Below are 115343 nucleotides of genomic sequence, written 5' to 3'. Positions count from 1 at the left end.
GAGCGTGATCCCCGACGGCGTGCCGGCGACCACGAAGCGCGCGCCGGAGTAGGTGCCGTAGAGGAATGCGTCCAGGCCGCGGAGCACGAACGGGTCGTACACGGTGCCGACCGGGAGCAGCGGCTGGGCCGACAGGTCCCAGGATAGGCCGAGCTGGCCGAGCAGGAGGAAGAGGTTCATCTCGGAGATGCCGAGCTCGATGTGCTGGCCCGCCGGATCCTCCGCCCAGCGCAGCATCCGGTCCTCGTTCCACGACCGGCGCTCCGTCGGTGAGAACACCCCGGTCTTGTTGATGAACCCGGCCAGGTTGGTCGAGGTGGCGACGTCGGGCGCGGTCGTGACGAGGTAGGGAGCCACGGCCTCGTCGCGGGCGAGGTCGACCAGGACCCGGCCGAAGACCTCCTGGGTGGAGATCGGCCGGCTGACGCGGACGTTCGTCGCGGGCGGCACGTCCACCGGCAGGGCCGGCGTCCGCGGCTCGCGGGCCAGCGCCTCCCGCCGGCCGGCGACCCAGATGCCCGCCGGGGAGGCGGGGTCCAGCCGGTCCCACTCGGTCTCGCGGTCCAGGCCGTGCTCGAGCCGCAGGACGTCGATCTGCTCGGTGGTGAGCAGCGCGGAGTGGTTGCGAGGGTTGCCGGCGATCGGCAGGCCCCAGCCCTTGACGGTGTACGCGAAGACCACGCTCGGCCGGTCGGTCTCCGCGTCGCACTGCGCGAAGGCGCGGAGCAGGGCGTCGACGTCGTGCCCACCCAGGTCGGTGACCAGCGGGCCCAGCTCGTCGTCGGGGATGTCGGCGATCCACTCGCCCACCTCGGCCGGGGCGCCGTCGAGGAACTGCTTGCGGAGCTCGGGACCGGCCATGCCGAACAGGGACTGGTACTGCTCGTTCGGCATCGCGTCGATCCAGGCCCGCAGCCGGTCCCCGCCGGGACGCGCGTACGCCTCCTCGAGCCGGCGCCCGTACTTCACCTCGACGACGTGCCAGCCCGCCGCCTCGAACTGTCCCCGCCACTGGTCGATCCGGATGCCGGGCACCACCCGGTCCAGCGACTGACGGTTGAAGTCGACCACCCACATGACGTTGCCCAGACCGGCGGTCGCGGGGTCGGCGACCGCCTCCCAGATGTTGCCCTCGTCGAGCTCGGCGTCACCGATCAGCGCGACGAACCGCGAGGCGGGTCGGGCGCCGAAGTGCGCGTCGACGTACCGCCGGACGACGGCGGCGAACAGCGGGGCGGCCGCACCGAGCCCGACCGATCCGGTGGAGAAGTCCACCCCGTCGGGGTCCTTCGTGCGGCTCGGGTAGGACTGCAGGCCACCGCGATCGCGCAGCCGTGGCAGGTAGGAGCGGTCCAGGTTGCCCAGCAGGTACTGGATCGCGTGGAAGACCGGGGAGGCGTGTGGCTTCACGGCGACCCGGTCCGCTGCGTCCAGGTGCGCGAACCACAGGGCGGTCATCACCGTCACCAGCGAGGCGCTCGACGCCTGGTGCCCGCCGACCTTCACACCGTCGTCGGTGTGGCGGTCGTGGTTGGCGGCGTCGACGATCCGGGCGGCCAGCCAGAGGATCCGGCGCTCGATCTCCTCCAGGACCTCGTGGTCGACGGGAACGGTGCGGTCAGCCGAGGGCATGGGCAAGATCCTGCTGCAGGTCACCGACGTCTTCCAGGCCGATCGACAGGCGCAGGATGTCCGACGACGGCCGGGCCCCCGGCGCGACCGGACGATGGGTGAGCGCGGCCGGGTGCTGGACCAGGGAGTCGACCCCGCCCAGCGACACCGCGTGGGTGAACAGCCGGACCCGCTCGGTCACCCGGGCGGCGTGGTCGTGGCCACCGTGCAGGGCGATCGCCAGCATCGCGCCCGGCCCTCTCATCTGACGCCCGACGAGGCCGGCCGGATCGCCCTCGGGCGTTCCGGGGAAGAAGACCCGACGGACGGCGGGGTAACCGCCGAGCCAGCCGGCCATCTTCTCGGCCGACGCCTGCTGGGCGCGCACCCGCAGCGGCAAGGTCGGCAGCCCCCGGTGCAGGAGGTAGGCGGCCATCGGGTGCAGGATGCCACCGGTCACCGCCCGCACCCGGCGCAGCGCGGCCGCCCAGGCCGCGTCCCCGGCGACCACGCCACCGACCGCGTCCCCGTGCCCGCCGAGGTACTTCGTGGCGCTGTGCAGCACCAGCGTCGCACCGTGCAGGGCCGGGTTCTGCAGCACCGGGGTGGCGAAGGTGTTGTCCACCAGCAGGGGCCGGCCCTGGGCGGCCCGCACGACGGCGGCGATGTCCACCAGCTCGAGGGTCGGGTTCGCCGGCGTCTCCAGGACGACGAGACACGTGTCGTCACGCACCGACGTCGCCACCTCGGCCGGCGCGCAGAACGTCACGTCGACGCCGAGCAGGCCCGAGGCCAGGAGATGATCGGTCCCGCCGTAGAGCGGGCGGACGGCGACCACGTGCGCCCCGCCCCGCTCGGTGCGCGCCGCCAGCACCGCCGCCGTCAGCGCCGCCATCCCGGAGGAGAACGCGACGGCCTCCTCGGTGTGCTCCAGTGCCGCCAGGGCGGCTTCGAACCGGGCCACGGTCGGGTTCCACAACCGCGCGTAGACATTGCCGCCGTCGGTCGGGTGGCCCCCGGTGGCCATGGCCTCGTAGGAGGTCCCCCCGCTCTCCACGCCGGGCAGCGGATTGGTGGAGGAGAGGTCGAGCGGCAGCGCGTGCACGCCGAGGGCGCGGAGATCGTCACGGCCGGCGTGCACAGCGCGCGAATCCAGAGCCAGATCCATCGAGATCATGGCCAGGATGCTGCAGAGATCCGCGGCCGGACTCAATGACCGCCGAGGAAGATGCTGCCTTGTTGGATAAATCTGCAGTTTTCTGCAGAATGAGGCGTGATCTCCGCGCCGCCACCGAAGAAAGTTCGGCCCACCTCGCTGGACCGGACCGACCTGCGGATCCTCGCGGAACTGGAGGACGACGGCCGGTTGACGAACGCGGCCCTGGCGACCCGGGTGGGCATCGCGGAATCGACCTGCATCCAGCGGGTGCGCGCACTGCGCGAGACCGGCGTGATCAGCCGGTTCCGCGCGGAGATCGACCCGGCCGCGCTCGGCCTCGGGCTGCAGGCCGTGATCAAGGTGCGACTCGGCAGCCACAACCGGGATCACGTGCACAGCTTCCACGCCACGCTGACGGGGATCCCGGGCGCGCTGACGATCTTCCACGTCGCCGGCGAGGACGACTACCTGCTGCACGTGGCCGTGCCGTCGGCGGCGGCGTTGCGGGATCTGGTCCTCGAGCACATCACGGTCCACCCCGCCGTGCGGCACACCGAGACCCAGCTGGTGTTCGACGTGATCCGGGGAGCCGGCGTGGTGCGACCCCGGTCGAGCTGAGCTCGCACGCGCGCCCGTTGCACGTGAAACCGGAGGAGGCCTAGGTTCCGCGGCCATGTACCTGTCCCCGCCGCCGGACTCGCCCGACGCCGACCGGATGTACGCCGACGACCGCGCCGAGATGGGCTTCGTCATGACCGGCTCGCAGCTGTGGGCGCACCGGCCGGAGCTGCACGACGGGCTCTTCGCCCTCCTGGGCGCGGCCAGCACGGCCGCGGGCCTTACCGCTCGCGAGCGCGGCATCCTCGTCACGGCGTGCGCCTCGACCCTGGGCGACTCCTACTGCTCCATGGCCTGGGGCTCGAAGCTGGCGGCCCTGGCCGACCCCGAGCTGTCCGGGGAGGTGCTCCGCGGGCTCGACGACCGGCTGACCGACCGGGAGCGGGCGCTGGCCGGATGGGCCCGCCGGCTCGCCCGGGACGCGAACGGCACGACGGCCGAGGACGTCGACGGGCTACGGAACGCCGGGTACGACGACGGGCAGATCCTGGCGATCACCACCTATGTGGCCCTGCGGATCGCATTCTCGACGGTCAACGACGGGCTGGGGGTTCAGCCCGAACCCGAGCTGGCCGCCGGGGCGCCGGAGTCGGTGCGGTCCGCGGTCACCTACGGGCGGCCACCCGCGGTCTGAGGAGGGTGCTGGCCCGGCGAACGTCCGAACGCACGAGACGTGACGTGTCGCCCGGCAGACGGGTCCTTGGCCCCTGCCTGCATCGGGACGACCGCACACACGCTGGTCGTCATGGCCTTGCTGGCGCCACGAGACGTAGCAGCGCTCGCAGCGAGACATGACGTCAAGCGGTTGATCAAGGCGCTGAACACCGGTCCGACCCGCGGGGATGCGGCGGTCGCCCTGGGCCGGCTCGGCGCCACCGAGGCCGTCGCCCCGCTGATCGCCGCGCTGCGCGACCCGGACGTCTACGTCCGCCAGGCGGCGGCGTGGTCATTGGGGCTGCTCGCCGACGCGAGCGCCGTCCCGCCGCTGATCGACGTGCTCGCCCACGACGATGCCGTGCGCGAGTGGGCGATGACCGCGCTACAGGCGTTCGGCGCTGCAGCCGTCGAGCAACTCCTCCTCGCCCTGCGGGCCGGGGACCCGATGGTCCGGCGGGCGTCCGCCGAGGCGATCGGCCGCTTTGGCGACGGGCAGGCGGTCGAGCCGCTGATCGCCGCACTCCGATCGGGATCGGACTTCGGGAACCGTGACCTGAAGTGCGCCGCAGCGGACGCGCTGGGGCGGCTCGGTGACGCCCGCGCGATCGCGCCGCTGGTCACCGTGCTCACCACCGGCGACGACCACGAGGTCCGCGCTGCCTGCCAGGAGGCGCTGTGCCGCATCGGCGAGCCGGCGGTCGAGGCGCTGGTCGCCGCCGTGCGGAGCGGGCAAGGGCTCGCTGGCTACACGGCGACGGAGACGTTGGGCCGCATCGGCGACGCCCGCGCGGTCGAACCGCTGCTCCAGCTGCTCCACGACGGAACGCAGTACCTGGAGTCGGTGGCGGTCGCCCTCGGCCGGATCGGCGACCCGCGCGCCATCTCCCCCCTCGTCGACGCGCTGCGGAACCTGCCCTGGCTCGCCGACGACACCCGGTCGGCAGTGGCCACGGCGCTCGGCGGTTTCGGCCGACCGGGGGCCGTGGCGCTGCTCGAGGCGTTGCACGGGAACGGCGCGCACCGCCGGCGCGAGTTCGCCGACCGCGACGTCGCGACCGCTCTGGGCGCCGTCGGCTCTGCGGCCTCGACACCCTGATCGGCTCCCTCGCCGACGGCGACCCCCTCGTGCGCTGCGCCGCGGCCGAGGGACTCGGGCGGGCCGGGAACCCCGCCGCGATCCCTGCCCTGCTCACCTGCCGGGACGACTCCGACGAACTGGTGCGCGCGACCGCAGCCGTGGCCCTGCAGATGCTCGGTCTCCCGGCCGCGCTCGCGCCGGACGAGGCCGGCCTACGCGCCCGGGCCTGCCCGCTGCTCGCCCGGATGTGGCGCGGCTGCACCGAACGCACCGCGGCCTTCGTGGGCAGCGAGTACACGGCGCTCGGCGAACTCACCTCCCTGCTGGACCGTTCGGCGGGCGACGTGGACGCCGACCTCCTGCGCCGCCTGGCCACGCTGCCGGAGGAGATCGAGCTCGAGCCCGTGGACGTCGACGGGGACGAGTACGAGCAGCGCCTGAGCTACGCGGCGGTACGGGATCGCGCGTTCGAGGAGCTCATGCGCCGTGCGCCGGCGTGGGCCGAGATGCGCGAGTCGCCAGAAGAGGAGTGACGATGATCGGCTTCCGGACGACGCCCGAGAAGATCGCGAAGTGGAGCAGGCAGAAGCCGCGCCGGACCCCATCAGGCGCCGTGCCGGCGTGGGGGGAACTGACCGGCGCCGACAAGGTGGTGCGCGCCCTCTCGGATGACGATCCGGCCGTGCGCGCGGCCGCTGCGGCCGCCCTCGCGACCATCTCGACGGAGGACATGACCAGCGCGGGACGTGATGCGGTCGTGCCGTCGCTGACGCGCTGCCTCCGCGACGGCGACCCCGCCGTCGCGACCAGCGCCGCCCGGGAGCTGCCGGGGTTCGGCGACTGCGATGCACTGGTGCCGCTGGCCGAGGCCCTCGACCGTTCACCACATGCCGGGACCAGGGCGGCCGCGCTGGACGGCATCCTGGGCATCCTGCGCGGCACCGAGGCGTACGCGTCGATCCGGCAGACCCTCGCGGCGACGTCGCACAAGGTTGGGCTGAGCCGCGACACGGTCGATCTGCTGCTGTACGCCGCCGCCCGCAGGTCGATCGAGCTGAAGATCGACCACGCGAACTCGCCGATCGGCGACGCGTTCGTCGACTGCGGCCCCAAGGCGGGCAGGCAGCTGGTCCGGGCCGGGCAGGAGATGGGCGACCCGTGGGCGGTGCGGTTCGGCACCAGGATCGTGGAGGGCCAGGAGTGCGGTGCCCACCACACGCCGGACGACCACTGCGTGTGCACCAGGTGCGGAGAGACCGTCCACGACTTCTCGCCGAAGTGCGTGTGCCGGTACTGCGGCTACCGCGCGCACGACTTCTCCGGCATGGGGGTGGTGAGCGGCTACCTCAACTACTGCCGTCGGTGCGGGCGCGCGTACATGCACGTGCAGTCCGGCAACGTCACCGAACTCGACCCGGTCCCCGAGCCGGCGCCGGCACCCCAGACGTCCTCGAGCGGTGTCACGTTCACCCAGGAAGAGCTGGACTACATGGCCGCCCACGCGCCGGCGTCGGCCCGGCAGCGGAAGTCGTCCGGCCGCACACCGAAACGTGGGGGCAACCGCTGATCGGGTCCTGTGGTGGAGACGAGGGGAATCGAACCCCTAACCCCCGCCTTGCAAAATCGACCGAGGGGCGGTTTGGCGCAGTGGGCTGTGACTGGAACTCCCACTTGACCAGCACTTTTACCGATGGTCACTCATAGCTGTCGTTGGCCGATTTTGGTCGTTCTGCGGACCATCTGCGGACTGTGGGCGGACTGGCGTCGCCGCATCAGTGGCCTCGGACACTGCCCTGACGACAGCACCCGCTCCCACACCCGCGGGAGCCTCTCCGACTGCGCCGCCCGCCGGAAGGGCGCTTCGCGTCCCTACGGGATGGGCCTCCGGCCCACCCTTCCCCCGGCGCTGCGCAGTCGGAGGGGAGCCGGTTATGGGGAAGCGGATGGACCCTTGGCGACCGCCGCGTCCTGCCTGACGCGGTGAATCTGGGTACCCCTGATTGGGCCGCTGTTGGACACAAGGCGGCTCGTACGCCCTGCGCTGGAGGACCCGACCGGAACGTAGCGTGTCCTTTGTGAATGGCGAATCCCGTGCTGCCTCCGCCATGACCGGCGAGCAGTTTCTGGACTTTGCGAATGAGTTGTACGTCGCCGTTGCGGAGGAGGCGTACCTGTGGGAGTTGCCCGACGGCTCCCGCGACTTGGCGGCTGACGGCTGGGTGCAGCACGGCCCTTGGCGACCCGAAGACTGCTCAGGGGCGCTCCTGGTGTGGTTCGACGCCGGATTCCTTGGGTTGCTGCGTCGCTGGCCCGAGGAAGAACCGGTCCCCACTGGACAGGCCGCTGAGCTCTTGCGGTCTCCGGACCAGTGGGTTCAGAGGCCCGATGGCTCGATGAACGTGGCCGTCGTCGCCACCGCCGCAGGAGAGGCCGTGCCCGCGGACGACTGGGTGCAGGCTCTTCACGTGCTGCGTCCTGCACAAAGGCCCAGCGGGTAACTGACGAGCGCCAGACTCTCTCAGAGTGGGCCGCTATGGGACCCTCGGCGACCTTCGGGAGAGGTCGGGACTTAGACAGGGCCCATGCGCTCTGCCTGAGGCGGTCAGCTCCACTGCCGGGACACGTCAAACCCGTCGGGCCGGAGGCGTACCCAGAGATCGCCTTGGCGCTCCAGCTGGTCGATGAACTCCGGCAGCCGCTCCTCGAGCAGATCAGCCGCATCGAACTCATTGCAGGCAAGCCAGAGATGCTTGCCCACGACCATCTGCCGCCGGCGTTGACTGAACTCGCGGTCATGCGTGACGAGTACGGCCTTCTGCTCTTGCGCGTAGACGGTGAGCTGGTCGTCGTCTACATAGGCCAGGTTGGCCTGCGCAGCGGTCCATGCGTCGTGACCCAGCTTCCTCAACCGCGAGGCAACCGATTCGGGCACGTTGTGGTCGCAGAAGAACCGCACGCCAGCCCGGCTAGCCGTCAGGCGACGCGCGAGCGCACTGCGGCAATGTCCCGCCGTGTCAGTAGCGGAAACTCTCGGAGGATCTCGGCTTCACCGCGCCCAGCATCGAGGTACCGGCGGATGGTTGCCACGGGAATCCGGGTCCCACTGATCACTTCCTTATGCCCCAGTGTGCGACGCCGCTTCTCCACTTCTCCGACAGTCGCCCTGGGCCTGCGAGCCGAGGACCCGATCCGAGCTCGCAGAGGCTCCAGGTCGAGTACCTGAGGGATCACCCCTTGTCCGGGTGCGCGCCCGTCCTCCCAGTGCCCGTTCTCGTCTTGCAGGTAGAGGCGACCACCGATGACGGCGTACCGGACCTCTGTTAGGGGGCTGTCGATTCCGCGGCCTCGCACCCGGTCAACAACAGTCCGGATGTGCTGGAGCGGTACGCCACGCGCGCGCATCTCGGCCACGATCATGGCGGCCAGTAGCTCAACGTAGCTGTACAGGCTGATGGGCCGGTGAGGAGTGAGCCGCTCATTGACCGACGGCATGACGAGACCTGTTCGGGCCCAGTAGTCAAGGCGGCTCGGACGCACGCCGGCCAGGCTCGCCGCCCGCTCCCGGGTGGCCATAAACAGTCGTTCGTCGACGTCCACCGCCACCCTCCTCCATCGTTGCTCCCCGACCGGATCGTGCCGAATATGGCACGGGCTGCCCACGATTGCTGCAGCGGCTTCCCTCCGAGATTGTCCCGTTACAGAAAGTCACTCCAGCGAGGGGCGGGGACGCCCGAAAACCGGCTTCGTCAGCCTCGGCCCTGACGACTGACATCGGCCCACAACATGGCGTCGCTGTCTCTACAGGGCCCACTAAAGGGACAGCACCGTTACTCGGGTGCCCCCAGTGCAGAGCGCCCCCGATGGTCGCGGCCAGCCGGCTCGCTACGACTGCCCTCCGGGGGGACGCTGCGCATCCGTTGGTCGCAGCCGCGTGGTCGACGTCGGAGACCCGCGACTAGCCCGCCTGCCCCCGCGCCGGCCGACCTCACGACCGGTGTCCGAAAGGACCCACTTCTCTGCGACCACCCGGTCGCCCTTCTTCCAGACCTGGTGGTCGAGGGGCCGCCTCAGTTGCCGCGCGAGCCAAGAGACGGCCACCTCGGCGGCCTCGTCGTCGGTCATAGGTACGCCACGAACGACGAGCGCCTCCTCGTCCCTCTCGTCGAAGTCATCCCAGAGGTAGGTGTCTCCCCAGTAGCCGCCGAGGAAGCCGTCGTCCCAGCGGACTTGGATGTGGTTGGTGATGACAGGCCACTTCCCGTCGGGAACCTCCGGCAGATCAACCATCAGGAGGCAGCCGGCGTAGTCGGTCTCCCAGGTCTCGCCCGGCTCGACGAGGTGCACGAGCAGCTCGGAGGCAAGGGTGCGAACGCGGCGGAGGAACGGCGTCGTTCTGTCGCTCGGGAACCACTCGGTCGCGTTCTCGCGGGAACTCACGTCAGGCAGTTTCGCGCATCACGGCGGCGGAACCCGCAGCTGTCCCATAAGCCGCCCTCACGGACACCGGCGCCCCCACCCTGCTGGGCTGCACCGACGCGTTGGTCGACGCCCACGTAAGCAAGCCGCGCGACGCCCCCGGTGTGAGGGCTCGGCACGACGGGGAGAATGTCTGCCTGCGCCGATCTAGCGGCGCAACGACATCAGGTTGACAGGGCAGTCGAGAACCGACAGCGCCCTTCTTCAGCAAGTCGGCCAGGGATTGAGCTGTACTGCCAATACCACCAACACGTACCGTCAATGTTCCAGTATTTACTCAGGAACGGCACGCATGCTACCAATAGAGGTAGTACGGGCCCCGCCTCGCGGGGCCCATTGCCGTTTCTAGGGGTGACCTGTTGGTCATTGTTGGGTGGCATTAGAAATGCGCGGTGGAATGAAGGTGTACGCCGGGTCGGCGGCGGCCGCCCGGGCGTATCTGGAGGCCGACCGCGGCCGGGCCGATGACTACTACCTGATCGAGGGCACCGGACTGGCCCGCCGCTTCGTGGCCCGCGACGGACGGGTGGCCGAGCGGGCGCCGCTCATGGGGGAGACCTACGAAACCTGGGTGGCCGGGCTCGACCCGGACACTGGCAACCCGCGGGGGCGGCTGCGCACCGACGAGCGTGGGGTGCGGTTCGTCGAGGTGGTGGTCAACGGCCCGAAGTCCTGGTCGCTGGCCGCCGCGATGCACGACGACGTGGCGGCCGCCTACGACGCCGCGCAGGACCGCGCCGCCGTCCAGATCATCGGCTGGCTCGCTGGGCACGCGACCACCCGGGTCGGCCCGCGCGGCGGCCAGGTCCAGCTACCGGTGGAGATGCTGGAGGCGGTGACGGTGCGGCACTACACCTCCCGCGCCGGAGACCCGCACCGGCATCTGCACCTGCAGATCAGCGCCCGGGTGTTCGCCGCGGGGAAATGGCGCGGACTGCACACCGTCGGCGTGCGCGACTTCCTCGCCGCCGTTAACGGAATCGGGCACGCTGCGGTCGCCTGCGATCCGCAGTTCCGGGCCGCACTCGCCGGCCACGGCTACACCCTGGATGCGACTGGAGAAATACTGGAGCTTGCCGCCTACGTCGGCCCGTTCAGCGCAAGGGCGACGCAGATCGGGCACAACCTGGACCGCTATGAACGCGACTGGATGGCGGCGCACCCCGAAAACCAGCCCGGTCCGGCGCTGCGGAGGGCCTGGGACGCCCGCGCCTGGGCCGAGGGGCGCCCGGACAAGGTCATCCCCCGCTCCGGGGCCGACCTCGTAGCGCGGTGGCGAGCCGAGCTGGGGGCGTTGGGCTATCGCGATCCCGCCCGCCCCGTCTCGCTGGCGCCGACCCCGATCGGCGCGCTCGACCGCGAAGCTGCCGTCGACACCGTGCTGACCCGGCTGGCCGCCGGCCGCTCGGCCTGGAACGCCGCCGACGTCCGCGGCGAGGCCGAGCGGCTGCTCGCCGCCGAGGGCGTCATCGCCGAAACGGCGGTGCGCCTCGAGTTGGCCGAGGACCTCACCGCCCGCGCCCTTGGCCGGTGCGTCCCACTTGTGGACCGGGAGGGAGTGCCTGAACACGTCCGGTCCTGGACCTCGCGACCGGTGCTCGACGTGGAAGCCGACCTGCGCGCCCGGTTCGCCGCCCGCGCCGACCAGCCACCGCCGGGTGCACCGCCGCCGGCGCCGCTGGCGGCCGGCGTCGTCCGGGGCATGGACGCCGGTCAGGCCGCGGCAGTCGCGATGCTGGCCGGCGACCGACGGTTGGTCGTAGTGGAGGGCGCGGCCGGCACGGGCAAGACCACGGCGCTGGCCGCCACTCACGCCTTGCTCGAACGGCAGGGGCGGCGGCTTGTCGTGGTGACCCCGACGCTGAAGGCCGCTGAAGTCGCGCGCTCGGAGGTTGGCGCGGCCGCAGGATCGGCGGCGTCCCTGGTCTTCGCCCACGGCTGGCGTTGGAACGAGCCCGGCGAGTGGACCCGACTCGTCCTCGGCGAGGTCGACCCAGTGACCGGCCGCATCCACACCGGGCCGGCGGAGGGGACCCGGCTGCGGCCCGACGATCTGCTGATCGTGGACGAGGCCGGCATGCTCGACCAGGACACCGCCCGCGCTCTGCTCACCGTCGCCGACGAGGCCGGGGCGCGGCTGGCGCTGCTGGGGGACCGCCACCAGCTCGCTGCGGTCGGCCGTGGCGGGGTCCTGGACCTGGCGGCCACTCAGGTCGATCCGGCCGCCTTTTTGACAATGGAGTCGGTGCACAGGTTCACCCGCACCGACAGCACGGGCCAGTCGGTTCCGGACGGTGAGTACGCCGAGCTGACGTTGGCGATGCGGCGGGGTGACACCCCCGGTGTGGTGTTCGACGCCCTCCTCGCCCGCGGCCAGATCCACCTGCACCCAGACCCCGCAGCGCTGCAGGACGCCCTGGCCGCGACTGCCGCCCACGATCCCCAGGCAGCCTGCGTTGCAGTGGTGGCGGACACCCGCGATCAGGTCAACGAGCTCAATGCCGCCATCCGCATTCAGCTGGTCACCGACGGCCGCGTCGATGACGTCCGGGTCGTGACCACGCGGGCAGGTCAGCGGATCGGCGCCGGCGACAGGATCGCCACCCGGCGCAACGACCGGAACTTGGAGGTGGCCAACCGAGACTCGTGGACCGTCACCGCGGTCGGCCGACGCGGTGGGCTGCTGGTCACGGCCGACACGGCCACCGGTGACGTCTCCCAGGGCGATGTCACCCCGGCCGGCGCACGGGTCCGGGTGCTGCCCGCCGACTACGTCACCGAGCACGTGGAGCTGGCCTATGCCAGCACGGCGTACGGCGTGCAGGGTGACACCGTTCCCGCCGCGCACGTGGTGATCGGTGACCAGACCGGCGCGGCCTCGGCCTACGTCGGTATGACCCGCGGACGGTTGTCCAACACCGCGCACCTCGTCGCGGCCGACGTGGCGGAGGCCCGGGTGCAGTGGATTGCCGTCTTCGGCCGCGATCGGGCCGACCTCGGCCCAGGCCACGCGGCCGAGCTGGCCGCTCGAGAGGCCGCCCGCGACCGCCAGGACCGGTCGCGCGACCGGACGGCAGCCGCTCCCCCGCGGCCGGTCGCCCCGGTACCGAGCGTCTCCCGGCCCGAGGCGGAGCGTTGGGGACCACCCCTCACCCGTGGAGGCGCCGCGCCGGGCATCGGTCGATGAACAGGGCCGCCTCCACCGGGGCAGCGCGAGTCCGGACACCAGCAACAGGATGAGAACTGGAGATTTTCTGGAGCCATCGGTGGTCGGCTGTCACCAATCGCACCCAAATGGCGCCTTCTCCCATGACGGAGCACCGCCCATCCGAGCCCACCGGAGCCAGCCATGTCCGACGATCCCGCCCGCCGCGAGCCCGAGCTGCTCACCATCACGGAGGCCGCCGAACTCCTCCGCGCTCCCGTCGCCACCCTCCGGTACTGGCGTCATCTGGGCACCGGCCCACGCAGCTTCCGCCTCGGCCGCCGCGTCCTCTATCGCTCCGCCGACGTCCGCGGCTGGATCGACGCCCAACAGGGACAGGTCACCAGCGACCGGTAAACGGCAGCGAGCTGCGGATCCCCAGCCCAGACGGCAATTCACAGAACGTTGTGGATTCACCGGACGACGACTGCCGGCGGCACGCTGGCGCACGAGATGAGCGCGTGAGAACTGGAGCTCCCGGCTGCGCAGGTCGGCCCCGGGCTCGTAGATGAAGGTGGTTAGTGATGGCCTCGATCGCACGCAGACCTGACGGCACGTACCGGCCGCGGTACCGCGACGAACACGGTAAGGAACACGCCCGCCACTTCAAGCGCAAGGTCGACGCCCAGCGATGGCTCGACGAGGTCACCGCGGCCGTGCAGACGGGCACCTACGTCGACCCCAAGCGGGCCAGGACGACCGTGGGCGAGCTTGCGCCCGTCTGGCTCGCCGGGAAGATCAACCTCAAGCCCACCAGCCGGGCCCGCTACGCCGACGTCCTCAAGACCCACGTCCTGCCGCGCTGGGGGAACGTCGCGCTGATCCGGGTGACCCACGGCGACGTGCAGGCCTGGCTCTCCGAGCTCTCCGACCGGGGGCTGGCCGGGGCCTCGGTCCGCAAGGCGCAGGGCGTCCTGTCCGGCATTCTCGGCCTCGCTGTGCGCGACCGGCGCCTGGCGGTCAACCCCGCGCTGGGCGTGGCCCTCCCCCCGATGCAGGAGAAGCGCCGTCGGTACCTGACCGCTGAGCAGCTCGAGGCACTCGCCGACGCCGCCGGGCCCGGCCGGGTCGCGGTCCTGGTTCTGGGCTACTGCGGGCTGCGCTGGTCGGAACTGGCTGCGCTGCGGGTGCGGCACTTCGACCTGCTGCGCCGGCGGGTGCTCGTTGAGGAGGCCGTTACCGAGGTCGACGGCTCCCGCCTGGTGTGGGGCACCCCCAAGACTCACGGCCGCCGCTCGGTGCCGCTGCCGCGGTTCCTGGTCGACGAGCTGGCCCGCACGGTGGTGACCCGCCCCGCCGACGAGCTGGCCTTCCCCTCGCCGCAGGGCGCGGTGCTGCGAAACCGCAATGCCCGGTCCGCCTGGTTCGACGCCGCGGCACAGGCCATCGGAGAGTCCGGGCTCACGCCGCACGAACTCCGGCACACCGCGGCCTCGCTGGCGATCAAGGCCGGCGCCAACGTCAAGGCGGTCCAGCGGATGCTCGGGCACGCATCGGCGGCTATGACCCTGGACCGCTACGCCGACCTGTTCGACGACGACCTGGACGACGTGGCCGACCGGCTGGACACGCTGCGGGCCGCATCCCGCGGACGAGTTGCGGACTTTTTGCGGACTGAGACCCCGTCGGAGGGCTCGCCAGAGCCCCCGACGGAGGTGAATCCGCAGGTCAGAGGAGTGGAGACGAGGGGAATCGAACCCCTAACCCCCGCCTTGCAAAGGCGGTGCTCTGCCAATTGAGCTACGTCCCCTGAGCTGATGCCCGAACCGCCGCGGCGGCGGGCGGGATCAGCGCGCGGTCGGGGTGCTGACCGCGTTCGGACCGCGGGTGGCCTCGTGCCAGAGATCGGCCTCGGCCTTGCCGCCGGCCCGCTTGCGGAGCGCGGCCAGCGCGCCTGCCGCGACCGCGACCAGCGCCAGTTTCTTCAGCACGCGGAGTACCTCCTGGGGCTGGTCGGCGCCGGAGGCTCCGGCACACGGGTGGGCCTGGGAGGACTTGAACCTCCGGCCTCATCCTTATCAGGGATGCGCTCTAACCGTCTGAGCTACAGGCCCGTGAACCATTCGCAATGCTACCGGTCGACCCGAGTGGGCCCCCGGAGGGGGTCCGCGCAGGGACGACGCTGGGGCTCCACGCAACGGGGGACGGCACGTGGCCGCGGTGTCGTCCGGAGGACGACAGATCACCTAGTCCCGCTCGGACAGTGTGATCTCCAGGCCGCCGACCAGGTCGGAGCACAGGTTGTAGATGAACGTGCCGACGGTGCACAGCGCGGTCAGCAGCACGATGTTGATCGCGCCGATGACGGCCGCGCCGCCGAACACGACGCCCGGGGTGATGACGTCGCCGGTGGACTCGGAGCCGGAGACGCTGCCGACCTGGCCGAACAGGTCGTTGAGCGTGTCGAAGACGCCCAGTGCGTTGAGGACGCCGTAGAGCACGCCGACCGCGACCATCCAGATGAAGAACAGGGCGATCGACAGAACCAGCGAGATCTTCAGCGCCGACCAGGTGTCGATGTGCCGCAGCTGCAGCCGGGCGCGGCGCGGGCCGCGGCCGCGGGACCGGCCCTTGTCCGCGCCCTTCTTGTCCGACTTGACCGCCGCGGGCGCCCCACCGGAGGGCCCGTCGGCAGGGAACGACCCGACGATCGCCGTCTCACCCGCCGGCGAGCCGGCCCCGGCGGACTGGGCGGGCACCGAGCCGGTGCCCTGGGACCGCGGGGTGCTGGCGCCGGGGATGGACTGCGTCGACGAGGCCGGGAGGGGCTGGCCCGCCGAGGCGTCCTGCGGCTCGGAACCGTCGTCGCCCCGGGATCCCGTGCGCACCGAACCCTGCGTCCGGTCGCTCATGCGTGTCTCCCGTTCCCCAGCGGCGCCGGCCGCTCGCTCGAGACCGGGCTCGGGTTTCCGCTGGTGGCGGCAGCCCCGAGCCGGTCGGATCTGGGACCCAGACTAGGCCGCGGGCTCGTCGTTGTCCGTGGTACGGGCGATTGCCACGATGCTCACGTCCTCCGGCAAGTTCATGAGCTTGACACCCATCGTGGCGCGGTCCTTGTTGTGCCGCACCCCGTTGACCGGGGTGCGGATCACACCGCCGCCGGAGGTGATGGCGTAGAGCTCGTCGCCGAGGGTCACCGCCAGCGCCCCGACCAGCGCCCCCTTCCGCGCCTTGGGGTCGGCGGTGAGCACGCCCTTGCCGCCGCGGCCCTGGTTCGGGTAGTTCTCGATGCCGGTCCGCTTGGCGAAGCCGCGCTCGGTGGCGACCAGGACGTCCACGCCCTCCTGCACGACCATCATCGACAGCAGCCGGTCGTCGTCGGACAGCGAGATGCCGCGGACGCCCTCGGTGGCCCGCCCCATCGGCCGCAGCGCCGTGTCGTCGGCGGTGAACCGGATCGACATCGCCTTGCGGGTGACCAGGAGCAGGTCCTGGTCCTGGTCGATGAGCACGGCCCCGACCAGCTCGTCGCCCTCGCGCAGGTTGATCGCGATCACGCCGCCCTGGCGCGGGGAGTCGAAGTCGGTCAGCCGGGTCTTCTTCACCTGGCCACGCGCGGTGGCCAGCGCCAGGTACGGGGCGACCGCGTAGTCCTTGATCTGCATGACCTGGGCGATCTTCTCGTCCGGCTGGAAGGCCAGGATGTTCGCCACGTGCTGGCCCCGGGCGGTGCGGTTGGCCTCGGGCAGCTCGTAGGCCTTGGACCGGTAGACCCGACCCTTGTTCGTGAAGAACAGGATCCAGTCGTGGGTCGAACCCACGAAGAAGTGGTCGACGATGTCGTCCTGCTTGAGAGCGGCCCCCATCACGCCCTTGCCGCCGCGGCGCTGCGAGCGGTAGAGGTCGCTCTTGGTCCGCTTCGCGTACCCGGTGCGGGTGATGGTGACGACGACCTCCTCCTCCGCGATGAGGTCCTCGATCGACACGTCGCCGTCATTGGCCACGAACTGCGTGCGGCGGTCGTCGCCGTACTTCTCGACGATCTCGGCCAGCTCGTCGTGGATGATCTGCCGCTGCCGCTCGGGGGAGTCGAGGATGGCCTGCAGGTCGGCGATGCGCGCCTCGAGCTCGGCGAGCTCGTCGAGGATCCGCTGCCGCTCGAGGGCGGCCAGCCGGCGCAGCTGCATGTCGAGGATCGCGGTCGCCTGGATCTCGTCGATGTCGAGGAGATCCATCAGGCCGCCGCGGGCGGCGTCGGCCGACTCGCTGTTGCGGATGAGGGCGATGACCGCGTCGAGCTGGTCGAGGGCCTTGGCCAGGCCGCGCAGGATGTGCGCGCGCTCCTCGGCCTTGCGCAGCCGGTAGCGGGTCCGGCGCTGGATGACCTCGATCTGGTGGTTCACGTACAGGCGGACGAGCTCGTCGAGCCGCAGCGTCCGCGGGACGCCGTCGACGATCGAGAGCATGTTGCAGCCGAACGTCGTCTGCAGCTGGGTGTGCTTGTAGAGGTTGTTCAGCACGACCTTGGCGACGGCGTCACGGCGCAGCGTGATGACCAGGCGGCGGCCCACGCGGTCGCTGGACTCGTCGGCGATCTCGCTGATGCCCTGCAGCCGGCCGTCCTTGACCGCCTCGGCGATCGCCTCGGCCAGGTTGTCCGGGTTGACCTGGTAGGGCAGCTCGGTGACGACGAGCTGCACGCGGTTGCGCGCGTCCTCCTCGACCGTGACGACGGCCCGCATCTTCACCGAGCCGCGGCCGGTCCGGTACGCGTCCTCGATGCCCTCGCGGCCGACGATGAGCCCGTGGGTCGGGAAGTCGGGGCCCTTGACCCGCTCCATGCACGCGGTGAGGGCTTCCTCGGGCTCGGCGTCGGGGTGATCGAGCATCCAGAAGACGGCGGCGGCCACCTCGCGCAGGTTGTGCGGCGGCATGTTGGTGGCCATGCCGACGGCGATGCCGGCCGAGCCGTTGATCAGCAGGTTGGGGATGCGCCCCGGCAGGACCAGCGGCTCCTGGTTCTTGCCGTCGTAGTTGGGCTGGAAGTCGACGGTCTCCTCGTCGATGTTGGCCAGCATCTCCATGGCCAGCGGGGTCAGCCGCGCTTCCGTGTAGCGCATCGCGGCTGCCGGGTCATTTCCGGGGGAACCGAAGTTGCCCTGCCCGTCGATCAGCGGGTAGCGCATCGACCAGGGCTGGGCCAGCCGCACGAGGGCGTCGTAGATCGCCGAGTCGCCGTGCGGGTGGTAGTTACCCATGACCTCACCGACGACGCGCGCGCACTTCACGTAGCTGCGGTCGGGGCGGAAGCCCTGGTCGTACATCGCGTACAGCACGCGACGGTGCACCGGCTTGAGGCCGTCACGGACCTCGGGCAGGGCGCGGCCGACGATGACCGACATCGCGTAGTCGATGTAGCTGCGCTGCATCTCCTGCTGGAGGTCGACCGGCTCGATGCGGTCGCGGGGCGGGGTCTCGGTCACGGTTCAGGTCTCCACAGGTCGGTGCACAGCAGTGGACAAAGTCGCAGGTCAAGGACGCTGTCGGCGGGTCGCGGGGTGATCCGCGCCGACCGCTAGACGTCCAGGAACCGCACGTCCTTGGCGTTGCGGGTGATGAAGCTGCGGCGGGCTTCGACGTCCTCGCCCATGAGGATGCTGAACAGCTCGTCGGCGGTCGCGGCGTCCTCGAGGGTGACCTGCAGCAGGATGCGCGTCTCGGGATCCATGGTCGTCTCCCACAGCTCCTTGGCGTTCATCTCGCCGAGCCCCTTGAACCGCTGGATCGCGTCGTCCTTCACCTTGCGGCCGGACTCGGCGGCCGCGCGGAGCACGGCCTCCTTCTCGCGGTCGGTGTAGACGTACTCGTCGCCGTGCTTGCCGCCCCACTTGATCTTGTACAGCGGCGGCTGGGCGAGGTAGACGTGACCGGCCTCGACCAGCGGACGCATGAAGCGGAACAGCAGCGTCAGCAGCAGCGTGCGGATGTGCTGCCCGTCGACGTCGGCGTCGGCCATCAGGATGATCTTGTGATACCGGAGCTTCGAGAGGTCGAACTCGTCGTGGATGCCGGTGCCGAACGCGGTGATCATCGACTGGACCTCGTTGTTCTTGAGGACCCGGTCGATGCGCGCCTTCTCGACGTTGATGATCTTGCCGCGGATCGGCAGGATCGCCTGGAACATCGAGTCGCGGCCGGACTTGGCCGAGCCGCCGGCCGAATCGCCCTCGACGATGTAGACCTCGGAGTTGCGCGGGTCGGTCGAGCGGCAGTCGGCGAGCTTGCCCGGCAGGGAGTTGTTCGAGAGCAGGTTCTTGCGGGCCAGCTTGCGGGCGTCCTGCGCCGCGCGCCGCGCGCGGGCCGCCGACGACGCCTTGACGATGATCGTCTTCGCCTCGGTCGGGTTGGCCTCGAACCAGTGGGTGATCTGCTCGTTGCAGACCCGCTGCACGAAGCCCTTGACCTCGGTGTTGCCCAGCTTGGTCTTCGTCTGGCCCTCGAACTGCGGGTCGCCGAGCTTCACCGAGACGATCGCCGCGAGACCCTCGCGGATGTCCTCACCGGTGAGCTTCTCGTCCTTCTCCTTGAGCAGCTTCTTCTCGGTGGCGTACCGGTTGACGATCGAGGTCAGCGCCGCACGGAAGCCCTCCTCGTGAGTGCCGCCCTCGTGCGTGTTGATCGTGTTGGCGAACGTGTAGACCGACTCGGAGTAGGCGTCGGACCACTGCATCGCCACGTCGACCGACATGCGCATGTCGTTCTTGCCCAGGCCCTCGGCGCCGAAGCCGATGACCGACTTGTGGATCGGGGACTTCTTGGCGTTGATGTGCTTGACGTAGTCCTCGAGACCGCCGTCGTACCGGTAGGTGATCTCCGTGGCCTCGAAGGCCGCGTCCTCCGTGCCGGCCTCGGGTGCGGCCTCGGCGACGGAGATCTCGTCGGCCAGGCCGGTCTCGGCCTTGCCCTGACCCGGCCGCTCGTCGCGCAGGACGATGGTCAGTCCCTTGTTGAGGAAGGCCATCTCCTGCAGCCGACGGCTGATCGTGTCGAACGAGTAGTGCGTCGTCTCGAAGATGTCGCCGTCGGCCCAGAAGGTGATCTGGGTGCCACGCTTCTTCGTCGGGCCGACCTTCTCCAGCGCGCCGGGCTTGGCCAGGTCGTAGTGCTGGTGCCACTCGGTGCCGTCGCGCCAGATGCGGACGTCGAGCTGCTTCGACAGCGCGTTGACGACGGTGACACCGACACCGTGCAGACCGCCGGAGACCGCGTAGCTCTTGCCGTCGAACTTGCCACCCGCGTGCAGGATCGTCATGACGACCTCGACGGTCGGTCGCTTCTCCACCGGGTGCATGTCGACCGGGATGCCACGGCCGTTGTCCTCGACCCGCACGCCGCCGTCGGCCAGCAGGGTGACCCGGACCGTGTCGCAGTGGCCGGCCAGCGCCTCGTCGACGGAGTTGTCGACGACCTCCCACACCATGTGGTGCAGGCCGCGCTCACCGGTGGAACCGATGTACATACCGGGCCGCTTGCGGACCGCCTCGAGACCCTCGAGAACGGTGATGGAGCTACCGGAGTAGGCGTTCTCAGCCGGGGCGTCGGTCTTCGGTCGAGCGACCACGTGGGGCCTTCCTTTCGCGCAACCGGCACGCGACTCTCCCGATCAGGGAGAGTGAGCGCAATGCGCCTCGAGGGGCGCAGAACGGCGCTGGGCCGGTTGCTGGCGGTTTCTGTTGTCCAGGATACCGGGTCCACTGACAGGAATGCCGCCGTCCACGCCCTGACGTCGTGTCTGCGCCTCTCGGAGCGCGTCGCCCACCACCGGTGCTGGCCCCGGGTTCGACACGCCGCCAATGGACCGCCTGGGCCGACGGCCTCCGGTGACGCCTAGTCGCGGTGCTGCTGCGGGTCGTCACCACTGAGCGCGGCGGGGTCGAACTCCGCCGCATCGCGCCCCGTCCGCCGGTTCAGCAGCACCGTCACCCCCCACAGGACGACGCCGACGCCCAGCAGGACGCCGGCGATCTGGTACTGGACGGCGGGCCGGCCGGCGAACGGGGTGGCCAGGTACGCACAGGCGAGCGCCCCGACGACAGGCAGGACGGTCGGCGTGCGGAAGTGCCCCTCGTCCGCCGGCCTCCGCCGCAGGACCAGGACGGCGACGTTCACGACGGCGAAGACCATCAGCAGCAGCAGCGCGGTCGTGCCGCCGAGGTCGGGCACGGCGCCGACGAAGGTGACGAGGCCGAAGGCGAGCGCGGTGGTGAACAGGATCGCGGTCACCGGCGTCCGGCGACGGGCATGCACCCGGCCGAGCACGGGCGGCAGGACACCTTCCCGCCCGAGGCCGTAGACCAGCCGGCTGGCCATGAGCATGTTGATCAGGGCGGTGTTGGCGACCGCGAACATCGTGATGACCCCGAACAGGCCGAGCGGGAACGCCGGGGCACCTGCTTCGACCACCTGCAGCAGCGGGGTCTCGCCCTCGCTCAGCTGGTCGGCGGGCACCAGCGCGATGGCCGAGATCGAGACCAGGACGTAGATCAGGCCGGTGATGCCCAGGCCCAGCAGCAGGACCTTCGGGAAGATCCGCCGCGGCTCCTTGGTCTCCTCGGCCATGTTCACCGAGTCCTCGAAGCCGACCATCGCGAAGAACGCCAGGCCGGTGGCGGCGATGACGCCGGTGAGCACCGACTTGTCGCCGGTGTCGAACTCCGTGACCCGCGAGAAGTCGCCCTCGCCGATGCCCAGTGCCCACACGCCGATCCCGATGATGATCAGCAGCCCCGACAGCTCGACGCACGTCAGCACGACGTTGGCCTTCACGCTCTCGCCGACACCGCGGACGTTGACCAGCGCGACGAGGGTCATGAAGCCCAGGCCGATCAGCGTGATGCCGATGCCCTCGCCGAGGTCGACGTCGAGCACGGCGGCGGCGTTGGCGCTGAACGCACGGGCGGCGGTCGACGCCGAGGTGATGCCGGAGCTCATGACCGCGAAGGCGACGAGGAACGTCAGGAAGTGGATGCCGAAGGCCTTGTGCGTGTAGAGCGCGGCCCCGGCGGCCTGCGGGTACTTGGTGACCAGCTCCAGGTAGCTGAACGCGGTGATCAGCGCGACCAGGAACGCGATGAGGAAGGGCAGCCAGACCACGCCGCCCACCTCGGCCGCGACCGTGCCGGTCAGGGCGTAGATGCCGGTGCCCAGGACGTCGCCGACGATGAAGAGCAGCAGCAGACCCGGCCCCATCACCCGCTTCAGGCTGGGCTGACCGCCTCGGTCGCTGTCCTGCTCGATGTGCGCTGCGCTCGCCATGGTGATGGATGCTCTTCGCTGCCCGCGGCGCTGTCGACTCGGACGTGATCTTCCGGTGACGCGAGCGCGACGCGGGCTGCGCGGCGGACACTCGGCCCATGCCCTCGGCCGAGACCACACCGCTGACCCGGCCCCTGACCTGCCTCGTCACCGGAGCGACCGGGTACATCGGTGGGCGGCTGGTGCCCGAGCTGCTGGACGCCGGCCACCGGGTGCGGGTGATGACCCGGTCCCCCGAGCGGCTGCGGGACCACCCGTGGGCCTCCCGTGTCGAGATCGTCCGCGCCGACGCAGGGGACGCCGACCAGGTCGCGACGGCCTGCGCCGGCGTCGACGTCGTCTACTACCTGATCCACGCGCTCGGTAGCGGCCCGGAGTTCGAGGCGACCGATCGGCACACGGCCGAGGTCATGGCCCGCGCGGCGCGGGAGGCCGGGGTCGGCCGCCTGGTCTACCTCGGTGCGCTCGAGCCGGAGGGCGAGGAGCTCTCGCCGCACCTGCGGTCACGCATCGAGGTCGCGGAAATCCTGCTCGCGTCCGGGGTGCCGACCGCCGTCCTGCGGGCCGCGGTGGTCCTCGGGTCTGGGTCGGCGTCGTTCGAGATGCTGCGGTACCTGACCGAGCGGCTACCGGTGATGGTGACCCCGCGGTGGGTGCACAGCCGGATCCAGCCGATCGCCGTCCGCGACGTGCTGCGCTACCTCGTCGGCTGCGCGACGCTGCCGTCGTCGGTGAGCCGATGCTTCGACATCGGCGGTCCCGACGTCATGAACTACGCCGAGATGATGCAGCGGTACGCCGCCGTCGCCGGCCTGCCGCGGCGCCGGATCCTGCCCGTCCCGCTCTTCTCGCCGTCGCTGTCGAGCCACTGGGTCGGGCTGATCACGCCGGTCCCGGCCGGGATCGCGCGGCCGCTGGTGGAGTCGCTGCGCAACACCGTCGTCTGCCGCGAGCACGACATCGCCGAGTACGTCCCCGATCCCCCGGGCGGCCTGCTCGGGTTCGACGAGGCGGTGGGTCTCGCCGTCCAGCGTGTCCGCGACTCCGCCGTCACCACCCGGTGGGCGTCGGCCTCGGTACCGGGCGCGCCCTCGGACCCGCTGCCCACCGACCCCGACTGGGCCGGCGGCAGCCTGTACGTGGACGAGCGGGTCCGCCGGAGCCCCGCATCGGCGTCGGCGATGTGGCAGGTCGTCGAGGGGATCGGCGGGGAGACCGGCTGGTACTCGTTCCCGCTGGCGTGGCGGGTGCGCGGTGCCCTGGACAGGCTCGTCGGCGGCGTGGGTCTGCGCCGCGGCCGGCGGGACCCGCGCCGGCTCTACGTCGGGGACGCCCTGGACTTCTGGCGGGTCGAGGAGCGCGAGGAGGGCCGGTTGCTGCGGCTGCGCGCCGAGATGCGGGTGCCCGGCCTCGCGTGGCTCGAGTTCCACGTGGAACACGCGCCCGACGGCGGCAGCGTGCTGCGGCAGCGAGCCACGTTCGCCCCCCACGGCCTGGCCGGCCACCTGTACTGGTGGGCGGTCGCGGCCTTCCACGGCATCGTCTTCGGCGGCATGGTCCGCGGCATCACGCGCGCGGCCGAACGCGCCGTCGCCTGAGCCGTGGCGCCCTGCCTCACCTGCGGGGAGGTCAGCCGACGCCGAGGGCCGCCACGATCGCCGTGAGCAGCCGGGCGTGGTGCTCGAGCAGCTCGGGGCGGTGCCCGTCGGGCCGGACGGCGGCGACGTGGCCGGCCGCGGACCAGAACTCGTCGCCGTCGTCGGTGCCCAGCAGCAGGCTCTGCACCGCCGAGTCCTGCGCGAGGCGCTGGAGCCGGGGCGAGTCCTCGGCCACCAGCAGCACCCAGCGCAGGTCGAAGGCCTCGTTCCCGCTGGGCAGCTGGAGCAGGCCGCCGGTCCGGTGCTTCCAGAACCGGGCCGGGGAGAGCCGGAACGTGGGGACCGTGCCCAGCATCGGCGCAGCGGTGACCGCATACTGCGGGACGATGTACCGCCCGGAGGCGTAGACGACGTCGAAAGCCACCAGTTCGAGCGCGCCGGCCCGCCCCCGCATCACACCGGCCGGACGGGAGTCCTTGCCCAGCCGCATCATCGGGGCCGACGCGACGAGGTCGGCCAGCGGGCCGTCGCCCGGCCCGGTGCCGTCGGACACCGTCCAGCCCCGCTGCACCGCCCATGCCTGGGCCCCGACCAGGTCGCCCTGGTAGGCGAAGACCTTCTCGACCTCCCCGGGCTCCCGCACCCGCCGACGACCTCCGAACAGGCCACCGCCGGCCGGCGGTTGCTCGGTGTCCGGCCCCGCGGGCCGATCCGGCGCAGGACGGTCGCGGGCGGGGTCGGTCGCCGGCAGGTCCCAGCCGGGCGGCTGCCAGGCGTCGCGGTCGGCGTTCGGGTCCTCGTCCCGGGGGGTCCGGCGGCGATCGGCGAAGTTGGGCTCGGCGTCGTCCGCCGGGCCGTTGCCGCCGTCCCCGAGGTGGGGCGGCTCCTGCCAGTTGCTGCCGTCGTCGGGGCGGTCGTCGAAGGGGTCCCGGTCGCGGGGGGTGCTCATCGGTTCGATCGTCCTATCCGTAGGTGTCGCGGGGCCCCCGGCCGCGCACCGAGCGCGGGCCCTTCTTCCAGCTGGGGGCCGTCGGTCCGACAACGCGCAACCGGGTCACGACGTCCCCGCCGACCTGCGCGCGCAGCTTGCCGAGGATCGACGGGGCCAGCAGCCGCAGCTGGGTGGCCCACGCCGTGGACTCGGCCACCACCAGCAGCTCGCCCTCGGTGAGGGTCTGCGGCCGGCAGTGCGAGGCGATCTCGGGACCGACGAGCGCGTCCCACCGTCCGAACACCGAGCCCACCCGGGTGTGCCGCGACCAGTCCTGCTCGGTGACGAGCGAGTCGACCAGCCGCCCCAGCGGCTGCGGGTCGTCGGCGCCGGGGCGCGGGCCGGTCCAGGTTCGCCGCGGCCCCGCGATCCGTCGCCGGGTCGGCTGCGGGCGCGCGGCCGAGGCGGCCCGCGCGGCCTCCAGAGCGGCACGGGCGATGTCGCTGGGTCGGGCCGGCCGCTCGTCGCTCACGCGTCCTCCACCCCGTCACCGATCTCCTCGAGCACCGTCACCGCGCCGTCGCCCACCTGGACCCGGGCGCCGCGCAACTCGGCCGGCACGTCCTCGAGCACGGCGGCGGTGATGAGCGTCTGCTCCGCCGAACGAGCCACGGACGCCAGGGCCGCACGCCGCTCGGAGTCGAGGGTCGCGAAGACGTCGTCCAGGATCAGGATGGGGTCCTCGCCCTCGGCCCTCAAGAGAGCGAAGGTGGCCAGTTTCAGCGCCAGCGCCAGGGACCACGACTCGCCGTGGCTGGCGAAGCCCTTCGCGGGCGCCGGGCCGAGGTGGATCACCAGGTCGTCGCGGTGGGGGCCGACCAGGGTGACGCCGCGGTCCAGTTCGTCGCCACGGCGCTCGGCGACCCGCTCCCGCATCGCGGCGGTGAGCTCGGCCGCCGGCGGGATCGGGGTCGCCGGACCGATCGGCGTCCCGTCACCGGCCGCCGGCACGGTCGAGGAGTAGCCCAGCGCCGCGGGGACGGCGTCCGCTCCGGCCACGTCGGCGTAGGCGCGCGCCATGTGCGGGCCCAGGTCGGCGACCAGCTGGAGCCGCGCGGCCAGCAGCTGCCCGCCGAGGTCGGTGAGGTGGCCGTCCCAGACGTCGAGGGTCTCGATGGCCTTGCCGCGCGCCATGCGGGCGGTCTTGAGCAGGGCGTTGCGCTGCTTGAGCACGCGGTCGTAGTCGGCGCGCACGCCGGCCAGCCGCGGTGTCCGGGTGACGAGGAGCTCGTCGAGGAACCGGCGACGCTCCGTCGGATCGCCCCGCACGAGGGCGAGGTCCTCCGGAGCGAACAGCACGGTGCGGACCAGGCCGAGCAGCTCCCGGGGACGGGGGAGGGGAGCACGGTTGACCCGGACGCGGTTGGCCCGCCCGGGGTTGATCTCGAGCTCGACGAGCAGCTCGCGGTCCCCCCGGCGCAGCGCCGCGCGGATCACCGCCTGCGCGTCGCCGTGGCGCACCATCGGCGCGTCAGACGAGACGCGGTGGCTGCCCATGGTGGCCAGGTAGCCGACCGCCTCGACCAGGTTCGTCTTGCCCTCGCCGTTGCGTCCGACGAACACCGTCGGCCCCGGGCGCAGGGCGAGGTCGACCCGTTCCCAGCTGCGGAACGACCCGAGCTGGAGGTGCCTCACGTACACGACGCGAGCATCCCGCGGTGACGTGCTGGAGCGGCCCCCCTGCAGGGTCCCGCCGCGAGCCTGCGAGTGGTGGGGGGCAGGGGGGTCCTTCCATTCACGCCGGCTTCTCGGCCTCCTGCGCCCGCACCGCCTGGACGGCGTGCCCGCCGAACTGGTTGCGCAGCGCGGCGACCGCCTTCATGGTCGGCGAGTCGTCCTGCCGCGAGGAGAAGCGGGCGAACAGCGACGCCGCGATCGTCGGCATCGGCACGGCGTTCTCGATGGCCTGCTCGACGGTCCACCGCCCCTCGCCGGAGTCCTCGGCGTAGCCGCGGATCTTCTCGAGCGTCGGGTCCTCGTCGAGGGCCCGCACCAGGAGGTCCAGCAGCCACGAGCGGATGACCGTGCCCTGCGTCCAGGAGGCGACGACGCCGGGGACGTCCTCGATCAGGTCGACCGCGGCGAGCAGTTCGTAGCCCTCGCCGTAGGCCTGCATCATCGCGTACTCGATGCCGTTGTGGACCATCTTGCTGAAGTGCCCGGCACCGACCGGACCGGCGTGCACGAAGCCTGCCCCGGGCATCTCCTGGCCGGACTCGTCCTGCGGCGCCGGTGGCTTGAGCGCGTCGAAGATCGGCTGGACCTTGGCGACGTCGTCGGTGCTACCGCCGACCATGAGCGCGTAGCCGTTCTCCAGGCCCCACACACCGCCGGAGACGCCGGCGTCGATGTAACCCAGCCCCTTCTCGCGGAACAGCACGTCGTGCACCTGGTCGTCGGTGTACTTCGAGTTGCCGCCCTCGATGACGACGTCGCCGGGGCTGAGCAGCTCGCTGAGCTCCTTGACCGTCGCCCGGGTCGGCTCGCCGGAGGGGACCATCACCCACACCACGCGCGGTGCCGAGAGCGCCTCGACCAGGCCCGGCAGGCTGTCGACGTCGCGCTTCGGTGACGACCGGTCGTACCCCACGACCTCGTGACCGGCGCGGCGCAGCCGCTCGGCCATGTTGCCGCCCATCTTGCCCAGACCGACCATCCCCAGCTGCACGACGTCGTCCCCTCTCAGCGGATCCCGGAATCGGTACTTCATCGTGCTGGCCGCGGCTGCAACGTGCGACAGCGGCCTACTGGCGGGTTTCACCCCGGCAGGCGCACCGGCATGATCAGGTAGCGGTAGCTGCCGGGCCGCTCGGCCGGCCCGGTGGGCTGGTCGTCGGTGCCCGGGTCCTCGACGCCGGAGAGCACGGCCGGCTTGAGCGGGCTGACGAAGTCCATCCGTGCCCGCTCGGTGTGCACGGCGGCCAGGCCGTCGAGCAGGAACGTCGGGTTGAAGCCGATGGTCAGCGGCTCGCCGTCGAACTCGACGTCGCAGCGTTCCTCGGCCTGCCCCTCGTCATCGGTGCCGCCGGCCCGCAGGGTGACCTGGCCGGGGGTGAACTCGCAGCGCAGCGGCGTGCCGCGCTCGGCGACCAGGGCCACGCGCTTGGCCGCGTCGGTGAACAGCGCGACCGGCAGGATCGCGTGCGCGTTCGACTCGCTGGGCATGATCGCCCGGTACTTGACGAACTCGGCGTCCAGCAGCCGGGTGGTGGTCTGCCGGTCCTTGCCGGAGAGCCCGAGGATGCCCTCACCCGAGCTGCCCGACGACAGGGACAGCACGATCTCCGGTCCGCTGGTGAGCGTCTTGGCGGCGTCGGCCAGCGTCCGCGCCGGCACGAGGACGGCGGCGGAGGTGCCCGGGGATTCCGGTCGCCAGGCGAACTCGCGGACGGCGAGGCGGTAGCGGTCGGTCGCGGCCAGGGTGATCAGGTCGTCCTCGATCTCCAGCCGGACGCCGGTGAGCATCGGCAGGGTGTCGTCGCGTCCCGCGGCGACGGCGACCTGCCCGACCGCCTCGGCGAACACGTCGCTGTCGACGATCCCGGCCGACGACGGCATCGACGGCAGGGACGGGTAGTCCTCGACCGGCAGGGTCGGCAGGCTGAAGCGGGCGTTGCCGCAGGTGATCGACAGTCGCGGCCCCTCGGCGGTGACGTCGACCGGGTGCGGCGGCAGCGACCGGGTGATCTCGGCCAGCAGCCGCCCGGGCACCAGGACGCGGCCGTTCTCGGTGGTCTGCACGTCGACCTCCGCGCGGGCGGAGACCTCGTAGTCGAAGCCGGACACCGACAGCGAACTGCCCTCGGCCTCGAGCAGGATCCCGGCCAGGACCGGGACCGAGGGCCGGGCCGGCAGGCTGCGCGCCGTCCAGGCGACGGCGTCGGCGAGCACCTCACGTGCCACCCGGAACTTCATCTCTCGACCCACCAATGCTCTGTCCGCTCCCGGGGGAGACGCCGTCGACGGGCGCCGTCCGTGGACCGCGGAACTCCTTCACTCCTGTGCGCGCGATGCCGGACACCTGGCGGCTCCGGCGGTCGTGCGGTGCTCATCGTGCCTGTTGCCCGCCCCTGGGGGGAAACCCCGTCCCCGCCGATGGCCTCTCAGGGCCTCCGGAGCACCTCTGACCGCACGATCCCCACCCAGAGTGTGGTTCAAGGATTCCTCGATATAACTCCCTCATCTTCGTCATCACAGGTGTGGAAGCTGGGGATCGGGGCCCTTCGCGCAGGTCAGCGGTCGAATGGGGCTGTTGGCCGGCTGTGGGGCGGTGACCGGTGTCCTGTTGTCGACATGTGGATGACTCGACCGTTGTGCACCGCGGCGGCCGACCGTCCACCCCCTGTCCCCTGCGTGCCCCCCGCCCGTCCCCAGGGATTCCCAGGACCCGGTGTGGGGCGGCGCGGGCGTGCGGCGGCCGGTGGCGTCCCGGATCGGCAGGTTCCGGTATCGGCGCAGGTCAGATGCCCGTTCCGGGCCGGAGTCGGGTGCGTGCGGCGAAGGTGCGACCCGCGGCGGGCGGCGGGGCCGATGACCTCCGGTGACCCGGCGGACACGAGATCTCCCCAACCTGTGCACATTCCTGGGGACAACTTCTCGATGTGTCGACCATGGTCACGGTCCGGACAGCGACGACTACGCGGCGACACCGGGAGAGCGTGGTGTCCATCGGCTGCCCACACCTGTGGACAAGTCGACGGATAACTCCCCCGGCATCGTCACTGCCGGGCGCGGCTCTTGATCCGGGCGGTGAGCTCGGTGACCTGGGTGTACGTGGCCCGGCGCTCGCTCATCAGGTTGGTGATCTTCTTGACCGCGTGCATGACCGTCGTGTGGTCCTTGCCGCCGAAGGACGCACCGATGCGGGGCAGCGACAGCTCGGTGAGCTCCCGGCACAGGTACATCGCGATCTGACGCGCATTGACCAGCGTGCGGCTGCGGTTGCTGCCCTGGAGCTCCTCCATCGTCACGGAGAAGTACTCGGCCGTCGCCGCCATGATGATGGCCGCGGTGATCTGCGGGCCCTGCTCGTCGCTGATCAGGTCCTTGAGCACCAGTTCGGCCAGCGGCAGGTCGACCTGCTGCTTGTTGAGGCTGGCGAACGCGGTGACCCGGATGAGGGCCCCCTCGAGCTCCCGGATGTTGGTCTGCACCTTGCTGGCGATGAACTCCAGCACCGGGTCGGGCACCTGCAGCCGCTCGCCCCACGCCTTCTTGCGCAGGATCGCGATGCGCGTCTCGAGGTCGGGCGCCTGGACGTCGGTGATCAGGCCCCACTCGAAGCGGGTGCGCAGCCGGTCCTCCAGCGTCGTGAGCTTCTTGGGCGCGCGGTCGGAGGTGATCACGATCTGCTTGCTGGCGTTGTGCAGCGTGTTGAACGTGTGGAAGAACTCCTCCTGCGTGCGCTCGGCCCGCTCGAGGAACTGGATGTCGTCGATCAGCAGGAAGTCGATGTCCCGGTAGCGACGGCGGAAGTCCTCGGCCCGGCCGGAGTGCACCAGGTTGATGAACTCGTTGGTGAACTCCTCGGTGCTGACGTAGCGCACCTTGACGTTGGGGAACATCCGCGCCGCGTAGTGCCCGATCGCGTGCAGCAGGTGGGTCTTGCCCAGCCCCGACTCGCCGTAGATGAACAGCGGGTTGTACGCCCGCGCCGGCGCCTCGGCGACCGCCACGGCCGCGGCATGGGCGAACCGGTTGCTGTTGCCGATGACGAAACTGTCGAAGACGTACTTGGGGTTCAGACCCGGGTCGAGCCCGGCCGGGCGACCACCCTCGGGACGGCGTCCGCGCGCCGGGCCCGCGCCACCGTTCCCGCGCCGTTCGCCCGCCGCGTCGACGTCGAAGGGGAGGACGTCGGCCGAGCGCTCGTCCGCGCCGCCCCAGTCCCGGCCACCGGACATGCCGCCGGCGGGGTCCCCTCCCCAGGTCGTGGTGCTCCAGTCCTCCGGGGCGCCCCGGTCGACGGGGCGGTGCACCGGCGGGGCGTCGACGGCGCGCAGCTCCCGCGGCTCGCTCTCGGCGCGGGGGGAGGGCTCGGCGCCCTCGCGGTCCCACGGCGGCGTGCGGACGGCGTCGGTGCGCACGCCGAACGCGCTGCGCCCGTCGTCGGCCCGGTCACGGGTGGCCCGGTCCTCCTCCGCCCGCCGAGCCTCCAACGCGGCCTCGGCGGCCGACCACGGGCGGCGGATCGGCTCGTCGTTCCGCTCGTCCTCGCCCGGCCCGGCGGGGGCGTCCTCGATCTGGACGGCGACCCGGATGTCACGGCCGAAGCGTTCGGACAGCGCCTCGGCCAGCACCCGGCGCATCCGCGACTCGAGCACGGTCTGGGTGAACTCGTTCGGCGCGGCCAGCACGGCGGTGTCCTCCACCAGGCCCAGCGGCCGGGTGAGGTTCAGCATCGCGTTCTGCTGCGGGGACAGGCTGGTGGCCAGTCGCTCACGGATCTGGTCCCAGACCGTGGCCAGGTCCAGCGTGGCATCGGCCATGCGACTCGTCCTCCCGTTGCATTCGTCCCCCGGCCGCTCCCGGACGCGCGCGTCCACCGCCGGATCCCCCCACTGTGGATACACGCACGCTCATGTTCCACATCGCTGTCCACAGGCTGTGCACGGCTGGCGAGGATCTGCGCCGGCTTCGCACCCAGCGGGGCGGTGACCGGCATCGTTGCTGGTCAGAGGCCGTTCCGGGCGGAAGATCGGGCAGTACGGCGGTCGGCTGACCGACGGGGTCGGCCCACGCGTTGTGACCCTGACGTCCAACGCGGAGCGACGGCGACGCTAACAGCCCCGTCCACAGCCCGGCAACGATGACCGAGGTCCGTCGAGGGGAGGACGGCGAGTCGGATGCGGCGCGTCGCCGCCGGGGCCGGCGTCCCCGGGTGGACCATGGGCGGTCGGGATCCGGCCGGGCACCGGCCGGCATCCCTCCTCGGTTATGCTGGTCGGAGTCTGTGGACGGTTCCGGTCGCTCCCCTGCCCTGTGCAGGGGTGTGCGGTGCGCGATCCGGCCCGCAGGAAACCAGCTTCCGGGGGTGCCGGGGCCGTAGCGGTTCGCCGTTCGCGCCGGCTTCCCTGCGCGCACCCGTCCGCCGATGGGTGTGCACCGTCGATGTCGTGTAGTGGGAGTACCTCGTGAGCAAGCGCACGTTCCAGCCGAACAACCGCCGCCGGTCCAAGACCCACGGCTTCCGGCTGCGTATGCGCACCCGCGCGGGCCGGGCGATCCTCGCCGGTCGCCGCCGCAAGGGTCGCGAGAAGCTCTCCGCCTGAGGTGTTGCCCGCGCAGGCACGCCTGCGCCGGCGTCCGGAGTTCACCGCGGTCGTCCGGTCCGGTCGGCGTGCCGGTCGTCCGACCATGGTGCTCCACTACCTCCCCGTCCGGCCCGAGCCGCTGGGCGCTATCCCCATGACGTCGCGGTCGGCGACAGGTGCCGCGACGGCGTCGCCGTCCGGTGCCCGGGCCGGTTTCGTCGTCGGCAAGGCCGTGGGCAACTCGGTGGTCCGTCACCGGGTGACCCGGCGGCTGCGGGCGGTCGTCGGCGCCGAGCTGCACCGCCTGCCCCCCACGGCCGACCTCGTGGTCCGGGCGCGGCCCGAGGCGGCGACGGCGCCGTCGGCGGTGCTGCACCGCGACCTCCACGCCGGTCTCGACCGCCTGCTGCCCGAGCGGGTGACCGGCCCGTGACGACCACCCGCCGGCCCGTGCGCCGGGCGCTGCTGGCCGTCATCGCCTTCTACTCCCGGGCGATCAGCCCCGCGCTGCCCCCGCGGTGCCGCTTCTACCCGACGTGCAGCGCCTACGCCGCGGAGGCGATCACCCGGCACGGCGCCGGGCGGGGCAGCTGGCTCGCACTCCGCCGGCTGGTCAAGTGCGCCCCCTGGCACCCTGGCGGCGTCGACCTCGTCCCCGGCACCGAGCGCGACCTCGGCGCTCCCGGCGACCTGACCACCCACCGAGCCACCCCGGCCGCCTCGCGCCGGGCCCCGCACGAGGAGCCCTCCGTTGCTTGACTGGCTGTACACCGGGATCGCCTTCGTGATGAAGGCGTGGCACGCGCTGTTCTCCACCTTCCTCGATCCCGCCGGCGGCATCACGTGGGCGCTGTCGATCATGTTCCTGGTGGTCACGGTCCGGCTGATTCTGTTCCCGCTGTTCGTGAAGCAGATCAAGTCGCAGCGGGCGATGCAGGAGCTGCAGCCGGAGATCCAGAAGCTGCGCAAGCAGTACGGCAGTGACCGCCAGGGCATGAGCCAGGCGATGATGGCCCTGCAGAAGGAGCGCGGGGTCAACCCGCTGGCCGGCTGCCTGCCGATCCTCCCGCAGATCCCGGTCTTCCTGTCGCTGTTCCACGTCCTGCGCCGGCTGGCCCCTGGCAAGGACGGGCTCTACAGCTGGTCCGACGAGCTGACCGACCAGGCGGCCAAGGCCGAGCTGTTCGGGGCGCCGATCTCCTCGTCGTTCAACATGACAGGGCCGAAGGAAGCGGCGATCCTCGGCCTCGACGGCGTCACCTACGGCGGCATCCGGGTCGTGGCGGTCGTCCTCATCGTGGTCATGTGCATCACGACCTTCGTCACGCAGAAGCAGATCATGCGCCGCTCCGGGCCGGTCGAGGGCCAGGCCGCGATGGTCCAGAAGGTGCTGCTCTACGGCATGCCGCTGAGCCTCTTCGTCACCGGCTTCTTCTTCCCGATCGGCGTCCTCCTGTACTGGACGACGAACAACCTGTGGACCCTCGGCCAGCAGTTCTTCATCCTGCGCAAGCTGCCGCCGCCCGGGTCCCCCGCCGCGAAGGCGAAGGCGGCCGCGGACAAGCCGGCCATCGACCCGAAGACGCTGGCTCCCAAGCCGGGCGCCAAGCCGGTCCGTACCAAGCCCGGCCGCCCGGCTCCCGTCGACGGTGCCGTGTCGGACGTGCCCTCCGACACCGGCTCGACGTCGTCCAACGGCTCGGGTAGCCCCGGCAAGGGCGCCGCCAGCCGCTCCCCGGGAGGGAAGAGCGGCTCCGCGCCGGCCAACCGGGGCAAGCGCAAGCGCCGCTGACCCCCGACGTCGTGCGCGACGTCCCGCCGGCGCCGCCGGCCAACGACCACCGGGCCCGTCCCGGCCGCCGCTCCGATCTGGAGGAACCCCGTGAGTGCCCCGCAGCAGCCGTCCATCGAGGCCCCGCCGTCACGTGACGAAACCGCCGCCGAGGGCGCGACGCCCCCCGGCGCCGCCTCTCCCGCAGTACCCGCCGCCGACGCGGCGAGTGACGACTCCCTCGTCGAGCGTCGTGAGTCCGGGGCGGGTGGGGCGGATGAGGTGGACGGTGAGGATGCGTCCGACGACCTGCTCGTCCGCGAGGGCGACGTGGCCGGTGACTACCTCGAGCGCCTGCTCGACATCCTGGACGTGGACGGCGACATCGACCTCGACGTCGAGGGCGACCGCGCGTCCGTGGCGATCGTCGGCGGCCGCCTGAACGATCTGATCGGACCCGACGGGGCCACCCTCGAGGCACTGCAGGAGCTCACCCGCCTCGCGGTCGCCCAGTCCACCGGCGTCCGCAGCCGGCTGATGCTCGACGTCGGCGGCTTCCGGGCCAAGCGCCGGGCCGACCTCTCCTCGCTGGCCGCCGAGACCGCCGGCCGGGTCGCCCAGAGCGGCCAGCCCGAGCGGCTGAGCCCGATGAACCCGTTCGAGCGCAAGGTCGTGCACGACGTCATCGCCGGGGTCGCCGGCGTGCACAGCGAGTCGGAGGGCGAGGAGCCGAACCGCCGAGTCGTGGTCCTGCCCGACAAGTGACCCGCCCCGCGCCCACCCCCGGGACCGCACCGCCGCCGCCCCCGGCGGCGGCGGCCGTCTTCGGGGACGCCCTGCCGCTGGCCGAGCGCTACGTCGCGCTGCTGGCCGGCGACGGCGTCGTCCGGGGGTTGATCGGGCCGCGTGAGGTGCCGCGACTGTGGGAGCGCCACGTCCTCAACAGCGCGGCCGTCGCGGAGGCCGTGCCCCAAGGCGCACGGGTGGTGGACGTGGGCAGCGGCGCCGGCCTGCCCGGCATCCCGCTCGCCCTGGCCCGTGCCGACGTCACGCTCACGCTGGTCGAACCGATGGCGCGGCGCGTGGAGTTCCTGGAGGAGGCTCTCGGCGACCTCGCCGGGGGGCCCGGCGTCTGCGGAGGCGTCGACGTCCGCCGCTGGCGGGTGATCCGCGGGCGCGCGGAGGACCGCGCGGTGGTGAGCGCGGTCGGGCCGGTCGACGTCGTCACCGCCCGGGCCGTCGCCCCCCTCCCCCGGCTGGTCGGCTGGTGCCGCGGGTTGCTGCGACCGGGCGCCCAGCTGGTCGCCCTCGTCGGCGCGAAGGCGGTCGAGGAGCTGCCCGGGATGGTGGCCGAGCTGACCGCCGCGGGCATGCGGGACGTGCACACCCGGGCTGTCGGTGCGGAGCTCGGCGACGCTGCCACTACCGTGGTGGTCATGACGCGTGGATCGCGGTGACGGCCTCTCCCCGGAGAGAACACGAACCTTGTTCCACGTGGAACCGGTACAGCAACCCGACTCCGTTTCACGTGGAACGGCAATGATTCACCGTGCACTGCAGGAGGGACCCGCGATGACCGACCCGGGCGAGAGGTTGCGGAGCAGTCTCGCCGCCGACCAGTCATCCGGTCCGTCGTACGGCTTGGCGGATTTCGACAGCCCGATCGCGATGGAAGCCCTGCGCGCCACCCGCGTGCTGCACGCCGCCGACCAGGAGCCCTTCCCCGCACCCGGGCGCATCCGGGTCATCACGATCGCCAACCAGAAGGGCGGCGTCGGGAAGACCACCTCCACGGTGAACCTCGGCGTCGCGCTCGCCCTCTACGGGCTCCGCACCCTTGTCATCGACCTCGATCCGCAGGGCAACTGCAGCACGGCTCTCGGTGTCGAGCACACCGTCGGCACCCCCTCGGTCTACGACGCCCTGGTCGGCGACAGCACCCTGGCGGAGGTGGTCCACCCGACGACCGCCAGCCCGCTGCTGCGCTGCGTCCCGGCCACGATCGACCTCGCCGGTGCGGAGATCGAGCTCGTGTCCGTCGTCGCCCGCGAGCACCGGCTGCGGCGGGCGATCGAGGCGCACATCTCCGCGCTGCCCCCGGACGAGCGGCCGCACTACGTGCTGATCGACTGCCCGCCGTCGCTGGGGCTGCTCACGCTCAACGCCCTGGTCGCCGGCGACGAGGTGCTGATCCCGATCCAGTGCGAGTACTACGCACTGGAGGGCCTGGGTCAGCTGCTCTCCAACATCGACCTCGTGCGTGCCCACCTGAACCCAGGGATCGCCGTCCGCACCATCCTGCTGACGATGTACGACGGGCGGACCAAGCTCGCCGACCAGGTCGCCGACGAGGTGCGCAACCACTTCGGCGAGCTCGTGCTGCAGGCGGTCATCCCCCGCAACGTCCGGGTCTCCGAGGCGCCGGGCTACGGCCAGTCGGTGCTCACCTACGACCCCGGGTCGCGAGGCTCGACCAGCTACGTGGAGGCCGCCCGGGAGCTCGCCCAGCGCGGCGTGAGCATGCGCCCGCTGGATCGCCCGTCGGCGGGCGTCAGCGCGGCACCGGTGGCGACGCTGAGCGTCAGCGATCCCGTCATGTCCGACGTCGCCACCGCGGACGCGGCCACGACGCGGGAGAGCCAGTGAGCACGACCGTCCCCAAGGAGGACCAGTGACGAAGCGCGGCGGTCTCGGGCGTGGTCTGGCGGCCCTGATCCCCACCGGCCCACCCCCGGAGCCGGCCCCTGCAGCTGCCCCCGCGGCGTCGGTCGAGCCCGCGCGGGACGGGGCGGCCGACGAGCGCGAGGCCGCCGCCCCGGCGCCGTCGCCGGTCAGCCTGGTGCCTCCGCCGGTCGAGCCGGCTCCGGCCGCCTCGCCGGCGGCCGCTCGGCCTGTGGAGGACGGCGCGGTCGGCGTGCCCGGTGCCCGGCTGCTCGAGGTTGCCGTCGACGACGTCGTCCCGAACCCGAAGCAGCCACGGCAGGTCTTCGACGACGAGGCGCTGGACGAGCTCACCCACTCGGTGCGCGAGTTCGGCCTCCTGCAGCCGATCGTCGTGCGCGAGCGGGTTCTCGACGACGGGCGGGTCGGCTACGAGCTGATCATGGGTGAGCGGCGACTGCGGGCCGCCCGGGCCGCAGACCTGGAGACCGTGCCGGCGATCGTCCGGGACACGACCGACGACGCCCTGCTGCGCGACGCGCTGCTGGAGAACATCCACCGGGTGCAGCTCAACCCGCTCGAGGAGGCCGCGGCCTACCAGCAGCTGCTGGAGGAGTTCGGCGCGACCCACGAGGAGCTGGCCAGCCGCATCGGCCGCAGCCGCTCGCAGGTGACGAACACGATCCGGCTCATGAAGCTGCCGGTGAAGGTGCAGACCCGGGTCGCCGCCGGCGTCATCTCGGCCGGGCACGCCCGGGCCCTGCTCGGACTGCAGGACGCCGAGGCGCAGGACGCGCTGGCCACGCGGATCGTCGCGGAGGGCATGTCGGTCCGGGCGACCGAGGAGGCCGTCGCGATGGCCGCCGCCGAGCAGCCGACGGCCAAGCGCCGGACGCGGCGGATCTCCGCGCCCGGGGTCGAGGAGCTGGGCTCGCGACTGTCGGACCGGTTCGAGACCAAGGTGAAGATCCAGATCGGGCGGGCCAAGGGACGCATCGTCGTCGAGTTCGGATCGGTCGACGACCTGCAGCGCATCATCGGCGTCATGGCGCCGGAGATCACCGGACGTCGTCCCGAGGCCTGACGGGCCCGCCCGCAAGCACCCGACCTGATTTCGTCACTGACGAAGTCAGGTCGGGATGTCGATCAGCAGCGCGGGGCCTCAGCCGGCGGTGCTCGCTTCCCGGCGGGCGAGCAGGCGGGCCAGTACCTCGCCGAGCTCGTAGCCGGCCGTCTCGACCGCCATGGGGAACATCGACGTCTCGGTGAGCCCCGGGGAGACGTTCACCTCGAGGAAGTGGACCTCCCCGTCGGGGGTGACGATCGCGTCGGTCCGGGACAGGTCGGCGAGGCCGAGCTCCTCGTGCACTTGGACGGCGAGTGCGGCTGCTCGCGCGGCGACGTCCTCGGGGATGCGGGCCGGGACGTGGTACTCGGTCAGACCGGGCGTGTAGCGGGACGTGTAGTCGAAGACGCCCGACTCGGGGACGATCTCGACAGCCGGCAGGGCCTGCGGGCCGTCGCCGAGGTCGATCACCGACAGCGCCAGCTCGACACCCTCGACGAACCGCTCGACCATCACGGTGTCGCCGTAGGCGAAGCAGCTGACCATCGCCGCGGGGAGCTCCTCGAGGCGGCTGACCTTCTGCACGCCCAGCGCCGACCCGCCCGAGGCCGGCTTCACCATCAGCGGGAGACCGAGCCGGGCCACCATCAGGTCGAGGACCGCTCCGGCTCCCAGTTCGCGGAACGTGCTGTGCGGGAGCGCGACCCAGTCCGGGGTCATGAGTCCGGCCGAGCGGACGACGGACTTCGCGGCGGGCTTGTCCCAGGCCAGCCGGCAGGCCGCTGCCGGGGAACCGACGTAGGGCACCCCGGCCAGGTCGAGGACCGCCCGGAGGGCGCCGTCCTCCCCCGTCGCGCCGTGCAGGGCGATGAAGACCGCGTCGGCGGGCGAGGCGGCCAGCCCGGGCAGGAGGTCGGCGTCGGCGTCGCGGATCTCGGCGTCGACGCCGGCCCGGACCAGCTCCTCCCACACCTGGGTGCCCGACGACAGGCTGACCTCGCGCTCGAACGTGAGTCCGCCGGCCAGCACGACCGCGCGCAGCGGGTGCGGCTCGGTGCCGTGGGCGCTCGCGGGTGCGGCTGCTTCGGTCATTCCCGCCCGTCCTCGTATCGGTCGCTGTTGGCCGGGCCCACGATCGTCTCGGCCTCGTGCCCGGCCCCCGGCCGCCCGATCGCCCGGAAGGTACCGGTGTCGACCGCGTCGAAGGTGGAGTGCAGTTCCAGCTCGGCCTCGATCACCCGGGCCAGTCTCCGGACCCCCTCGCGGATCTGGTCGGGCTCCGGGAAGCAGTAGGACAGCCGCATGTACTCGCGGCCGTTGCCGTCGGCGAAGAACCCGATGCCGGGCACGTACGCCACGAGGGAGTTCACCGCGCGCGGCTGCATCAGCTTGGCGTCGAGCCCGTGGGGCAGCTTCAGCCAGACGTAGAAACCGCCCTCCGGCCGGGTCCACGCGGTGCCTGCCGGCATGAGGGCCGCCAGCGACTCCAGGGCCGCGTCCCGCCGCTCGCGGTACAGCTCGGTGAACAGCTTGATCTGCTCCCGCCACGGCTGGGTGTCCAGGTACCGGGCCACGGCGTACTGGGTGAGCGACGGCGGGCAGAGGACCTGCGCCTCGGTGGCCAGGACCAGCTTCTCGCGGACGGCGAGCGGCGCGAGCACCCACCCGACCCGCAGACCCGGGGAGAAGGTCTTGGAGAAGGAGCCGAGGTAGATGACCCGCTGGTTGTTGCGGGCCCGCAGGGCGCGCAGGGGCTCGTGCTCGAAGCCGAGCAGGCCGTAGGGGTTGTCCTCGATGATCAGCAGGTCGTGCTTCTCGGCGAGGGCGATGATCGCCTCGCGGCGGGGCTCGGAGAGCGTCACGCCGGCGGGGTTGTGGAAGTTGGGCACCGTGTAGAGGAACTTCACCCGGTCGCCGTTGGCGCGACAGTCGGCGAGCGCTTCCTCCAACGCCTCCGGGATCAACCCGTGGTCGTCCATCGCGACGTGCCGGACGCGGGCCTGCGCGGCTTGGAAGACGCCGAGGGCGCCCACGTACGACGGGCCCTCGGCGAGGATGACGTCGCCCGGGTCGACGAACACCCGGGTGACCAGGTCCAGGCCCTGCTGGGAGCCGACCGTCACGACGACCTCGCTGGGCGAGGCGTCGGTGATGCCCTCCAGCGCCATCACGTCGCAGATCCGTTCGCGCAGGCGGGGATCGCCCTGGCCGGAGCCGTACTGCAGGGTCTGCGCGCCCATGCCGGAGACGAGTTCGCCGATCATCGAGCCGACGGCGTCCAGGGGCAGGGCGGTGACCGCGGGCATGCCGCCGGCCAGCGAGACCACCTCGGGCCGGCTGACGACGGAGAAGAGGGCGCGGATCTCCGAGGTCTTCATCCCGTGCGTGCGTGCTGCGTACCGGTCGGCCAGCGGGTCCAGCCGCGGATGGCGCGGCACGACGTGGGGATGCGCACCGTGGGTCAGGTGCGTCCCGCTCTGACCGGAACCGGCGGAAGGGCCGGACGGGGTGGGGGCCACCTTGACGAGTGTAGGCAGGCCACCTCGCCGTTCCCCGACGACACCGGCCGCCGCCCTGCGAGGTGCCGTGCCGAGTGGGCCCCGGAGGGGTCCGCGCAGGCGCGGCAACAGGGGCTCAGCGCGGCTGGGGGGCGGCCGTTGGTGGCGGTGAGCCGCCCTGCGAGGTGTCGTGCCGAGTGGGCCCCGGAGGGGTCCCGAAGGCGCGACAGGAGGGGCTCAGCGCAGCTGGGGAACGGCGGTTGGCGGTCGTGAGCCGCCCTGCGAGGTTGTCGTGCCGAGTGGGCCCCGGAGGGGTTCGCGCAGGCGCGACAGGAGGGGCTCAGCGCAGCTGGGGAACGGCCGTTGGTGGCGGTGTCGTCCGGAGGACGACAGATCAAATAGCCGGGAGCACGAACGTCCCGGTGGGCGGATCGGCCTCGGCCGGGAGGTAGAGGCGCTGGACGGCGGCGAGGACGGCGTGCGCGATGGCGCTGCGCAGCCGGGCGTCGAGCAGTAGCAGCCGGTCGACGGGATGCGAGAGGTAGCCGCAGTCGAGGCGGACCGCCGGCATGCGGGTCATCCGGAGCAGGTCCCACGTCTTGGGGTGCGAGCCGAGGTCGAGCATGCCGGTGCGGGCGATCACCTCGCGGCGGGCCAGGTTGGCGAACTGCTCCCCGACGGTGGAGGAGACGCCCGAGCCGGTGCCGTAGTAGTAGCTGGCCACCCCGCGGGCGTGCTCCGAGCCGTGGGAGTCCAGGTGCAGCGAGACGAACAGGTCGGCGCGGGCGTCGTTGGCGAAGGCGGTGCGCTCGGCCAGGGACGGGTTCTGGTCCCGGCCCCGGGTCAGGAAGACCATCGCGCCGGCGGCCGCGAGCCGGCCCTCGATGCGGGAGGCCAGGTCGAACACCAGGTCGGCCTCCGTGGTCTCGCCCTGGGTGAATCCCGCCTCCTCACCTCCGTGACCCGGGTCGACGACGATCCGCCGTCCGATCAGGTGCGGGCCGCTGTCGACGAGCGACGCGCTCTGCCGCAGCAGCTGGGGGCGGCCGCCGGTGACCTTGCGGCCCAGCTGGCGCAGGGCCCGCAGCGTGGCCGGCCCGCAGGTGCCGTCCGAGGTGAGGCCGTAGTCGCGCTGGAAGGCCCGCAGGCCCAGCTCGGTCTCGGGGCCGAGGATGCCGTCGGCCCGGCCGGCGTCGTAGCCGAGCTCCAGCAGCCGCTCCTGCAGGCTGGTGACATCGTCGCCCCGCATGGGCCGTTCGGGGTCGTAGCGGAGCAGCCGGTCGCCCAGCGACCAGCGGGCCTCCGACAGCGCCCGGTAGGTCTCCTCGCCCACCCGGCCGTCGACGGAGAGCCCGCGGACCTGCTGGAAGTGGCGGACGGCGACCTCTGTCGCGTCGTCGAACTCGGCGGACTCCAGGCTCTCGCCCTCGGTCATCGGGACGTCGTCGGGCAGCAGGCCGAGGATGCGCAGGGAGACCTGGACGTCGGCCACCGCCGGACCCCGGTCCCCCACCCTCAGGGGCTGCATGCGGCTGTCGGTTCCCATCGTGCGCCGATTGTCGTCCCCTCTCCCCGTTCCGGCCCATCGGGGTCCAGCGACGCCGAGGGCCCACCCGCCTGGGGAGACGGATGGGCCCAACGGGACGTCCTAGGACGGGCTCCCTGCAGGGGCAGGGAGGTCCTTTCAGATGAAGTCGGCGAGGTCGTTGAGGATCGCGCCCTTCGGCTTGGCGCCGATGATGCTCTTCACGGGCTTGCCACCCTGGAAGACGGTCATGGTCGGGATCGACATGACCTGGTAGTCGCGGGCGATCTGCGGGTTCTCGTCGATGTTCAGCTTCGCGATCGTGAGCTTGTCGCCGTGCTCGGCGGCGATCTCCTCGAGCACGGGAGCGACCATCTTGCACGGGCCGCACCACTCCGCCCAGAAGTCGACGAGGACGGGCTTGTCACTGCCCAGCACGTCGCTCGCGAAGCTGGAGTCGGTGACCTTCACGGTGTTGCCTGCCATGGAAACGCTCTCCCTCGGGGGTTCTGGCTGCTCGGTGTGACCTGCTCGGTTCAACCGGTCGGGCGGTCGATGTATGCCCAGGGCCCTTCCCCGTCGCGGGGAGGGCACGGGTTCCTTCTTCAGCGCTCGTCGAAGGTCTCGGCGAGCCAGCGCTCGGCGTCGATCGCGGCCGCCGCACCCGTACCGGCCGAGGTGATGGCCTGGCGGTAGATGTGGTCGACGACGTCACCGCAGGCGAACACGCCGTCGATGTTGGTGCGGGTGGTCGGGTGCTCGACCTGGATGTAGCCGGAGTCGTCGAGCTTGAGCTGGCCGGCGAAGAGCTCGCTGCGGGGGTCGTGACCGATCGCGACGAACACGCCCGTCACCGGCAGGGTCTCGGTCGTGCCCGAGGCGAGGTCGGTGAGCTCCACTCCGTCGACGGTGGTCTCGCCGAGCACGTCGGTGACCTGCTTGCCCAGTGCCCAGCGGATCTTCTCGTTGTCCTGGGCGCGCTTCTGCATGATCTTCGAGGCGCGCAGCTCCGCCCGCCGGTGCACGACGGTCACGCTCTTGGCGAATCGGGTGAGGAAGGTGGCCTCCTCCATCGCGGAGTCGCCGCCCCCGACGACCACGATGTCCTGGTCGCGGAAGAAGAACCCGTCGCAGGTGGCGCAGGCCGAGACGCCGCGGCCGAGCAGCCGCGCCTCGTTGTCCAGGCCCAGGTACCGGTACTTCGAGCCGGTGGCCACGATGACGGCGTGGGCGCGGTGCACCTCGTCGCCGACTTTGACGATCTTCGGCTCGGCGGTGAGGTCGACCTCGGAGACGTCGCGCGGGACGAGCTCGGCGCCGAAGCGCTCCGCCTGGGTGCGCATCTCGTCCATGAGGGCGGGACCCTGGATGCCGTCGCGGAAGCCGGGGAAGTTCTCGACCTCGGTGGTGGTCATCAGCGCGCCACCGAACTGCGAGCCCTCGAACACCAGGGGGTGCAGGTTCGCGCGCGCGGCGTAGACGGCGGCGGTGTAGCCGGCGGGACCCGAGCCGATGATGATCAGGTCACGGACGCCGTCGTGCTCGGCGGGCGGGATGGCCGGATCGGAGATCTCCTCCGTCGTCACCGCGGGGCCGGGGGTCGGGTGGTCTGTCACGGGCGGCACAACCCCGATCGTAGGGGCGGCATTCCCCGCCGTCAGGTCGTCCCCCCGGCTCGGGGGTCCGCCCGGCCCGGGGTTCGGCGGGCTCAGCCGGCCGACAGCACCTCGACCTCGGCGAGGTCGGCGGAGAACCCGTCCCCGCCCTCCACGAGCCCGGTCACCCAGACCAGCACGTAGCGGGCGGTGGTGGCCTCGTCGAAGGCGAACTCCGTGGTGCCCTCGATCGTGCCCGATCCCGCGGTGGCGTAGCTGTCGAGCTGACCGTCGGCGGAGTCGCCGGTGCGGATCTCGACCGTGGCACCCGACGTGGCGGAGGTGACGGTGACGCCGGCGAGCGACTGCTCGGACCCGAGGTCGTAGAGCACGCCCACGCCAGGCTTCAGGTTGCCGAAGGCCGGTGAGCCGCGGTAGGTCAGCGTCGTCCAGCTGGTCGCCGGGTCGCCGTCGAAGGACTGCGGCACATCGGAGTCGTTCTCCGGCTCACCGTCGCCGAACGGGTCGAAGACCGCGGCCTCGGCGATCTGCACCGGGTCGCCGGCGGCCACGGGCTGCTCCTCCGCAGGGGCGCTGCTGGTGACCCCGCCGCCCGTCGGCGTCGAGCCGACGTTGTCGTCGACCGAACCGGTCACCGACAGCACGGTGGTGCCGATCCACCACGCGAGGGCGATGACGACGACCAGCGCCAGCACCGGCAGCCCCACCACGAGCAGGCGCCGGCGAGGGGTCGTGACGTCGGACTCCTCGGTGATCGGCCCCGCGTCGGTGTACGGGCCGCTGCGGTACTCGTCGACCTCGTCGTCGCTGAGGACGCCGAAGGGCTCCTCGTCGTACCGGTCGTCGTCATCCCGGAAGTCGTAGCGGGAGTAGCGGTCGTCGTCACCGGTGTCGCGACCGGACGCGGAGGCGTCCTCGTCGGCGTCCGCGGAGTGCCGGGGCGGGCCGGACGGCGGAACGGCCGTCGGGGCGGCGTAGGCGCCGGCCCGTGGGGCGACGGTGGACGCGTCGATGGTGTCGCCGCCGAGGGCCGCCGGTGGCAGGGGCTGCCCGGTCGCCCCGACCGGCCGCACCGGCGGGACGGGCGGCAGGGTCTGCGGGTCCCGGCGCTCGGGCGCCGCCTCGGGGGCGCTGCCGGCCTCGGGCGTCCCGGCGACGGTCGCGGCGAGCTGCCCACCGGAGGCGGCCGCGGCGGTGCGGCGGTCGCGGATCCGGCGTCGCCAGCCGCCCTCGCTCTCCTCGGGGGCGCGCTGCGGCTGGGTCGAGACAGACATGGCCGAACGCGGGCGCTCCTTCAGCAGGGCCACCATCGCGGCGACGCTGGTGATGGCCTGGCCCGGCTCGGTGGAGCGCGCGCGGCGGACCAGCGCGAGCAGGTCGGAGGAGCCGGTGAGCGGGCGGGGCTGCTCGCCGTCGCCGGAGGGCAGCCCGGTGAGGCAGGCCTCGAGCAGCGAGCCCAGCGCCGCGACGTCGCCGTCGACGGTGCCGGTGGCCGCGGGCACGGCCCGCAGGCCGACGAGGCCGTTGGGCCGGAGGACGACGTTGTCGGTGGTCAGGCCGCCGACGGCCAGCCCGACCCGGTGGGCCTCGGCGACGCCCTCGGCCAGGCGGCGGAGCACCGTGCGGACGTCCCGCTCGGGCAGCGGTCCGCGGGCCAGCCGCTCGGTCAGCGTCTCGCCGTCGATCCACTCGTTGACGACGTAGGCGGCGCCCCCGGGGGTGGTCGGGTCGCCGGTGCCCTCGGAGGCGTCGTAGACCATCGCGAGTGCCGGGGTGGCCAGGCCGCCGGCGGTCAGCGCCCGGGTGATCCAGGCGTGCGCGGCGGGGCCGGCCGGGGTGTGCACGCGGATGGCGACGTCGCGGTTGAGGACGCGGTCCTTGGCCCGCCAGCAGCGGATGACGCCCGTGGGAGTCGGTTCGTCGGGACCCACCTGGTCCAGTGGCCGGTAGCGGTCGGGGAGGCCGGTGGTCGTCGACGTCATCGACACTGTCGACCCCCTGTCCTGGTCCAGCCGCCGGCGCGAGCGCTCCGGCGTGGATGCGTGCTCGGGTTCCCCGGTCATCCGCGCCCCGATCGGGACCTGACCGCGGCCAGGGGCTCCCTGATCTCGGGGACACGGGTGACCACGAGACCTGCGAGAGCCGCGCCGCCGATGACCACGGTACCGACCAGCACCGTCACGAGCGACCCTGCGGTGGACGTGCCGAGCAGGTCGTCGGTGAGTCTCACCACCAACCACCCCACCAGCCCCGCCACGATCGAGGCCAGGGCCATCCGCCCGACCGGTCCGAAGGTCTCGCGGCCGCGGAGGCCGCCCAGCCGCTTGCGCAGCGCGAGGTCGCCGATCGCCCAGCCGGCCAGATAGGTGATGCTGGTGGCCAGCATCAGTCCGGCGACGACGTGGCGCGGCTCCACGACCGCCGGGACGGCGATCAGCAGCGGCACCCGGACGGCCACCATGCCCAGCTGGATCAGGGTCGGCGTCCGGGCGTCCTTCATGGCGTAGAAGACCCGCAGCTGGAGCAGGGTCACCGCCATGGGCAGCAGGCCGAACGCCCCGACGGCCAGTGCCGTGCCGATGCCTTCGGCCTGCTCCGCCGACGTCGCGCCCCGCGCGAACGCGAGGATGCCCAGGGCCGGCCCCAGCACGACCAGCGCGGCGGTGACCGGCAGCAGGCCGAGTGCGGAGAGCCTGGTGCCGAGGGACAGGTCGTCGACGACGCCGGGGACGTCGTGCCGGGCCGCGGCGCGGCTCATCCGCGGCACCAGGGCGGTCAGCAGGGCCACCCCGATGATCCCGTAGGGCATCTGGAACAGCAGGCTCGCGTTGGCGAAGGCGAGCGAGCCCAGGCCGCCCTGCCGTCCCGCCTCGTTCGCGATCCGCATCGCGACGACGACGCCGATCTGGCTCACCGCCACGTAGCCGATCACCCAGAGCGAGAGCGTCCCGGCCTCGCGCAGCCCGGTGTTCTTCAGCCCCCACCGCGGCCGGAGCGGCACCCCGGCCCGGCGCAGCAGCGGGAGCAGCACCAGCGCCTGGACGGCGATGCCGAGCGTGGTGCCGAGGCCCAGCAGCCAGACCTGGCCCGGGGTGATGGTCGCCGGCGTGAGCTCCCCCGGGCCGGAGGCGGCGATGAACAGCAGCCCGGTGAGGATGACCACGACGTTGTTGAGGACCGGGGCCCAGGCCGGCGGGCCGAACACGTCTCGCGAGTTGAGGATCGCCTGGGCGAGCGCGCCGATGCCGTAGAACACGATCTCGACCAGCAGGATCCGGGCCAGCCAGTTGGCCAGGTCGACCTGCTCGGGGTCGTCGCTGATCCCGTAGAGCCGGGTCAGCAGTGGTGCGACCAGCACCGCGAGCAGGGTCACCGCCACCAGGGCGGCCGTCGCGAGGGTGGCCAGGCGCTGGGCGTACCCGGCCCCGCCGTCGCGGTCGCGCTCCTGGGCGTGCACCAGCAGCGGCACGATGACCGAGGTCAGGACGCCGCCGAGCAGCAGCTCGTAGACGATGTTGGGCAGCGTGTTCGCCGTGTTGTAGGCGTCGCCGACCAGGGTGACGCCGATCGCGGCGACCAGCACCATCGTGCGCAGCAGCCCGGTGATCCGGGAGACCAGCGTCGCGACCGCCATGGTCCCGGCGGCGCGCAGGATGTTCCGGCTGGCCCCGGGAGCGCCCTCGCGCGCTGCGACGTCGTCCCCGGACCCCCCGGGCTCCCCGGGCGCCTGCGTGGGCACCGGCGGGAGGGACGTCATCACCTGGGTGTCGTCGGCGGCGGCCGGCACCCACTGCCGGCGCGCTGCCGGTGGCGGGATCGGCGGCAACGGCCGGGCGGGCGTGACCTCCTGTGCCTCGGCGGCGGGTGGTGGTGCCGGCGGCGCGGCGTCGTCCGGCCCCGGGAACGGTGCGGAGGGCGGCGGCGCGGCCCGGTAGGGCGGCGGCGGGAGATCCCGCCGAGGCGTCGGGGCCGGCCGCGGCGGGGGTGGCGGTGCCGGGAGGCGGTCGGGCCGCACCTCGTCGTCGGCGGTCACACCGGGCTCCGGGTCGGCGGCTGGGCCACGACGGTGTCCTCGGCTGCGGGGCCCGCGGCGGCGGCGCGGCGCCGGCGGAGGACGAACAGGACGAGACGGCGGAGGAACAGCAGCCCGAGCAGCGCGGCCGCCCCGATCGTGATGATCAGCGAGATCGGCCCGTACGCGGTGCTCTTCACCTGCAGGTCCACGCGGGAACCGAGCGGACCGCCGCTGGGGGTCGTCAGCGTGGCGCTGACGGCGAACCCGCCGGACTGCCGGACCTGTGTGGGCACCTGCAGCGTCGTCCGCTCCCCGGGGGCGAGGATCTGCGGGCCGATGTCGCCGATCGACAGGCCCCGGTTGCCGCGGACGCGCAGTTCCAGCAGCACCTGGACGGTGAAGGGCAGCTCGTTGTTCACGGTGAGCACCAGCGGGGCGTCGCTCGACGCCAGGCTGTACGTCCCGTCGGCGGGCGCGAGCAGGGTCACCCTCGAGCGGAGCCGGTCCATGGTGGATCGGACGTCCCGTGCCGCTTCGCGGAACCCCTCGGGGTCGTCGCGCCACGCGACGGAGGTGGCCCGTGCCACGCCGGAGTCGTAGGCCTGCAGGGCGGCGTCCGCGTCGCCGACGACGGCGGCGGCGAGGTCGTCGCGGGTGGCGACCGCGTCGGTGACGTCGCCGAGACCGGCGGGGTCGAGCAGGACGGCGTCCCTGGGCTCGGCCACCTCGCCCGCATCGGCGGGCGTCCCGGCGGCGAGGCCGGCGACGGTGCCCGGCCGCAGCCACGCCAGGCCCGCGGTGTCGCCCAGCATCGCGCCGGCGCCGTCGGGTCCGGCGTCGATGTCGCGCGGCGGGGCGACGAGGACCGTCGGCGTCGCACCGAGCGGGGCCTGCAGGGTGATCAGGGCCAGCTCAGCCAGGTAGCGCTGCTCGGCCAGGCGGGCCCCGCCGGGCGTGTGCTCCGCCTCGCCGGCGACCCCGCCGAGCGTGCTGTCGGCCACCAGCACGTCGAGCGGCCCGCCCGGGGTGGTCACCTGGCTCCGGACCGTGGCGGTCGTGCCGTCGACGCCCGCGGCGCGCGCCCCTCCGGTGAGCCCGTCGGTGCCGAGGACGGCCCGCGTGACCCCGTGGGCCTGCAGCGTCGCCAGCGTCGCCGTGCGCGCTGTGCCGCCCGCCGGCCAGACGAGATCGGTCCGTGGCTCGACCTCGAGTGCGTCGGTCAGGATCCGCGCACCAGGCCCCGGCGAGGTGACCCCGTCGGCGGCGTCCTGGCCGGCGCCAGGAGTGGGAGTGGGAGTGGGGGGCGTGGTGGCGTCCCCGGGCGCTGCCTCCCCGGTGGGGTCGCCGGGCTCGTCCTCGCCGGCCGGCACGGGTCCGGGCAGGCTGCGGAGCACCACGTCGGTGAGGCCGGCGGCGTCCAGCGCGTCGGCATCGACGTCGCCGTAGGGCAGCGCGACGACGGGGTGATCGGCGGCGAGCTCCCGGAGCCGGTCGAGGAACGCGATGGCGGCGTCCGTGCCGGTGCCGGCGTCGTCCTCGCCGCCGACGTCGTACGGGCCTGCGGCCATGACGGTGAGCTCCTCCACGAGCGCCGGATCGATGGCCAGGGTGACCGGCACGGTGGGCACCGGACGGCCGTCGGGGCCCGGCGTGTCGGGGAGGCGCTCGATCACCGACAGCGCGCGGTCGAGCCGCCCGCCGTCGGAGACCACGGCGGCCAGGTCGTCGTCGACGAAGTCGCCGCTCGCGTCGCGGTGGGTGCGCTCGACCACCGGCCACAGCCAGGCGACCGTGGTCGGGGTGGCGGGGAGGACGGACTGCTGGATGACGAACGTCGCCAGTTCACCGACCCGCCGCCGCTGGTCACCGTCGACGGTGCCGTTGACGTTGAGCAGGACCGGGTAGACGCCGTCGGTGACCAGCTGCAGGTCCGCCGAGGGGATCGTGTAGTCGAAGTCCAGTTCGCCGCCGGGCTCGAGCTCGCCGGGGAGCTCCTCGAACACCGGCAGGACGGTGGTTGCCGGGTCGGGGTCCGCGGCGGCGGCGGCCAGCTCGGCGCGCGTCCGCATCACCTCGCCCCGCTGGAGCCGCATGCCGAGGTCGGTGATCGTCGAGTCGGTGGAGTTGGTCAGCGTCCCGGTCACCCGGACCGTCTGGCCGGGGGTCAGCGTGCGCGGCTCGAACCGGCCGACATCGATGCGGACCGGCCGGTCGGGGTCGGTGGCGTCGTCATCGCTCGGCGCGGCGAGCACCGGCACGAGCGGGGACGCCGCGGCGACGGACACGGCCGGACCGAGCGCCGCGACACCGAGCGCCGTGGCGAGCAGGGGGGCGACGGCGGCGCGGAGCAGCGCCGTCCGGGTCACGCCGTGTCGGCCAGCAGTGCGGGCGCGCGCTCGACCAGTGCCCGCTCGTCGGCGTAGGCCAGACGGCCGCTCAGCTCGTCGAGGGGCACCCAGGCGACCTCGGTCACCTCGATGTCGGCGTCGGAGAGGGCGCCTCCGATCGCGCGGAGCAGGAAGTGGTGCACGGTCTTGTGCACGCGGCGCCCGTCGGCGACGAACCAGAAGTCGATGATGCCGAGCGGGGCGACGACCTCGCCGATGATCCCGGTCTCCTCGGCCACCTCGCGGACGGCGGTGTCCTCCGGGGTCTCCCCCTCCTCGATGTGCCCCTTCGGGAGGGACCAGAGAAGGCGGCCACGACGGTCGGTGCGGCCGATCAGGGCAGCGCGGGGCCCGGTCACAGGGTCGTCGGCCACCACCAGGCCCCCGGCGGAGGTCTCGTCGACCCGGCGCAGCCGGCGGCCGGGGCGTCCACGTCCGCCCGTCCCAGCCATGCCCAGGAGGGTAGCGCGCGGGCGCCGACAGCTCGGGGAGCATCGCAGCGGGCGCGACGAGCGAGGAGCCCAGCCAGGGGTCGTCCGGCGCGGCACTACCCTGGCTCGTCGTGTCCGCCACCCCTCCTCCTCCCACCGGGGAACCGGTTCCCCCGGCCGTCCAGGAGACGGTCCGGGAGTTGGTCGACCTCTCCCCCGTCCTCACCGAGCTGGGTGAGCGCTTCTCCGCGGCCGGGTTCGAGGCCCACCTCGTCGGTGGATCGGTGCGCGACGCGCTGCTGTCGGCCGAGAGCGGTGGCCGGCAGGTGCCCGGCGACCTCGACGTGACCACCGACGCGCGGCCGGAGCAGGTGCTCGAGCTGCTGCGCGGGTGGGCCGGTTCCACGTGGAACACCGGCATCGAGTTCGGGACCGTCGGGGCGGAGGTGCACCACCAGGGCACCCCCGTCCGGCTGGAGATCACCACCTTCCGGGCCGACCGCTACGACCGCGAGTCCCGCAATCCGCAGGTCGCGTGGGGGGAGTCGCTGGTCGACGACCTGATCCGCCGCGATTTCACCGTCAACGCGATGGCGGTCTCCCTCGGCCCGGACCGGACGGTGACCGACCCGTTCGGTGGTCTCGGCGACCTGCTGGCCCGCCGGCTGCGCACACCGGGCTCGGCCGTCGACTCCTTCGCCGACGACCCGCTCCGCATGCTGCGCGCGGTCCGGTTCGTGGCCCAGCTGGGGTTGACCCCGGTCGACGAGGTCGTCGAGGCGATGACGGCCATGTCCGGGGAGCTGGCCCGGATCACGCCCGAGCGCGTGCAGGTGGAGCTGTCGAAGACGCTGCTGCAGGACTCGCCGCGAGCGGCGCTCGAGCTGTTCGTCGCGACCGGCCTCGCCGACGTCGTCCTGCCCGAGCTCTCGGCGCTGCGGATGGAGATCGACGAGCACCACCAGCACAAGGACGTCTATCACCACTCGCTGACCGTGCTCGACCAGGCGATCGTGCTGGAGAAGGCCGATCCGGACGGGGGATCGCCTGATCTCGTCCTGCGGCTGGCGGCGCTGCTGCACGACATCGGCAAGCCGGCCACCCGCCGCCACGAGCCCGGCGGGCGGGTGTCCTTCCACCACCACGAGGTGGTCGGGGCGAAGCTGGTGAAGAAGCGCCTGACCGCCCTGCGCTACCCGAAGGACGTCATCGAGGCCGTCGCCCGGCTGACCTTCCTGCACCTGCGCTTCCACGGTTACGGCCGCGGTGAGTGGACCGACTCCGCGGTGCGGCGTTACGTCACCGACGCCGGTGACCTGCTCCCCCGGCTGCACAAGTTGGTGCGCTCGGACTCGACGACGCGGAACCGGAAGCGGGCCGCGGCGCTCTCGGCGACCTACGACTCCCTCGAGCGCCGGATCGCCGAGCTGTCGGAGCTGGAGAACCTGGCGCGCGTGCGGCCCGACCTCGACGGCAACGCGATCATGGAGCTGCTCGGCCTCCAGCCGGGGCCCGACGTGGGCGCCGCGTGGCGGTTCCTCAAGGAGCTGCGGCTCGAGCGCGGCCCCCTCCCTCGGGAGGACGCCGAGGCGGCCCTCCTCGACTGGTGGCGCACCCGCGCGTGATCATCAGGACCCCGGGCCGCTCCGGTCCGGGCCCGGTCCTGCCGAGGTGAGGAGCGTGCGGGTGCGGCAGACGTTCGCGGGACCAGGGGACCGGCGGCCGGCGCGCAGGGGCGGCTGGGCCACCGTCCTGGGTGCGATCGTGGCCGTGGTCCTCGGACTGGCCGTCCTGCTGGGGCCCGATCCGCAGTCCTGGACGAGCTTCCGGGAGAGCCTCGGCCCGACCGCCGCCCCGCCGTCGACCGGCAGTCCGTCGGCCGGCGGTCCGTCGCCGGGGCCGACCGCGCCCGGGAGCACCACCCCCGGCGTTCCGTCGTCGACACCGATCGCGGGGCCGGACCGCCCCACTCCCGGCACCGGCGCGAGCCCGACGTGGCTGGGGGTCCCGCCACCGGCTCCGCCGGGTGGCGGCCCGCACGTCTTCACCTCCTTCCAGGCCAACGGCGTCACGCCGGTGGCCTACGACCCGTGTCGCGCCGTCCACTACGTCATCCGGCCCGACGGCTCTCCCGAGGGCGGCGAGGAGCTGATCCACGCGGCGGTGGCCCGTCTCTCCGAGACGACCGGGCTGCAGTTCGTCCACGACGGAGCCACGGACGAGTCGCTGCGGCGTGAGCGCGAGCCCTTCCAGCCCGACCGGTACGGCGACCGGTGGGCCCCGGTGCTGTTCGGCTGGGAGACGGAGGAGGAGAACCCGGCGCTGGCCGGTGTCGTCGTCGGCCAGGGCGGCAGCGTCGCGGCGTCCCTCGGGGACGGCCCCCGCGTCTACGTCACGGGCACGGTCTCCCTCGATGCCGGGCAGTTCCCCGACATCCTCGGAAAGCCGGACGGCGCGGCCACGGCGCTGGGCATCGTGCTGCACGAGATGGCCCACCTGGTCGGCCTGGCGCACGTCGACGACGACGACCAGCTGATGTTCCCCTCGACCCGGGCGGGCGTCACCGACTTCGCCACCGGCGACCTGACCGGGTTGTCCCGCCTCGGGCGGGGGGTGTGCGTCGACGAACTCTGACCCGCCGGGTCAGTGGCGGCGGGTGATGCCGTGGTAGGCCACGGCGGTCAGCCAGTAGCCCGCGCCGACGACCACGAGCATCACGTACGAGATCCCCGACGGTGGCAGCGCGAACGCCCCGACCAGGAGCGCCGCGACGAACGTGACGTTGAAGAGCGTGTCGTAGACCGAGAACACCCGGCCGCGGAAGTCGTCGTCGACCGACTCCTGCAGCGTCGTGTCGACGCAGATCTTCACCGCCTGCGACACGAACCCCAGCACGAAGCCGGCCGCCACCACGGTCGGCGGGACGAACGGCAGGCCCAGCCCGAGCTGCGCCGCGCCCCCGCCGACGAGCACCGCGGTGATCCACCGCGGCTTGCCGATCCGGCGCACGACGGCGGGGGTGACCCACGCGGCCAGCAGCGTCCCGACCGCGCTGGCAGCGACCACCTCGGCGAGACCGACCAGCCCGCCGCGGAAGAACGAGTCCCAGGACTCGAAGGTGTTGCGGTAGAGCAGCAGCGTCATCAACGTCAGGAAGCCGTAGCAGAGCCGGTGCAGGCTCATCGCGGCCAGCGCAGCCGCCGCCGGCGGGTGGGCCCACGCGTGGCGGGCGCCGGCGACCATCCCGACGACGACGTCCCGGACCGACAACTGCACCGTGCGGGCCAGGTGGTCGGGACCCAGGTAGCCGCGCGCGAAGCCGGCCACCACCGCTGCCGCGGCGAGGTAGGGCAGTGCCGCCGACAGGGCGAGGGCCGCGTACCCGCCGTTGGTCGCGCCCGCTAGCTGCAGCAGGCCGAGGGCCGCCCCGCCGCCGACCACGGTCGCCACCGAGCCCGACGTCGTCGATACCGCGTTCGCCGAGACCAGCGACGGCTCGTCGACGGTGTGCGGCAGGGAGGCCGACAGTGCGGCCAGGATGAACCGGTTCACGGAGAAGACGGCCAGGCCGGCCGCGTAGAAGCCCGTGCCCTCCACCCCGCCGAACACCAGGGCGGCGACCGCGGCGACCAGGCCGGCCCGCAGCAGGTTCGCGCGCACCAGCACCTGCCGCCGGCTCCAGCGGTCCAGCCACACTCCCGCGAACGGTCCGATGAAGGAGTACGGGAGCAGGAGGATCGCGAACCCGGCCGCGACGTCGATGGGGTCCGCGGCGCGCTGCGGGTTGAACAGCACCGTGCCGGCGAGCGCCGCCTGGAAGACGCCGTCGCCGAACTGCGAGAGCAGTCGGGTGGCGAGCAGCCGCCGGAAGTCGCGACGGGGCAGCAGGTGGCCGACCTTGGTGTCCGCTGCCTGCACCCGGTCACCCTAGAGGGATCCGGGGCGACCGGACGGTCACCGCCGGGCCGGACGGTCCGGTCCGGAACGAGTTCTGCCGGGCGTCACCTGCGCGGTCGTCCCGGACCGCGCCGGCTCGCCCTCCCTGCCGGGCTCGGGTGGGGCACACTGGCAGACGATGACCCCGGTGCCCGCGTCGCCCGATCCCGAGTCCGGACCGCCCACGCGGCCCGCCATCGGTCGTCGCCGTGCCGCGGCGGTCCCCTCCCTCTCGATCGGGTCGCTCGACGACGTCCGCCCGGGCAGCCTCCTGGTGGCGATGCCGGCGCTGACCGACCCGACGTTCGCCGGCACCGTCGTCTACGTCCTCGACCACTCCGACAGCGGCACGCTGGGCGTCGTCCTGGGGCGGCCGAGCCAGGTCTGCATCCGCGACGTCCTGCCGGGCTGGAACGATCTCGCCGTCGAGCCCTGCGTGTTCCACGTGGGCGGGCCCTGCGAGACCGACACCGCGCTCTGCCTCGCCGTCGCACCGGCGGCCACCCCGGCCGAGGACAGCGGCCTGCGCCGGGTGACCGGCGACGTCTACCTGGTCGACCTCGACAGCGACCCGGCCGGCCTCGAGGAGATCGACGGCCTCCGCGTGTTCGCCGGCTACGCCGGCTGGTCGGCCGGTCAGCTGGCCGGCGAGATCGGCGAGGGCGCCTGGGCGTGCGTGGCGGGCAGTCCGGACGACGTCCTATCGGTGCTGGCCGGCCCGGAACTGTGGCGCGAGGTGATGGGGCGGCAGGTCGGCCGCCTGGCGGTGCTGTCGACGGCGCCGGCAGATCCCACGGTCAACTAGCCCCACTCCTGCACCGGATCTGCCCGCGGATTGCCCCGGAGGGGCAGCGCGTCGCGTCGTGATCTGGTAGGAAAGAGCCCGGGAGGGGGCGGTCTGGGGAAGAGGCCGCCCCCTCCCGCTGTCTTCTCCGCCTTCGTCAGACGCCCAGTGCCGCGGCGATCTCCAGGTGGTCGCCCGCCTCCGCCGTCTCCTCGTCCGTCGGCACCTCCACCGAGCGCGGCCCGTGGTCCGACAGCGTGACCGTCGCGTCGAAGGCGTCGTCCTGCAGCGGGGTCACGAACTGCAGCAGCAGGTCGTCGGCGGCTGCCACCGCGACGGTCCGCTCCCCGCGGATGCCGAACAGCGAGGCCAGGCGGCTGTCGATCGACCGCTGCCCCTGCCAGGTGTAGTCCGCGCCGAGGAAGGACTCCGCCTCGTCGGCCGAGGGCGCCGAGAGGCCCAGCACGATGCCGAGCAGCACGTCGGTCAGCAGCGGGCCGTTCACGTCGTCGGCGGTGGTCATGGGCCGGCTCATGTACTCCGCGTCGGGCTCGTCCGTGGCGGCCAGCGCCTCGCGCAGGCCCGGGACGTCGCCGGTCCACACGGTGTCGGGCGTGAAGAACAGCGTCCGGACGTCGTCCTCGCGGCCGTCGCCGAACGTGGTGACCGCCTGGGCGCGGCCGACGTCGTCCCGGAAGTCGACCTCCCCGGTGAGCGTCAGGACGACGCCCTCTCGGTAGGGCGCGGTGACGACGAAGTCGGCGCCGCCCTCCTCGTGGTTGCGCTCCAGCAGGCGGGCCAGGATCTCGGCCTCCGCCTGCGTCACCGCGTCACCGGGTGTGCGGGTCGGTGCCGCCCCGGCGGTGCACCCGGTCACCAGTGCTCCCACCAGGCCGAGCACGACCAGGGAGCCGCGGGACCGCATGCGGTGCAGCGTAGGCACGCGCACCGCATGGTCCGGGGACGACACGGGCCCGCGGCCTCCGAGGAGGACGCGGGCCCGTGTGCGGCGCTGCTGACTAGCGCTCGATGTCGCCCCGGATGAACGCCTCGACGGCGTCGCGGGCCTCGCTGTCGCTGTACTGCACCGGCGGGCTCTTCATGAAGTACGAGGACGCCGACAGGATCGGGCCACCGATGCCGCGGTCCTTCGCGATCTTGGCGGCGCGGACGGCGTCGATGATGATGCCGGCCGAGTTGGGCGAGTCCCAGACCTCGAGCTTGTACTCCAGGTTCAGCGGGACGTCGCCGAACGCGCGGCCCTCGAGGCGCACGTAGGCCCACTTGCGGTCCGAGAGCCACGGCACGTGGTCCGACGGGCCGATGTGCACGTTGCCCGCACCCATGTCGCGGTGCACCTGGCTGGTGACCGACTGCGTCTTGGAGATCTTCTTGGACTCCAGGCGCTCGCGCTCGAGCATGTTCTTGAAGTCCATGTTGCCGCCGACGTTGAGCTGCATCGTGCGGTCGAGCTGCACGCCGCGGTCCTCGAACAGCTTGGCCAGCACCCGGTGGGTGATGGTGGCCCCGACCTGGCTCTTGATGTCGTCACCGACGATCGGCACGCCGGCGGCGGTGAACTTGTCCGCCCACTCCTTGGTGCCGGCGATGAACACCGGCAGCGCGTTGACGAACGCGACACCGGCGTCGAGGGCGCACTGGGCGTAGAACTCGGCGGCGTGCTGCGAGCCGACCGGCAGGTAGCAGACCAGGACGTCGGCACCCGACTCGCGCAGGGCGGCGACGACGTCGACCGGCTGCTCGTCGGACTCCTCGATCATCTCGCGGTAGTACTTGCCGAGACCGTCGTAGGTGTGGCCGCGCTGCACGGTCACCCCGAGCGGCGGGACGTCAGCGATCTTGATGGTGTTGTTCTCGCTGGCGACGATCGCCGCGGACAGGTCCTGGCCGACCTTCTTGGCGTCGACGTCGAACGCGGCGACGAACTGCACGTCGCGGACGTGGTACTCGCCGAAGCGGACGTGCATCAGTCCTGGCACGGACGCGGTCTCGTCGGCGTCCTTGTAGTACTCGACGCCCTGCACGAGCGAGGCGGCGCAGTTGCCGACGCCGACGATGGCGACCTTGACGGTGCCCATGGCTTCTCCTTCTGTTCGGACCGCGAACGGTCGCTGTTCTCGCAGACCGCGGTGGGTCCTGCGTGCTGCTGACGACGCCCGGTCGTTCGAGCGTCGGGTGATCAGGGGGGCGGTGGGGCGGACGGCCGGGGGCCGGGGGGCGGCTCCTCGGCGACCGACTGGCGCCGCTCGGTCTCGATGAGCTCGGAGAGCCACCGCACCTCGCGGTCCACCGATTCCAGGCCGTGTCGCTGCAGCTCGAGGGTGTAGCGGTCGACCCGCTCCCGGGTCCGGGCCAGCGAGGCGCGCAGGCCCTCCCGCTGCCGCTCGACCGTGCGGCGACGGCCCTCGAGGATCCGCAGCCGCACGTCGGCCTCGGTGTGCCGGAAGAACGCGAGCCGGACGCCGAACAGGCCACCGTCGTCGTAGGCCTCGGGGCCGGTCTGGCCGACCAGCTCGTGGAAGCGCTCCTTGCCCTCGGCGGTGATCGTGTAGACCACCTTGCCCCGGCGGCCGGTGAGCGGCGGCGCGTCGGCCGGGAGGAGGGCGCGGGGGTCGGGCTCGTCGGTGCTGATCAGGCCGGCGGCGTGCATGCGCTTGAGGGCCGGGTAGAGCGAGCCGTAGGAGATGCTCCGCAGCCCACCGAGGACCTCCGACAGCTGCTTGCGCAGTTCGTAGCCGTGCATCGGCGACTGGTGGAGCAGGCCGAGGATGGCGAACTCGAGCACGCGCCCTCCTCGACGTCGATGGTCCCGATGTATCGAGACGATACATCGAGACAGCGCTCCCAGGGGACGGCGGGACCCCCGGAAACCCCCGTCATCACGGGTGTCGTCGGTCGCAGAGCGCCCCGACGGGCCCGGCACTGCGTACATTGACGGCCGTGCCCGGACGTCGATCCGTCGTGGACTACTCGCTGCAGCGGCGAGCCGTCCTCGCCGACGTGTACGCGGGACGCACGGGTCTGTTCGAGGTCTGCGACGCCAGTCCCTACCTCTCCCGGGCGGCGAAGTACCACGGCCAGGCGACCGACGTCGCCTGCCCGGTCTGCCGCAAGGAACGTCTCACGCTGGTGAACTACGTGTACGGCGACCATCTCGGTCCCACGTCCGGGCAGGCCAAGACCGAGGCCGAGCTCACCCGGATGGACGCGATGCAGGAGGAGTTCACCGTGTACGCGGTCGAGGTCTGCCGCAGTTGCGGCTGGAACCACCTCGACGCCTCGTACGTCCTCGGTGCCGAGCCGACGCCCGGGCGCCAGGCCCGCAAGGGTCGGCGCCGGGCCGCCACGGAGTAGCCACGGGCGCGTCTGCGTCCGGCTCCCACAGCTGAAGACACGCCGCGATCGGGGCCGTCCCCGTCGCGACGACGACCTGCCAGAGAGGGGTTCCCTGCGTGCCACCACACGACGAGAACTCGCCCGTCGCGCCGCGCGCCGGATCCGTCCGCCGTCCGCCGACCACCCGCACCCGGAGCACGGGGGGTGGCGGTCGCGGTTCGGGGGGGTCAGCGGGTGGCGGCCGCGGCTCGGGGGGCTCGTCGGGCTCCGGCGGCGCCCGCAAGCCGCCGCCGGGAGGCCGCGGCGGTCGGACGACGGCCGCGCGCACCGGCGGCTCGTCGAACGGTCCGGGCACGGGGCGCCCGGCCGGCCGCAGCGGTGACGGTTCCAGCAGCCGGGGCGCTGCGGGCAGCAGGGGCAACGGCAAGGGCAAGGGAAAGGTCCGCACCAAGAAGCAGCGCCGTCGTCGTCGGCTGAAGATCGCCGGCGCCGTCATCGGCGGCATGCTCGTGCTGCTCGGCGTCTTCGTCGGCGTCGTCTACGCCAGCACCGAGGTGCCCAGCCCCGACTCGATCAGCAACGCGCAGACCACCGTCGTCTACTACTCCGACGGCGCCACCGAGATGGCTCGCCTGGGCGACGAGAACCGCACCAACGTGACCCTCGACGAGATCTCCGAGCCGGCGCAGTACGCCGTGCTGGCGGCCGAGAACCGCAGCTTCTACACCGACCCGGGCATCTCCTTCACGGGCATCATCCGGGCGGCGTGGAACAACGTCACCGGCGGCTCGACCCAGGGTGGCTCGACGATCACCCAGCAGTACGTGAAGAACGCCTTCCTGACGGCGGACCAGACGTTCAGCCGCAAGTTCCAGGAGCTGTTCCTCGCGATCAAGCTGGACAACAACTTCTCGAAGGAGCAGATCCTCGAGAACTACCTGAACACGATCTACTTCGGCCGCGGCGCGTACGGCATCGAGGCGGCGGCCAACACCTACTTCGGTGTCCCCGCTGCCCAGCTGACCGCCCAGCAGGGTGCCGTGCTCGCCGTCCTGATCCGCAGCCCATCGAGCTACGACCCCGCCCAGAACCCCGAGGGCGCCCAGGACCGCTGGGGACTCGTCCTCGACGCGATGGTCGAGGAGGGCTGGCTCACCTCCCAGGAGCGGGAGGCGTCCACGTACCCGGGGGTGCTCGAGTACACGGGCACCTCGCTCGGCATCCCGGGTGGCCCGGAGGGGCTGATCGTGCAGCGGGCGCTCAACGAGCTGCGCGGCAAGGGCTACACCGACCAGCAGCTCTTCGCCGGTGGTCTGCGGATCACCACCACGGTGGAGAAGGGCTGGCAGGACATCGCCCTCCAGAGCGTCGCCGACGTGATGCAGGGCGAGCCGGAGAACCTCCGGCAGTCGCTGGTGGCCATCGATCCGAGGACCGGCGCCGTCCGGGCCTACTACGGGGGCCCCTCGGGCACGGGCACCGACTACGCGCAGGCCCAGCGCCAGCCCGGCTCGTCGGTGAAGCCCTACGTGTTGGCCACCGCACTCGAGCAGGGCATCGGCGTCGACGCCCGCCGCGACGGCAGCTCCCCGCAGACCTTCCCGGACCGCGACGCCCCGGTGCGCAACTCCGGCGGCGCCTCCTGCGGCAACTGCACGCTCAAGGAGGCCATGACCCGGTCGCTGAACACGACCTTCTACGGCCTCGCGTACGAGGTGGGCCCGGAGAACGTGGCGGACACGATCCGCAGCGTCGCCGGCATGCCCGACGTGTGGGAGAGCGGCTTCCTCGAGGGCAGCACGACCCTGGCCAACGCCGACGGCGGGACCGGCTCGGCGATCGGCATCGGTGAGTACGAGATGCGCCCGATCGACCAGGCGCACGGGTTCGCCACCTTCGCCAACGGCGGCATCGAGCGCGATCCCTTCTTCGTCACGAGGGTGACCGACAACGAGGGCGGCGTCCTGCTGGAGTACGGCGGCGACGGCGGCGAGCAGGTGATCGGTACCGACATCGCCAACGACGTCACGTTCGCGCTCGACGACGTCGCCGGCTACTCCCGGCGGGCCCTCGACGACGGCCGTCCGGTGGCCAGCAAGACCGGTACGCAGGGCCTGGACGCGGAGAACAACTCCGACGCCTGGATGGTCGGGTACACCCCGTCCATCTCGACGGCGGTCTGGATGGGTTCCGACGCCCGCGAGCCGATCGTCAACATGGACGGCGGCATCATCTACGGCTCCGGTCTGCCCGGCGCGATCTGGCAGCGCTTCATGAACGGCGTCCTCGCCGGCACCCCGGTCGAGCCCCTGCCGACCTCGGCGACCGTCGAGGGCGACACCGGTGAAGGCGTGCCCGCACCGACGACGGAGGCACCGCCGACGACGACGTCCCAGGCGCCGCCGACGACCACGCAGCAGACGACGACGGCGCCCGTCGACGCCGACGGGGACGGTGTGCCCGCGGGCCAGGACCCCGACGACAGCGACCCGGACGTCCCCAACCCGCCGGAGCCGGTCGACGCCGACGGGGACGGTGTGCCCGCCGACGAGGACCCCGACGACAGCGACCCGAACGTCCCGAACCCGACCGAGGCGCCGGGCGTTCCGGGTCTTCCCGGCAACGGTCCGGGCAACGGCCCCGGCAACGACGGCGGCTGATCGCCGCACGGCAGACTGATGCCGTGACCGAGCCGCCCAGCGACGGCGTCCCCACGGACCCCTCCGGTTTCCCGCCGGAGGGGTCCGTGCCGTTGGAGTCGGGCGGAGCTGCGCCCCCGCTCGCACGCGCGACGGCGCCACCCCGGCCGGACCGCGTCGTCCCGACCTGGGTGGACCCGGTCGCCGCGCAGGCGGCGGAGGCCGTGGGCGGCCCGTGGGGTCGGCACGCCGTGACCGGTCGTGCGCTGTTCTGGACGCCGCTGCGCGTGTGCCTGCTGTTCACGACGCTGGTGCTGGCGCTGGCGTGGGTCAAGCAGGCGCCGTGCGCGTCCGGTGACTGGACGGGGTTCGTCCAGTACACGCACTTCTGCTACTCGGACACCGTTCCGCTGTTCGGCCTGCACGGGCTGGACACCGGGCAGGTGCCCTACCTGGACTCCGACGTCGAGTACCCGGTGCTGACCGGCGCCTTCATGGCGGCCTCGGCGGGGCTGGGCCGGGTCTACGACGGCGCGGCGGCGGCGGTCGGGCTGCTCCCCGACGTGCCGCCCGTGCAGAGCTACTACGTCGCCACCTGCCTGCTGCTGTCGGCGTGCGCGCTGCTGATGACCCGGGCGGTCCTCGGCCTGTCCGGCCGCCGGCCGTGGGACGCGGCGATGGTCGGCCTCTCGCCGCTGCTGTTCGTGCACGCGTTCACCAACTGGGACCTGTTCGCCGTCGCGCTGGCCGCCCTCGGCATGTGGGCGTGGGCCCGGCGACGGCCCGTGCTCGCCGGCGTCCTGCTCGGTCTCGGCATCGCCGCGAAGCTCTACCCAGCCCTGCTGCTGGTCGCGCTGTTCCTGCTGTGCCTCCGGGCGGGACGGCTGCGCCCGTGGTTCCGGGCGGCCGTGGCCGCGGTGGCTACCTGGCTCGCGGTCAACGCCCCGGTCGCCGTGCTGGCGCCGGAGAACTGGAGCCGGTTCTTCCGGCTCAACAGCAGCCGGCCGGCCGACCCGGACACGATCTGGAACCTGCTGCTGGCCCTCACCGACCACCAGCTGTTCGACGGGCCGCTCGGGATCGGCCAGTCCCCGTCGGTGCTCAACACGGTCGTCGCCGTCGTCCTGGTGCTCCTGGTCGCCGGCGTCGGCTGGCTGACCCTCGCCGCGCCGGTCCGGCCGCGGGTCGCGCAGATCGCGTTCCTGCTCGTCGCCGGATTCCTGCTGCTCAACAAGGTGTGGAGCCCGCAGTACTCGCTCTGGCTGCTGCCGTTGGCGGTGCTGGCCCGCCCGAAGTGGCGGTCGCTGCTGCTCTGGCAGGCGGCCGAGGCGCTGCTCTGGGTGCCCCGGCTGCTCTGGTACCTCGGCACCGACAACCGCGGCATCAAGGTCGAGTGGTTCTTCCTCGGCGTGACGCTGCGCGACATCGCGGTGCTCGTACTCATGGGCCTCGTCGTGCGCGACGTGCTGCGGCCCGACGGCGACGTCGTCCGCACCAGCTGGCTCGGCGTCGACGACCCCGCCGGAGGCCCCCTGGACGGTCAGAGGGACCACTTCGTCGTGCCGAGTGGGGCCCGGAGGGCTCCGCGCAGGCACGACGCAGCGGCTCATCCCGAGCAGGGGACGGCACGTGGCCGCGGTGCGATCCGGAGGATCGCAGAGTCATAGTGCGTGACGCAGTTCCTGGATCTCCGCGGCGTGCGCGGCGCTGTCCCCCGGCGTCTCGAGGACGATCGGGCAGGCGGCGGCGCGGGCGACCTCGACCAGCAGTTCCTGCGGGATCTCGCCGTCGCCCAGTGGTGCGTGGCGGTCGCGGCTGGAGCCGTGCGGGTCGCGGCTGTTGTTGAGGTGCACCAGGTCGATCCGGCCGGTGATCGCGCGGACGTCGTCGACGACCGTGGCCAGGTCCCAGCCGGCGGCCCACGCGTGGCAGGTGTCGAGCACGAACCCGGCGCCGAACTCGCCGACGGCGTCCCACAGGCGCCCGATCGCGTCGAGGTCGCGGGCCATCGCGTTGCCGCCGCCGGCGGTGTTCTCGATCAGCAGGGGCACGGGGAATCCGCCGTCCTTCTGCTGGTAGGCGAACGTCTTGCGCCAGTTGTCGACGCCGACGGCCGGGTCGTCGGCGGCCAGGACGTGCCCGCCGTGGACCACCAGGCCGAACGCCCCGATCGCGGCAGCGGCCGTCGCGTGGGCGGCGAGGAGCTTGCGGCCGGGCACGCGGATGCGGTTGTTCGTCGTCGCGACGTTCAGCATGTACGGCGCGTGGACGACGACCATGACGTCGGACGCCAGCAGGTCGGCCTGGTCGGGGCGTGGCTTCGGGGTCGCGTAGCTCTGCGGATCGGTCAGGAACACCTGCACGCCGTCGGCGTCCATCTCGGCCGCGCGGGCCAGCGGACCGCCGTCGAGGAGTTCGTTGTCGTCGGTGAGACCAGGGCCGACGTGGACGCCGATCGGGTGAGGGGAGTGGCCGGGCGGGTGAATGGGCATCGGAAATGACCCTAGTTCGGTCGTGGATTCAGGTTTACCCGTATCGCTGGCGTCACATCATCGTTCATGCAGCGTGACGGGGGTTACTCCCCAGTAGGGGAGTAGCAGCTCTGAGCAGCGACGTGGAGGTACTGGGGACATGGCAAGCGGTCGGATCCGTCGAAGTGCGCGGCGCGGGATCGCAGCCGCGGTGCTCGGCTGGCTGGCGGTGGCAGCGTTCTCCGTCCTGATGGCGCCGAGCGCCAGCGCGGCCCCCAGCGCCACCGTGACCATCCAGAACGTGACCCCGCCCGCGGTCAGCGTGGACAAGGGCGGCACGGTCACGTTCGTCAACGGCATCCCGGCGCAGAACAAGGGCGGCGTCTCGGTGCCGCTGGTGGGCACGTTCTCCGCCACGGTCTACACCGACGTGGCCGTCACCTTCTTCGGCCAGCCGCGGACGCTCCAGCCGGGGCAGTCCACCGCGTGGACGTTCAACGACCCGGCGACGACCGGCCAGATCACCTACACGTACCGGATCGTCCCGCAGTCGGGCCTGTCCGCGACGGTGGCCAACCAGGTGGTCGACACCGTGGCCGCCGCGTTGCCCCCGCTGCCGGTGCCGGCGCCCTACGTGGTCCAGACCATCCTGCCCGACGTGCCCACCCTGCCGGGCGTGAACGTGCCGCAGCTGCCGACGCTGAACGTGCCCCTGCCGGCGCCGCCCGCCGTCGTCGACCCGAACAACCCGGTCGACCCGAACAACCCGGTCGACCCGGCGGACCCGACGGGTGACCCGGCCGGCCCGCAGCCGGAGGGCATCCCGGGTGACCAGTACAACTACGACCTCGGTGGCGGTGCTCCGAACCTCTCGCCGACCGACGCCGTCGCGGCAGCGGCCTTCGACCCGTCGCGCTTCTACGTCCCCGGGGAGAGCCTCGGCGGTGTGGACGGCGGCAACGCCGGTGACGGCTCCGGTGGCCAGCCCGGCAACTACGACGGCGCCTCGGTGCCCGTCTTCGGCCAGCTCGCCGGTCTCGACAACGCCTCCCTCGACGAGGAGGCCGCGACCGACACCGCCGCCGCCGACGGCACCGCCCCGGCCCTTCCGGCCGCCGCGCTCGCCGCGGTCGTCGCCCTGGCCGCGGTGACCGCCGCGCTCGTGCGTACCCACCAGGCGCAGCGCGCCTCCCGCTGATCCTGCTCCGGCTCCGCGGCCGCCGCCCTTTCGTCGGGGACGGCGGCCGCGGTCCGTTCCGGGGCACCCGGCCTCCCTGTGGACAGCGCGGGAGGACGGTGGCGCGAACGCTGGTAGCCTGTCCCCAGCGCGTTCCGGCACTCGCTGGGGCGCGCGACGCGTGTACGACCCTCCTGCTGCAGATTCGCTGCAGCCGCTGAGACCAGAGGAGGTGGGGTTCTCCGTGCGTCATTACGAATTGATGGTCATCCTCGACCCCGAGCTCGAGGAGCGCACCATCGCTCCCTCGCTCGACAGGTTCCTGACCGTGATCACCAAGGCCGGCGGGTCCGTCGGCAAGGTCGACATCTGGGGCCGGCGTCGCCTGGCCTACGAGATCAAGAAGCAGATCGAGGGCATCTACGCCGTCATCGACATCGATGCCGAGCCCGCCGCTGTGTCCGAGCTCGACCGTCAGCTCAACCTGAACGAGTCGGTGCTCCGCACGAAGCTGATGCGGCCCGAGGTCCACTGACCATGGCCGGCGAGACCGTCATCACCGTCGTCGGCAACCTGACCGCCGACCCGGAGCTGCGCTTCACGCCGTCGGGCGCTGCCGTCGCCAACTTCACCGTCGCGTCGACCCCGCGCACCTTCGACCGTCAGTCGCAGGAGTGGAAGGACGGCGAGGCGCTGTTCCTCCGCTGCAACGTGTGGCGCCAGGCGGCCGAGAACGTGGCCGAGTCGCTCACCCGCGGCTCGCGCGTCATCGTCAGCGGCCGGCTCAAGCAGCGCTCGTTCGAGACGAAGGAAGGCGAGAAGCGCACCGTCGTCGAGCTCGAGGTCGACGAGATCGGCCCCTCGCTGCGCTACGCCACCGCCAAGGTCACCCGCGCCTCGCGCGGTGAGGGCGGCGGCGGCTTCGGTGGCGGCGGCGGTGGCGGCTTCTCCGGCGGCGGTGGCGGCGGCGGTGGCGCGAGCGACCCGTGGTCGACGCCCGCCGGTCCGTCCGACGAACCGCCCTTCTAATTCTTCGTTCCTCACTACTTGACCTACCTGGAGTACCCCGGTGCCCAAGCCCCCTGTTCGCAAGCCCAAGAAGAAGGTCTGCCAGTTCTGCAAGGACAAGGCGACCTACGTCGACTACAAGGACACGACCCTGCTGCGGAAGTTCATCTCCGACCGCGGCAAGATCCGTGCCCGCCGCGTCAGCGGCAACTGCAGCCAGCACCAGCGGGACGTCGCCACGGCCGTGAAGAACAGCCGTGAGATGGCCCTGCTGCCCTACACCTCGACGGCGCGCTGATCATGAGCACGATGAAGCTGATCCTGACCCAGGAGGTCACCGGTCTCGGTACCTCCGGCGACACGGTGGAGGTCAAGGGCGGCTACGGCCGCAACTACCTCCTCCCCCGCGGGCTGGCCATCAAGGCCACCCGGGGTGCCGAGAAGCAGGTCGAGTCCCTGCGCCGGGCGCGTGCCGCCCGCGAGGTGGCCTCGCACGAGGAGGCGCAGGCCCTGGCCGGGCGCATCACGGGCCTCACGGTCCGGGTGCCGGCCCGCGCCGGTGAGGGCGGCCGCCTGTTCGGGCGCGTCACCCCCGCCGACGTCGCGGCTGCCGTGACCGCCGCCGGTGGTCCGGAGCTCGACCGTCGCCGCATCGACCTGCCCAGCACGATCAAGACGACCGGGGAGCACACGATCACCGTGCGCGTGCACCCCGAGGTCAGCACGCAGCTGACCATCGAGGTCGTTCCCTCCTGAGAGCGCGCTGAGCACTCCTCACGTCCGGAAGGGGCGTCGGACTCCGGTCCGGCGCCCCTTCCGGCGTCTCGGGGCATCTCAGCGGGTCTGACGCCGCTCCCTGGGCATGCCTCGCGCTCTCGGTCCATCTCAGCGGGTCTGACGCCGCTCCCTGGGCATGCCTCGCGCTCTCGGGGCCCTGCGGGACCGGTGCAGTGCGAAGTGGGACCCGGGAGTGTCACGGCGTCCGGGGAGCGGCTGTCGTCCATGGCCGTTCCTGACATGTCGGCGGCCGGTCGTTCGTCGGTGGCGGGCGGGGTCGGGACGTCGCCGCGCGGTCGCATGTGACTCGTGATGCGGCGCGCGGAAAAATGTTGGGAAGTTTCTCCCGTCCACAGCCGGTGAACGGCCTTCGCGCAGGTGACGGTGCGGAATCCGGAAGATGGCCGGGACGTGTCCCCCGCCGTCTCCACATGTCGACACGCCTCCATCCACCGACTTGTCCACAAGTTGTGCAGATCGACGTGCACACCGGTGTTGGACGGCGCCCCCTCCGGCTTCCTAACGTCCTCCCCAGCTGCCGCCGGGCGCGCGGGAAGTGTCGGTGCCCGGCGGTAGCAATGACCCGAACAGTTGTTCGGGCCTGGTGACGTCTGCCGAGCTCCCGACTTCCCCTCGGAGTGGCGGTAGCGGGCGCGCCTGCACAGAGATGGAGGAAACCCCGGTGGCAGTGGCCGAGGAGTTCAGCCGGCCGTCCGCGACGGCCCCCGCGTACGACCGGCAGCCACCGCAGGACATCCCGGCGGAGCAGTCGGTGCTCGGCGGCATGCTGATGAGCAAGGACGCGATCGCCGACGTCGTCGAGGTGCTGCAGGGCCCCGACTTCTACCGCCCCGCCCACCAGGTGGTCTTCGACTGCATCCTCGACCTGTACGGGCGCGGTGAGCCGGCCGACGCGATCACGGTGGCCGCTGAGCTCAACCGCACCGACCAGCTGTCCAAGATGGGCGGCGCGGTCTACCTGCACACGCTGATCGCTTCGACACCGACGGCGGCCAACGCCGGGTACTACGCGGCGATCGTGGCCGAGCAGGCCGTGCTGCGCCGACTCGTGGAGGCCGGCACCCGGGTCGTCCAGCTGGGCTACGGCGCGGCCGGCGGCAAGGGCGACGTCGACGACATCGTCGACCGCGCCCAGCAGGAGATCTACGACGTCACCGAGAAGCGGATGAGCGAGGACTACTCGCGCCTCGAGGACATCCTGCAGCCGACGATGGACGAGCTGGACGCCATCGCCTCGCGAGGTGGCGTCAGCCGTGGCGTGCCCACCGGTATCCGCGACCTCGACGAGCTCACCAACGGCCTCCAGGCCGGCCAGATGATCGTCATCGCGGCCCGTCCCGGTGTCGGGAAGGCGCTTGCCCTCGACACCCCGGTGGCCACCCCCACCGGCTGGACGACGATGGGCGAGATCCGGGTCGGTGACCGGGTCTTGGGCTCCGACGGCCGGCCGACGACTGTCGTCGCCGCGACCGACGTCATGACCGACCGGCCCTGCTACGAGGTCCACTTCTCCGACGGCTCGATGATCGTGGCCGACGCACAGCACCAGTGGCTGACCGAGACCCGCGCCAGCCGGAAGTCCGCCCAGGCGGCGCGGGTGGGCTACAGCGGCTGTCGGAACCAGCGGACGTTCGCCGAGGTGCGTACGACGGAGGAGATCGCGCGAACCGTCCGGTGTGCCACCAAGGACGCCCGGCTCAACCACTCCGTCACGAACGCGCGGCCATTGGATCTTCCCCCGGCCGACCTGCTCATTCCGCCGTACACCCTGGGCGTCTGGCTAGGAGACGGAACGTCGGCGGAGGCGCACTTCACCAGCGCTGACCCCGAGATCGCGATGTACATCGAAGCCGAGGGCCTCGTCGTCGTGCCGACCAACGTCGACCGTCGTTACGCCCTCCGGCTGCCGGCCCGGCCGGGCCTCGCCGAGCGGCCGTGCCCGATGTGCGGCGAGCTGTTCACGCCTCAGACGTCGCAGGTGCAGACCTGCGGGAGGTCCTGCGGCGCCGCGCTCCGTCGCAGTGGGGGCGTCGGGCGCCAGGCCACCTGCCCCGACTGCGGTGGTCTGTCAGCCGGGCTCCAGCAGTGCCAGGCCTGCCGGAACGAGCACGGGACCGTGAAGGCGCTGCTGCGGACGCTTGGCGTCCTGGGGAACAAGCACATCCCCACGGAGTACCTGCGCGCGTCGGAGGCGCAGCGGCGCTCGCTTCTCGCGGGCCTGCTCGACACCGACGGCACGGTCGCGCCGAGCGGCGTGGTGCAGTTCGGCGTCACCAGCCGTCGCCTGGCCGAGGACACTCGGGAGCTGATCGCGAGCCTCGGTTACCGGGTCCGGATGACGACGAAGCGGGTTCGCGGGCGCAGCGAGGAGTCGTCCACCTGCTACACGCTGACCTTCAGCACCGACGACGCGGTCTTCGCCCTCGAGCGCAAGATGCTCCTGCACAAGGAGCGCGGCGCTCGCACCTTCACCGCCCGCGGCGTCCGCTTCATCGCCGACGTCCGCCCGATCGACAGCGTGCCGGTGCGCTGCATCCAGGTGGATGCCGAGGATCACCTGTTCCTGGCCGGTCGCGGCTTCATCCCGACGCACAACTCGACCCTCGGCCTCGACATCGCCCGGTCGGCGTCGGTCAAGCACCACCTGCCTGCGGCCATTTTCTCGCTGGAAATGAGCAAGCACGAGATCACCATGCGTCTGCTGTCGGCCGAGGCGAAGGTGCCGCTGCACCACATGCGCGCCGGCTCGCTGTCGGACGAGGACTGGTCGAAGCTGGCCCGCCGGATGGGTGAGATCGCCGATGCTCCGCTCTACATCGACGACTCCCCGAACATGACGATGATGGAGATCCGGGCCAAGGCGCGGCGGCTCAAGCAGCGCAACGACCTCAAGCTCGTGGTCATCGACTACCTCCAGCTGATGACGTCGGGCAAGCGCGTCGAGAGCCGCCAGCAGGAAGTGTCCGAGTTCTCCCGTGCGCTCAAGCTCCTGGCCAAGGAGCTCGAGGTCCCGGTCATCGCCATGTCGCAGCTGAACCGTGGTTCCGAGCAGCGTCAGGACAAGAAGCCGATGCTCTCCGACCTTCGCGAGTCGGGCTCGATCGAGCAGGACGCCGACATGGTCATGATGATCCACCGCGAGGACATGTACGAGAAGGAGAGCCCGCGGGCCGGCGAGGCCGACATCATGCTGGTCAAGCACCGTAACGGCCCGACCGCGAACGTCACGGTCGCCTTCCAGGGTCACTACAGCCGCTTCGTCGACATGGCCAACTGACGTGGACATCCTGCCGATCGACGCCCATGGCCCGCCCGGGGTCATGGCGCGGGAGCGGGCGCTGGTGGACCGCCCGGTCACGGCGCTCCCCAACGGCCTCCCGCCCGGCAGCGGGGTCGGAACCTCGGCCGCCGACGCATCTCCCAGCCGCGAGCGGCTGGTACGGATCGCGACGATGATCCGGGACGCCGAGCGCGCGATGCCCGCCCCTGCCCGCCGTGCCCGGCGGCACGGGGCGCGTCTGATCCCGCTCGCCCCTCGTCGGCGTCGGTCGGCGCGAGCGCGCCGCACTCCGCCCACCGTCGTCGTCGAGCTGGCCAGCTGACGCAGGACGCGGGTCGTACCGTCGAGGACATGGGCCGGAGCGGCGTGGGGGTCGACCGTGCGTGAGTGGCTGATCGGCCTCGGGATCGCGCTCGGGGTCATGGTCCTGAGCTGGCTGGTGCTGATCCTGCTCGCCCGGCGGCTGCCGGAAGGCACGGCCAAGGAGCTGGCCCGGTTCCTCCCGGCGTGCGTCACCACGGTCCGCCGGCTGCGCAGCAACCCGGTCGTGCCGCGGCGGGCGAAGATCGCCGTCGGCTTCGCGGGACTGTGGGTGCTCTCACCCATCGACCTGATCCCGGAGTTCCTCCCGGTGATCGGCCCGCTGGACGACGTCGTGGTGGTCGCGCTGGCCTTCCGCTACGCCGCCCGCCAGGTCCCCCGCGACGTCCTGCTCGACGCCTGGCCCGGCGACCGGCGGATCATCGAGCGGCTGCTCGGCCCACGCACGCCGGACGCCGTCGGCCCGGGCCAGCCGTGATCCTCGAGCACGCGCTGCTCACCGTGACGCCGGGGCGTGAGGCCGAGTTCGAGGCGGCCTTCGCCGAGGCGCGGCACATCATCGCCGCCATGCCCGGGTTCGGCGGCCTCACGCTCTCCCGCTGCCTCGAGCGGGAGAACGGTTACCTGCTGCTCGTGCGGTGGCAGCGACTCGAGGACCACACGGAGGGTTCCGCGGCTCGGCGGAGTACCAGCGGTGGCGCGACCTCCTGCACCACTTCTACGACCCCTTCCCCGTCGTGGAGCACTACGCGACGGTCCTGACGGCCTGACCGGGCCGCCGCCGGGGTTAGTCGAACGAACGTTCGAGAAAATGTCGTACCCCGCGGCCAGAGTTGCGGCATGAAGCTGCTGACAGCAACGCGCACAGGCCAGGGCGAGCGGGACGGGGACTTCTGTCACGCGGTCGAGGGCGAGCTGGTCCTGCTCGGCCTGGTGTGCGCGACCGACCAGAAGAACCCGGACGGTGGGTGCGGCTGCGGCCGGGCCTTCTCCGGGATGAGTTCGATGCGAGCCACCACGACGGCCGTCGTGCGCGACCTCGACGTGTCCGTCGCCGATGTCATGCTGGCCGTCGAGGGGTACTACGTTTCGTCCGGTCTCGGCCCCGACCTCATCGGTGGGGCGGAGTTCGCCGACCTCGTGGCCGAGACGGTGGCCGAGATGACGGAGATCGCGGCAGTCCTGCCCGTGGGTGCCGTCGTAGGACGGCGGCTGGACGAGCTGATCTGGCGCTCGGAGCCGAGCGGCGTCGGCGAGCACTGACCGCGAGAGGCCCAGAACCTGTGCGGTTCTGGGCCTCTCCGGTTCAACGGTCGATCACGTTCAGGCGGCGCGAGCCTGCAGCGCGCGGCGCACCTTCTTGCCGCCGGTGGTCATCCGGTAGAGCTTGACCAGCTGCGACGGGGCGTTCTTCACCGTGGTCTGCTCCAGCCAGCCGTTGGGCAGCGAGAGCCGGAAGAACTTGTGCCACGCCGAAGCGACCTGCTTGTACATCGGTGCCGAGTGATACGTCAGCTCGTACCGGTCGAAGATCGCCTTCACCCGGGGCGCGATCTCCGCGTAGCGGTTGCTCGGCAGGTCGGGGAACAGGTGGTGCTCGATCTGGTGCGACAGGTTGCCGCTCATCAGGTGCATCGCCTTCGACCCGGAGATGTTGGCCGAGCCGAGCATCTGCCGCAGGTACCACTCGCCGCGGGTCTCGCCCTCGATCGAGCGCTTCTCGAAGGTCTGGACGCCCTCGGGGAAGTGCCCGCACATGATCACCGAGTGCGACCACAGGTTGCGCACCACGTTGGCCGTGAAGTTCGCCGCCAGGGTGGGCAGGAACGACGGGCCCGACAGCAGCGGGTGGATCAGGTAGTCCTTGCGGACCTGCCGGCCCACCTTGCCCAGCACCGCCTTCACACCGGCCCGGAAGGCCGGGTCCTGGCGGCGCTTCGCCGTCGCCAGGTTCTTGCCGAGCTCCAGGTCGTAGGCGGCGATGCCGTACTCGAAGAAGCACGCGTTGACGAAGTTCCACAGCGGCTGCACCAGGTACAGCGGGTGCCACGGCTGGTCCTCGTCGACCCGCATGATCCCGTAGCCGAGATCGTTGTCCTTGCCGATCACGTTCGTGTACGTGTGGTGCAGCTCGTTGTGCGAGTGCTTCCACTGCTCGGCGGGGCTGGCCATGTCCCACTCCCACGTCGTGGAGTGGATCTTCGGGTCACGCATCCAGTCCCACTGGCCGTGCAGGATGTTGTGCCCGATCTCCATGTTCTCGAGGATCTTGGCGACCGACAGGCCGACCGTCCCGACGAACCAGGCCGGGGGGAACATCGACACGAGCAGGGCGGCCCGGCTGCCCAGCTCGAGCTTCCGCTGGACGTCGATCACGCGGCGGATGTACTTGGCGTCGTCCTCGCCCAGGCTGTCGCGGATCTCCTGGCGGATGGTGTCGAGCTCCTTGCCGATGAGCTCGATGTCCTCGGCGGAGAGGTGGGCGATCGGGTTGTCGGCCTTCTTCTGCAGCGCAGTCATGTCCGTCTCCTTGTCGCTCGGGGTCAGTGGTCGATGTCGCAGGCGCCGGCGGCGGCGCTGACGCAGGTCTGGATGAGCACGCCGTCCCCGGGGGCGGCGGTGGTGAGCTCGCCGTTGCGCAGGTCGCGCACGGCGCCCTCGCGTAGCGGCAGCACGCAGCCGAAGCAGATGCCCATGCGGCAACCGCTGGGCATCAGGACGCCGGCCTCCTCGGCGGCGTCGAGGATCGGCGTCGCGCCGTCGGCGTCCACCGTCGTCCCCGACTTCGCGAACGAGACGGTGCCGCCCTCGCCGGTGACGAGCACCGTCGGGCGGAACCGCTCGGTGTAGAGGCTCTCGGCCAGACCGGCGGCCGCCCAGTGCGCCTCCAGCGCCTCCAGCATGCCGACCGGGCCGCAGGCCCAGGTGGACCGCTCGTGCAGGTCGGGCACCAGCGCCGCGATCGCGTCGGCGTCGAGCATCCCGGCGGTGTCGGTGTGCTGCTCGATCAGCCGGATCCGGCCGTCGGCGGCCATGTCGCGCAGTTCCGCGGCGAAGATCACGTCGTCCGCGGTCGGCGCCGAGTGCACGAGGACGACGTCGCAACCGTCGTGGGCGCGGTTGCGGAGCATCCCCATCACGGGGGTGATCCCCGAGCCCGCGGTGACGAACAGAGCCTTGGCCGGTCGCTGCGCCGGGAGCACGAACTCGCCGGTGGCCTGGTCGAGCTGGATGACCGTGCCGGGCGCCGTCCGGTGCACCAGGTGGTTGCTGACCTTGCCGCCCGGGATCGCCTTCACCGTGATGCTGATGCAGCCGTCGGTGCGGGTCAGGTCGGAGGTGACCGAGTAGGCGCGCCACTGGCGGACGCCGTCGACGTCGATGCCGATGCGGACGTACTGCCCGGGAGTGTGCGGGCGCCAGCCGCGGCCGGGGCGGATCACGATCGTCGCGGCGTCACGCGTCTCGGGCAGGACGGCCTCGATGCGTCCGCGCAGGTCGGCGCCCGAACGCAGGGGGTCGATCAGGTCGAGGTAGTCGGTGGGCAGCAGGGGCGTCGTGACCAGCTCGGCCAGCTTGAGGACGCGGTCGCGCAGGGCGACGCGGGGCCGGGCCGGGGAAGGGACCGTCGTCGTCATGTCTTGAGGGTTGTCCAACTTGAGGCACAAGTACCTGTGCCCCCGACGTGAATCGACGGGTAGCTTCTGTTCTCTGCGAACAAACGAGGAGCGAGCTGTGACGACGGACGAGGCCGCTATCCCCACCTCGGTGGCGACGGCGATGCGCGCGGAGCTGGCGTCGATCGCGGGGTCGACCGTCGCCGAGATCATCGTCGAGGTGCCCAGCTACACCGACGCCTTCACCGGCAAGATGGGCCAGAAGATCAGCAACGCGGTGGAGCTGGCGCTGGCGGGCTTCCTGGAGCTGGCGACGGCGCACACCGGGGCCGACCCCAGCACGCCGATCCGCCCGGCGCTCGAAGGCGCCTACGACCTCGGGCGGGGGGAGGCCCGCAGCGGGCGGTCGATGGACGCCCTGCTGGCCGCGTACCGGGTGGGCGCGCGGGTCTCCTGGCGGCACATGAGCGCGAGCGCGGTACGGGCGGGCCTGACCGCCGAGCAGCTGGCGCGCTTCGCCGAGCTGGTGTTCGCCTACATCGACCAGCTCTCGGCCGCCAGCGTCGCCGGGCACGCCGACGAGCTCGCCACGACCGGGCGGGTCCGCGAGCGGTACCTGGAGCGGCTGGCCGCCCAGCTGCTCGCCGGTGCCGCCGAGCCGGATCTGGCGGCCGCCGCGGAACGGGCCGGCTGGCAGCCGCCCCGGACGCTCACCGCCGTGGTCCTGCCGGAGGCCAAGCTGCACGGGGCGATGGCCTCCCTCGACCCGCGCACGCTGCGCTCCACGGAGGACGTGCCGGGCGAGGAGGACCTCGTCGTCCTGCTGGTCCCCGACGCAGACGGCCGGTCCCGGCCGGCGCTCCTGCGGTCCCTGGACGGCCGGCACGCCGTGGTGGGGCCGGCCCGGCCCTGGGAGGCCGTCCACGATTCCTACGCGCGTGCCTGCCGCGCGCTGGCCCTCGGTCTCGAGGCCGAGGGTTCGGCGGCCCTCGACACCGACGAGCGGCTGGCGGACCTGGTGCTCCGGGCAGACGACGGCGCACTCGCCGACCTGCGCGCGCAGGTGCTGGCGCCGCTGGCCGACCTGAGCCCCGGGGCGCGGGAGAAGCTGGCCGAGACGCTGCGGTCGTGGCTGCTGCACCAGGGCCGACGGGAGCAGGTGGCCGAGGAGCTGTTCGTGCACCCGCAGACCGTGCGCTACCGCATGACCCAGCTCCGCGAGATCTACGGCAAGCGCCTGGAGGACCCCCGCACCGTGCTGGAGCTGACCATCGCGCTCGGCGTCGACCTCGGGAAAACGTCCCACCCCTCCGCCACAGTGGCGTCATGACCGTCGACCTGGCCGCCGCCGCCGACTTCCTGGCGGGCAACGCCCGCCTGCTCGACCGGCGGCGCTTCGACCTGCTGTTCGCCGGTGGCGGCGTCGAGCCGGTGCTCGCCGCCCTCGAGCCCTACCGGAACGCCGACGGCGGGTACGGCTGGGGCCTGGAGCCCGACCTGCGGTCTCGCACCAGCCAGCCCGGCGGCGCGCTGCACGCCTTCGAGGTGTTCGCCGATGTCGCCCCGGCCACCAGCGGGCGCGCGGTGGAGCTGTGCGACTGGCTGGCCTCGGTCGCGCTGCCCGACGGCGGCCTGCCGTTCGCGCTGCCGGTCCCCGACCCGGCGGCCTGCGCGCCCTTCTGGGCCGGCGCCGACAGCAGCCGGTCGTCGCTGCAGATCACCGCGATCGTCGCCGTGGCCGCGTACCGCGTGGCCGAGGTGGATCCGGCGGTCGCGGCCCACCCCTGGCTCGCCCGGGCCACCGCGTTCTGCCTGGCCGCCATCGAGGCGCTCGGCCCGAGCCCGCACGCGATGGAGCTGGCGTTCGCCGTGCAGCTGCTCGACGCCGCGTCCGTCCGCCTGCCGTCGGCCGCCGAGCTCCTCGAGCGCGTGCGGGCCCACGTCCCCGCCGACGGCCTGCTGCACGTGGCCGGCGGGGCCGACGACGAGTTCATGCGGCCGCTGGACTTCGCGCCCTCCCCCGGTGGCCCGGCCCGGGGCATCTTCGCCCCGCAGGTCATCGAGGCCGAGCTCGAGCGGCTGGCCGCCGAGCAGCAGCCCGACGGCGGCTGGCCGGTCAGCTTCGACAGCTACTCACCGGCCGCGACGCTCGAGTGGCGTGGCCACCGGACGGTGCAGGCGCTCCTCCAGCTGCGGGCCGACGGGGTGCTCTGAGAGCCCACCGTCCGCTCACACCGAAACCGCACCTGCCGCACAGCCGCACCACAGGCCCGCGACCGATCGTCGATCCCGATGGGCCACCACGAACCGAGGAGAACGCCATGCAGCACCCCACCGCCGCCCAGCACGGCTCGCGCGAGCGGATCGGCCCGCGGCCCTACGTGCGCACCCCGGTGCCCGACCTCGACGGCCTCGCAGGCGGGCCGCGCCGACTGCCCCGCCGCCTGCGCCGGGCCGCACCGCTGCTCGTGCCGCCCGCGTGAGACGCGGCTAGGCAGGCCGCAGGACCGCGACCAGGAACTCCGACGCGGGCGTGAACGGGCGCAGGTCCCAGGTCGACAGCAGCAGATCGGGCGCCCAGCCGGCGTCGGCGGCATCGGCCAGGAACTCGTCGAACGAGTAGCCGCGGCCGGCGCCGAAGCCGATCGCCGCCCGGCCGCCGTCGGCGATGTGCGCGCGCAGCCGGCGCAGGACCTCCGCCCGCGTCGACGGCGCCAGGAAGGTCATCACGTTGCCGGCGCACACGATGGCGTCGAACGGCTGGGACACCCCCTCGGCCGCCAGGTCGAGCTCGGCCAGGTCGCTGACGATCCACCGGGCCGCGGGATGCACCGTCGCCGCCTCGGCGATCAGCACGGGGTCGACGTCCACCCCGACGACGTCGTGGCCGAGGGAGGCGAGGTGGCCCCCGACCCGGCCGGGACCGCACCCGGCGTCGAGCACCCGGGAGCCGCGGGCGAGCATCGCGTCGATCAGCCGCGCCTCGCCCACCAGGTCCATCCCCTGCGCGGCCAGGTCCCGGAAACGCTGGATGTAGGCGGCCGAGTGCTGCGGATCCTCCCGGGTCATCCGCACCCACGCGCTCTGCTCGGTCATGCGGTCACGATCGCACGCGCGCCGGCGGATCGATCAGCACCCCGGGATTGAGGACGCCGGCGGGGTCGAGCGCCGCCTTCGCCGCCCGCAGCGCCAGGGCGAACGGCTCGGGTCGCTGCCGGTCGTAACCGGGCCGGTGGTCCCGCCCCACCGCGTGGTGATGGGTGATCGTCGCGCCCAGCCGGCCCAGCACCTCGGTCGCGGCCGCCTTGACGTCGTCCCACATCGCGACCTCCGAGCCGGGACGCCCGGCCGCGACGACCGTGAAGTACGGTGCCGCGCCGTCGGGGTACACGTGCGTGAACCGGCAGTTCACCATCCCCGCCGCCCCGGTGACCTGCTCCACGGCGGCCCCCACCTCGGTGCGGACCGTCGTGTACAGCTCCTCGACGCGGTCCCACGTGGTCGCCGTCTCGAACGTCTCGACGATCGCGCTCATGCGCGCCAAGCCGTCCCGGACGTAGGGCATCCGCAGGAAGGTCGACCGCCACGCCTCGGCCGCCCGGTCGGGCCCGCCGTCCGCACCGGTCACCGTCCCCCCGGCGTCGCGGGCGATCTCCACCAGTTCAGCCAGGCGGGACTCCACCGGGTGCACCGCCGACTCCACGCCCAGCACCAGGACGCACTCCCCCGCCGGCGCCGCGCCGGCCAGCGCGGCCTCGCCGGGGTCCAGGAGCCGGCAGTTCGCCGGGTACAGCCCGGCCTGCGCGACGGCGCGGACGGCCGACATCCCGGCCGCCATGTCCGGGAACACCGCCGACGCCGACGCCTTGAACCGCGGTCGGTCCTGCACCCGCATCCAGGCCTCGGTGATCACGCCGAGCGTGCCCTCGGACCCGAGGAACAGCCGGTCGGGCGAGGGCCCGGCGCCCGACCCGGGCAGCCGCCAGGACTCGCTGACCCCGACTGGCGTGACCACCCGCATCGACTCGACGAGGTCGTCGACGTGCGTGTGCAGGGTCGCGTAGTGCCCGCCGGCCCGCGTGGCCAGCCAGCCCCCCAGCGTGGAGAACTCGAAGCTCTGCGGGAAGTGCCGCAGCGTCAGGTCATGCGGGCGCAGCTGGTCCTCCAGCACCGGCCCGAGCGCCCCGCCCTGGATGCGGGCGGCCCGGCTCACCCGGTCGACCTCGAGCACCCGGTCCAGCGCCGTGAGGTCCAGGGAGACGACCGGCCCGTCACCGCGGTACTCGACGCCGCCCACGACGGAGCTGCCTCCGCCGTACGGGACGACCGCGATCCCGGCCGAGCCGGCCCAGTCGAGCAGCGCCACCACGTCGCCCTCGGCCCGAGGGAACGCGACGGCGTCCGGCGCCGCCCGCAGGTCGCCGGCCAGCGCCCGGACGACGTCCCGGTAGGCCTTGCCGTAGGTGTGCGCGGCCCGGTCGGCGACCGCCGTGGACACCAGGGGCGCCAGGGCGGCGGGAGGCGTGACGCGTGGCGCCGGCAGGTCGAGCCCGGCGAGGTCGGGCACCGCGCGCGGCCGCCCGAGCAGCCCCGGCAACCCGGCGGCGAGGGCGACGCACTCGTCGTCGCTGAGCGCGCGGTCGACCGTCCCCCAGCCCCACCACGAACGTTCGGTCATCTGGGCGTCCTCCAGTCGGGGGGATCGGCCGGGTGCAGGGCCGGATCGTCGGCGGCGAGCGTGCGCACCGGTCCCGGCCCGGTGCGCGGCCCCTCGAAGCGCACGGTCACCCGGCCGAGCCCGCGGCCCCACACCCACCCCGGGCCCAGCTCGTCGTGCCGCACGTCCTGCCCGGGCCACCACCGCTTCTCCACCGCCAGGGGGATCTCCGGCTCGGGCGGCCGGACCTCCCGCACAGGGGTCGCGTCGTCCTCGGGCTCGTCGTCCTCGGCGAACGGCTCCCCCTCGAGGAGGGCCCCGGCGAACAGGTCGCCCTGGGCGTACACCGAGAGGCCGGAGACGCCGACCCCCAGCAGCCGCAGCCCGCCGGAAGTCCCCGCCTCGGTCAGCAGCCGGCGGGCCGTCGCCGCGATCAGCCGCGGGTCGTCGGTGGGCTGGGGCAGCGTCTGGGAGCGCGTGATCGTGGTGAAGTCGTAGCGGCGCAGCTTGAGCGTGACGGTCCGGCCGGAGACCGCGGAGGCGCGCAGCCGGCCACCGACCCGGCCCGCCATCGCGTCGATCTCGCGGCCGAGCACGTCGACGTCGGTGAGGTCGCGCTCGAAGGTCTCCTCGGCCGAGACCGACTTGGCCTCGCGGTCGGCGACCACGGGCCGGTCGTCCTCGGCGCGGGCCAGCGCGTACAACCCGGCGCCGTGGGCGCGGCCGGCCAGCGCCACGAGGTCGGTCAGCGACCTGGCGGCCAGGTCGCCGACGGTCTTCACGCCGATCTGGTGCAGCCGCTCGGCCGTGGCCGGGCCCACACCGCCGAGCCGGGTCACCGGGAGGGGGTGCAGCACGTCCAGTTCGGTGCCCGGCGGGACGACGACGAGGCCGTCGGGCTTGTCCAGGTCGGAGGCGATCTTGGCCATCAGCTTGGAGCTGCCGATGCCGACCGAACCGGTCACGCCCCCGGTCGCCGCGGCGATCCGATCGTTCAGGGCCCGGCCGAGCGCGGTGACCGCCTCCACCGAGAGATCGCGGTGCTCGCCGGCGGCGAGGTCGACGTACGCCTCGTCCAGCGACGCCGGCTCCACCAGCGGCGACAGCTCGCGCAGCAGCGCCATCACGACGTCGGACGTCGCGCGGTAGGCCGCGAACCGCCCACCGAGGAACGCGGTCCCGGGCGGGCATCGGCGCCGCGCCTCGCCGGTGGGCATGGCGGAGTGCGCACCGAAGGCCCGCGCCTCGTACGACGCCGTCGCGACGACCCCGCGCCCGCCGACGCCGCCGACGATCACCGGCCGGCCGCGCAGGGAGGGCTTGTCCCGCTGCTCGACGGCGGCGAAGAAGGCGTCGAGGTCCAGGTGCAGGACGCTCGCCTCCCGCCGCATGCCCCCATGATCGCCCGGCCCACCGGCGGGCCGCCGCGGCGGGCCCGTTCCACCGCGCGAGCGACTTCCTTGCCGACGGCGTGCCGCAACTGCGAATCTCTGGGCCGACGGCCGAGGAGGGGATCGCACGTGGACCCAACGGCGGTGACCTTCCTGGTCATCGGCGGGATCGGCGTCGCCGTCCTCGTCCTCTCCCTCGTCGTCGGCGAGCTCGGCGACCTGGGCATCGGTTCCGCCGACGCCGACGGCCCGTTCTCCGTGCCCGCGATCGCCGCCCTGGTCGGCGGGGTCGGTTTCGGGGGCGCCGCGGCGTCCGCGCTCCTGCCCGATGCCTTGCCCGACGTCCTCGGCGTCCTGCTCGCGGTCCTGGTCGGGCTGGCGGTCGCCGTCCCGTTGGCGTGGGCGGCCATCCGGCTCTCCCGGGCGCTGAAGGACATGCCGACCGCCGAGACCCTCACCCGCCACCACCTGGTCGGCGCGCAGGGCGTCGTCGTCTCCGCCGTCCCGAGCCCCGGGTTCGGCGAGGTGCGGTTGGCGGTCGCCGGCCAGCAGCTCAAGCTCTCCGCCCGCAGCGACGTGCCGCTGCCCACCGGGACACCGGTCTACGTCGTCGACGCGATCAGCGACACCGCCGTCGAGGTCGTCTCGACCGCACCCGATCAACCCCGAGCCCTGCCCGATTCCGGAGGCACTCCGTCATGACCCTGCTCTACGCGATCGGCGGCATCGCCGTCCTCGTCATCCTGCTGGTCCTCTTGGTCCTGTCCCGGATCAAGGTGGCCGGGCCCAACCAGGCGTTCATCGTCACCGGCCGTCAGGGCCGGCAGGTGACCAGCGAGTCCGGCGTCGTCTCGCGGGACTCGTCGGGCCAGAAGGTGGTCATGGGCGCGAGCGTCTTCGTGCTCCCCGTCGTGCAGAAGCTGCACACGATGGACCTCTCCAGCCGCCGCATCCCGGTCGGCATCCGCGGCGCGGTGAGCAAGCAGGGCGTCAAGTGCGACCTCGAGGGCGTGGCCATCGTCAAGGTCGGCGGCACCGAGGACTCGATCCGCGCCGCCGCGCAGCGCTTCCTCAACCAGCAGGAGGGCATCGACACGTTCACCTCGGAGGTGCTCGCCGGCGCGCTGCGCTCGATCGTGGGCCGGCTGACGATCGAGGAGATCATCCGCGACCGCGCGGCCTTCGCCTCCGCCGTCGCCGAGGAGGCCGAGTCCTCCCTGACGGGTCAGGGCCTGGTGCTCGACACCTTCCAGCTGCAGGACATCCAGGCCGAGGGCACCTACCTGGCCGACCTCGGCCGTCCGGAGGCCGCCCGCGTGCTCAAGGAGGCCAGCATCGCCGAGGCGCGCGCCCGGCAGGCCGCCCAGCAGGAGCAGCTGCTGGCCGACGAGGCGATCGCGGTCGCCCAGCGCCAGCTCGCCCTGAAGCAGGCCGAAATCACCGCGGAGACCGACGCGGCCAAGGCCCGCGCGGCCGCGGCCGGCCCGCTGGCGCAGGCCGCCCAGGACCAGGCCGTCCTGATGGAGCAGGAGAAGGTCGCCGAGCGGACGGCGGCGCTCACCGAGCGTCAGCTCGACACGAAGGTCCGCCGGCCCGCCGACGCCGAGCGGTACCGCGTCGAGCAGGAGGCGGAGGGTCGGAAGAACTCGGCCATCCTCACCGCCGAGGCGCAGCGGCAGGCCACGATCGCGGCCGCGCAGGCCACCGCGGAGCAGGCCAAGCTGCTCGGTGAGGGTGAGCGGGCCCGCCGCTCGGCGCTGGCCGAGGCGGAGGCGATCGAGGGCGCCAAGCGCGGTGAGGCGGAGAAGCTGCGCCGCCAGGCGATCGCCGACGCCGTCGAGCGGGAGGGCCAGGCCGAGGCGGCGGCGATCCTCGCCCGCGGCCAGGCCGAGGCGACGTCGATGGACGCCCGAGCCGAGGCATTCGCCACCTACGGCGAGGCCGCGATCCTCGACCTGCTGGTCAAGGTGCTGCCCGAGGTGGTGGGGGCCGCGGCTGCCCCGTTGTCGGCGGTGGAGAAGATGACGGTCATCTCGGCCGACGGGCCCGGCTCGCTGAGCCGCTCGGTCGCGGCCAACGTCGCGCAGGGGCTGCAGCTGTCCGGCGACCTGACCGGCATCGACGTCGCCGCGCTGCTGCGCAGGCTCGGCGGTGCCACGGGCTCCGTCGCGCCGAGCACCGGGGACGGCGTCACGCGGGTGCCGATCACCGGCGACGGCGACGGCGACAGCGCCGGCAACGGCACCGGCACCGGCAGCGCGACCTGACGCCCTCGCCGCACGCATCGAAGGAGGCCGCGATGGCTGATCGCTGCACGCACCTGGACACGGTCGCGGACGTCGCGCCCTCGAGCGAGGGATGCGAGGACTGCCTGCGCACGGGCGGTCGCTGGGTGCACCTGCGGATGTGCCAGGCCTGCGGGCACGTCGGGTGCTGCGACAGCTCGCCGAACCGGCACGCCACCGCCCACTTCCGCGAGCACCCCGACCATCCGCTCGTCCGGTCCTACGAGCCGGGGCAGGACTGGTGGTGGTGCTACGTCGACGAGCTCATGTTCGACGTCGAGGGTGTGCCCGCCTCGCCGTCGCACCCGTGACCCCGTGACGTCAGCCCTCGGTCAGCGCCGTCGACGGGAGCCAGTCGGCGTCGAGCAGCTCGGCGATCTGCTGCAGTGACGAGGTGTCGGCGCCGGCCGCGGAGCCGCTGACCGCCAGTCGCTCGACCATCACGCGGGCCACCTGCTCCTCGACGGTGTCCTCGGCGAAGGCGATCCGCCACGGCGAGACCTGGCCGTCGCGGTGCGTGCGGCCGGTGACCTGGCGGGCCTGGATGCCGGAGAACCGTGGCTGGTGGAACAACCCGACCCGCGGTGTCGTCGAGGCCGGGCGACCGTCGGGGAGCAGCTCCCCGGCGTGCAGGCTGATCGACGCCGTCACCGTGAACACGCAGACGGCGGCGTCGCCGCGCTGGAACCGCAGCCGCTCGGCCTCGACATCGAACCGGTCGCGACCATAGATCCCGGCGACCGGGATGCCGGAGTCGAGCAGGGCCTCGCGGATCGGGTCGGCCGCCGTCTCGACGAACTCCACCGACACCGCGACCTGCCGCTCGGCCTCGACCTGGGCCTTCACCCAGTCGACGGTGGCCTGGACCCGGATCAGACCGGCCTTCTGCCGGAACCGCAGGAGGGCGGCCCGGCCCTTGGCGCTCTGCCGTGACCGGCGGGCGAGCTGCATCTCGGCCCGGAACTCCGACCACTCGGAGTCGTAGGCGGCCCGCTCGGCCGGTGTGAGCGCGACCGGGGTGCCGGTGACCGACACGGGGCCCCAGGGGGCGGGCCGGTGCAGCGTGGCCGGCGGGTCGGCGTCGGCCAGCCAGGACTGCAGCCGGGCCAGATCGGCGCGGCGGGCCTCGGCGTCCTCGGTCCACTGCCAGCCGTAGCGGCCACGTTCCACGTGGAACCCGTGGGTGGCCAGCTTCTTCGGGAGGTCGGCCCACTCCTTGAGCGGCTCGGCATGGGTGACGGCGAACTGCGGGGCCAGATACGGCAGCTCGAGCGGCGTGTGAGCCGGCGTCGCGGTCGCCGCCAGCACGAACGGCGCGTCCTTCACCCGGGCCGCGCCCGACACGGCCTTCCAGTGCTTCCAGCGCTGGGTCGTCGTGTGCCGCACCATGTGCGCCTCGTCGGCGATGACGACGTCGAAGCGGAGCTTGCTCACCTTGCCCAGCCGGTCCCACGTGGTGACGCACCACCGCAGGCCGCCGTCTCCGAAGCCCGCGATCGACCGCGCCCAGTGCGGGATCGTGATCGCGGCGGGTCGGTCGGCCACCACCAGCACGGTGCGGACGTCACGCTGCTCGGCGATCAGCCGCGCGGCGAGGATGGCCGTCCCGGTCTTGCCCACGCCCGGGTCGTCGCCGAGCAGGAAGACCCGGCCGCCGGCCGCGGCGTGCCCGGCGACGACGTCGGCGCCCTCCCACTGCTGGTCGCGGGGGGTCATGGGCCGGGCCATCGGCAGCGGCCGCGGCTTCTCGTTCAGTTCGTCCTCGAGGAACCGCTCCAGGGTGTACGGCGGCGGGTCGTAGGGCGCGAGCTCCGGCGGCAGCTCGGCGCCGACCCACACGTGCGCCTGCAGCCCCGCGTGCCACACGGCGCCGGGGGCGGGAGCGCGGAAGGGCACGGCCAGCACCCACACCCGCTCGCCCGGGCCGGCGGTGGGCACCTCCGGGGCGGGCTTCCCGCCCCGGCTGGGCTTGGCGGCCGGCCGCCGGCGGGCGCTCGCGGACGTCGTCCGCTTCCCGGTGGTCGTGCTGGTGCTGCGCCGTCGTCGTCCGGGCATGGGCCTCCCCCTCGTCCTCCGGCACGGTAAGCGGAGGCACCGACGGAACGTCTGATGGAATCGCCGGGTGACCGAGGATGTGGGTGCCGACGAACGGCTGGCCGTCCGCACCCTGGGCGAGGCCGGCCCCTGGGTGGTCTTCGTGCACGGCCTGTTCGGGCAGGGCAAGAACTGGACGACGATCGCCAAGGGCCTCACCGACGGGCACCGCGTCGCGCTCGTCGACCTGCCCAACCACGGGCACTCGCCGTGGACCGACCGCGTCGACTACCTCGACATGGCCGAGATGCTGGCCGCGGAGCTGGAGTCGCTCGGCGAGCCGGTGACGCTGGTCGGGCACTCGATGGGCGGCAAGGTCGCGATGGTCCTGGCGCTGCGCCGGCCGGAGCTGCTGCGCGCGCTGGTCGTCGTCGACGTCTCCCCCAGCGAGTACCCGGTGCGCGGCGGGCGGACCGACGACCCCGACGAGGAGGCGTCCCCGTTCGCGGAGTACATCGCGGCCATGCGCGGGCTCGACCTCGACTCGCTCGAGACCCGCGGGCAGGCCGACGACGCGCTGCGGGACGCCGTGCCCAGCCGCATGGTGCGCAGCTTCCTGCTGCAGAGCCTGGTCCGCGAAGGGGTGGGCTCCGGCGGCGGCTGGCGCTGGCGGCTGAACCTGGAGGCGCTCGAGCGCGACCTCGGGGAGCTCCGGGGCTTTCCCGAGCCGCCCGCCGGCGCCACCTTCGGCGGGCCGGTGCTCTGGATCGCCGGCGCCGACTCCACCTACGTGCTGCCCGAGGACCGGCCCCGCATGGACGCGCTGTTCCCGACGACCCGGCTGGTCACGGTGAAGAACGCGGGGCACTGGGTGCACTCGGAGCAGCCGGAGGTCTTCACCGAGGCGCTGCGGAGATTCCTCGACGGAGTCGAGAAGAAGTCGTAGGGCCTCGACGGAGTCGAGAAGAAGTCGTAGGGCCTCGACGGAGTCGAGAAGAAGTCGTAGAGCCGGGCGCACGTCGAGGAGCGACTCCGCCGCTGGCGTGGCCCCAACGATGGAGCGACGGCAACCTGTTGAACGCTCAAGCATTCGGCTGGAGGTGATCTCCAGCCTGCCGAACCCAGTGGCGAGAACATCCCCATTTGGAACGGAAACCCCCGTGCGTCTGACCATCCCCCCGCGTCTCCTCTCCCTCCCTCTGCGCGTCAAGGTGCTGACCGCCGTCGCGACGGCGTGTGCCGTCGCCCTCGTCGTCGGCGTCGTCGGCCTCCTGCAGCTGTCCGACCTCGAACAGCGCAGCGCCGACGTCAGCGCGCAGGGCCTGGTGCCGACCAGCCAGCTGGCCCAGGTCCGCCGGGCGTTCCTGCAGACGCGCATCGACGCGCTCGCCGACGAGCTCATGCCCGGCGCCAGCGACACCGGCCCCGAGCACGAGGCCTACCTCGCCGACGTCGAGGCCATGGATGCGGCCCTCGCCGCCTACCAGAACGGCAGCGAGCTCACCGAGGCCCAGGCCGCCGACCTCGCGATCCTCGAGGAGTCGTGGAGGGGGTACCAGACCCACCGGAACGCCGCCCTCCAGTTCATCCGGGTCGGCCAGTTCGAGCAGTACATGGAGTACCGCACCAACAACACCAAGCCCGTCGCGGCAGCGCTGAACGAGGCCCTCACCGCACTCGAGGAGTCGGCGGCGGCACAGGCGAGCGACACGGTCGCGGCGGCCCGCTCCACCTACGAGTCCGCCCGCACCGTGATCCTGGTGGTCCTCGTCGTCGGCCTGCTCGCCGCGCTCGCGCTCGGCCTGCTCGTCGCCCGGCTGGTCATCCGTCCGGTCGCCGCCGTCCGCAACGGCCTGGTGGCGATGGCCGCCGGTGACCTGACGGCGCACGTCGAGGTGACCTCCACCGACGAGGTCGGTCAGATGGCCACCGCCCTCAACGAGGCCGCCGCCAGCCTGCGGACGACGATCCGCGGGGCCGCCGAGTCGGCGCAGGCGCTCGCCTCCTCGGCCGAGGAGCTCACCGGGTCGTCGGAGGCGATCTCGGCCAGCGCGGAGGAGGCCGCCACCCAGGCCGGGAACGTCGCCAGCGCCGCAGAGCAGATCTCCCGCAACGTGCAGACCGTGGCCGCCGGGTCCGAGGAGATGGGGGCGTCGATCAACGAGATCGCGCAGAACGCCTCCGAGGCCGCTCGGGTGGCCGGCACCGCCGTCCACGCGGCGGAGACCACCACCGAGACGGTGACCAAGCTCGGCGTGTCCTCGCAGGAGATCGGCGAGGTCGTGCGGACGATCACGTCGATCGCCGAGCAGACCAACCTGCTCGCGCTCAACGCCACCATCGAGGCCGCGCGTGCCGGGGAGGCAGGCAAGGGCTTCGCGGTGGTCGCGAACGAGGTGAAGGAGCTGGCGCAGGAGACGGCGAAGGCCACCGAGGACATCGCCCGCCGGGTGGAGGCCATCCAGGCCGACACGGCCGGAGCCACGACGGCGATCTCGGAGATCGCGGCGATCATCGCGCAGATCAACGACTACCAGACGACCATCGCCTCGGCCGTCGAGGAGCAGGGCGCGACGACGGCGGAGATGAACCGCAGCGTCAGCGAGGCCGCCACGGGCAGCGGCGCGATCGCGGCCAACATCTCCGGGGTGGCCGCCGCCGCCTCGACGACGACGGAGGGCGTGGCGCAGACGCGACAGGCTGCCGGCGAGCTGGCCCGGATGTCGAGCGAGCTCCAGACGCTGGTGCACCGCTTCCGCTACTGAACACCGTGCACGTCGTCGTCCCCGGGCCCTCCTGCAGGAGGACCCGGGGACGACGCAGTTCGGGCGACCGGATCAGTCGCGGGAGCGGCGGCGGAAGGCGGCCACCGCGAGGGGCGCGAAGACGGCGGTGAGCGCGAGGGACCACGCGACCGAGACGAGCACGGGGTGCTGCAGCGGCCAGGCGGCGTCGGAGGCCGCGGGCAGCCCGTTGCCCCAGAGCTCACGGCACGCCTGGGTCACCGCCGAGACCGGGTTCCACTCGGCGATGGCGCGCAGCCACGCGGGCATGCTCTCCGGCGGCGCGAACGTGTTGGCGACGAAGGTCAGCGGGAACATCACGGTGAACATGAAGCCCTGCACGGCCTCGACCGTCCGCATCAGCGAACCGACCCAGATGCCCAGCCAGATCAGGGCGAACCCGAAGAGCAGCAGCAGGGCGAACGCGAGCACGCCGTCTGCGACGCCGTTGCGGATCCGCCAGCCGATCAGCAGGCCCGTCAGGGCCATCACGGCCACGCCGATGCTGGAGTGGATCAGGCTCGAGATGCTCCGGCCCACCAGTACCGCCGACCTCGGGACCGGCAGCGACTTGAAGCGGTCGACGATCCCCTTCTGCAGGTCGTTGGTCAGCCCCATGGCGACGATGGCCGAGGAGAACACCATGGTCTGGACCATGATCCCGGGGAGCAGGAACTCCTTGTAGTTCGTGCCGGGCACCTGGATCGCCCCGCCGAAGACGTAGGCGAACAGCAGCACGAACATCACCGACTGCACCGTGACGTCGAGCAGCATCTCCGGCATCCGCCGGATGTGCAGCAGGTTGCGCCACACGATGGTCGACGACGCCCGCAGCAGTGATGGCGGGGAGATCGGCGGCCGGGCGGCCGGCGCCCGCGCGGTCTGGACGGCGGTCACTGGGGAACCCCCTCGTTCGTCGGGTCCTGGGCGTCCTCGGCCCGGTGCCCGGTCAGGTGCAGGAACACGTCGTCGAGGCTCGGCCGCGCCAGTCCCAGGTCGTCCAGCTCGATGCCACTGGTCTCGAAGACGGCGGCGATCCGCGTCATGTCGCCGAGCCCGCCGGCCTGCGCGGTCAACCGCCGGCTGCCCACCTCGATGTGCACCTCCGACGAGTGCGAGCGCATCAGCTCCGCCGCCCGATCGAGGTCCGCGGCCCGGGTCAGCGTGACGACGACGCTGGCCCGACCCGCCTGGTCCTTGAGCTGCGTCGGGGTGCCGGCGGCGATGACCTCTCCCTTGTCGACCACGACGATCTCGTCGGCCAGGTGGTCGGCCTCCTCCAGGTACTGCGTCGTCAGCACGAGCGTGGTGCCCTCCTGCACGAGCTCGCGCAGCACCGCCCACAGGCCGGACCGGCTGTGCGGGTCTAGCCCGGTGGTCGGCTCGTCGAGGAACAGGATCGGCGGCGCCGCCAGCAGGCTCACCGCGAGGTCGAGGCGGCGGCGCATGCCGCCGGAGTACGTCTTCGCCATCCGGTCGCCCGCGTCGGTGAGGTCGAAGCGCTCGAAGAGCATCTCGGTCGTCTCGCGGACGTACTTCTTCGGCAGCCCGTAGAGGCGTCCGATCAGCGTGAGGTTCTCGCGCCCGGTGAGGATCTCGTCGACCGTCGCGGCCTGCCCGGTGAGCCCCATGCTGCGGCGGACCTCGGTGGGCTGCGCGAGGATGTCGAAGCCGGCGACGCGGCCGGTTCCGCTCGTCGGCACGCTCAACGTCGTCAGCATCCGCACGAGGGTGGTCTTGCCGGCCCCGTTGGGGCCGAGCAGGCCGAGGACCGAGCCTTCGGGGACGACGAAGCTGACGCCGTCGACGGCGCGGGTGTCGCCGAAGTGCTTGACCAGGTCGATCGCCTCGACCGCCGCAGTGGTGCTCATGCCGGCATCCTGCTCGGGGGTACCGACAGTTCCTGGGCGACCAGTTCCAGGGCGACCGGTTCCAGGGCGACCGGTTCCGGGGTGACGCTCGGCAGCGGGGTCATGGGGCCAGGATGGGACCTCCACGTGACGTGAGGTCAAGCCATTTCGGCGCCGTCGGGCGGCGAGGAGCCGCGACGGGGCGCCGAACACCCCGGCGGCGGCCGCTACCGGTCGCGCCGGTGGACGGCGAGGCGTCAAGATCAGCGCCATGACCGACCCGCGCGCCGGACAGCCCGCCGCCTCCGAGGACCTCATCGACGTCGCGGCGCTGATCACCGCCTACTACACGGTGGACCCCGACCCGGCCGAGGTCGCGCAGCAGGTCTCCTTCGGCACCTCGGGGCACCGCGGCTCGGCGTTCGACGCGGCGTTCAACGAGGCGCACATACTCGCGACCACCCAGGCGATCTGCGAGTACCGCGCCGCGCAGGGCTTCGACGGCCCGCTGTTCATCGGCAAGGACACCCACGCGCTCTCCGCCCCGGCGTGGACCACCGCGCTCGAGGTGCTCGTGGCCAACGACGTCACCGTGCTCGTGGACGCCGCGGGGCGGTTCACGCCGACCCCGGCGGTCAGCCACGCGATCCTGCGGGCCAACCACGGCAAGGCGACGGGGCTCGCCGACGGGATCGTCGTCACCCCGTCGCACAACCCGCCGCGCGACGGCGGTTTCAAGTACAACCCGCCCACCGGCGGCCCGGCGGACACCGATGCCACGAAGGTGATCGCCGACCGCGCCAACCAGCTGCTGTTCGCCGGCCTCGACGGCGTCCGGCGGGTCCCGTTCGAGCGGGCCCAGGAGACCGTCGAGACCTACGACTTCCTCGGCGCCTACGTCGACGACCTCCCGAGCGTGCTCGACCTCGACGCGATCCGCGACGCCGGCGTGCGCATCGGCGCCGACCCGCTCGGTGGCGCCAGCGTCGACTACTGGGGGGCGATCGCCGAGCGGCACCGCCTCGACCTCACCGTGGTCAACCCGCTGGTCGACCCGACCTGGCGGTTCATGACCCTGGACTGGGACGGCAAGATCCGCATGGACTGCTCGTCCCCCTCGGCGATGGCCTCGCTGGTGCGGCGCAAGGACGAGTTCCGGATCGCCACGGGCAACGACGCCGACGCCGACCGGCACGGCATCGTCACCCCGGACGGCGGGCTGATGAACCCGAACCACTTCCTCGCCGTCGCCATCGCCTACCTGCTCAGCCACCGCCCGCAGTGGGGCAAGGACGTCGCCGTCGGCAAGACGCTGGTGTCGAGCTCGCTGATCGACCGCGTGGTCGCCGACCTCGGCCGCCGGCTGCTCGAGGTCCCGGTCGGGTTCAAGTGGTTCGTGCCCGGGCTGCTCGACGGGGCCGTCTGCTTCGGCGGGGAGGAGTCCGCCGGGGCCTCCTTCCTGCGGCACGACGGCAGCGTCTGGACGACGGACAAGGACGGCATGCTGCTCGCCCTGCTCGCCAGTGAGATCCAGGCCGTGACGGGACGGTCCCCCTCCAAGCTGCACCGGCAGCTCACCGACCACTTCGGCGAGTCCGCCTACGCCCGCATCGACGCCGCGGCCACCCGCGAGCAGAAGGCCGCGCTCGGCCGGCTCTCCCCCGAGGACGTCACCGCGACGGAGCTGGCCGGGGAGCCGATCGTCGCCAAGCTCACCCGGGCCCCCGGCAACGACGCCCCGATCGGCGGCCTGAAGGTGGTCACCGAGAACGCCTGGTTCGCCGCACGCCCCTCTGGTACCGAGGACGTCTACAAGGTCTACGCCGAGTCCTTCCGCGGCCCCGAGCACCTGACCCGGGTGCAGGAGGAGGCGCAGGCCGTGGTCTCCGCCGCCCTCGGCGGCTGATCCGAGCCTTCTGTACCGAAAGCTGCGCGGGCGACCCCAGCTTTCGGTACAGAAAGCGGAGTTCACCCCGGGCGCGCAGGATCGGGGTATGGCTGCCGTGGAACCCGCGCTCGACGCCGTGCCGCTGCTGCGCGAACTGGTGCGCCGGGTGACCGTGTCCGGGTACGCGGGCCCGCAGCGCGAGGTGATGGGCGTCGTCGTCGAGGCGCTCCGGGAGCGGGCGCCGCACCTGCTGGTCACCGAGGGGCCGGACCCCGACCACCCGTGGACGCTGCTGCGCACCCCCACCGACCCGGCCCGCAGGCAGTTGCTGCTGGCCTGCCACGTCGACACCGTCCCGGTGCCCGAGCCCGGGGACTGGGCGCGCGATCCCTTCGGCGCCGACGTCGACGGCGGGCGGGTGTGGGGCCGGGGCGGGAGCGACATGAAGGCCGGCCTGGTGGCCGCCGCGGCCGCCGTCGCCGCGGCCGACCCGGATACGCCGGTCGCGCTGCTGCTGACCAGCGACGAGGAGATCGGCTCGAAGGGGGCCGCAGCGGCCGCCGAGGCCGTCGCCGGGCAGCGCGTCGGGGCGGTGATCGTGCCCGAGGCGACCGGCAACCAGGTCGTCCTGGGTCACAAGGGAGCGCTCTGGCTGGCCGTGCGCACGGCGGGCCGGTCCGCGCATGGCAGCACCCCCGAGCGCGGCCACAACGCGATCCTCGACCTCGTCGCGCTGCTCGGGCGGGCGGGCGCCGCGCTCCCGCGCGCCACCGACCCGTTCCTCGGCACCGAGACCTGGAACGCCGGCGTAATCGCCGGCGGCTCCGTGCCGAACGTCGTCCCCGACCGCGCCGAGGTGCTGGTCGACATGCGCACCGTCGGCGACGGCCGCGCGCTGCTGCGCTGGTGGCAGGCGCAGCCGGAGGCCGACGACGTCGGGGTCCGGGTCGACCTGCCCCCGGTCCGCACGCCCGCCGACGACGACTGGGTGCTGGGCCTGCCCGCTCCGGTCCGGCCCGAGCCGGCCACCTACTTCACCGACGCCTCCGTGCTGGCCCCGGTCGTCGCCGGGGCACCCGTCGTCGTGTGGGGGCCGGGGACCCCGGCGGTGATGCACGCGGTGGACGAGTACGTCGAGGTGGCCGAGCTCGAGCAGGCCGTCGAGGCCTTCGGTGCTGTGCTGGCCCGCTGGAGCGGCTGAGAGCCCACTCACACTTCGGCTCGGCACGGTCCGATACACGGATGTATCCGATACGTTCGTGCATCGTGAGCGTGGACGAGGTGGAGGCGCGGCCCAGGCGTCGCCGTGCGGAGACGGTCGAGCGGCTGCTCGACGCCGCGCTCGAGACGTTCGCCGAGATCGGGTTCGCCGCGGCCACCGTCGAGGACATCTGCCGCCGTGGGGGCTTCACCCGGGGCGCCTTCTACTCCAGCTTCCACACCAAGGACGAACTGTTCGCGGCCCTGTTCACCCGCGAGACCGCCCGCAACCTCGCCCGCGCCGAAGAGCAGTTGGCCGGCCTCGAGGACGAGGACGACCCGGTCACCGTCGCCGTCGAGCGCTGCCTGTCGGCGTTCCGGGCTGACCGGACGTGGGTGCTGGTGCACACCGAGTACGCGCTGTACGCCACGCGGCACCCGGAGGCGGCGTCGGCTCTCCGACGGCATGCCGAGCAGCTGCACCGCCGGCTGACCCTGCTCATCGAGGCGGCGGCCACCCGCATCGGCATCCGGCTGACGCTCCCGGCCAACCGGCTGGCCCGCATCGTCCTGGCGCTGCACGACGGCGTGGTCATCCGGGAGGTCCTCGGCGGGAGTCCCGGCAGTGGCTCCGCCGGGGACCGCGCGGCTTCCGACCTGGAGCGCACCGCCCTGCTCCTCCTGCTGCGATCGGCGACGAGCGCCGACCCCAGCGCCACCCACTGATCCGGGAGAACCCCCATGAGCTCGTTCCTCGCCCGGCTCGGCCGCGCCTCCTACCGCCGCCGCGGTCTGGTGTCGGTCGCCTGGCTCGCCGTCCTCGGCGTCGTCGTCGCCCTCCTGGTCGTTCTCGGCGGGGCGTTCGACGACCGCTTCACCATCCCGGGCTCGGAGTCGCAGGACGCCCTCGACCAGCTCGCCGAGCTCTCCCCGGGCGCGGCGGGGGCGGGCGCGCAGATCGTGTTCGTCGCGCCCGACGGCGCCACCGTGACCGATCCCGCCGTCGCCGGCGTCATCGAGCAGGTCGTGGCCGAGGCGCAGCAGGCACCCCAGGTCGAGGCCGCGATCAGCCCGTTCGACAGCCAGGCGGTCACGCCGGACGGCCGGGCGGCCCTGGCCACCGTCCAGTACGGCGTGGACCGCGGGGAGCTCGAGGACGCCAGCCTGGTCGCGCTCGAGGAGACCACGGCGGCCGCGGAGGACGCCGGCCTCGAGGTCGCGGTCGGCGGCAACGCGTTCGCCTCGACCGGCCCGACCGTCGGACCGACGGAGTTCATCGGCGTCGGGGTGGCGGTCCTCGTCCTGGTGCTGACCTTCGGCTCGCTGCTGGCGGCCGGCATGAACCTGCTGACGGCGTTCATCGGCATCGGGGTGGGGATCGGCGGCCTGCTCCTGGCCTCCAACCTGTTCACCCTCTCGTCCAGCGCGCCCACGCTGGCGCTGATGATCGGGCTGGCGGTCGGCATCGACTACGCGCTGTTCATCCTGTCCCGTCACCGCACGCAGCTGGCGACCGGCATGGACCCCGAGGAGTCCGTCGCCCGTGCCACGGGCACCGCAGGTTCCGCCGTCGTCTTCGCCGGCCTGACCGTGATCATCGCGCTGTGCGGCTTGTCGATCGTCGGCATCCCGTTCCTCACCGTCATGGGCGTGGGCGCCGCCGGGACGGTCCTCGTCGCCGTCCTGGTCGCCCTCACGCTGCTGCCGGCGCTGCTCGGCTTCGCGGGCCGGCGGCTCGCGCCCACGCCCGGCTCCCGCGCCGCCCGCCGGGAGCTGGCCGACGCGGCGGCCGACGACGAGCCGTCCGGTGCCCGGGTGACGAGCGCCGGCGCGCGCTGGACGCGGCTGATCACCCGCCGTCCGCTGGTGACGGTGGTCCTCGTCCTCGCCGGGCTGCTCGCGCTGGCCATCCCGGCGCCGCAGCTGGAGCTGGCCCTGCCGGACAACTCGACGGCCGGTGAGGAGACGACGCAGCGCCAGGCCTACGACCTGATCGCCGAGAACTTCGGCCCGGGGCTCAACGGCCCGCTCGTGCTGCTGGTGCAGGGCCTCGACCCGGCGACCGCCCAGCAGGCGGCCCAGCAGGTCGCCGTCGCGATCGGTGGCGCGCCGACGCTGGCGCCCGGCCAGTTCGAGGGCGGGATCGATGGCGTCGCCTACGCCGCGCCGTCGCTCCTGCCGGACGGGACCACTGCGTTGGTGACGGTGATCCCCGAGAGCGGCCCCCAGGACGAGGCGACCGCCGCCCTCGTGGCCGAGCTCCGCGACCTGCGCCCCGACCTGGAGGCGCAGGCCGGGGCGGAGATCGCCGTCACCGGGCAGACGGCGGTGGCGATCGACGTCTCCGACCGCCTCTCCGACGCCCTGCTGCCCTTCGCCGTCGTCGTCGTCGGCCTGTCGCTCATCCTGCTGCTGCTCGTGTTCCGCTCGATCCTGGTGCCGATCAAGGCAGCGGTCGGCTTCCTGCTCTCCGTCGGCGCCTCGTTCGGCGCGGTCGTCGCCGTGTTCCAGTGGGGCTGGCTCGCCGACCTGCTCGGGGTGCCGACGACGGGCCCGGTCATCAGCTTCCTGCCGGTGATGCTCATGGCGGTGCTCTTCGGCCTGGCCATGGACTACGAGGTCTTCCTCGTCTCGCGCATGCGGGAGGAGTACGTCCACGGAGCCGCCCCGCGGGACGCGATCGTGACCGGCGCCCGGCACGCGAGCCGGGTCGTGGTGGCCGCCGCGCTGATCATGTTCTCGGTGTTCGCCAGCTTCGTGGCCATCGACGACGTGGTGGTCAAGGCGATCGCGCTCGGCCTGGCCGTCGGCATCCTGGTCGACGCGTTCGTCGTCCGGATGACGCTGGTGCCGGCCGTGCTGGCGCTGCTCGGCCGGTCCGCCTGGTGGCTGCCGCGCTGGCTGGACAAGGTCCTGCCGGATCTCGACGTCGAGGGCGCCCGGCTCTCCCCCGCTCTCACCCAGGGGGAGGACAGGCACGCCGCGCCTGTCGGTCGCTGAGCCCGGCGGGCGGCACACTGCCGCCATGAGCGGGGACGACCAGGAGCAGGAGTGGGACGCCTTTCCGCCGGGCGCGCTCCCGCAGCAGGTCGGGGCACCCGGGTACGGCCCGCCCGGGTACGGGGCACCCGGGTACGGGCCGCAGCCCGGGTACGGCCCGGTGCCCGGGTACGGCCCGCAGCCCGGGTACGGCCCGCCGTACGCGCAGGCCTACGGCTATCCGTACCCGCCGACGCCCTGGGCCCCCGAACCCCTCACCTGGCCGGACGGCCCGGCGCGCCCCGCGTCGGCGACCGCCGCCGCGGTCCTCGGGTTCGTGACCGGCGGCCTGACCATCCTGAACTGCCTGGGATTCCTGATCATGGTGCTGGTGGGTGAGGACGACGCCCCGACCCGCGTGCTGCTGCTCGGCCCGCTGTGCGCGGCCGGGTTGATCACCGGAGCTGTGCGGCTGCTCGGCCATCGGTCACCCGTCGTCCTGTTCGGCTCGGCGCTGGCCTCGGTGGCCGTGCTGGTGCTGGCGCTGGTCGTCGGCGCCGTCACGATCGACCGCACGGGGGGCACCGAGGATCTGGCGGTCTTCGTCCTGATGGCGTCCGTCCTGCCGGTGCTGACGGCGATCTTCGCGTGGCTGCCGACGGTCCGCGGCTGGGCGGCTGCGCGACCCTGACCGGTCACTGCCGGCGGCGGGAGGCCTTGTCGGCGTACATGGCGTCGTCGGCCATCCGGACGACGCGCTCGTAGAGCGCGCCCGGCTCCTCGCCCCCGGGGACGCAGCCGATCCCGATGCTGACGCCGAGCGGGACGGTCTGCTCGCCGATGACCAGCGGCGCGGTGACGGCGGAACCCAACCGCGCGGCGAGCACCTCGGCGTCGGCGGGCTCGGTGTTCTCGCAGACGATGGCGAATTCGTCACCGCCGAGCCGGGCGGCGGTGTCGCTGGCCCGCAGCACCGAGAGCAGCCGCTCGGCGAAGGACACCAGGACGAGGTCGCCCATCGGGTGCCCCATCTCGTCGTTGATCTTCTTGAACCCGTCGAGGTCGATGATCAGCACGCAGGTCGGTGTCCGCTCGCGGTGCCCGCGCTCGAGGGCGTGCCAGAGGCGGTCCTGGAACAGCAGCCGGTTCGGCAGGCCCGTGAGCGGGTCGTGCATCGACCGGTGGACCAGCTGCGCCTCGAGCGCCTTCCGCTCGGTGATGTCCTCCACGATGATCACCAGGTGGGCGGGGTGGCCGTCGGGCGAGCGGTCCACCCAGGACGCCGTCACCTGCACCGGGATCTCGCTGTCGTCGGGGCGGGTCACCCGCGTCTCGTGCCGCATCGGTCGGCCGGGGTCGGCGAGCAGGGCGGCGTGCGCCTCCCGCGCCGCCGTGACGAGGTCGGCCGGGATCTGGTCGAGCACGGAGCTCCCGCACAGCTCCGCCGCGGGGCGACCGAGCAGGGTCTCCAGGGCGGGGTTGACGTCGACGAGCACACCGTCGGGGGTCGTCAGTGCCACGCCCATCGGCGCGTTGGAGAAGGCGCTGCGCCGGTCGGCGGGCGGCGCGGCGTCCACCACCTCGATCACGTCCCACCGCCTTCCGGTGCTGGTCACTACCCAAAGGTCCCACCAAACAACGCAGCACGCGCTACGGAACCGTTCCGGGTCGCTTGTTCGGGGGAACGGGTCCACGGGGGAGGATGCAGGAGCCCACTGACACGCGCGCACCGCTGCCCGACCGAGGAGGACCCCGTGTCCGAGTTCGACCTGGTTCTGCCCACGGCGGTCGACGTCCGCGAGGTCGGCATGCGCGACGGCCTGCAGCTGGAGGCGCCCGTCCCGCTCGACGCGAAGCTGGAGATGCTGGAGGCGCTCGTCGCCACCGGCGTCCGCCGCATCGAGGCGACGTCCTTCGTCTCCCCCAAGGCCGTCCCCGCCCTCGCCGACGCCGACCAGGTCGCCGCCGAGCTCTCCCGCTGGGGCGACGTGCACTGGTCGGCGCTGGTCGCCAACGCCCGAGGGGCGACCCGCTCCGTCGACGCCGGCGTGCCCAACCTCGAGTACGTGGTCAGCTCCTCCGACGGGCACAGCCGGGCCAACGCGGGCCGGTCCACGGCCGAAGCCGTCGCCGCCGTCGGTGAGATCGCCGGCCTGGCCCACGGTGCCGGCGGGTCCCTCGAGGTCATCATCGCCACCGCCTGGGACTGCCCCTTCGACGGCCGCACGCCGATCGGCCGGACGGTCGACGTCGCCCGTGCCGCCGTCACCGCCGGGGCCGACCAGCTCTGCCTGGGCGACACGATCGGCACCACGACGCCGATGCGGGTCGTTCAGCTGCTCGACGCCGTCCGCCGCGCCTGCCCGGGCGTCCCCGTCGGCGTGCACTTCCACGACACGCGGGGCACAGGGCAGGCCAACGCCCTGGCCGCGATCCAGGCCGGCGTGACCCAGCTCGACTCATCCGTCGGCGGCCTCGGCGGCTGCCCGTTCGCCCCGGGCGCCAGCGGCAACATCGCAACGGAGGAGCTGGTCTACATGCTGGAGGAGTCCGGCGTGCGCACCGGGCTGGACCTCGACGCGGTGCTGGCGGCCGCCCGGGTCACCGAGCAGGCGGTCGGTCACGAGCTGCCGAGCTCGCTGTACCGGGCGGGTGGCCGGTCGGTCCCCCGCGGCACGGCCGGCGCATGACCCAGGGCGGCGCGCAGCGGATCGTCGACCCGCAGGTGATGCGCGAGGTCATGGGCCACTTCGCGTCCGGGGTCACGGTGGTGACGGCGGTGACCGACGACGGCCCGGTGGGCTTCACCTGCCAGTCGTTCAGCTCGCTGTCCCTCGATCCCCCGCTGGTCGTCTTCGCCCCGGGGCGGACCTCGCGCACCTGGCCCCTGCTGCGCGACATCGGCCGGTTCTGCATCAACGTGCTGGCCGAAGGTCAGGACGCCGTCTCGCAGGACTTCGCGCGGTCGGGCGCGGACAGGTTCGCCGGCGTCCGCTGGACCCCGAGCGCGCACGGCTCCCCCGTGCTGGACCACGTCGTCGCGTGGATCGACGCCGAGCTGTGGGCGGAATACGACGGCGGCGACCACACGCTGGCCGTGGCGCGCGTGCTCGACCTCGGCGCGGAGCCGGACCGCCGTCCGCTGCTCTACCACCGCGGGGCCTACGGCATGTTGCAGGAACCGGGCTGACGCCGGGGGGCGTTCAGCCGAACCGGACGGCGATGAGCGCGACGTCGTCGCGGTGGTCGAGCGCGCCGGCGACGGCGGCGTCGCACAGGTCGCGCGGCGGGGCGTCGACCGGCGCGGCCGCCAGCCGCTCGCACAGCTCGTGGATGCCCTGGTCCATGTCCTGACCGGACCGCTCGATCAGGCCGTCGGTGTAGGCGACCAGCGTCGACCCGACCGGGACGTCGAGGCTGATCGTCTCGCGGTGCGTCCCGGCGTCCACCCCGACGAGCAGGCCGGTCGCGCCGTCGACCAGCCGGACGCCGCCCGACGGCATGCGGAGCAGCATCGGCGGGTGCCCGGCGTTGGCGACGTGCAGCCGCCAGGGTGCCCCTGGCGTCTCCGGGGGGACCGCCCTGGCGTAGACGATCGTGGCGAGGGAGGCGACCTGCAGGCCCTGGACCAACCGATCCACCCGGGCCAGCGCCACCCCCGGATCCCGGTCCTCGGCCTCCCAGACGACCGCGCGGAGGACGCCCCGCAGGTGGCCCATCGCCGCCGCGGCGGCGACGTCGTGGCCGACGACGTCCCCGACGGCGATGCCCACCGAGCCGTCGGGGAGGGGCAGCAGGTCGTAGAAATCGCCGCCCACGTCGGCCGCGGTCGAGGCGCTGACGTAGTGGGCGGCGGTCTCCAGCCCGGGGATCTCCGGCAGCTCCGGGAGCAGCGAGCGCTGCAGGGTCTCGGCGACCGTGTGCTCCTGCTGGTACAGCCGCACGTTGTCCATCGCGAGCGCAGCCCGAGCGGCGAGGTCCTCGGCGAGCTCCACCTCGTCGCGACCGAACCGGCGCCCACCGGTGCCCATGACCAGCGCCATGGCACCCAGGGTGCGACGGCGGGCGACCATCGGGACGGTCAGCACCGAGGCGCCGCCCAGACGCAGGAACGCCGCCTCCACCTCGGGATCGTCGATGATCTCGTGCACCTGCTCGCGCGTGAGGTCGGCGAGCAGGACCGACCGGGAGCCGGCGATGCTGCGGCGGCTCGGCGACCGCGGGGGCAGGTGCCGGGCGTGCACCGCGATCCGGCCCAGGTCCTCCGGACGCCCGTCGCGGTGCCGGCCCGTCGTCCCGCGCACCTCGCCGTACTCGTCGACGAGGGTCAGGAACACCCAGTCGGCCAGGCGGGGCACGCACAGCGCGGCCAGCCGGTCCAGCAGCTCGTCCATGTCGAGGGTGGCGATGAGCGCGCTGGTCGCCTCCGCCATCAGCGCGAGGCGCCCCTGGGCCTGTTCGGCGTCGACCTGGGCCTGCTCGGCGTCGCTGCGTGCCTGCTCGGCGATGGAGCGGGCGAGCTCGGCCTCCTGGCGGGCCGACTGCTCGGCGGCGAAGGCCGCCTCGCGTTCCGCCTCGACCCGGACCCGCTCGGTGACGTCGGTCTGCACGCCCACGAAGCTGACGAGGGTGCCGGCGCCGTCGAAGACCGGGCTGATCGACAGCTGGTTCCAGAAGGCCGTGCCGTCCTTGCGGTAGTTGAGCAGCGTCGTCGTGTGCGTCCGACGGTCGGCGATGGCCGCCCGGATCCCGTCGACGGCGGCGGGGTCGGTCTTGGGCCCCTGCAGGAACCGGCAGTTGCGGCCCACGGCCTCGTCGTGCTCGTAGCCGGTGACCCGCGTGAACGATGGGTTCACCCACACCAGCGGGTTGCCGGGCTCGCGAGGGTCGGTGATCGTGAACGTGATGTCGGTGGCGAGCACCGCTCGCTCGCGCAGGGCCTGCAGGTACGCCTCGGGGTCGGCCGCCTGCTCCGCGGGCTCGAGCTGGAGGAACACCACCAGGGCGAGCTGCTGGTCGCTTCCGGCCTGCGACAGCGGGAAGCCGGTCACCCACAGCAGCTGGTCGTTGCGGCCGTCGTCGGCGTCGGCCCGCCGCTGCTCGGTGCTGCGCCCCGGCGCCAGCCGCACCGCCTCCCCGGCGACGGGCCGGCCCTGGGCCACCGTCGACAAGGGGCCGCTGCTGCTGGCCAGCGGCGCGCCGCCGAGATCGGTCAGGCCGGCGGCGGCGCCCCACGTGTCGACGTCGACCGGCAGGGCGACGTTGCCGGCGAGCTCCACCGCGGCCGTGTTGGCGTAGGTGACGGCGCTGTTCTTCTGGTCGATGACGAGCACCGCGACGGGCACGTCGGACAGCACACCGGGCAGGGTCGCGTGCGCTCCCACCGCGCCGGTAGCGGCGTCGATCGTCGCGGCGGCACTGGCCGCGGTGAGCGCGGCTCCGGCCTGGTGGTCGAGGTCGGGTGCGGCCGGGATCTCCCGACGGTCGCGCTCGGACGGCACGGAGTCAATCTAACCGTGCCCCACCGATGTCTTCCACGTGAGCGCGGAGCCCTGACCTGCTCGCCAGGACGGCGTGGCCACCGGTCCGCCCGGGTAGGGCCCCGAACGGGAACGCCGCAGGAGCACCGTTCGTCACCGAGTCAGGACGGCTCGTCCGTGCACCGCGAGGGGGTACCACCATGGGTCTGCTCGACCGACTGTTCGGCCGGCGAGGTCCGGCGCACGAGCAGGCCCCACCGCCCCGCTGGAGCGGGCCAGCGCCGACGACGCACGACGGCCGGCTGACCGACGAGCAGGCGCTGGAGCGCTATCGCTACCTGCTCCGGACGGCGCCGCCCGAGCAGATCGAGCAGGCACACGCCGAGGCCTTCGCGCAGCTCACCCCCGACCAGCGCCAGCAGGTGCTCACCCAGCTGGCCGCGGCGGTCCCGGCGAACGAGCGTCCGCGGACCGACGACCCGCAGACCCTCGCCCGCGTCGCCACCCGTGCCGAGATGCGGCAGCCGGGCACCCTCGAGCGCGCGCTCGGCGCGCGCCAGTTCGGTCCCGGTCAGGGGCACGGCCCGGGGCAGGGGTATGGCCCGGGCCAGGGATACGGCCGGGGTGGGTACGGCGGCGGCTACGGCGGTGGACCGGGCTTCGGCAGCATGGTCGGCGGCAGCCTGCTCGGCACCATCGGTGGCCTGGTGATCGGCACGGCCGTGGCCGACGCGCTCTTCGACACCGGCCTCGGCGACGGCGGGCTGTTCGGCGGCGGTGACGAGGAGGCCTACGCGCAGGGGTACGAGGACGGCGCGGGCGGCGACTCCTCGGACGGTGGTGACTACTCCGGCGGCGGCGACTTCGGCGGGGACTTCGGGGGCGGCGACTTCGGCGGGGACTTCTGACCCGGCCGCAGCAGCAGCGCCAGCCCGAGCACCGGCAGCACGAGCGGGACGAACACGTAGCCCTGGCCGTACACCGACCAGACCGTCTCGTCGGGGAACGCGGCACGGTCGGTCAGCGACAGCGTGCCCACGGCCAGCACGCCGATCAGCTCGACCGTGATCGCCGCCAGCGCGATCCGCCGTCCACCGGTCCCACCGCGCGCCAGCCCGACGGCCGCGACGACGTAGACGGCGGCAGCGAACGCCGAGAGCAGGTACGCGACCGGAGCCTCGTCGAACCGGGTGCTCAGCTGCACCGCCGCGCGGGCACCGGCGGCCAGCGCGAACACGCCGTAGAGGGCGACCAGTGCCCGGGCGGGGCCGGTGCCGGCCCGGTCATGGGCGAGGGAGGCGCTCGGCGCGCGCTCGTCAGCCACCGGTGGCCTCCCACAGCTTCAGCAGGCGCCAGACCATGACGGCGACGGCGCCGCCGGCCACGGCGATCACCGTCCCCGCCCACCGGGTCGGTTCGGTGCGGGCCCAGAGCAGCCCGGCGACCGGCACGAGCAGGATCGCGACGAGGTAGCTGACGAACGTGGCGACCTCGTCGGGCCGCTCGCCGCCGAGCAGGGCGACCATGACGATCACCGCCTGGACGACGAGCAGCGCCTCGAGCACCAGCGCGCCGACCACGTGCACCAGGCCGATCCTCCGCCGGGCCAGGGTCGCGGCGATCCCCAGCAGAGCCAGCCCGAGGGCCACGACCGTGATGACGACGACGAGGACGGTGCTCACCGGCGCGGACCCGGGCGGACGTCGACCTGCACGCGGCCATTCTCCCCGGCAGCGTGGCCGGCGCCGGGGAGGGGTGACCCCGCCACCCGAACTCGAAGGCAACCCGCCGGTAACCACCTCCAGGCTCGCTCGTTGAGACAGCGCACACAGCCTCATGGCTTGCCGCCGTGACACCGCGAGGAGCGCAATGAACCGGTCGATCCGCCGAGTCCTGGGGGTGGGAAGCCTGTCCGTCGTCGCGGCGGCCGTTCTCGCCGCCCCGGCCCAGGCCGCCCCGTCCCCCGCCCCCGTCCAGGACTACCTGGCCCAGCAGTTGACCACCCTGGCCGCTGCGACCCCGACCACGCTGATGGTGCACGGGACGGATATCGCGGCGGCGCGCGCCGCAGTGGACGCCACCGGGATGCGCACCGTCACCGAGTTCGAGCGGATCGGCGTCGTCGTGGCGTCGGGGACCGCCGACCAGATCGAAGCCGCCCGCACCCAGCCGGGCGTGACCTACCTCGAGGGCAACACCCCCGTCGAGTACTACGACCAGACGTCGAACGAGGCGACCCGTGGCGCCGAGGCGGCGGCCACCTTCACCGGCGCGAACGGTGCGCCCCTCGACGGCACCGGCGTCACGGTGGCCGTCATCGACTCCGGCATCGACCCGACGCACCCCGCCTTCCAGAACGAGGACGGCAGCAGCGCCGTCGTCGCCAGCCTGAAGAGCGTCTGCCTCGACGAGTCCAACGACAGCACGGACTGCGTCGTGCCGATGCCGGGCTTCCTCGACACCGACACGATCTCCGGCGGTGGTCACGGCACGCACGTGAACGGGATCGTCGCCGGCCGCCCGGTCACGCTGTCCGACGGCACCGAGCTCCAGGGTGCGGCGCCCGGCGCCAGCCTGGTCTCGATCTCGACCGGTGCGGTGCTGCTGATCATCGGCGCCGACTCGGCCCTGAACTGGGTGCTGGAGAACCACGAGGCCCCCTGCGGCGCCGGTGTCTCCGCAGCGGAGTGCCCGCCGATCAAGGTCACGAACAACTCCTACGGCCCGATCGGCGGCGGGGAGTTCGACCCGAACTCCGCGACCGTGAAGCTGCAGCGCGCGCTGGCCGCCGACGGCGTGGTCACGGTGTGGGCCGCCGGCAACGACGGCGGCGACGGCTCCGAGTCGCTCACCAACCCGCCCGGCCAGGACCCGACCGGCGGCATCCTCTCGGTGGCGTCCTACTACGACCAGGACACCGGCACCCGCGACGGCGTGGTCAGCGAGTACTCCTCGCGCGGCGACTCGTCCGACCCCTCCACCTGGCCCGACCTGTCGGCCCCTGGCGAGAACATCACCAGCGCCTGCCGGCCGTACCTGCCGATCTGCTCCACCGGCTTCGACCCGCACGACGGTCCGGGCCTGCTGGACGTCGGCGCCTGGAACACGATCAGCGGGACGTCGATGGCCGCGCCGCACATCGCCGGCATCGTCGCCCAGCTGTTCCAGGCCGACCCGACGGCGACGCCGGCCGAGATCGAGGCCGCGCTGAAGGGCACCACCTACCGCTACACCGACGGCGCGGGCTACACGACCGTCGGCGGCTACTCGACGTCGTACGACAAGGGCACCGGCCTGGTCGACGTCGTCGCGGCGGTGAGCCGGCTCACCGGCGCGTGACCTGCACCTGACGCACGCGGACGGCGGGGCGCCCCACGGGGTCGCCCCGCCGTTCGCGTCCCGCCGGTTCCACGTGGAACGTCGCACCGACCGTGCGGACCGGCCTTCGGGGCGGAGGTTGCGGCCGTGTGACATTCCTCCGCCCGCGTCGCGGGCCCCCCGGTCGGCGGGTTAGATCAATACGCATGTGCGGGCTGTGCGGCGAGATCACGTTCGACGGCAGCATGGCCGATACGACGGCCGTGGCGCGGATGGTGGAGTGCCTGGTCCCCCGCGGCCCGGACGGTCAGGGGTCGTGGAGCGCCGGCCGGGTGGCCTTCGGGCACCGCCGGCTCTCGGTCATCGACCTCACCCCGCACGGCGCCCAGCCGATGGTCGACAACGAGCTGGGGCTCACGGCGGCCTTCAACGGCTGCATCTACGACTACCAGGAACTGCGGGCCGAGCTCGAGGGCCACGGCTACCGCTTCTTCTCCACCAGCGACACCGAGGTGATCCTCAAGGGCTACCACCACTGGGGCACCGACGTCGTCTCCCACCTGCACGGCATGTTCGCCTTCGTGATCCACGAGCGCGACACCGGCCGGGTGGTGATGGCCCGCGACCGGCTCGGCATCAAGCCGCTCTACCTGGCCGAGACGCCCGACCGGCTGCGGTTCGCCTCGACCCTGCCGGCGCTGCTGCGCGCGGGGGACGTCGACACCTCCATCGACCCGGTCGCGCTGCACCACTACCTGACCTGGCACGCCGTCGTGCCGGCGCCCCGCACGGTGCTCAACGGCGTCCGCAAGCTGCCCCCGGCGACCGTCCGCGTGATCGAGGCCGACGGCACCAGCACCGAGGAGCGCTACTGGGCGCCGCGCTACGAGCGCCGTCCCGAGCACTCGGGCTGGTCGGCCCGCGACTGGGAGGACGCGATCGAGGAGGCGCTGCGGGTCGCCGTCCGGCGGCGCCTGGTCGCCGACATCCCGGTCGGCGTGCTGCTCTCCGGTGGACTCGACTCGTCGCTGATCGTCGGTCTGCTGTCGCAGGAGGGGCAGACCGGGCTGGCCACGTACTCGATCGGCTTCGAGGCGGCCGGCGGCCGGTCGGGCGACGAGTTCGCCTACTCCGACGTCATCGCCGAGCGCTTCGCCACGGACCACCACCGGATCCGGGTCGGCTCCGACGAGCTCGCCGGAGCGCTGGGGCACGCCATCGGCGCCATGGCCGAGCCCATGGTCAGCCACGACGTGGTGGCCTTCGACCTGCTCAGCGAGCGCGTGTCGCAGACCATCCGCGTCGTGCAGTCGGGGCAGGGCGCTGACGAGGTCTTCGCCGGCTACCACTGGTACCCGCCGCTGGCCGGGGTCGGGCGCGACGCCGCCGTCGACACCTATGCGAAGGCCTTCTTCGACCGGGACGCAGCCGACATGGCCCGGGTCGTCTCCGACCGGTACGCCCTCGACGAGGACCCGAGCCTGGCGTTCGTGCGGGCGCACATGTCCGCGCCCGGCGCGGAGACGGCCGTCGACGCCGCGCTGCGCCTCGACAGCGAGATCATGCTGGTCGACGACCCGGTGAAGCGCGTGGACAACATGTCGATGGCATGGGGCCTGGAGGCCCGGGTCCCCTTCCTCGACCACGACCTGGTGGAGCTGGCCGCGGCGTGCCCGCCCGAGCTCAAGCTGGCCCAGGGCGGCAAGGGCGTGCTCAAGGAGATCGGCCGGCGGATCATCCCGCCCGAGGTCATCGACCGGCCCAAGGGCTACTTCCCGGTGCCGGCGATCACCCACCTCGAGGGCAAGGTGCTCGACCTGGTGCGCGACGCGCTCACCGGCGACGCCGCCCGCGAGCGCGGGCTGTTCCGGCCCGAGTACGTGGGTGCGCTGCTCGACGACCCGAACGGCGGGCTCACCCCGCTGCAGGGCAACAAGCTGTGGCAACTCGGCCTGCTCGAGCTCTGGCTGCAGACCCACGGGATCTGATCGGATGGCTGCGCACGTCGCCGGTCACCGCCGCCGGACGGCGGTCCCCACCACCCCGGCCATCACCAGCCGGTCGTGGAAGCGGCCGTCGCAGCACCAGCTGCAGGGGATGCGCTCCGACGTCGTCCTCGACCTCGGCTGGGGGCGGCTGGTGTTCGGGCAGACCTTCGCCGACCTGCGCGGGGTGGTCGACGCGCTGCGCGCGGAGGAGTCCGGCCGGCGGGACATCTGCATCTACCCCCGCGACCCGCACGTGCTGGTGGGCCTGGCCCCCGACGAGCTGTTCATCGACCCGAGCTACACCTACCGGCTCGACCTGCACCGGTACCGGCCGCGGCACGAGCTGATTCGCGGCGTCTTCGTCCGCACGGTGACCTCCCAGGCGGAGATGGAGGCGATCAAGCACATCTACGCGCTCAACGGCATGGTCGTCGGCGACCCCGGGACGATGTGGGCCAACCACCGCACCCGGGCGTTCACCTACCTCGTGGCCGAGGACCGCCGGACCGGCCAGATCATCGGCACCGTCACCGGCGTCGACCACAAGCTCGCCTTCGGCGACCCGGAGGCGGGGACGAGCCTGTGGTGCCTGGCCGTGCACGCGCAGGACGCCCCGCCGGGCACGGGGGAGGCGCTGGTGCGGGTCCTCGCCGAGCGGTACGTCGGCCGGGGGCGTGCCTACCTCGACCTCTCGGTCATGCACGACAACGAGGCCGCGATCACGCTCTACCGCAAGCTGGGCTTCGCGCGGGTCGGCGCGGTCTGCGTCAAGCGGAAGAACCCGATCAACACCCCGCTGTTCGCGGCGCGCCCGCCGGGTGTCGAGGACCTCAACCCCTACGCGCTGATCATCGCGGAGGAGGCGCTCCGCCGCGGGATCCGCGTCGAGGTCACCGACGCCGAGTTCGGCGAGATGCGGCTGTCGGTCGGGGGCCGGACGGTGCTGACCCGGGAGTCGCTGTCGGAGTTCACCACGGCGGTCGCGCTCAGCCGCTGCGACGACAAGCGGGTCACCCGCCGGATCATGGAGCGGGCCGGGGTGCGCGTGGCCCGGGGTGCCCTGGCCTGCGAGGGAGAGCTCGGCGAGGCGACGGCGCTGCTGCGCGAGGTGGGCGAGGTCGTGGTCAAGCCGGCCCGCGGGGAGCAGGGCCGGGGGATCACGGTCGGGGTGACCGACGACGACGGACTCGCGCGGGCGGTGGCGCTCGCGCTGCAGTTCTGCCCCGACGTGCTGGTCGAGGAGCTGGTGGAGGGCGAGGACCTGCGTGTCGTCGTCATCGACCGGCAGGTGGTGGCCGCGGCGGTCCGCCGTCCGGCCGAGATCGTGGGCGACGGCCGCCACCCGGTCAGCGACCTGGTGCGGGCCACGAGCCGCCGTCGCGAGCGGGCGACCGGCGGGGAGTCGCGCATCCCGGTCGACGAGGTGACCGCGGAGGTCGTGGCCGAGTCGGGCTACGCCATGGACGACGTCCCGCCGACCGGCGAGCGCATCCGTGTCCGGCGGACGGCGAACCTGCACACCGGCGGCACGATCGAGGACGTCACCGACCGCCTGCACCCGGAGATCGCGCAGGCCGCCGTCCGTGCCGCCTCGGCCCTCGGCATCCCGGTGACCGGGATCGACTTCCTGGTCCCCGACGTCTCCGGGCCCGACTACGTGTTCATCGAGGCCAACGAGCGGCCGGGGCTGGCCAACCACGAGCCGCAGCCGGTGGTCGAGCGCTTCGTCGACCTGTTGTTCCCCGAGACCCGCCGCCGCTCCTGAACCAGCTTTCTGTACCGAAAGCTGCGCCGCACGGGCCAGCTTTCTGTACCGAAAGCTCAGAGGCCGAGCTCGGCGCGGATCTCGTCCCCGTGCTCGCCGGGGGTCGGCACCCGGCCGACCGCGCCGGGGGTGACCGAGAACCGCGGGGCGACGGCGGGCTGCACCCGGCCGTCGACCTCCACGAAGACCTCGCGTTCGGTGTTGTGGCGGTCGCGGGTGGCCTCGAGCAGCGACCAGACCGGCGCCACGCACGCGTCGGTGCCCTCGAAGACCGCCCACCACTCGTCGCGGGTGCGGCCGGCGAACACGTCGGTGAGCCGGTCGCGGAGCGCGGGCCACTGGGTCGGGTCGGTCCGGTCGGGCAGCGTCGGGTCACCGGCCAGGCCGAGGCCGTCGAGCAGGGCCGCGTAGAACTGCTCCTCCAGGGCGCCGACGGCCAGGTACTGCCCGTCCGCGCAGCGGTAGACGTCGTAGAACGGCGCGCCGGTGTCGAGCAGGTTCACCCCGCGCCGGTCGGTCCACGCCCCGACGTCGAGCATCCCGTGGATCATCGTGGTCAGGACGGCGGTGCCGTCGACGATGGCGGCGTCGACGACCTGCCCCTGTCCGGTCGCGCGCGCGTGCACCAGGGCGGACACGGCGCCGAGGGCGAGGAAGACCCCTCCGCCGCCGAAGTCCCCGAGCAGGTTCATCGGCGGTGCCGGTCGCTCGTCGGGGCGGCCGGTGGCCCCCAGGGCGCCGGTCAGGGCGATGTAGCCGATGTCGTGCCCGGCGCTGTGCGCGAGGGGCCCGGTCTGGCCCCACCCGGTCATCCGGCCGTAGACCAGCGCCGGGTTCTCCTGCAGCAGTGCGTCCGGGCCCAGCCCCAGCCGCTCCATGACCCCGGGCCGGAAGCCCTCCAGCAGCACGTCGGCCCGCCGCACGAGGGCGCGCACGACGAGGACGTCGTCGGGGTCCTTGAGGTCCAGCGCGATCGAGCGCTTGCCGCGGTCGAGCAGCGACGTCGCCCCCAGCGCGCCGATCAGCCCACCCCGCGCGCCCTTCCGGTCGATGCGGACCACGTCGGCCCCGAGGTCGGCCAGCAGCATCCCGCAGAACGGCCCCGGGCCCAGCCCGGCGAACTCGACGACCCGTACACCCTCGAGCGGCCCCACTGCGGGCTCCTCCCCTGCTGCGGGCCGCGGACGTGCGACCCTGTCCCCCGGCATGCTGCCGGATGCCCACGCGGCCTGGTCAGGAGAGGGCAGGACATGGCCTACCTGCTGGCGGCGCTGGGCGGTGCCCTCGGTGCCCTGGCCCGCTGGGGCGTGGCCACCGCGCTGCCCACCGCCCCCGGCTCCTGGCCCTGGGCGACGCTGCTGGTCAACCTCAGCGGCTGCCTGCTCATCGGCGTCCTGTTCGCCGTTCTGGCCGCGCGCTTCCACGACTCCCCCTGGCCGCGGCCGTTCCTGGCGGTGGGCGTGCTCGGCGGCTACACCACCTATTCGGCGTTCGCCGCCGAGGCCGTCCTGCTGACGGAGTCCGGCGCGGTCGTGGCGGCCGCGGGGTACGTCGTCGCGTCCGTCGTGGGCGGGGTGCTCGCCGTGGCCGCCGGCGCCCTGCTGGGACGCGCGCTGGGACGACCGATGCCCTCGTGACGCCGCTGCTCGTGGTGGCCGGCGCGATGGTCGGCGCCCCGCTGCGCCTGCTCGTCGGACGGCTGACCGCGCGGTCCGGCCGGGATCCGGCGCTGGGCACCCTGGTGGTCAACGTGGTGGGGAGCGCGCTGCTGGGAGTCGTCCTCGGGCTCTCCGACGTCCCGGCGTGGGTGGTCACCCTGGTCGGCACCGGCTTCTGCGGCACGCTGACCACCTTCTCCGCGTTCGGCGCCGACGTCGTCCGGCTGGTCGAGGACCGTCGTCTCGCCCGGACCGTCGCCTATCTCGCGGCCACGCTCGTGCTGGGAATAGGTGCGGCGGCCGCCGGCTACCTGCTGGCCGGCGGCGGCTGAGCACGGGCGCCGTGACCCGGACGGCGGGGCGGCACGACCCTCAGTAGGGTCGGGGGCGGTATGGCGGACAGGAAGCGGGACACCATCGGGGCGGACAGCCCCGTCGTCGTGGTGGCGAACCGGCTGCCCGTCGACCAGGTCACCGACCCCGACGGCGGCACCCGCTGGCAGCGCAGCCCCGGCGGCCTCGTCACCGCGCTGGAGCCGTTCGTGGCCGGTCGCGGGGGCGCCTGGGTGGGCTGGTCGGGGTCGGCCGGCGAGGCGCCGGAGCCCTTCGAGTCCGGCGGGATGTCACTGATCCCGGTGGCCCTCACCGACGAGGAGGTGGACCGCTACTACGAGGGCATGTCCAACGCCTCGCTGTGGCCGCTCTACCACGACGTCGTCGAGAAGCCGGAGTACCACCGCGCCTGGTGGGACACCTACGTCCAGGTCAACAAGCGCTTCGCCGAGCGGGCCGCCGCGGTGGCCGCCGAGGGCGCGATCGTCTGGGTGCACGACTACCAGCTGCAGCTCGTGCCGGCCCTGCTGCGCCAGAGCCGGCCGGACCTCACCATCGGCTTCTTCCTGCACATCCCCTTCCCGCCCTACGAGCTGTTCACCCAGCTCCCCTGGCGTTCCGCCATCGTCGAGGGGCTGCTGGGCGCCGACCTCGTCGGCTTCCAGCGCCCCAACGCGGCGTCCAACTTCGTCCAGCTCGCCCGGCGGTTGCACGACCTGCCCGCCCGCGGGCAGACCATCGAGTACGACGGCCGCACGGTGTCCGTGCGGGCCTTCCCGATCTCCATCGACGTCGCGGCCTTCGACCAGCTCGCGGGCTCCCCCGAGGTGCTGACGAGGGCCGAGGAGATCCGCAAGGAGCTCGGCAACCCCGACAAGATCATCCTGGGCGTCGACCGGCTCGACTACACCAAGGGCATCGGCGTGCGGCTGGCTGCCTTCGAGGAACTGCTCGAGGACGGGCTGCTCGAGGTTCCGGACACCGTGCTGGTGCAAGTGGCCACACCCAGCCGCGAGCGCGTCGAGCACTACGTGCACATGCGCGAGACCATCGAGCAGCAGGTCGGCCACATCAACGGCATCTTCGGTTCGCTGGCCGGCTCCGCGGTGCGCTACTTCAACCAGTCGATGCCCCGCGAGGAGCTCGCCGCCCTCTACCGCGCCGCCGACGTCATGCTCGTGACGCCGTACCGGGACGGCATGAACCTGGTCGCCAAGGAGTACGTCGCCGCGCGCGGCGACCTGGGTGGCGCCCTGGTCCTGTCGGAGTTCGCCGGGGCCGCCGCGGAGCTCAAGCAGGCCTTCCTGGTGAACCCGCACGACATCGCCGGGGTCAAGAACCAGCTGCTCCGGGCGCTGCGCGTGGAGCCCGAGGAGGGCGCCAAGCGCATGCGCGCGATGCGCCGGCACCTGTTCAAGAACGACCTCGACCACTGGGCCTCCTCCTTCTTCGAGGCCCTGCGCGGGTCGGGCAGCCGCCCCCAGCGCCCCGAGGAGCGGCAGGCATGACCGGCGTGCCCGCGGACCTCGACGCCGCCCTGGCCGAGCTCGCCGGCCGGCGTCCGCTCCTGGTCGCCAGCGACTACGACGGCGTCCTCTCGCGGCTGGTCGGGGATCCCTCGGCCGCCACCCCCGAACCCGGTGCCGAGGCCGCCCTCGAGCGGCTCGCGGCTGCCACCGGCGTCACCGTCGCGCTGGTGAGCGGCCGCGGGGTTCGCGACCTGCAGGAGACCAGCGGGTTCCGCGGCACCTACCGCTGGGTCGGCAGCCACGGCGCCGAACTCGACGGGCCGCTCACCGGAGAGCTCGCCGACCGGCGGGACGCCCTGGTCCGGCTCCTGCAGCCCGTCGTCGCGCAGGTCCCGGGTGCGCGGCTGGAGATCAAGCCGGCGAGCGTCGCCGTCCACGTCCGCGAGGTCGCCGACCGCCCCGCCGCGGCGGCGCTGCTCGCGCAGGCCGACGCGCTGGCAGATCCGTCACTGACGAAGAAGCCCGGCAAGGAGGTGCTCGAGCTCGCCGTCACCGCCGCCGACAAGGGGGCCGCCCTGCAGCGGCTGCGCGCCGAGGTCGGTGCCGCCGCGGCGATCTACCTCGGCGACGACGTCACCGACGAGGACGCCTTCCGCGCCCTGCCCCCCGGCGACGTCGCGGTGAAGGTCGGCGAGGGCGAGACCGTGGCCCCGTACCGCGTGGCCGACGTCCCCGGCGCCGTCGCTCTGCTCGACCGGCTGGCGGACCTGCTCGCCTGAGCCCGCTCGTGTCGCGGGATGACCGTCGACGTCGCGCGAGGTCACCGCACTCCCGCAGTCGACATCCGCGGCCGGCGCCCAGGGGCGTCGCCCCGCCGATCGGCGTCCGACCTGCACGTTCCCGACAGCCTCTCCTCCCACGCAGCGGCCGGGAAGCTGTGCTCACGGGATTGGTCAGCAGCTTCCATTGTCGACACGTGGACAATGGCGATCCGGCGACCATTCGACCGCGCAACGATTCGGGAAACTGAACACAATCAAACGTTTATCGGTCAGTGGAGTCACCACACTTCACCCGTCCAGCACTGTGCGTCACATTCCTCTCAGGACGGTTTCCCGTGAGCTCCTCACTCCCCCCTCCCCCGGCCGGGCCACGCTCGTCGTGGTTCGCCGACCGGCCCCTGGCCGTGAAGTTCGGCATCCTCCTCGCGGTCATCGCCCTGGCGTGCGGTGGCATGCTCGGTTCGATGCTCGTCGGCAACGCCGGCGTCCGCGCGGCCAGTGACCATCTCGCCGCCCTCAACCAGGCCCAGGCCCTGGTCCTCCAGCTCGACACCCGCGCCAGCGAGCTGAAGGTCGACGGCTTCAAGGCCCTGGTCCGCGAGATCCCGTCGGAGCAGCTCGCGGAGCTGGCCGACGACATCGCCACCCCCGAGGCCCTGCTCGCGGAGCTCTCGACGATCGAGCTCACCGGTGAGAGCGCGACCACGGTCGCGGGGCTCGAGGAGAGCTACGGCGCCTACACCACCGCGATCTCGGCGTTCGTCAACGACGCCGTGGCAGACCAGGTGACCACGCGCTTCCGCTGGGAGGACATCCAGGCGGCCAACGACCTCACCGACGGCGCCGTGGGCGCCGCCAAGGACGCGCTCGCCGCCGAGAGCGCCCTGGCGCAGGTCGCGCTCACCGACGCGATCAGCCGGAGCCAGACGATCAGCCTCGCGGTCGCCGGCGTCGCGCTGGTTCTCATCGCCGGCATCGCCTTCCTCACGATGCGCTCGATCACGCGTCCCGTCAGCCGGGTGAAGGCCTCGCTCGAGGCCCTGGCCGTCGGCAACCTGACTCAGGACACCGGGGTCCGCGCCAAGGACGAGATCGGCCAGATGGCCGCGTCGCTCGACGCCGCCCAGGCCAGCCTGCGCTCGGTGCTGGCCGAGGTCGCCGGCTCGGCGGACGCGGTGGCGGCCTCCTCGGAGGAGCTGTCGGCGTCGTCGGCACAGATCTCGGCGTCGGCCGAGGAGACGAGTGCCCAGTCGGGTGTCGTGGCCGGTGCCGCGGATGAGGTCTCCCGCAGCGTCGCGACGGTGGCCGCGGGGGCCGAGCAGATGGGCGCCTCGATCCGGGAGATCGCCAGCAACGCCGCGGAGGCCAGCGAGGTCGCCGCCCGCGCCGTGGACGCGGCCGCCACCACGACGGCGACCGTCGCCAAGCTGGGCGAGTCCTCGGCGGAGATCGGCAACGTCGTCAAGGTCATCACCAGCATCGCGGAGCAGACGAACCTGCTGGCGCTCAACGCGACCATCGAGGCCGCCCGCGCCGGTGAGGCGGGCAAGGGCTTCGCCGTCGTCGCCAACGAGGTGAAGGAGCTAGCGCAGGAGACTGCGAAGGCGACCGAGGACATCGCCCGCCGGGTGCTGGCCATCCAGGGCGACACGACCGCCGCGGTGGCCGCGATCGAGGAGATCTCGACGATCGTCGCCCAGATCTCCGACCGGCAGACCACCATCGCCTCCGCGGTGGAGGAGCAGACCGCCACCACCAACGAGATGGCCCGCTCGGTCCAGGAGGCCGCTGGCGGCTCGACCCAGATCGCCGAGAACATCACCGGCGTCTCGGCCGCCGCCGACTCCACCACCCAGGCGCTCACCCAGACCCGTACCGCGGTCGACGAACTGTCGCGGATGGCCGCCGACCTGCGCACCAACGTCGGGAGGTTCACCTACTGATCTCCCCCACCGTCTCCTGAGACGCACGATGAACGCACGGCCCGCTCCCGGGCCGTGCGTTCGTCTTTTCCGGTCGGCAGTTCCGGGTCGAACAGGTCGACTTGTAGCCATTCAGGAAACGGTGATCGGGCAATCTTCACCGAGTTCGCGACACGAATAGTTCAGCGCTGAGAAACATCGTTCGAATGGCTCAGGATCCTCGTACGCCCCACGCGTCGAGCCCGGCGCACGAGGGTCGTCCCCCACGAGGAAAGAGACCATGAACAGAGCACCTCAGCCGTCGTCCATGGCGGCCGGCCCAGGCGTGGGCCGGCACTGGTTCCGGGACCTCAGCGTCCGGGCGCGGGTCTTCGGCCTGACCGCCGCCCTGCTGCTGGGCCTGATCGCGTCGGCGACGACCGGCATGGTCAACGGGAACCGCGCCAGCGCCCTCCACGACGAGGCGCGGGCAGCGATGACCGTGCAGCAGCAGGTCGAGGCCGCTCGCTACGACCTGCTGTGGGCCGCCAACTGGCAGAACATCACCGCCTGGCGCGCGCGGGTCGACGGTGGCGCCGTCGCCGCCGCCCCGGACGGCGACAACGTCGCGGCCTACCGCGACGGCGCCGCGGGCTTCGAGGAGCTCTTCGCCATCGACCGCACGCTGCTCGACGAGACCGCCCGCACCAGCCTCGACACGATCGAGCAGAACTGGGCGGTCATGAGCGACTACAACGACCAGATCTTCGAACTCTGGGCCCAGGGCCGCCTCGACGAGGGCGACGCGGTCTCGACCGGGGAGAAGTGGGACGTGTTCTACGTCCTCGACCAGGCGATGACCGAGCTGGTGACGTCGGTCGACGCCCGCGCCGTGGAGGCGCGCACGGCTGCGGAGGACGCCGAGTCCTTCACCGACCTGATCGCCGGCCTGGTCACCGCGATCGGTCTGGTGCTCGGCCTGCTCGTCGCCTTCCTGGTCTCCCGCGGGATCGTGCGGGGCGTGCGCGACGTGCAGGGCGGCCTCGAGCGGCTGGCCCGCGGGGACCTGTCGGTCCGGCTGCCCGTGCGCGGGAACGACGAGCTGGGCCGCATGGCGCAGTCGCTGAACAGCGCCGCAGCGGACATGGCCACCACGGTCGAGGAGATCGCGGCGTCGGCCGAAGCGGTGGCTGCCTCCTCCGAGGAGCTGTCGGCCTCGTCGGCGCAGATCGCGGCCTCGGCCGGCGAGACCAGCGCCCAGTCCGGTGTGGTCGCCTCGGCGGCCGAGGAGGTGTCGCGCAACGTGCAGACGGTGGCCGCGGGCGCCGAGCAGATGGGCGCCTCGATCCGCGAGATCGCGAGCAACGCGGCGGAGGCCAGCGCGGTGGCGGCCAAGGCCGTCGACGCGGCCGCCACCACGACGGCGACGGTCGCGAAGCTGGGCGAGTCCTCGGCCGAGATCGGCAACGTCGTCAAGGTGATCACGTCGATCGCCGAGCAGACGAATCTGCTGGCGCTCAACGCCACGATCGAGGCCGCCCGTGCCGGGGAGGCCGGCAAGGGCTTCGCCGTGGTCGCGAACGAGGTGAAGGAGCTCGCGCAGGAGACGGCGAAGGCCACCGAGGACATCGCCCGCCGGGTGCAGGCCATCCAGGGCGACACGACGGCGGCGGTGGCCGCGATCGAGGAGATCTCGACGATCGTCGCGCAGATCTCCGACCGGCAGACCACGATCGCCAGCGCGGTCGAGGAGCAGACCGCGACGACGAACGAGATGTCGCGCTCGGTGCAGGAAGCGGCCGGCGGTTCCACCGACATCGCCGCCAACATCACCGGCGTCTCCGCGGCCGCCGATGCGACCAACCAGGCCCTCGGCCAGACCCGCACCGCGGTCGACGAACTGTCGCGGATGGCGGCCGGCCTGCGTTCCAGCGTGGGGAGGTTCACCTACTGATCTCGCAGCGGCGTCCGTCGTGACGTCGACCAGGAGCGCATGGCCGTCCGGCCGTGCGCTCCTGTGCGTTGTGCGGCAATCCCTCCCGAGATTCCGGAAAGGCCATCGAACTGCCGGTGTCGATTCGCCGACTTCGTTGCGGGTCGCTGTGAGGCGAAATATGGGTAATTGACTGTTCCGATCCCTACGACGGATCAGTCGCAGTCGACCCACAGGGACAGCATGTGCCTCCTGGTGCGAGGTGGGCTTGCCCGGGTTCGGCGGACGGCTAGGCGGCGAGCTTGGCATAGCTGATGGGGCTGCGATAGCCGAGGGCCGAGTGGAGCCGATGGTTGTTGTAGTCCCAGATGTAGTCGAACAGTCGGGAGC

Annotated in this window: 101 protein-coding genes, 2 tRNA genes and 2 pseudogenes (1 of these 105 running past the window's edge); 59 read left to right on the top strand and 46 right to left on the bottom strand. The window is 72.8% G+C overall.

Going from position 1 to position 115343, the window contains the following annotated elements; translation table 11 throughout:
• Together ABD644_RS17445 and ABD644_RS17440 are read right to left on the bottom strand one after the other, a co-directional pair.
• A protein-coding gene (locus tag ABD644_RS17445) for a transketolase-like TK C-terminal-containing protein (RefSeq protein ID WP_344690269.1) crosses the window boundary here: on the bottom strand, positions 1–1632 show its 5' portion. It extends 753 nt beyond the left edge of the window; only the first 1632 of its 2385 coding nucleotides appear in the window; its start codon is at positions 1630–1632; its stop codon lies off the left edge, out of view.
• Positions 1619–2788 carry a trans-sulfuration enzyme family protein gene (locus ABD644_RS17440; protein ID WP_344690268.1) on the bottom strand — a complete coding sequence of 390 codons (1170 nt, stop codon included), beginning with the start codon at positions 2786–2788 and terminating at the stop codon, positions 1619–1621. The genes ABD644_RS17445 and ABD644_RS17440 overlap by 14 nt, the downstream gene beginning before the upstream one ends.
• A gap of 96 nt (positions 2789–2884) precedes the next feature.
• On the opposite strand from ABD644_RS17440, the gene ABD644_RS17435 reads away from it, so the two are divergent.
• The 6 genes from ABD644_RS17435 to ABD644_RS17410 all read left to right on the top strand — a co-directional run bounded on the left by ABD644_RS17435 (position 2885) and on the right by ABD644_RS17410 (position 7621).
• Entirely contained in the window at positions 2885–3388 is a 504-nt protein-coding gene (locus tag ABD644_RS17435) for an Lrp/AsnC family transcriptional regulator (RefSeq protein ID WP_344690267.1), read from the top strand.
• 55 nt (positions 3389–3443) lie between these two features.
• Positions 3444–4022 carry a carboxymuconolactone decarboxylase family protein gene (locus ABD644_RS17430; protein WP_344690266.1) on the top strand — a complete coding sequence of 193 codons (579 nt, stop codon included), beginning with the start codon at positions 3444–3446 and terminating at the stop codon, positions 4020–4022.
• Between the two features lie 111 nt (positions 4023–4133).
• Positions 4134–5141 carry a HEAT repeat domain-containing protein gene (locus tag ABD644_RS17425; protein WP_344690265.1) on the top strand — a complete coding sequence of 336 codons (1008 nt, stop codon included), beginning with the start codon at positions 4134–4136 and terminating at the stop codon, positions 5139–5141.
• Positions 5142–5170: 29 nt separating this feature from the next.
• On the top strand, positions 5171–5656 hold the full coding sequence (locus ABD644_RS17420; protein ID WP_344690264.1) for a HEAT repeat domain-containing protein: 486 nt from the start codon (positions 5171–5173) through the stop codon (positions 5654–5656).
• 2 nt (positions 5657–5658) lie between these two features.
• Positions 5659–6690: a HEAT repeat domain-containing protein gene (locus tag ABD644_RS17415; protein WP_344690263.1), complete on the top strand. Its 1032-nt coding sequence runs from the start codon at positions 5659–5661 to the stop codon at positions 6688–6690.
• Between the two features lie 508 nt (positions 6691–7198).
• Positions 7199–7621, top strand: coding sequence for a hypothetical protein (locus ABD644_RS17410; protein WP_344690262.1), 423 nt, complete (start codon positions 7199–7201; stop codon positions 7619–7621).
• A gap of 104 nt (positions 7622–7725) precedes the next feature.
• Here ABD644_RS17410 and ABD644_RS17405 read toward each other — a convergent pair whose 3' ends face one another.
• The 3 genes from ABD644_RS17405 to ABD644_RS17395 all read right to left on the bottom strand — a co-directional run bounded on the left by ABD644_RS17405 (position 7726) and on the right by ABD644_RS17395 (position 9560).
• Entirely contained in the window at positions 7726–8079 is a 354-nt protein-coding gene (locus ABD644_RS17405) for a DUF5615 family PIN-like protein (protein WP_344690261.1), read from the bottom strand.
• Between the two features lie 17 nt (positions 8080–8096).
• Positions 8097–8720 (bottom strand): DUF433 domain-containing protein, encoded by a 624-nt coding sequence (locus ABD644_RS17400; RefSeq protein ID WP_344690260.1) that lies wholly within the window; start codon positions 8718–8720, stop codon positions 8097–8099.
• Between the two features lie 285 nt (positions 8721–9005).
• Complete coding sequence (locus ABD644_RS17395) at positions 9006–9560, bottom strand: hypothetical protein (protein ID WP_344690259.1); 555 nt, start codon at positions 9558–9560, stop codon at positions 9006–9008.
• 436 nt (positions 9561–9996) lie between these two features.
• On the opposite strand from ABD644_RS17395, the pseudogene mobF reads away from it, so the two are divergent.
• The 3 genes and pseudogenes from mobF to ABD644_RS17380 all read left to right on the top strand — a co-directional run.
• Positions 9997–12678, top strand: a pseudogene (gene mobF, locus ABD644_RS17390) (MobF family relaxase); the annotation flags it as partial.
• A gap of 270 nt (positions 12679–12948) precedes the next feature.
• Entirely contained in the window at positions 12949–13161 is a 213-nt protein-coding gene (locus ABD644_RS17385) for a helix-turn-helix transcriptional regulator (protein ID WP_344690258.1), read from the top strand.
• Between the two features lie 167 nt (positions 13162–13328).
• Positions 13329–14276: pseudogene (locus tag ABD644_RS17380) on the top strand (tyrosine-type recombinase/integrase); the annotation flags it as partial.
• Between the two features lie 205 nt (positions 14277–14481).
• Here ABD644_RS17380 and ABD644_RS17375 read toward each other — a convergent pair.
• The 7 genes from ABD644_RS17375 to ABD644_RS17345 form a co-directional block, all read right to left on the bottom strand.
• Positions 14482–14554, bottom strand: a tRNA-Ala gene (locus tag ABD644_RS17375).
• 37 nt (positions 14555–14591) lie between these two features.
• Positions 14592–14735: a DLW-39 family protein gene (locus tag ABD644_RS17370; RefSeq protein ID WP_344690257.1), complete on the bottom strand. Its 144-nt coding sequence runs from the start codon at positions 14733–14735 to the stop codon at positions 14592–14594.
• A gap of 49 nt (positions 14736–14784) precedes the next feature.
• Positions 14785–14858 (bottom strand) — tRNA-Ile (locus ABD644_RS17365).
• 132 nt (positions 14859–14990) lie between these two features.
• Complete coding sequence (locus ABD644_RS17360) at positions 14991–15656, bottom strand: DUF3566 domain-containing protein (protein ID WP_344690256.1); 666 nt, start codon at positions 15654–15656, stop codon at positions 14991–14993.
• Between the two features lie 102 nt (positions 15657–15758).
• Positions 15759–18227: a DNA gyrase subunit A gene (gene gyrA, locus ABD644_RS17355; RefSeq protein WP_344690255.1), complete on the bottom strand. Its 2469-nt coding sequence runs from the start codon at positions 18225–18227 to the stop codon at positions 15759–15761.
• A 92-nt stretch (positions 18228–18319) separates the two neighbouring features.
• On the bottom strand, positions 18320–20365 hold the full coding sequence (gene gyrB / locus ABD644_RS17350; protein ID WP_344690254.1) for a DNA topoisomerase (ATP-hydrolyzing) subunit B: 2046 nt from the start codon (positions 20363–20365) through the stop codon (positions 18320–18322).
• Positions 20366–20631: 266 nt separating this feature from the next.
• On the bottom strand, positions 20632–22059 hold the full coding sequence (locus ABD644_RS17345) for an APC family permease (protein WP_344690253.1): 1428 nt from the start codon (positions 22057–22059) through the stop codon (positions 20632–20634).
• A gap of 98 nt (positions 22060–22157) precedes the next feature.
• On the opposite strand from ABD644_RS17345, the gene ABD644_RS17340 reads away from it, so the two are divergent.
• Positions 22158–23657: an SDR family oxidoreductase gene (locus ABD644_RS17340; RefSeq protein WP_344690252.1), complete on the top strand. Its 1500-nt coding sequence runs from the start codon at positions 22158–22160 to the stop codon at positions 23655–23657.
• 31 nt (positions 23658–23688) lie between these two features.
• Here the strand turns inward: ABD644_RS17340 and ABD644_RS17335 are convergent, their stop codons facing one another.
• From ABD644_RS17335 to dnaA, 6 genes are all read right to left on the bottom strand, one after another.
• Entirely contained in the window at positions 23689–24606 is a 918-nt protein-coding gene (locus tag ABD644_RS17335) for a hypothetical protein (protein ID WP_344690251.1), read from the bottom strand.
• A gap of 13 nt (positions 24607–24619) precedes the next feature.
• Complete coding sequence (locus tag ABD644_RS17330) at positions 24620–25120, bottom strand: DciA family protein (RefSeq protein WP_344690250.1); 501 nt, start codon at positions 25118–25120, stop codon at positions 24620–24622.
• Positions 25117–26283, bottom strand: coding sequence for a DNA replication/repair protein RecF (recF, locus tag ABD644_RS17325; RefSeq protein WP_344690249.1), 1167 nt, complete (start codon positions 26281–26283; stop codon positions 25117–25119). The genes ABD644_RS17330 and recF overlap by 4 nt, the downstream gene beginning before the upstream one ends.
• Before the next feature lie 100 nt (positions 26284–26383).
• Positions 26384–27316, bottom strand: coding sequence for a phosphogluconate dehydrogenase (NAD(+)-dependent, decarboxylating) (gnd, locus tag ABD644_RS17320; protein ID WP_344690248.1), 933 nt, complete (start codon positions 27314–27316; stop codon positions 26384–26386).
• A gap of 89 nt (positions 27317–27405) precedes the next feature.
• Positions 27406–28563: a DNA polymerase III subunit beta gene (dnaN, locus tag ABD644_RS17315; protein ID WP_344690246.1), complete on the bottom strand. Its 1158-nt coding sequence runs from the start codon at positions 28561–28563 to the stop codon at positions 27406–27408.
• Positions 28564–29366: 803 nt separating this feature from the next.
• Positions 29367–31136 (bottom strand): chromosomal replication initiator protein DnaA, encoded by a 1770-nt coding sequence (dnaA, locus tag ABD644_RS17310; protein WP_344690245.1) that lies wholly within the window; start codon positions 31134–31136, stop codon positions 29367–29369.
• Positions 31137–31781: 645 nt separating this feature from the next.
• Here dnaA and rpmH point away from each other — a divergent pair.
• The 8 genes from rpmH to ABD644_RS17270 all read left to right on the top strand — a co-directional run bounded on the left by rpmH (position 31782) and on the right by ABD644_RS17270 (position 37417).
• Positions 31782–31919: a 50S ribosomal protein L34 gene (gene rpmH, locus ABD644_RS17305; RefSeq protein ID WP_040338882.1), complete on the top strand. Its 138-nt coding sequence runs from the start codon at positions 31782–31784 to the stop codon at positions 31917–31919.
• Position 31920: 1 nt separating this feature from the next.
• The gene (rnpA, locus tag ABD644_RS17300; RefSeq protein ID WP_344690241.1) at positions 31921–32334 is read left to right on the top strand and encodes a ribonuclease P protein component; all 414 of its coding nucleotides are present in this window, start codon (positions 31921–31923) and stop codon (positions 32332–32334) included.
• Positions 32331–32660 (top strand): membrane protein insertion efficiency factor YidD, encoded by a 330-nt coding sequence (yidD, locus tag ABD644_RS17295; RefSeq protein WP_344690240.1) that lies wholly within the window; start codon positions 32331–32333, stop codon positions 32658–32660. Before rnpA ends, yidD begins: the two co-directional genes overlap by 4 nt.
• Entirely contained in the window at positions 32653–33693 is a 1041-nt protein-coding gene (gene yidC / locus ABD644_RS17290) for a membrane protein insertase YidC (RefSeq protein ID WP_344690239.1), read from the top strand. The genes yidD and yidC overlap by 8 nt, the downstream gene beginning before the upstream one ends.
• Before the next feature lie 90 nt (positions 33694–33783).
• Positions 33784–34437: a Jag family protein gene (locus ABD644_RS17285; protein WP_344690238.1), complete on the top strand. Its 654-nt coding sequence runs from the start codon at positions 33784–33786 to the stop codon at positions 34435–34437.
• Entirely contained in the window at positions 34434–35129 is a 696-nt protein-coding gene (locus ABD644_RS17280; RefSeq protein ID WP_344690236.1) for a 16S rRNA (guanine(527)-N(7))-methyltransferase RsmG, read from the top strand. The genes ABD644_RS17285 and ABD644_RS17280 overlap by 4 nt, the downstream gene beginning before the upstream one ends.
• Before the next feature lie 115 nt (positions 35130–35244).
• Positions 35245–36318, top strand: coding sequence for a ParA family protein (locus ABD644_RS17275; protein ID WP_344690235.1), 1074 nt, complete (start codon positions 35245–35247; stop codon positions 36316–36318).
• Between the two features lie 25 nt (positions 36319–36343).
• Complete coding sequence (locus tag ABD644_RS17270; RefSeq protein ID WP_344690234.1) at positions 36344–37417, top strand: ParB/RepB/Spo0J family partition protein; 1074 nt, start codon at positions 36344–36346, stop codon at positions 37415–37417.
• A 78-nt stretch (positions 37418–37495) separates the two neighbouring features.
• Here ABD644_RS17270 and ABD644_RS17265 read toward each other — a convergent pair whose 3' ends face one another.
• The 9 genes from ABD644_RS17265 to ABD644_RS17225 form a co-directional block, all read right to left on the bottom strand.
• Positions 37496–38491, bottom strand: a complete 996-nt coding sequence (locus tag ABD644_RS17265) for a D-alanine--D-alanine ligase family protein (RefSeq protein WP_344690233.1) — start codon at positions 38489–38491, stop codon at positions 37496–37498.
• Positions 38488–39918 (bottom strand): aminotransferase-like domain-containing protein, encoded by a 1431-nt coding sequence (locus ABD644_RS17260; RefSeq protein WP_344690232.1) that lies wholly within the window; start codon positions 39916–39918, stop codon positions 38488–38490. Before ABD644_RS17260 ends, ABD644_RS17265 begins: the two co-directional genes overlap by 4 nt.
• Before the next feature lie 373 nt (positions 39919–40291).
• Entirely contained in the window at positions 40292–41389 is a 1098-nt protein-coding gene (locus tag ABD644_RS17255) for an N-acetylmuramoyl-L-alanine amidase (protein WP_344690231.1), read from the bottom strand.
• 192 nt (positions 41390–41581) lie between these two features.
• Positions 41582–41908, bottom strand: a complete 327-nt coding sequence (trxA, locus tag ABD644_RS17250; RefSeq protein WP_344690230.1) for a thioredoxin — start codon at positions 41906–41908, stop codon at positions 41582–41584.
• A gap of 119 nt (positions 41909–42027) precedes the next feature.
• Positions 42028–43047 carry a thioredoxin-disulfide reductase gene (trxB, locus tag ABD644_RS17245; RefSeq protein WP_425547464.1) on the bottom strand — a complete coding sequence of 340 codons (1020 nt, stop codon included), beginning with the start codon at positions 43045–43047 and terminating at the stop codon, positions 42028–42030.
• Between the two features lie 83 nt (positions 43048–43130).
• Positions 43131–45020, bottom strand: coding sequence for a hypothetical protein (locus ABD644_RS17240; protein ID WP_344690229.1), 1890 nt, complete (start codon positions 45018–45020; stop codon positions 43131–43133).
• Between the two features lie 77 nt (positions 45021–45097).
• Positions 45098–47071 (bottom strand): murein biosynthesis integral membrane protein MurJ, encoded by a 1974-nt coding sequence (gene murJ / locus ABD644_RS17235; protein WP_344690228.1) that lies wholly within the window; start codon positions 47069–47071, stop codon positions 45098–45100.
• A complete protein-coding gene (locus tag ABD644_RS17230) occupies positions 47068–49419 on the bottom strand; it encodes a DUF6049 family protein (RefSeq protein WP_344690227.1) in 2352 nt (783 codons plus the stop codon). The genes murJ and ABD644_RS17230 overlap by 4 nt, the downstream gene beginning before the upstream one ends.
• The gene (locus ABD644_RS17225) at positions 49416–49892 is read right to left on the bottom strand and encodes an NUDIX hydrolase (RefSeq protein ID WP_344690226.1); all 477 of its coding nucleotides are present in this window, start codon (positions 49890–49892) and stop codon (positions 49416–49418) included. Before ABD644_RS17225 ends, ABD644_RS17230 begins: the two co-directional genes overlap by 4 nt.
• Positions 49893–50002: 110 nt before the next feature.
• On the opposite strand from ABD644_RS17225, the gene ABD644_RS17220 reads away from it, so the two are divergent.
• Both ABD644_RS17220 and ABD644_RS17215 read left to right on the top strand, forming a co-directional pair.
• Positions 50003–51496 carry a CCA tRNA nucleotidyltransferase gene (locus tag ABD644_RS17220; RefSeq protein WP_344690225.1) on the top strand — a complete coding sequence of 498 codons (1494 nt, stop codon included), beginning with the start codon at positions 50003–50005 and terminating at the stop codon, positions 51494–51496.
• Positions 51497–51557: 61 nt separating this feature from the next.
• The gene (locus tag ABD644_RS17215) at positions 51558–52505 is read left to right on the top strand and encodes a peptidase (protein ID WP_344690224.1); all 948 of its coding nucleotides are present in this window, start codon (positions 51558–51560) and stop codon (positions 52503–52505) included.
• Positions 52506–52514: 9 nt separating this feature from the next.
• On the opposite strand, the gene ABD644_RS17210 is transcribed toward ABD644_RS17215, so the two are convergent.
• Complete coding sequence (locus ABD644_RS17210) at positions 52515–53789, bottom strand: MFS transporter (protein WP_344690223.1); 1275 nt, start codon at positions 53787–53789, stop codon at positions 52515–52517.
• 157 nt (positions 53790–53946) lie between these two features.
• Between ABD644_RS17210 and ABD644_RS17205 the strand changes: the two genes are divergently transcribed.
• Positions 53947–54612 carry a YqgE/AlgH family protein gene (locus ABD644_RS17205; protein ID WP_344690222.1) on the top strand — a complete coding sequence of 222 codons (666 nt, stop codon included), beginning with the start codon at positions 53947–53949 and terminating at the stop codon, positions 54610–54612.
• Positions 54613–54748: 136 nt separating this feature from the next.
• Here the strand turns inward: ABD644_RS17205 and ABD644_RS17200 are convergent, their stop codons facing one another.
• The 3 genes from ABD644_RS17200 to ABD644_RS17190 form a co-directional block, all read right to left on the bottom strand.
• The gene (locus tag ABD644_RS17200) at positions 54749–55516 is read right to left on the bottom strand and encodes a hypothetical protein (protein WP_344690221.1); all 768 of its coding nucleotides are present in this window, start codon (positions 55514–55516) and stop codon (positions 54749–54751) included.
• Between the two features lie 94 nt (positions 55517–55610).
• Positions 55611–56690 (bottom strand): inositol-3-phosphate synthase, encoded by a 1080-nt coding sequence (locus tag ABD644_RS17195; protein ID WP_344690220.1) that lies wholly within the window; start codon positions 56688–56690, stop codon positions 55611–55613.
• 101 nt (positions 56691–56791) lie between these two features.
• A complete protein-coding gene (locus ABD644_RS17190) occupies positions 56792–57397 on the bottom strand; it encodes a PadR family transcriptional regulator (RefSeq protein ID WP_344690219.1) in 606 nt (201 codons plus the stop codon).
• Positions 57398–57552: 155 nt separating this feature from the next.
• Here ABD644_RS17190 and ABD644_RS17185 point away from each other — a divergent pair, with 155 nt between their 5' ends.
• The 3 genes from ABD644_RS17185 to ABD644_RS17175 all read left to right on the top strand — a co-directional run bounded on the left by ABD644_RS17185 (position 57553) and on the right by ABD644_RS17175 (position 62254).
• The gene (locus ABD644_RS17185; protein WP_344690218.1) at positions 57553–57966 is read left to right on the top strand and encodes a DUF5318 family protein; all 414 of its coding nucleotides are present in this window, start codon (positions 57553–57555) and stop codon (positions 57964–57966) included.
• A 98-nt stretch (positions 57967–58064) separates the two neighbouring features.
• On the top strand, positions 58065–60608 hold the full coding sequence (locus tag ABD644_RS17180; protein WP_344690217.1) for a transglycosylase domain-containing protein: 2544 nt from the start codon (positions 58065–58067) through the stop codon (positions 60606–60608).
• Positions 60609–60631: 23 nt separating this feature from the next.
• Positions 60632–62254, top strand: coding sequence for a glycosyltransferase family 87 protein (locus tag ABD644_RS17175; RefSeq protein WP_344690216.1), 1623 nt, complete (start codon positions 60632–60634; stop codon positions 62252–62254).
• Here ABD644_RS17175 and ABD644_RS17170 read toward each other — a convergent pair.
• Positions 62249–63079 (bottom strand): deoxyribonuclease IV, encoded by an 831-nt coding sequence (locus ABD644_RS17170; protein WP_344690214.1) that lies wholly within the window; start codon positions 63077–63079, stop codon positions 62249–62251. The two genes, ABD644_RS17175 and ABD644_RS17170, sit on opposite strands and share 6 nt — an antisense overlap.
• A 139-nt stretch (positions 63080–63218) precedes the next feature.
• Here ABD644_RS17170 and ABD644_RS17165 point away from each other — a divergent pair, with 139 nt between their 5' ends.
• From ABD644_RS17165 to ABD644_RS17120, 10 genes are all read left to right on the top strand, one after another.
• Positions 63219–64256: a hypothetical protein gene (locus ABD644_RS17165; RefSeq protein ID WP_344690213.1), complete on the top strand. Its 1038-nt coding sequence runs from the start codon at positions 63219–63221 to the stop codon at positions 64254–64256.
• Between the two features lie 223 nt (positions 64257–64479).
• On the top strand, positions 64480–64770 hold the full coding sequence (rpsF, locus tag ABD644_RS17160; RefSeq protein WP_344690212.1) for a 30S ribosomal protein S6: 291 nt from the start codon (positions 64480–64482) through the stop codon (positions 64768–64770).
• Between the two features lie 2 nt (positions 64771–64772).
• Positions 64773–65264: a single-stranded DNA-binding protein gene (locus tag ABD644_RS17155; protein ID WP_344690211.1), complete on the top strand. Its 492-nt coding sequence runs from the start codon at positions 64773–64775 to the stop codon at positions 65262–65264.
• 40 nt (positions 65265–65304) lie between these two features.
• A complete protein-coding gene (gene rpsR / locus ABD644_RS17150) occupies positions 65305–65541 on the top strand; it encodes a 30S ribosomal protein S18 (protein ID WP_014378671.1) in 237 nt (78 codons plus the stop codon).
• Positions 65542–65552: 11 nt separating this feature from the next.
• Positions 65553–65999: a 50S ribosomal protein L9 gene (rplI, locus tag ABD644_RS17145; RefSeq protein ID WP_344690210.1), complete on the top strand. Its 447-nt coding sequence runs from the start codon at positions 65553–65555 to the stop codon at positions 65997–65999.
• Between the two features lie 703 nt (positions 66000–66702).
• On the top strand, positions 66703–69318 hold the full coding sequence (gene dnaB / locus ABD644_RS17140) for a replicative DNA helicase (protein WP_344690208.1): 2616 nt from the start codon (positions 66703–66705) through the stop codon (positions 69316–69318).
• A gap of 1 nt (position 69319) precedes the next feature.
• Complete coding sequence (locus tag ABD644_RS17135) at positions 69320–69643, top strand: hypothetical protein (protein WP_344690207.1); 324 nt, start codon at positions 69320–69322, stop codon at positions 69641–69643.
• Between the two features lie 57 nt (positions 69644–69700).
• On the top strand, positions 69701–70120 hold the full coding sequence (locus ABD644_RS22725; RefSeq protein WP_425547462.1) for a YkvA family protein: 420 nt from the start codon (positions 69701–69703) through the stop codon (positions 70118–70120).
• Positions 70117–70404, top strand: coding sequence for an antibiotic biosynthesis monooxygenase family protein (locus ABD644_RS17125; RefSeq protein WP_344690206.1), 288 nt, complete (start codon positions 70117–70119; stop codon positions 70402–70404). The genes ABD644_RS22725 and ABD644_RS17125 overlap by 4 nt, the downstream gene beginning before the upstream one ends.
• 78 nt (positions 70405–70482) lie before the next feature.
• Complete coding sequence (locus ABD644_RS17120; RefSeq protein WP_344690205.1) at positions 70483–70905, top strand: DUF7715 family protein; 423 nt, start codon at positions 70483–70485, stop codon at positions 70903–70905.
• A gap of 60 nt (positions 70906–70965) precedes the next feature.
• Here ABD644_RS17120 and ABD644_RS17115 read toward each other — a convergent pair whose 3' ends face one another.
• Together ABD644_RS17115 and ABD644_RS17110 are read right to left on the bottom strand one after the other, a co-directional pair.
• Positions 70966–72162, bottom strand: coding sequence for a fatty acid desaturase family protein (locus ABD644_RS17115; RefSeq protein ID WP_344690204.1), 1197 nt, complete (start codon positions 72160–72162; stop codon positions 70966–70968).
• 23 nt (positions 72163–72185) lie between these two features.
• Positions 72186–73280: a ferredoxin reductase gene (locus tag ABD644_RS17110; RefSeq protein WP_344690203.1), complete on the bottom strand. Its 1095-nt coding sequence runs from the start codon at positions 73278–73280 to the stop codon at positions 72186–72188.
• Positions 73281–73377: 97 nt separating this feature from the next.
• Between ABD644_RS17110 and ABD644_RS17105 the strand changes: the two genes are divergently transcribed.
• The 3 genes from ABD644_RS17105 to ABD644_RS17095 all read left to right on the top strand — a co-directional run bounded on the left by ABD644_RS17105 (position 73378) and on the right by ABD644_RS17095 (position 75742).
• Entirely contained in the window at positions 73378–74589 is a 1212-nt protein-coding gene (locus tag ABD644_RS17105) for a PucR family transcriptional regulator (RefSeq protein ID WP_344690202.1), read from the top strand.
• Positions 74586–75473, top strand: coding sequence for a hypothetical protein (locus ABD644_RS17100; protein ID WP_344690201.1), 888 nt, complete (start codon positions 74586–74588; stop codon positions 75471–75473). The genes ABD644_RS17105 and ABD644_RS17100 overlap by 4 nt, the downstream gene beginning before the upstream one ends.
• A 107-nt stretch (positions 75474–75580) precedes the next feature.
• The gene (locus ABD644_RS17095; protein WP_344690200.1) at positions 75581–75742 is read left to right on the top strand and encodes a hypothetical protein; all 162 of its coding nucleotides are present in this window, start codon (positions 75581–75583) and stop codon (positions 75740–75742) included.
• A 7-nt stretch (positions 75743–75749) separates the two neighbouring features.
• Here ABD644_RS17095 and ABD644_RS17090 read toward each other — a convergent pair whose 3' ends face one another.
• The 3 genes from ABD644_RS17090 to ABD644_RS17080 are packed head-to-tail and all read right to left on the bottom strand — an operon-like array spanning position 75750 to position 79307.
• Positions 75750–76355, bottom strand: a complete 606-nt coding sequence (locus tag ABD644_RS17090; protein ID WP_344690198.1) for a class I SAM-dependent methyltransferase — start codon at positions 76353–76355, stop codon at positions 75750–75752.
• A gap of 4 nt (positions 76356–76359) precedes the next feature.
• Positions 76360–77937 carry an FAD-binding oxidoreductase gene (locus ABD644_RS17085; RefSeq protein WP_344690197.1) on the bottom strand — a complete coding sequence of 526 codons (1578 nt, stop codon included), beginning with the start codon at positions 77935–77937 and terminating at the stop codon, positions 76360–76362.
• On the bottom strand, positions 77934–79307 hold the full coding sequence (locus ABD644_RS17080) for a DNA polymerase IV (RefSeq protein WP_344690195.1): 1374 nt from the start codon (positions 79305–79307) through the stop codon (positions 77934–77936). The genes ABD644_RS17085 and ABD644_RS17080 overlap by 4 nt, the downstream gene beginning before the upstream one ends.
• A gap of 129 nt (positions 79308–79436) precedes the next feature.
• On the opposite strand from ABD644_RS17080, the gene ABD644_RS17075 reads away from it, so the two are divergent.
• From ABD644_RS17075 to ABD644_RS17065, 3 genes are read left to right on the top strand one after another with little or no spacing between them, the layout of a single operon-like run.
• Complete coding sequence (locus tag ABD644_RS17075; protein WP_344690194.1) at positions 79437–80009, top strand: hypothetical protein; 573 nt, start codon at positions 79437–79439, stop codon at positions 80007–80009.
• A complete protein-coding gene (locus ABD644_RS17070; protein ID WP_344690193.1) occupies positions 80006–81574 on the top strand; it encodes a flotillin family protein in 1569 nt (522 codons plus the stop codon). The genes ABD644_RS17075 and ABD644_RS17070 overlap by 4 nt, the downstream gene beginning before the upstream one ends.
• Before the next feature lie 32 nt (positions 81575–81606).
• Positions 81607–81903, top strand: coding sequence for a UBP-type zinc finger domain-containing protein (locus ABD644_RS17065; RefSeq protein WP_344690192.1), 297 nt, complete (start codon positions 81607–81609; stop codon positions 81901–81903).
• A 10-nt stretch (positions 81904–81913) separates the two neighbouring features.
• Here the strand turns inward: ABD644_RS17065 and ABD644_RS17060 are convergent, their stop codons facing one another.
• The gene (locus tag ABD644_RS17060; protein ID WP_344690191.1) at positions 81914–83647 is read right to left on the bottom strand and encodes a DEAD/DEAH box helicase; all 1734 of its coding nucleotides are present in this window, start codon (positions 83645–83647) and stop codon (positions 81914–81916) included.
• A gap of 67 nt (positions 83648–83714) precedes the next feature.
• On the opposite strand from ABD644_RS17060, the gene ABD644_RS17055 reads away from it, so the two are divergent.
• Complete coding sequence (locus tag ABD644_RS17055) at positions 83715–84572, top strand: alpha/beta fold hydrolase (RefSeq protein ID WP_344690190.1); 858 nt, start codon at positions 83715–83717, stop codon at positions 84570–84572.
• Positions 84573–84786: 214 nt separating this feature from the next.
• Positions 84787–86391: a methyl-accepting chemotaxis protein gene (locus ABD644_RS17050; RefSeq protein WP_344690189.1), complete on the top strand. Its 1605-nt coding sequence runs from the start codon at positions 84787–84789 to the stop codon at positions 86389–86391.
• A gap of 72 nt (positions 86392–86463) precedes the next feature.
• Here ABD644_RS17050 and ABD644_RS17045 read toward each other — a convergent pair whose 3' ends face one another.
• A complete protein-coding gene (locus tag ABD644_RS17045; protein WP_344690188.1) occupies positions 86464–87306 on the bottom strand; it encodes an ABC transporter permease in 843 nt (280 codons plus the stop codon).
• Positions 87303–88280, bottom strand: coding sequence for an ATP-binding cassette domain-containing protein (locus ABD644_RS17040; protein WP_344690187.1), 978 nt, complete (start codon positions 88278–88280; stop codon positions 87303–87305). The genes ABD644_RS17045 and ABD644_RS17040 overlap by 4 nt, the downstream gene beginning before the upstream one ends.
• 250 nt (positions 88281–88530) lie before the next feature.
• Here ABD644_RS17040 and pgm point away from each other — a divergent pair, with 250 nt between their 5' ends.
• The 5 genes from pgm to ABD644_RS17015 all read left to right on the top strand — a co-directional run bounded on the left by pgm (position 88531) and on the right by ABD644_RS17015 (position 95017).
• Positions 88531–90165 carry a phosphoglucomutase (alpha-D-glucose-1,6-bisphosphate-dependent) gene (gene pgm / locus ABD644_RS17035; protein ID WP_344690186.1) on the top strand — a complete coding sequence of 545 codons (1635 nt, stop codon included), beginning with the start codon at positions 88531–88533 and terminating at the stop codon, positions 90163–90165.
• An 88-nt stretch (positions 90166–90253) separates the two neighbouring features.
• Positions 90254–91348 carry a M20 family metallopeptidase gene (locus ABD644_RS17030; protein ID WP_344690185.1) on the top strand — a complete coding sequence of 365 codons (1095 nt, stop codon included), beginning with the start codon at positions 90254–90256 and terminating at the stop codon, positions 91346–91348.
• A gap of 65 nt (positions 91349–91413) precedes the next feature.
• Positions 91414–92073, top strand: a complete 660-nt coding sequence (locus tag ABD644_RS17025) for a TetR/AcrR family transcriptional regulator (protein ID WP_344690184.1) — start codon at positions 91414–91416, stop codon at positions 92071–92073.
• Positions 92074–92088: 15 nt separating this feature from the next.
• A complete protein-coding gene (locus ABD644_RS17020; protein WP_344690183.1) occupies positions 92089–94347 on the top strand; it encodes an MMPL family transporter in 2259 nt (752 codons plus the stop codon).
• A gap of 25 nt (positions 94348–94372) precedes the next feature.
• Positions 94373–95017 carry a hypothetical protein gene (locus tag ABD644_RS17015; RefSeq protein WP_344690182.1) on the top strand — a complete coding sequence of 215 codons (645 nt, stop codon included), beginning with the start codon at positions 94373–94375 and terminating at the stop codon, positions 95015–95017.
• Positions 95018–95021: 4 nt separating this feature from the next.
• Here ABD644_RS17015 and ABD644_RS17010 read toward each other — a convergent pair whose 3' ends face one another.
• Positions 95022–95942, bottom strand: coding sequence for a diguanylate cyclase domain-containing protein (locus ABD644_RS17010; RefSeq protein ID WP_344690181.1), 921 nt, complete (start codon positions 95940–95942; stop codon positions 95022–95024).
• A 138-nt stretch (positions 95943–96080) separates the two neighbouring features.
• Here ABD644_RS17010 and ABD644_RS17005 point away from each other — a divergent pair, with 138 nt between their 5' ends.
• The gene (locus tag ABD644_RS17005) at positions 96081–97016 is read left to right on the top strand and encodes a hydroxymethylglutaryl-CoA lyase (RefSeq protein WP_344690180.1); all 936 of its coding nucleotides are present in this window, start codon (positions 96081–96083) and stop codon (positions 97014–97016) included.
• Positions 97013–97516 (top strand): flavin reductase family protein, encoded by a 504-nt coding sequence (locus tag ABD644_RS17000; protein ID WP_344690179.1) that lies wholly within the window; start codon positions 97013–97015, stop codon positions 97514–97516. The genes ABD644_RS17005 and ABD644_RS17000 overlap by 4 nt, the downstream gene beginning before the upstream one ends.
• 13 nt (positions 97517–97529) lie before the next feature.
• Here the strand turns inward: ABD644_RS17000 and ABD644_RS16995 are convergent, their stop codons facing one another.
• A complete protein-coding gene (locus ABD644_RS16995; protein ID WP_344690178.1) occupies positions 97530–99827 on the bottom strand; it encodes a SpoIIE family protein phosphatase in 2298 nt (765 codons plus the stop codon).
• Positions 99828–100006: 179 nt separating this feature from the next.
• Between ABD644_RS16995 and ABD644_RS16990 the strand changes: the two genes are divergently transcribed.
• Positions 100007–100714, top strand: coding sequence for a hypothetical protein (locus ABD644_RS16990; RefSeq protein WP_344690177.1), 708 nt, complete (start codon positions 100007–100009; stop codon positions 100712–100714).
• On the opposite strand, the gene ABD644_RS16985 is transcribed toward ABD644_RS16990, so the two are convergent.
• Together ABD644_RS16985 and ABD644_RS16980 are read right to left on the bottom strand one after the other, a co-directional pair.
• Positions 100651–101130: a hypothetical protein gene (locus tag ABD644_RS16985; RefSeq protein ID WP_344690176.1), complete on the bottom strand. Its 480-nt coding sequence runs from the start codon at positions 101128–101130 to the stop codon at positions 100651–100653. The genes ABD644_RS16990 and ABD644_RS16985 overlap by 64 nt on opposite strands.
• Positions 101123–101488 carry a hypothetical protein gene (locus ABD644_RS16980; RefSeq protein WP_344690175.1) on the bottom strand — a complete coding sequence of 122 codons (366 nt, stop codon included), beginning with the start codon at positions 101486–101488 and terminating at the stop codon, positions 101123–101125. Before ABD644_RS16980 ends, ABD644_RS16985 begins: the two co-directional genes overlap by 8 nt.
• Before the next feature lie 217 nt (positions 101489–101705).
• Between ABD644_RS16980 and ABD644_RS16975 the strand changes: the two genes are divergently transcribed.
• The 3 genes from ABD644_RS16975 (at position 101706) to ngg (ending at position 106877) form a co-directional block, all read left to right on the top strand.
• Positions 101706–103145, top strand: a complete 1440-nt coding sequence (locus ABD644_RS16975; protein ID WP_344690174.1) for a S8 family serine peptidase — start codon at positions 101706–101708, stop codon at positions 103143–103145.
• Between the two features lie 185 nt (positions 103146–103330).
• A complete protein-coding gene (locus ABD644_RS16970; RefSeq protein WP_344690173.1) occupies positions 103331–105112 on the top strand; it encodes an N-acetylglutaminylglutamine amidotransferase in 1782 nt (593 codons plus the stop codon).
• Between the two features lie 4 nt (positions 105113–105116).
• Positions 105117–106877, top strand: a complete 1761-nt coding sequence (gene ngg, locus ABD644_RS16965; protein WP_344690172.1) for an N-acetylglutaminylglutamine synthetase — start codon at positions 105117–105119, stop codon at positions 106875–106877.
• Between the two features lie 56 nt (positions 106878–106933).
• Here ngg and ABD644_RS16960 read toward each other — a convergent pair whose 3' ends face one another.
• Positions 106934–108031 carry a CaiB/BaiF CoA transferase family protein gene (locus ABD644_RS16960; RefSeq protein WP_344690171.1) on the bottom strand — a complete coding sequence of 366 codons (1098 nt, stop codon included), beginning with the start codon at positions 108029–108031 and terminating at the stop codon, positions 106934–106936.
• Positions 108032–108127: 96 nt separating this feature from the next.
• Between ABD644_RS16960 and crcB the strand changes: the two genes are divergently transcribed.
• From crcB to ABD644_RS16930, 6 genes are all read left to right on the top strand, one after another.
• On the top strand, positions 108128–108514 hold the full coding sequence (gene crcB / locus ABD644_RS16955; protein ID WP_344690170.1) for a fluoride efflux transporter CrcB: 387 nt from the start codon (positions 108128–108130) through the stop codon (positions 108512–108514).
• Complete coding sequence (locus ABD644_RS16950; RefSeq protein ID WP_344690169.1) at positions 108511–108867, top strand: fluoride efflux transporter FluC; 357 nt, start codon at positions 108511–108513, stop codon at positions 108865–108867. The genes crcB and ABD644_RS16950 overlap by 4 nt, the downstream gene beginning before the upstream one ends.
• A 60-nt stretch (positions 108868–108927) precedes the next feature.
• Positions 108928–110376 carry an alpha,alpha-trehalose-phosphate synthase (UDP-forming) gene (locus tag ABD644_RS16945; RefSeq protein ID WP_344690168.1) on the top strand — a complete coding sequence of 483 codons (1449 nt, stop codon included), beginning with the start codon at positions 108928–108930 and terminating at the stop codon, positions 110374–110376.
• Positions 110373–111116, top strand: coding sequence for a trehalose-phosphatase (gene otsB, locus ABD644_RS16940; protein WP_344690167.1), 744 nt, complete (start codon positions 110373–110375; stop codon positions 111114–111116). Before ABD644_RS16945 ends, otsB begins: the two co-directional genes overlap by 4 nt.
• 338 nt (positions 111117–111454) lie before the next feature.
• A complete protein-coding gene (locus tag ABD644_RS16935) occupies positions 111455–113062 on the top strand; it encodes a methyl-accepting chemotaxis protein (RefSeq protein WP_344690166.1) in 1608 nt (535 codons plus the stop codon).
• Between the two features lie 259 nt (positions 113063–113321).
• Positions 113322–114974, top strand: a complete 1653-nt coding sequence (locus tag ABD644_RS16930; protein ID WP_344690165.1) for a methyl-accepting chemotaxis protein — start codon at positions 113322–113324, stop codon at positions 114972–114974.
• Between the two features lie 268 nt (positions 114975–115242).
• Here ABD644_RS16930 and ABD644_RS22720 read toward each other — a convergent pair whose 3' ends face one another.
• Complete coding sequence (locus ABD644_RS22720) at positions 115243–115335, bottom strand: IS3 family transposase (protein ID WP_425547417.1); 93 nt, start codon at positions 115333–115335, stop codon at positions 115243–115245.
• Between the last annotated feature and the right edge of the window lie 8 nt (positions 115336–115343).

Source organism: Blastococcus jejuensis, from assembly GCF_039534705.1.
GTDB classification, from domain to species: Bacteria; Actinomycetota; Actinomycetes; order Mycobacteriales; family Geodermatophilaceae; genus Blastococcus_B; species Blastococcus_B jejuensis.
This window is presented reverse-complemented; position numbering and strand designations above follow the sequence as displayed.

What these genes read in the sequence shown, in the direction of transcription:
- ABD644_RS16970 (WP_344690173.1), top strand. Translation starts at nt 103,331, where the DNA reads ATGTGCGGGCTGTGCGGCGAGATCACGTTCGACGGCAGCATGGCCGAT.
- ABD644_RS16945 (WP_344690168.1), top strand. Translation starts at nt 108,928, where the DNA reads ATGGCGGACAGGAAGCGGGACACCATCGGGGCGGACAGCCCCGTCGTC.
- ABD644_RS17275 (WP_344690235.1), top strand. Translation starts at nt 35,245, where the DNA reads ATGACCGACCCGGGCGAGAGGTTGCGGAGCAGTCTCGCCGCCGACCAG.
- trxA (WP_344690230.1), bottom strand. Translation starts at nt 41,908, where the DNA reads ATGGCAGGCAACACCGTGAAGGTCACCGACTCCAGCTTCGCGAGCGAC.
- rplI (WP_344690210.1), top strand. Translation starts at nt 65,553, where the DNA reads ATGAAGCTGATCCTGACCCAGGAGGTCACCGGTCTCGGTACCTCCGGC.
- ABD644_RS17000 (WP_344690179.1), top strand. Translation starts at nt 97,013, where the DNA reads ATGACCCAGGGCGGCGCGCAGCGGATCGTCGACCCGCAGGTGATGCGC.
- ABD644_RS17200 (WP_344690221.1), bottom strand. Translation starts at nt 55,516, where the DNA reads ATGCGGTCCCGCGGCTCCCTGGTCGTGCTCGGCCTGGTGGGAGCACTG.
- ABD644_RS17155 (WP_344690211.1), top strand. Translation starts at nt 64,773, where the DNA reads ATGGCCGGCGAGACCGTCATCACCGTCGTCGGCAACCTGACCGCCGAC.
- ABD644_RS17385 (WP_344690258.1), top strand. Translation starts at nt 12,949, where the DNA reads ATGTCCGACGATCCCGCCCGCCGCGAGCCCGAGCTGCTCACCATCACG.
- ABD644_RS17425 (WP_344690265.1), top strand. Translation starts at nt 4,134, where the DNA reads ATGGCCTTGCTGGCGCCACGAGACGTAGCAGCGCTCGCAGCGAGACAT.
- ABD644_RS17080 (WP_344690195.1), bottom strand. Translation starts at nt 79,307, where the DNA reads ATGCGGCGGGAGGCGAGCGTCCTGCACCTGGACCTCGACGCCTTCTTC.
- ABD644_RS17030 (WP_344690185.1), top strand. Translation starts at nt 90,254, where the DNA reads ATGGCTGCCGTGGAACCCGCGCTCGACGCCGTGCCGCTGCTGCGCGAA.
- ABD644_RS17095 (WP_344690200.1), top strand. Translation starts at nt 75,581, where the DNA reads ATGCAGCACCCCACCGCCGCCCAGCACGGCTCGCGCGAGCGGATCGGC.
- ABD644_RS17335 (WP_344690251.1), bottom strand. Translation starts at nt 24,606, where the DNA reads ATGAGCACCCCCCGCGACCGGGACCCCTTCGACGACCGCCCCGACGAC.
- ABD644_RS17170 (WP_344690214.1), bottom strand. Translation starts at nt 63,079, where the DNA reads ATGCCCATTCACCCGCCCGGCCACTCCCCTCACCCGATCGGCGTCCAC.
- ABD644_RS17415 (WP_344690263.1), top strand. Translation starts at nt 5,659, where the DNA reads ATGATCGGCTTCCGGACGACGCCCGAGAAGATCGCGAAGTGGAGCAGG.
- dnaN (WP_344690246.1), bottom strand. Translation starts at nt 28,563, where the DNA reads ATGAAGTTCCGGGTGGCACGTGAGGTGCTCGCCGACGCCGTCGCCTGG.
- ABD644_RS17205 (WP_344690222.1), top strand. Translation starts at nt 53,947, where the DNA reads ATGACCCCGGTGCCCGCGTCGCCCGATCCCGAGTCCGGACCGCCCACG.
- dnaA (WP_344690245.1), bottom strand. Translation starts at nt 31,136, where the DNA reads ATGGCCGATGCCACGCTGGACCTGGCCACGGTCTGGGACCAGATCCGT.
- ABD644_RS17065 (WP_344690192.1), top strand. Translation starts at nt 81,607, where the DNA reads ATGGCTGATCGCTGCACGCACCTGGACACGGTCGCGGACGTCGCGCCC.
- ABD644_RS17340 (WP_344690252.1), top strand. Translation starts at nt 22,158, where the DNA reads ATGCCCTCGGCCGAGACCACACCGCTGACCCGGCCCCTGACCTGCCTC.
- ABD644_RS16990 (WP_344690177.1), top strand. Translation starts at nt 100,007, where the DNA reads ATGGGTCTGCTCGACCGACTGTTCGGCCGGCGAGGTCCGGCGCACGAG.
- ABD644_RS17115 (WP_344690204.1), bottom strand. Translation starts at nt 72,162, where the DNA reads ATGACTGCGCTGCAGAAGAAGGCCGACAACCCGATCGCCCACCTCTCC.
- ABD644_RS17240 (WP_344690229.1), bottom strand. Translation starts at nt 45,020, where the DNA reads ATGACGTCGACGACCACCGGCCTCCCCGACCGCTACCGGCCACTGGAC.
- ABD644_RS17120 (WP_344690205.1), top strand. Translation starts at nt 70,483, where the DNA reads ATGAAGCTGCTGACAGCAACGCGCACAGGCCAGGGCGAGCGGGACGGG.
- ABD644_RS17440 (WP_344690268.1), bottom strand. Translation starts at nt 2,788, where the DNA reads ATGATCTCGATGGATCTGGCTCTGGATTCGCGCGCTGTGCACGCCGGC.
- ABD644_RS17165 (WP_344690213.1), top strand. Translation starts at nt 63,219, where the DNA reads ATGGCAAGCGGTCGGATCCGTCGAAGTGCGCGGCGCGGGATCGCAGCC.
- ABD644_RS17060 (WP_344690191.1), bottom strand. Translation starts at nt 83,647, where the DNA reads ATGCCCGGACGACGACGGCGCAGCACCAGCACGACCACCGGGAAGCGG.
- ABD644_RS17110 (WP_344690203.1), bottom strand. Translation starts at nt 73,280, where the DNA reads ATGACGACGACGGTCCCTTCCCCGGCCCGGCCCCGCGTCGCCCTGCGC.
- ABD644_RS17015 (WP_344690182.1), top strand. Translation starts at nt 94,373, where the DNA reads ATGAGCGGGGACGACCAGGAGCAGGAGTGGGACGCCTTTCCGCCGGGC.
- ABD644_RS17195 (WP_344690220.1), bottom strand. Translation starts at nt 56,690, where the DNA reads ATGGGCACCGTCAAGGTCGCCATCGTCGGCGTCGGCAACTGCGCCGCC.
- ABD644_RS17225 (WP_344690226.1), bottom strand. Translation starts at nt 49,892, where the DNA reads ATGGCTGGGACGGGCGGACGTGGACGCCCCGGCCGCCGGCTGCGCCGG.
- ABD644_RS17040 (WP_344690187.1), bottom strand. Translation starts at nt 88,280, where the DNA reads ATGAGCACCACTGCGGCGGTCGAGGCGATCGACCTGGTCAAGCACTTC.
- ABD644_RS17085 (WP_344690197.1), bottom strand. Translation starts at nt 77,937, where the DNA reads ATGACCGAACGTTCGTGGTGGGGCTGGGGGACGGTCGACCGCGCGCTC.
- ABD644_RS17360 (WP_344690256.1), bottom strand. Translation starts at nt 15,656, where the DNA reads ATGAGCGACCGGACGCAGGGTTCGGTGCGCACGGGATCCCGGGGCGAC.
- ABD644_RS17090 (WP_344690198.1), bottom strand. Translation starts at nt 76,355, where the DNA reads ATGACCGAGCAGAGCGCGTGGGTGCGGATGACCCGGGAGGATCCGCAG.
- ABD644_RS17430 (WP_344690266.1), top strand. Translation starts at nt 3,444, where the DNA reads ATGTACCTGTCCCCGCCGCCGGACTCGCCCGACGCCGACCGGATGTAC.
- crcB (WP_344690170.1), top strand. Translation starts at nt 108,128, where the DNA reads ATGGCCTACCTGCTGGCGGCGCTGGGCGGTGCCCTCGGTGCCCTGGCC.
- ABD644_RS17345 (WP_344690253.1), bottom strand. Translation starts at nt 22,059, where the DNA reads ATGGCGAGCGCAGCGCACATCGAGCAGGACAGCGACCGAGGCGGTCAG.
- pgm (WP_344690186.1), top strand. Translation starts at nt 88,531, where the DNA reads ATGACCGACCCGCGCGCCGGACAGCCCGCCGCCTCCGAGGACCTCATC.
- otsB (WP_344690167.1), top strand. Translation starts at nt 110,373, where the DNA reads ATGACCGGCGTGCCCGCGGACCTCGACGCCGCCCTGGCCGAGCTCGCC.
- ABD644_RS17020 (WP_344690183.1), top strand. Translation starts at nt 92,089, where the DNA reads ATGAGCTCGTTCCTCGCCCGGCTCGGCCGCGCCTCCTACCGCCGCCGC.
- ngg (WP_344690172.1), top strand. Translation starts at nt 105,117, where the DNA reads ATGGCTGCGCACGTCGCCGGTCACCGCCGCCGGACGGCGGTCCCCACC.
- ABD644_RS16930 (WP_344690165.1), top strand. Translation starts at nt 113,322, where the DNA reads ATGAACAGAGCACCTCAGCCGTCGTCCATGGCGGCCGGCCCAGGCGTG.
- ABD644_RS17100 (WP_344690201.1), top strand. Translation starts at nt 74,586, where the DNA reads ATGACCGTCGACCTGGCCGCCGCCGCCGACTTCCTGGCGGGCAACGCC.
- ABD644_RS17070 (WP_344690193.1), top strand. Translation starts at nt 80,006, where the DNA reads ATGACCCTGCTCTACGCGATCGGCGGCATCGCCGTCCTCGTCATCCTG.
- ABD644_RS17265 (WP_344690233.1), bottom strand. Translation starts at nt 38,491, where the DNA reads ATGACCGAAGCAGCCGCACCCGCGAGCGCCCACGGCACCGAGCCGCAC.